Annotated in this window: 110 protein-coding genes (2 of these 110 running past the window's edge); 60 read left to right on the top strand and 50 right to left on the bottom strand. The window is 62.5% G+C overall.

Features of this window, described 5'->3' with window-relative positions:
• The 20 genes from cysE to H620_RS0101210 all read left to right on the top strand — a co-directional run.
• Positions 1–177 carry the final stretch of a serine O-acetyltransferase gene (gene cysE, locus H620_RS0101305; RefSeq protein WP_023382216.1) on the top strand. 609 nt of this gene lie to the left of the window's left edge, so the window shows 177 of its 786 coding nt (coding positions 610–786); its start codon lies beyond the left edge, outside the window; the stop codon is at positions 175–177.
• 179 nt (positions 178–356) lie between these two features.
• Positions 357–848 (top strand): Fe-S cluster assembly transcriptional regulator IscR, encoded by a 492-nt coding sequence (iscR, locus tag H620_RS0101300; protein ID WP_023382215.1) that lies wholly within the window; start codon positions 357–359, stop codon positions 846–848.
• Between the two features lie 53 nt (positions 849–901).
• Positions 902–2,116 (top strand): IscS subfamily cysteine desulfurase, encoded by a 1,215-nt coding sequence (locus H620_RS0101295; protein WP_023382214.1) that lies wholly within the window; start codon positions 902–904, stop codon positions 2,114–2,116.
• A 46-nt stretch (positions 2,117–2,162) separates the two neighbouring features.
• Positions 2,163–2,549, top strand: a complete 387-nt coding sequence (gene iscU / locus H620_RS0101290) for a Fe-S cluster assembly scaffold IscU (RefSeq protein WP_007929523.1) — start codon at positions 2,163–2,165, stop codon at positions 2,547–2,549.
• A 32-nt stretch (positions 2,550–2,581) separates the two neighbouring features.
• On the top strand, positions 2,582–2,905 hold the full coding sequence (gene iscA, locus H620_RS0101285) for an iron-sulfur cluster assembly protein IscA (RefSeq protein ID WP_003257854.1): 324 nt from the start codon (positions 2,582–2,584) through the stop codon (positions 2,903–2,905).
• Between the two features lie 8 nt (positions 2,906–2,913).
• Positions 2,914–3,435: a co-chaperone HscB gene (gene hscB, locus H620_RS0101280; protein WP_027906607.1), complete on the top strand. Its 522-nt coding sequence runs from the start codon at positions 2,914–2,916 to the stop codon at positions 3,433–3,435.
• A gap of 42 nt (positions 3,436–3,477) precedes the next feature.
• The gene (gene hscA / locus H620_RS0101275; protein WP_023382212.1) at positions 3,478–5,340 is read left to right on the top strand and encodes a Fe-S protein assembly chaperone HscA; all 1,863 of its coding nucleotides are present in this window, start codon (positions 3,478–3,480) and stop codon (positions 5,338–5,340) included.
• Between the two features lie 3 nt (positions 5,341–5,343).
• Complete coding sequence (fdx, locus tag H620_RS0101270; RefSeq protein WP_023382210.1) at positions 5,344–5,685, top strand: ISC system 2Fe-2S type ferredoxin; 342 nt, start codon at positions 5,344–5,346, stop codon at positions 5,683–5,685.
• Between the two features lie 10 nt (positions 5,686–5,695).
• Entirely contained in the window at positions 5,696–5,896 is a 201-nt protein-coding gene (iscX, locus tag H620_RS0101265) for a Fe-S cluster assembly protein IscX (protein ID WP_023382209.1), read from the top strand.
• Positions 5,897–5,985: 89 nt separating this feature from the next.
• Positions 5,986–6,417 carry a nucleoside-diphosphate kinase gene (gene ndk, locus H620_RS0101260; RefSeq protein ID WP_023382208.1) on the top strand — a complete coding sequence of 144 codons (432 nt, stop codon included), beginning with the start codon at positions 5,986–5,988 and terminating at the stop codon, positions 6,415–6,417.
• A 24-nt stretch (positions 6,418–6,441) separates the two neighbouring features.
• Positions 6,442–7,587 carry a dual-specificity RNA methyltransferase RlmN gene (gene rlmN, locus H620_RS0101255; RefSeq protein ID WP_027906606.1) on the top strand — a complete coding sequence of 382 codons (1,146 nt, stop codon included), beginning with the start codon at positions 6,442–6,444 and terminating at the stop codon, positions 7,585–7,587.
• A 14-nt stretch (positions 7,588–7,601) separates the two neighbouring features.
• A complete protein-coding gene (gene pilW, locus H620_RS0101250; protein WP_027906605.1) occupies positions 7,602–8,363 on the top strand; it encodes a type IV pilus biogenesis/stability protein PilW in 762 nt (253 codons plus the stop codon).
• Entirely contained in the window at positions 8,360–9,409 is a 1,050-nt protein-coding gene (locus H620_RS0101245) for a RodZ domain-containing protein (RefSeq protein WP_027906604.1), read from the top strand. Before pilW ends, H620_RS0101245 begins: the two co-directional genes overlap by 4 nt.
• Before the next feature lie 3 nt (positions 9,410–9,412).
• Positions 9,413–10,522 carry a flavodoxin-dependent (E)-4-hydroxy-3-methylbut-2-enyl-diphosphate synthase gene (gene ispG / locus H620_RS0101240; protein WP_023382204.1) on the top strand — a complete coding sequence of 370 codons (1,110 nt, stop codon included), beginning with the start codon at positions 9,413–9,415 and terminating at the stop codon, positions 10,520–10,522.
• Between the two features lie 24 nt (positions 10,523–10,546).
• Positions 10,547–11,836, top strand: a complete 1,290-nt coding sequence (gene hisS, locus H620_RS0101235) for a histidine--tRNA ligase (RefSeq protein ID WP_023382203.1) — start codon at positions 10,547–10,549, stop codon at positions 11,834–11,836.
• A 39-nt stretch (positions 11,837–11,875) separates the two neighbouring features.
• Positions 11,876–12,517 (top strand): tetratricopeptide repeat protein, encoded by a 642-nt coding sequence (locus tag H620_RS0101230; protein WP_027906603.1) that lies wholly within the window; start codon positions 11,876–11,878, stop codon positions 12,515–12,517.
• A gap of 1 nt (position 12,518) precedes the next feature.
• Positions 12,519–13,661, top strand: a complete 1,143-nt coding sequence (gene bamB, locus H620_RS0101225; protein WP_023382201.1) for an outer membrane protein assembly factor BamB — start codon at positions 12,519–12,521, stop codon at positions 13,659–13,661.
• 117 nt (positions 13,662–13,778) lie between these two features.
• A complete protein-coding gene (gene der, locus H620_RS0101220; RefSeq protein ID WP_023382200.1) occupies positions 13,779–15,245 on the top strand; it encodes a ribosome biogenesis GTPase Der in 1,467 nt (488 codons plus the stop codon).
• Positions 15,246–15,428: 183 nt separating this feature from the next.
• Entirely contained in the window at positions 15,429–16,577 is a 1,149-nt protein-coding gene (locus tag H620_RS0101215) for a pyridoxal phosphate-dependent aminotransferase (RefSeq protein WP_023382199.1), read from the top strand.
• Complete coding sequence (locus H620_RS0101210; protein WP_023382198.1) at positions 16,565–17,356, top strand: amidohydrolase; 792 nt, start codon at positions 16,565–16,567, stop codon at positions 17,354–17,356. The genes H620_RS0101215 and H620_RS0101210 overlap by 13 nt, the downstream gene beginning before the upstream one ends.
• Before the next feature lie 66 nt (positions 17,357–17,422).
• Here H620_RS0101210 and H620_RS0101205 read toward each other — a convergent pair whose 3' ends face one another.
• Together H620_RS0101205 and H620_RS0101200 are read right to left on the bottom strand one after the other, a co-directional pair.
• Positions 17,423–19,969: a sulfite reductase flavoprotein subunit alpha gene (locus H620_RS0101205; protein ID WP_027906602.1), complete on the bottom strand. Its 2,547-nt coding sequence runs from the start codon at positions 19,967–19,969 to the stop codon at positions 17,423–17,425.
• Positions 19,970–20,143: 174 nt separating this feature from the next.
• On the bottom strand, positions 20,144–22,447 hold the full coding sequence (locus H620_RS0101200; RefSeq protein WP_027906601.1) for a TonB-dependent receptor: 2,304 nt from the start codon (positions 22,445–22,447) through the stop codon (positions 20,144–20,146).
• A 220-nt stretch (positions 22,448–22,667) separates the two neighbouring features.
• Between H620_RS0101200 and H620_RS0101195 the strand changes: the two genes are divergently transcribed.
• The 3 genes from H620_RS0101195 to H620_RS0101185 all read left to right on the top strand — a co-directional run bounded on the left by H620_RS0101195 (position 22,668) and on the right by H620_RS0101185 (position 24,700).
• A complete protein-coding gene (locus H620_RS0101195) occupies positions 22,668–23,348 on the top strand; it encodes a Fe2+-dependent dioxygenase (protein WP_027906600.1) in 681 nt (226 codons plus the stop codon).
• A 3-nt stretch (positions 23,349–23,351) separates the two neighbouring features.
• Entirely contained in the window at positions 23,352–24,104 is a 753-nt protein-coding gene (locus tag H620_RS0101190; protein WP_023382194.1) for a tetratricopeptide repeat protein, read from the top strand.
• Positions 24,105–24,169: 65 nt separating this feature from the next.
• Positions 24,170–24,700 (top strand): hypothetical protein, encoded by a 531-nt coding sequence (locus H620_RS0101185; protein WP_023382193.1) that lies wholly within the window; start codon positions 24,170–24,172, stop codon positions 24,698–24,700.
• A gap of 51 nt (positions 24,701–24,751) precedes the next feature.
• On the opposite strand, the gene H620_RS0101180 is transcribed toward H620_RS0101185, so the two are convergent.
• Positions 24,752–25,915: a type III PLP-dependent enzyme gene (locus tag H620_RS0101180; protein WP_023382192.1), complete on the bottom strand. Its 1,164-nt coding sequence runs from the start codon at positions 25,913–25,915 to the stop codon at positions 24,752–24,754.
• 505 nt (positions 25,916–26,420) lie between these two features.
• Here H620_RS0101180 and H620_RS0101175 point away from each other — a divergent pair.
• From H620_RS0101175 to H620_RS0101165, 3 genes are all read left to right on the top strand, one after another.
• Entirely contained in the window at positions 26,421–26,909 is a 489-nt protein-coding gene (locus H620_RS0101175; RefSeq protein WP_027906599.1) for an RNA polymerase sigma factor, read from the top strand.
• A gap of 17 nt (positions 26,910–26,926) precedes the next feature.
• On the top strand, positions 26,927–27,889 hold the full coding sequence (locus tag H620_RS0101170) for a FecR family protein (protein WP_027906598.1): 963 nt from the start codon (positions 26,927–26,929) through the stop codon (positions 27,887–27,889).
• A 108-nt stretch (positions 27,890–27,997) separates the two neighbouring features.
• Entirely contained in the window at positions 27,998–30,427 is a 2,430-nt protein-coding gene (locus tag H620_RS0101165; RefSeq protein WP_027906597.1) for a TonB-dependent siderophore receptor, read from the top strand.
• Positions 30,428–30,511: 84 nt separating this feature from the next.
• Here the strand turns inward: H620_RS0101165 and H620_RS0101160 are convergent, their stop codons facing one another.
• The 4 genes from H620_RS0101160 to H620_RS0101145 are packed head-to-tail and all read right to left on the bottom strand — an operon-like array spanning position 30,512 to position 33,954.
• Complete coding sequence (locus tag H620_RS0101160) at positions 30,512–31,669, bottom strand: osmoprotectant ABC transporter ATP-binding protein OsmV (protein WP_023382188.1); 1,158 nt, start codon at positions 31,667–31,669, stop codon at positions 30,512–30,514.
• Positions 31,666–32,319 carry an ABC transporter permease gene (locus tag H620_RS0101155; RefSeq protein WP_023382187.1) on the bottom strand — a complete coding sequence of 218 codons (654 nt, stop codon included), beginning with the start codon at positions 32,317–32,319 and terminating at the stop codon, positions 31,666–31,668. Before H620_RS0101155 ends, H620_RS0101160 begins: the two co-directional genes overlap by 4 nt.
• Positions 32,316–33,227 carry a glycine betaine ABC transporter substrate-binding protein gene (locus tag H620_RS0101150; RefSeq protein WP_023382186.1) on the bottom strand — a complete coding sequence of 304 codons (912 nt, stop codon included), beginning with the start codon at positions 33,225–33,227 and terminating at the stop codon, positions 32,316–32,318. Before H620_RS0101150 ends, H620_RS0101155 begins: the two co-directional genes overlap by 4 nt.
• Before the next feature lie 13 nt (positions 33,228–33,240).
• Positions 33,241–33,954, bottom strand: coding sequence for an ABC transporter permease (locus H620_RS0101145; RefSeq protein ID WP_023382185.1), 714 nt, complete (start codon positions 33,952–33,954; stop codon positions 33,241–33,243).
• 378 nt (positions 33,955–34,332) lie between these two features.
• Here H620_RS0101145 and H620_RS0101140 point away from each other — a divergent pair, with 378 nt between their 5' ends.
• A complete protein-coding gene (locus tag H620_RS0101140; protein ID WP_027906596.1) occupies positions 34,333–34,911 on the top strand; it encodes a hypothetical protein in 579 nt (192 codons plus the stop codon).
• Between the two features lie 88 nt (positions 34,912–34,999).
• Positions 35,000–36,583: a peptide chain release factor 3 gene (locus H620_RS0101135; RefSeq protein ID WP_023382184.1), complete on the top strand. Its 1,584-nt coding sequence runs from the start codon at positions 35,000–35,002 to the stop codon at positions 36,581–36,583.
• 153 nt (positions 36,584–36,736) lie between these two features.
• Here the strand turns inward: H620_RS0101135 and H620_RS0101130 are convergent, their stop codons facing one another.
• The 14 genes from H620_RS0101130 to H620_RS0101070 all read right to left on the bottom strand — a co-directional run bounded on the left by H620_RS0101130 (position 36,737) and on the right by H620_RS0101070 (position 52,460).
• Positions 36,737–37,816 carry a polyamine ABC transporter substrate-binding protein gene (locus H620_RS0101130; RefSeq protein WP_027906595.1) on the bottom strand — a complete coding sequence of 360 codons (1,080 nt, stop codon included), beginning with the start codon at positions 37,814–37,816 and terminating at the stop codon, positions 36,737–36,739.
• Positions 37,817–37,868: 52 nt separating this feature from the next.
• On the bottom strand, positions 37,869–38,210 hold the full coding sequence (locus H620_RS0101125; protein WP_023382182.1) for a cupin domain-containing protein: 342 nt from the start codon (positions 38,208–38,210) through the stop codon (positions 37,869–37,871).
• 31 nt (positions 38,211–38,241) lie between these two features.
• Positions 38,242–39,648 carry an NAD(P)/FAD-dependent oxidoreductase gene (locus H620_RS0101120; RefSeq protein WP_027906594.1) on the bottom strand — a complete coding sequence of 469 codons (1,407 nt, stop codon included), beginning with the start codon at positions 39,646–39,648 and terminating at the stop codon, positions 38,242–38,244.
• Positions 39,649–39,712: 64 nt separating this feature from the next.
• The gene (locus H620_RS0101115; RefSeq protein ID WP_177429942.1) at positions 39,713–40,537 is read right to left on the bottom strand and encodes an AraC family transcriptional regulator; all 825 of its coding nucleotides are present in this window, start codon (positions 40,535–40,537) and stop codon (positions 39,713–39,715) included.
• Between the two features lie 51 nt (positions 40,538–40,588).
• Positions 40,589–40,762 (bottom strand): hypothetical protein, encoded by a 174-nt coding sequence (locus H620_RS27060; protein WP_162144434.1) that lies wholly within the window; start codon positions 40,760–40,762, stop codon positions 40,589–40,591.
• A gap of 82 nt (positions 40,763–40,844) precedes the next feature.
• Positions 40,845–41,813: a peptide ABC transporter ATP-binding protein gene (locus H620_RS0101110; protein ID WP_023382179.1), complete on the bottom strand. Its 969-nt coding sequence runs from the start codon at positions 41,811–41,813 to the stop codon at positions 40,845–40,847.
• Positions 41,813–42,781: an ABC transporter ATP-binding protein gene (locus tag H620_RS0101105; protein WP_023382178.1), complete on the bottom strand. Its 969-nt coding sequence runs from the start codon at positions 42,779–42,781 to the stop codon at positions 41,813–41,815. Before H620_RS0101105 ends, H620_RS0101110 begins: the two co-directional genes overlap by 1 nt.
• A gap of 10 nt (positions 42,782–42,791) precedes the next feature.
• Positions 42,792–43,718, bottom strand: a complete 927-nt coding sequence (locus tag H620_RS0101100; RefSeq protein ID WP_023382177.1) for an ABC transporter permease subunit — start codon at positions 43,716–43,718, stop codon at positions 42,792–42,794.
• A gap of 10 nt (positions 43,719–43,728) precedes the next feature.
• Positions 43,729–44,739: an ABC transporter permease subunit gene (locus H620_RS0101095; protein WP_023382176.1), complete on the bottom strand. Its 1,011-nt coding sequence runs from the start codon at positions 44,737–44,739 to the stop codon at positions 43,729–43,731.
• Positions 44,740–44,814: 75 nt separating this feature from the next.
• Positions 44,815–46,410 (bottom strand): ABC transporter substrate-binding protein, encoded by a 1,596-nt coding sequence (locus H620_RS0101090; RefSeq protein ID WP_023382175.1) that lies wholly within the window; start codon positions 46,408–46,410, stop codon positions 44,815–44,817.
• Between the two features lie 73 nt (positions 46,411–46,483).
• Entirely contained in the window at positions 46,484–47,863 is a 1,380-nt protein-coding gene (locus H620_RS0101085) for an OprD family porin (RefSeq protein ID WP_023382174.1), read from the bottom strand.
• Between the two features lie 200 nt (positions 47,864–48,063).
• Entirely contained in the window at positions 48,064–49,656 is a 1,593-nt protein-coding gene (locus H620_RS0101080) for an ABC transporter substrate-binding protein (protein WP_027906592.1), read from the bottom strand.
• Positions 49,657–49,780: 124 nt separating this feature from the next.
• Positions 49,781–51,406, bottom strand: a complete 1,626-nt coding sequence (locus tag H620_RS0101075; protein WP_023382172.1) for an ABC transporter substrate-binding protein — start codon at positions 51,404–51,406, stop codon at positions 49,781–49,783.
• A gap of 337 nt (positions 51,407–51,743) precedes the next feature.
• Positions 51,744–52,460 (bottom strand): SIMPL domain-containing protein, encoded by a 717-nt coding sequence (locus H620_RS0101070; RefSeq protein WP_023382171.1) that lies wholly within the window; start codon positions 52,458–52,460, stop codon positions 51,744–51,746.
• Between the two features lie 202 nt (positions 52,461–52,662).
• On the opposite strand from H620_RS0101070, the gene H620_RS0101065 reads away from it, so the two are divergent.
• The 4 genes from H620_RS0101065 to H620_RS0101050 all read left to right on the top strand — a co-directional run bounded on the left by H620_RS0101065 (position 52,663) and on the right by H620_RS0101050 (position 57,031).
• Positions 52,663–53,922, top strand: coding sequence for an ATP-binding protein (locus H620_RS0101065; RefSeq protein WP_023382170.1), 1,260 nt, complete (start codon positions 52,663–52,665; stop codon positions 53,920–53,922).
• Positions 53,919–54,479, top strand: coding sequence for a response regulator transcription factor (locus H620_RS0101060; RefSeq protein ID WP_027906591.1), 561 nt, complete (start codon positions 53,919–53,921; stop codon positions 54,477–54,479). Before H620_RS0101065 ends, H620_RS0101060 begins: the two co-directional genes overlap by 4 nt.
• Positions 54,480–54,676: 197 nt before the next feature.
• Positions 54,677–55,618, top strand: coding sequence for an AEC family transporter (locus H620_RS0101055; protein ID WP_023382169.1), 942 nt, complete (start codon positions 54,677–54,679; stop codon positions 55,616–55,618).
• Between the two features lie 54 nt (positions 55,619–55,672).
• A complete protein-coding gene (locus tag H620_RS0101050) occupies positions 55,673–57,031 on the top strand; it encodes an amino acid permease (protein WP_023382168.1) in 1,359 nt (452 codons plus the stop codon).
• Positions 57,032–57,101: 70 nt separating this feature from the next.
• On the opposite strand, the gene H620_RS0101045 is transcribed toward H620_RS0101050, so the two are convergent.
• The 6 genes from H620_RS0101045 to gatC all read right to left on the bottom strand — a co-directional run bounded on the left by H620_RS0101045 (position 57,102) and on the right by gatC (position 62,313).
• Positions 57,102–57,473: a carboxymuconolactone decarboxylase family protein gene (locus tag H620_RS0101045; RefSeq protein ID WP_023382167.1), complete on the bottom strand. Its 372-nt coding sequence runs from the start codon at positions 57,471–57,473 to the stop codon at positions 57,102–57,104.
• A gap of 10 nt (positions 57,474–57,483) precedes the next feature.
• Complete coding sequence (locus H620_RS0101040; RefSeq protein WP_027906590.1) at positions 57,484–58,527, bottom strand: calcium/sodium antiporter; 1,044 nt, start codon at positions 58,525–58,527, stop codon at positions 57,484–57,486.
• A 61-nt stretch (positions 58,528–58,588) separates the two neighbouring features.
• The gene (locus H620_RS0101035) at positions 58,589–58,963 is read right to left on the bottom strand and encodes a septal ring lytic transglycosylase RlpA family protein (RefSeq protein WP_023382165.1); all 375 of its coding nucleotides are present in this window, start codon (positions 58,961–58,963) and stop codon (positions 58,589–58,591) included.
• A 138-nt stretch (positions 58,964–59,101) separates the two neighbouring features.
• A complete protein-coding gene (gatB, locus tag H620_RS0101030) occupies positions 59,102–60,547 on the bottom strand; it encodes an Asp-tRNA(Asn)/Glu-tRNA(Gln) amidotransferase subunit GatB (protein WP_023382164.1) in 1,446 nt (481 codons plus the stop codon).
• Positions 60,548–60,558: 11 nt separating this feature from the next.
• The gene (gatA, locus tag H620_RS0101025) at positions 60,559–62,010 is read right to left on the bottom strand and encodes an Asp-tRNA(Asn)/Glu-tRNA(Gln) amidotransferase subunit GatA (protein WP_023382163.1); all 1,452 of its coding nucleotides are present in this window, start codon (positions 62,008–62,010) and stop codon (positions 60,559–60,561) included.
• Positions 62,011–62,025: 15 nt separating this feature from the next.
• Entirely contained in the window at positions 62,026–62,313 is a 288-nt protein-coding gene (gene gatC / locus H620_RS0101020) for an Asp-tRNA(Asn)/Glu-tRNA(Gln) amidotransferase subunit GatC (RefSeq protein ID WP_023382162.1), read from the bottom strand.
• Positions 62,314–62,516: 203 nt separating this feature from the next.
• Between gatC and mreB the strand changes: the two genes are divergently transcribed.
• The 8 genes from mreB (at position 62,517) to tldD (ending at position 73,627) form a co-directional block, all read left to right on the top strand.
• Positions 62,517–63,554 (top strand): rod shape-determining protein MreB, encoded by a 1,038-nt coding sequence (gene mreB, locus H620_RS0101015; protein ID WP_003255163.1) that lies wholly within the window; start codon positions 62,517–62,519, stop codon positions 63,552–63,554.
• Between the two features lie 196 nt (positions 63,555–63,750).
• Positions 63,751–64,776 carry a rod shape-determining protein MreC gene (gene mreC, locus H620_RS0101010; protein WP_244880936.1) on the top strand — a complete coding sequence of 342 codons (1,026 nt, stop codon included), beginning with the start codon at positions 63,751–63,753 and terminating at the stop codon, positions 64,774–64,776.
• Positions 64,776–65,264, top strand: coding sequence for a rod shape-determining protein MreD (mreD, locus tag H620_RS0101005; protein ID WP_023382160.1), 489 nt, complete (start codon positions 64,776–64,778; stop codon positions 65,262–65,264). The genes mreC and mreD overlap by 1 nt, the downstream gene beginning before the upstream one ends.
• A gap of 33 nt (positions 65,265–65,297) precedes the next feature.
• The gene (locus H620_RS0101000; RefSeq protein WP_023382159.1) at positions 65,298–65,909 is read left to right on the top strand and encodes a Maf family protein; all 612 of its coding nucleotides are present in this window, start codon (positions 65,298–65,300) and stop codon (positions 65,907–65,909) included.
• Positions 65,910–65,963: 54 nt separating this feature from the next.
• Complete coding sequence (gene rng / locus H620_RS0100995; protein ID WP_023382158.1) at positions 65,964–67,421, top strand: ribonuclease G; 1,458 nt, start codon at positions 65,964–65,966, stop codon at positions 67,419–67,421.
• 82 nt (positions 67,422–67,503) lie between these two features.
• Positions 67,504–71,319, top strand: a complete 3,816-nt coding sequence (locus tag H620_RS0100990) for a YhdP family protein (RefSeq protein WP_049818685.1) — start codon at positions 67,504–67,506, stop codon at positions 71,317–71,319.
• A 14-nt stretch (positions 71,320–71,333) separates the two neighbouring features.
• On the top strand, positions 71,334–72,185 hold the full coding sequence (locus H620_RS0100985; protein ID WP_027906587.1) for a carbon-nitrogen hydrolase family protein: 852 nt from the start codon (positions 71,334–71,336) through the stop codon (positions 72,183–72,185).
• Positions 72,186–72,187: 2 nt separating this feature from the next.
• Positions 72,188–73,627 carry a metalloprotease TldD gene (gene tldD, locus H620_RS0100980; RefSeq protein WP_027906586.1) on the top strand — a complete coding sequence of 480 codons (1,440 nt, stop codon included), beginning with the start codon at positions 72,188–72,190 and terminating at the stop codon, positions 73,625–73,627.
• Positions 73,628–73,718: 91 nt separating this feature from the next.
• On the opposite strand, the gene yjgA is transcribed toward tldD, so the two are convergent.
• Positions 73,719–74,240, bottom strand: a complete 522-nt coding sequence (gene yjgA, locus H620_RS0100975) for a ribosome biogenesis factor YjgA (RefSeq protein WP_027906585.1) — start codon at positions 74,238–74,240, stop codon at positions 73,719–73,721.
• 108 nt (positions 74,241–74,348) lie between these two features.
• Here yjgA and pmbA point away from each other — a divergent pair, with 108 nt between their 5' ends.
• From pmbA to H620_RS0100960, 3 genes are all read left to right on the top strand, one after another.
• A complete protein-coding gene (pmbA, locus tag H620_RS0100970) occupies positions 74,349–75,695 on the top strand; it encodes a metalloprotease PmbA (RefSeq protein WP_023382153.1) in 1,347 nt (448 codons plus the stop codon).
• A gap of 161 nt (positions 75,696–75,856) precedes the next feature.
• A complete protein-coding gene (locus H620_RS0100965; protein ID WP_027906584.1) occupies positions 75,857–76,258 on the top strand; it encodes a hypothetical protein in 402 nt (133 codons plus the stop codon).
• Positions 76,251–77,627: a class II fumarate hydratase gene (locus H620_RS0100960; RefSeq protein WP_027906583.1), complete on the top strand. Its 1,377-nt coding sequence runs from the start codon at positions 76,251–76,253 to the stop codon at positions 77,625–77,627. The genes H620_RS0100965 and H620_RS0100960 overlap by 8 nt, the downstream gene beginning before the upstream one ends.
• A gap of 140 nt (positions 77,628–77,767) precedes the next feature.
• On the opposite strand, the gene H620_RS0100955 is transcribed toward H620_RS0100960, so the two are convergent.
• The 10 genes from H620_RS0100955 to H620_RS0100910 form a co-directional block, all read right to left on the bottom strand.
• A complete protein-coding gene (locus H620_RS0100955; RefSeq protein ID WP_023382150.1) occupies positions 77,768–78,040 on the bottom strand; it encodes an HPr family phosphocarrier protein in 273 nt (90 codons plus the stop codon).
• Positions 78,041–78,060: 20 nt separating this feature from the next.
• On the bottom strand, positions 78,061–78,915 hold the full coding sequence (rapZ, locus tag H620_RS0100950) for an RNase adapter RapZ (protein WP_023382149.1): 855 nt from the start codon (positions 78,913–78,915) through the stop codon (positions 78,061–78,063).
• Between the two features lie 2 nt (positions 78,916–78,917).
• Positions 78,918–79,382 carry a PTS IIA-like nitrogen regulatory protein PtsN gene (ptsN, locus tag H620_RS0100945; protein ID WP_023382148.1) on the bottom strand — a complete coding sequence of 155 codons (465 nt, stop codon included), beginning with the start codon at positions 79,380–79,382 and terminating at the stop codon, positions 78,918–78,920.
• 12 nt (positions 79,383–79,394) lie between these two features.
• Positions 79,395–79,703, bottom strand: coding sequence for a ribosome hibernation-promoting factor, HPF/YfiA family (gene hpf, locus H620_RS0100940; RefSeq protein WP_023382147.1), 309 nt, complete (start codon positions 79,701–79,703; stop codon positions 79,395–79,397).
• 78 nt (positions 79,704–79,781) lie between these two features.
• Positions 79,782–81,275 carry an RNA polymerase factor sigma-54 gene (locus tag H620_RS0100935; RefSeq protein WP_023382146.1) on the bottom strand — a complete coding sequence of 498 codons (1,494 nt, stop codon included), beginning with the start codon at positions 81,273–81,275 and terminating at the stop codon, positions 79,782–79,784.
• Between the two features lie 172 nt (positions 81,276–81,447).
• Positions 81,448–82,173, bottom strand: a complete 726-nt coding sequence (gene lptB, locus H620_RS0100930) for an LPS export ABC transporter ATP-binding protein (protein WP_003257916.1) — start codon at positions 82,171–82,173, stop codon at positions 81,448–81,450.
• A complete protein-coding gene (lptA, locus tag H620_RS0100925; RefSeq protein WP_023382145.1) occupies positions 82,174–82,698 on the bottom strand; it encodes a lipopolysaccharide transport periplasmic protein LptA in 525 nt (174 codons plus the stop codon).
• On the bottom strand, positions 82,685–83,257 hold the full coding sequence (gene lptC / locus H620_RS0100920; protein WP_023382144.1) for an LPS export ABC transporter periplasmic protein LptC: 573 nt from the start codon (positions 83,255–83,257) through the stop codon (positions 82,685–82,687). The genes lptA and lptC overlap by 14 nt, the downstream gene beginning before the upstream one ends.
• An 8-nt stretch (positions 83,258–83,265) precedes the next feature.
• Positions 83,266–83,790 (bottom strand): KdsC family phosphatase, encoded by a 525-nt coding sequence (locus H620_RS0100915; RefSeq protein ID WP_027906582.1) that lies wholly within the window; start codon positions 83,788–83,790, stop codon positions 83,266–83,268.
• Between the two features lie 13 nt (positions 83,791–83,803).
• Positions 83,804–84,778, bottom strand: coding sequence for a KpsF/GutQ family sugar-phosphate isomerase (locus tag H620_RS0100910; protein ID WP_023382142.1), 975 nt, complete (start codon positions 84,776–84,778; stop codon positions 83,804–83,806).
• Between the two features lie 248 nt (positions 84,779–85,026).
• Between H620_RS0100910 and H620_RS0100905 the strand changes: the two genes are divergently transcribed.
• The 10 genes from H620_RS0100905 to hisC all read left to right on the top strand — a co-directional run bounded on the left by H620_RS0100905 (position 85,027) and on the right by hisC (position 92,952).
• Positions 85,027–85,836: an ATP-binding cassette domain-containing protein gene (locus H620_RS0100905; protein WP_012270662.1), complete on the top strand. Its 810-nt coding sequence runs from the start codon at positions 85,027–85,029 to the stop codon at positions 85,834–85,836.
• On the top strand, positions 85,836–86,633 hold the full coding sequence (gene mlaE, locus H620_RS0100900) for a lipid asymmetry maintenance ABC transporter permease subunit MlaE (protein WP_023382141.1): 798 nt from the start codon (positions 85,836–85,838) through the stop codon (positions 86,631–86,633). Before H620_RS0100905 ends, mlaE begins: the two co-directional genes overlap by 1 nt.
• On the top strand, positions 86,633–87,118 hold the full coding sequence (gene mlaD, locus H620_RS0100895) for an outer membrane lipid asymmetry maintenance protein MlaD (RefSeq protein ID WP_027906581.1): 486 nt from the start codon (positions 86,633–86,635) through the stop codon (positions 87,116–87,118). Before mlaE ends, mlaD begins: the two co-directional genes overlap by 1 nt.
• 9 nt (positions 87,119–87,127) lie before the next feature.
• Positions 87,128–87,775 carry an MlaC/ttg2D family ABC transporter substrate-binding protein gene (locus H620_RS0100890; protein ID WP_023382139.1) on the top strand — a complete coding sequence of 216 codons (648 nt, stop codon included), beginning with the start codon at positions 87,128–87,130 and terminating at the stop codon, positions 87,773–87,775.
• Positions 87,772–88,074 carry an STAS domain-containing protein gene (locus tag H620_RS0100885; protein WP_023382138.1) on the top strand — a complete coding sequence of 101 codons (303 nt, stop codon included), beginning with the start codon at positions 87,772–87,774 and terminating at the stop codon, positions 88,072–88,074. The genes H620_RS0100890 and H620_RS0100885 overlap by 4 nt, the downstream gene beginning before the upstream one ends.
• Positions 88,075–88,193: 119 nt before the next feature.
• The gene (locus H620_RS0100880; RefSeq protein ID WP_003255121.1) at positions 88,194–88,433 is read left to right on the top strand and encodes a BolA family protein; all 240 of its coding nucleotides are present in this window, start codon (positions 88,194–88,196) and stop codon (positions 88,431–88,433) included.
• Between the two features lie 23 nt (positions 88,434–88,456).
• Positions 88,457–89,722 carry a UDP-N-acetylglucosamine 1-carboxyvinyltransferase gene (gene murA / locus H620_RS0100875; RefSeq protein ID WP_023382135.1) on the top strand — a complete coding sequence of 422 codons (1,266 nt, stop codon included), beginning with the start codon at positions 88,457–88,459 and terminating at the stop codon, positions 89,720–89,722.
• A gap of 93 nt (positions 89,723–89,815) precedes the next feature.
• Positions 89,816–90,451, top strand: a complete 636-nt coding sequence (hisG, locus tag H620_RS0100870) for an ATP phosphoribosyltransferase (protein ID WP_023382134.1) — start codon at positions 89,816–89,818, stop codon at positions 90,449–90,451.
• A 126-nt stretch (positions 90,452–90,577) separates the two neighbouring features.
• Positions 90,578–91,903 carry a histidinol dehydrogenase gene (gene hisD / locus H620_RS0100865; protein WP_023382133.1) on the top strand — a complete coding sequence of 442 codons (1,326 nt, stop codon included), beginning with the start codon at positions 90,578–90,580 and terminating at the stop codon, positions 91,901–91,903.
• 2 nt (positions 91,904–91,905) lie between these two features.
• Complete coding sequence (gene hisC / locus H620_RS0100860) at positions 91,906–92,952, top strand: histidinol-phosphate transaminase (RefSeq protein WP_023382132.1); 1,047 nt, start codon at positions 91,906–91,908, stop codon at positions 92,950–92,952.
• A 100-nt stretch (positions 92,953–93,052) separates the two neighbouring features.
• On the opposite strand, the gene H620_RS0100855 is transcribed toward hisC, so the two are convergent.
• Positions 93,053–94,210, bottom strand: a complete 1,158-nt coding sequence (locus H620_RS0100855; RefSeq protein WP_027906580.1) for an alkaline phosphatase family protein — start codon at positions 94,208–94,210, stop codon at positions 93,053–93,055.
• 141 nt (positions 94,211–94,351) lie between these two features.
• Between H620_RS0100855 and H620_RS0100850 the strand changes: the two genes are divergently transcribed.
• The 4 genes from H620_RS0100850 to H620_RS0100830 all read left to right on the top strand — a co-directional run bounded on the left by H620_RS0100850 (position 94,352) and on the right by H620_RS0100830 (position 97,249).
• Positions 94,352–95,002, top strand: a complete 651-nt coding sequence (locus H620_RS0100850) for a FadR/GntR family transcriptional regulator (protein ID WP_023382130.1) — start codon at positions 94,352–94,354, stop codon at positions 95,000–95,002.
• 13 nt (positions 95,003–95,015) lie between these two features.
• Entirely contained in the window at positions 95,016–96,296 is a 1,281-nt protein-coding gene (locus H620_RS0100845; RefSeq protein ID WP_023382129.1) for a CynX/NimT family MFS transporter, read from the top strand.
• Positions 96,297–96,448: 152 nt separating this feature from the next.
• Positions 96,449–96,919, top strand: a complete 471-nt coding sequence (locus tag H620_RS0100835) for a nuclear transport factor 2 family protein (RefSeq protein WP_023382128.1) — start codon at positions 96,449–96,451, stop codon at positions 96,917–96,919.
• Positions 96,920–96,958: 39 nt separating this feature from the next.
• Positions 96,959–97,249: a GIY-YIG nuclease family protein gene (locus H620_RS0100830; RefSeq protein ID WP_023382127.1), complete on the top strand. Its 291-nt coding sequence runs from the start codon at positions 96,959–96,961 to the stop codon at positions 97,247–97,249.
• Positions 97,250–97,280: 31 nt separating this feature from the next.
• Here the strand turns inward: H620_RS0100830 and yejK are convergent, their stop codons facing one another.
• Complete coding sequence (gene yejK, locus H620_RS0100825) at positions 97,281–98,288, bottom strand: nucleoid-associated protein YejK (RefSeq protein ID WP_023382126.1); 1,008 nt, start codon at positions 98,286–98,288, stop codon at positions 97,281–97,283.
• Between the two features lie 392 nt (positions 98,289–98,680).
• Between yejK and H620_RS0100820 the strand changes: the two genes are divergently transcribed.
• Entirely contained in the window at positions 98,681–98,962 is a 282-nt protein-coding gene (locus H620_RS0100820; protein ID WP_023382125.1) for an HU family DNA-binding protein, read from the top strand.
• A 50-nt stretch (positions 98,963–99,012) separates the two neighbouring features.
• On the opposite strand, the gene rlmF is transcribed toward H620_RS0100820, so the two are convergent.
• The 5 genes from rlmF to H620_RS0100795 form a co-directional block, all read right to left on the bottom strand.
• On the bottom strand, positions 99,013–99,966 hold the full coding sequence (gene rlmF, locus H620_RS0100815; RefSeq protein ID WP_023382124.1) for a 23S rRNA (adenine(1618)-N(6))-methyltransferase RlmF: 954 nt from the start codon (positions 99,964–99,966) through the stop codon (positions 99,013–99,015).
• A 172-nt stretch (positions 99,967–100,138) separates the two neighbouring features.
• Positions 100,139–102,985 (bottom strand): valine--tRNA ligase, encoded by a 2,847-nt coding sequence (locus H620_RS0100810; RefSeq protein WP_023382123.1) that lies wholly within the window; start codon positions 102,983–102,985, stop codon positions 100,139–100,141.
• A 197-nt stretch (positions 102,986–103,182) separates the two neighbouring features.
• Positions 103,183–103,548, bottom strand: coding sequence for a hypothetical protein (locus H620_RS0100805; RefSeq protein ID WP_023382122.1), 366 nt, complete (start codon positions 103,546–103,548; stop codon positions 103,183–103,185).
• A gap of 5 nt (positions 103,549–103,553) precedes the next feature.
• Positions 103,554–103,982 (bottom strand): DNA polymerase III subunit chi, encoded by a 429-nt coding sequence (locus tag H620_RS0100800; RefSeq protein WP_023382121.1) that lies wholly within the window; start codon positions 103,980–103,982, stop codon positions 103,554–103,556.
• A 50-nt stretch (positions 103,983–104,032) separates the two neighbouring features.
• Positions 104,033–105,526 carry a leucyl aminopeptidase gene (locus H620_RS0100795; RefSeq protein WP_023382120.1) on the bottom strand — a complete coding sequence of 498 codons (1,494 nt, stop codon included), beginning with the start codon at positions 105,524–105,526 and terminating at the stop codon, positions 104,033–104,035.
• A 300-nt stretch (positions 105,527–105,826) separates the two neighbouring features.
• On the opposite strand from H620_RS0100795, the gene lptF reads away from it, so the two are divergent.
• Both lptF and lptG read left to right on the top strand, forming a co-directional pair.
• Entirely contained in the window at positions 105,827–106,942 is a 1,116-nt protein-coding gene (lptF, locus tag H620_RS0100790; RefSeq protein ID WP_023382119.1) for an LPS export ABC transporter permease LptF, read from the top strand.
• Positions 106,935–107,996, top strand: coding sequence for an LPS export ABC transporter permease LptG (gene lptG, locus H620_RS0100785; protein ID WP_023382118.1), 1,062 nt, complete (start codon positions 106,935–106,937; stop codon positions 107,994–107,996). Before lptF ends, lptG begins: the two co-directional genes overlap by 8 nt.
• Positions 107,997–108,252: 256 nt before the next feature.
• On the opposite strand, the gene H620_RS0100780 is transcribed toward lptG, so the two are convergent.
• The 5 genes from H620_RS0100780 to gcvP all read right to left on the bottom strand — a co-directional run.
• Positions 108,253–108,741 (bottom strand): RDD family protein, encoded by a 489-nt coding sequence (locus tag H620_RS0100780; protein WP_023382117.1) that lies wholly within the window; start codon positions 108,739–108,741, stop codon positions 108,253–108,255.
• Positions 108,742–108,833: 92 nt separating this feature from the next.
• Positions 108,834–109,046 (bottom strand): cold-shock protein, encoded by a 213-nt coding sequence (locus H620_RS0100775; protein WP_003257941.1) that lies wholly within the window; start codon positions 109,044–109,046, stop codon positions 108,834–108,836.
• A 346-nt stretch (positions 109,047–109,392) separates the two neighbouring features.
• Positions 109,393–110,514, bottom strand: a complete 1,122-nt coding sequence (gcvT, locus tag H620_RS0100770) for a glycine cleavage system aminomethyltransferase GcvT (protein ID WP_023382116.1) — start codon at positions 110,512–110,514, stop codon at positions 109,393–109,395.
• 26 nt (positions 110,515–110,540) lie between these two features.
• Positions 110,541–111,917, bottom strand: coding sequence for an L-serine ammonia-lyase (locus H620_RS0100765; protein WP_027906579.1), 1,377 nt, complete (start codon positions 111,915–111,917; stop codon positions 110,541–110,543).
• A gap of 132 nt (positions 111,918–112,049) precedes the next feature.
• On the bottom strand, positions 112,050–113,419 hold the final stretch of the coding sequence (gene gcvP / locus H620_RS0100760; protein WP_027906578.1) for an aminomethyl-transferring glycine dehydrogenase. 1,486 nt of this gene lie beyond the right edge of the window; 1,370 of the gene's 2,856 nt are visible here — the last part of the coding sequence; its start codon lies beyond the right edge, outside the window; its stop codon occupies positions 112,050–112,052.

Below are 113,419 nucleotides of genomic sequence, written 5' to 3'. Positions count from 1 at the left end.
CGCGCCATCGGTCAGATGCTCGACCACCTGCAGGCGGTCGACGACCGCCTGGAAGGCATGTGCGGTGCCTTGACCAAGATGGGCAGCGACTACTGTGCCACGAAGTTGCCGGCCCTGCCCGATGACGACTTCGCCGAGATCGTGCAGCCGGCCCAGCGCGACACTCAGCCGCATTGATCGCGCCAGGCTGAAGGCATACTGATACATGGGGCGTGTGCTCACGCCCCATTGCTGCTACAATCGCGCCCGCCTCCCGCATGCAAACCCGACTAAAGCAGTAGGTCTAATAGTTGACTTAAATGCTCGGGAATCGCATACTCGCTCACATCCTGTAACTCCCGTGGTACCCATTAGCCATGCGACTGACTACCAAAGGCCGATACGCCGTGACCGCCATGCTTGACCTGGCGTTGCACGCGCAGCATGGGCCGGTGTCTTTGGCCGACATTTCCGAGCGCCAGGGCATTTCCCTCTCTTATCTGGAACAGCTGTTCGCCAAGCTGCGCCGCAGCAGTCTGGTTTCCAGCGTGCGCGGCCCAGGCGGCGGCTACCAGCTGTCGCGGGGCATGGAAACCATCCAGGTGGCCCAGGTCATCGACGCGGTCAACGAATCGGTCGATGCCACCCGTTGCCAGGGCCTGGGGGATTGCCATGCCGGCGACACCTGCCTGACCCACCACTTGTGGTGTGACCTCAGCCAGCAGATCCACGAATTCCTCAGTGGCATCAGCCTGGCCGACCTCGTCATGCGCCGAGAGGTGCAGGAAGTCGCCCAGCGCCAGGACCTGCGCCGTGTCGTAGGCCGTTCCGCCCAGCTGGACAAGATTGAGACGTCCGCCGTCGACTGACCTGATTGACCGACAGCGACGAGCGACGCCAACCGCCTGATAGGAGATACCCAATGAAGTTGCCGATCTACCTCGATTACTCCGCGACCACGCCGGTCGACCCACGCGTTGCCCAGAAAATGGCCGAGTGCCTGCTGGTCGACGGGAACTTCGGTAACCCGGCGTCGCGCTCCCACGTCTTTGGCTGGAAAGCCGAGGAAGCGGTTGAGAACGGCCGTCGCCAGGTTGCCGAGCTGATCAACGCCGACCCGCGCGAGATCGTCTGGACCAGTGGTGCCACCGAGTCCGACAACCTGGCGTTGAAGGGCGTTGCGCACTTCTATCAGACCAAGGGCAAGCACATCATCACCTCCAAGATCGAGCACAAGGCGGTCCTGGATACCGCTCGCCAGCTCGAGCGTGAAGGCTTCGAGGTCACCTACCTGGAGCCGGGCGAAGACGGTATCGTCACCCCGGCCATGGTCGAGGCGGCCCTGCGCGACGACACCATTCTGGTCTCGCTGATGCACGTCAACAACGAAGTTGGTTCGATCAACGACATCGCCGCGATCGGCGAACTGACCCGCTCTCGCGGCGTGCTGTTCCACGTCGATGCTGCCCAGTCGGCAGGCAAGGTCGAAATCGACCTGCAGAAGCTGAAGGTCGACCTGATGTCCTTCTCGGCCCACAAGGTCTATGGGCCCAAGGGTATTGGCGCGCTGTACGTCAGCCGCAAGCCGCGCGTGCGCCTGGAAGCCATCATTCACGGCGGTGGTCATGAGCGCGGCATGCGTTCGGGTACCCTGCCGACCCACCAGATCGTCGGCATGGGCGAAGCCTTCGCCATCGCCAAGCAGGAAATGGCCACCGAGAATGCGCGCATCAAGGCCCTGAGCGACCGCTTCTTCAGCCAGGTCTCCGACCTCGAAGAGCTGTACGTCAACGGCAGCCGCACCGCTCGCGTGCCGCACAACCTGAACCTGAGCTTCAACTACGTCGAAGGCGAGTCGCTGCTGATGTCGCTGAAGGACATCGCCGTTTCGTCCGGTTCGGCCTGCACCTCCGCTTCGCTCGAACCGTCCTACGTCCTGCGCGCCCTGGGCCGCAACGACGAGCTGGCGCACAGCTCGATCCGCTTCTCCTTCGGTCGTTTCACCACTGAAGAAGAAGTCGACTACGCCGCGCAGAAAGTCTGCGAAGCGGTAAACAAACTGCGTGAGCTGTCGCCGCTGTGGGACATGTACAAAGACGGCGTTGACATCTCCAAGATCGAGTGGGCCGCCCACTAAGCAGTCGCCGGCAAGAGCGGCTCCCTGATGAGGAAGGAATTGCACCATGGCATACAGTGAAAAGGTCATCGACCACTACGAAAACCCACGCAACGTCGGCAAGATGAACGCCGAGGACCCGGATGTCGGGACTGGCATGGTCGGCGCTCCCGCGTGCGGTGACGTGATGCGTCTGCAGATCAAGGTCAACGAGCAAGGCATCATCGAAGATGCCAAGTTCAAGACTTACGGCTGCGGTTCGGCCATCGCTTCCAGCTCCCTGGCCACCGAGTGGATGAAGGGCAAGACCCTGGACGAAGCCGAAACCATCAAGAACACCCAGCTGGCAGAAGAACTGGCGTTGCCGCCGGTCAAGATCCACTGCTCGGTACTCGCCGAAGATGCCATCAAGGCCGCCGTTCGCGATTACAAGCAGAAGAAAGGCTTGATCTAAGCCGCCTGTTGCACGGTTAGTAAGGAGTTCCGATGGCTATCAGCATGACAGAAGCCGCCGCCAACCACGTGCGGCGTTCCCTCGAAGGGCGCGGCAAGGGCGAGGGCATCCGCCTGGGCGTGCGCACCACCGGCTGCTCGGGTCTGGCCTATGTGCTGGAGTTCGTCGACGAGTTGGCTGACGAAGACCAGGTGTTCGAGAACCACGGCGTCAAGGTGATCATCGATCCCAAGAGCCTGGTCTACCTCGACGGCACCGAGCTGGACTTCGTCAAGGAAGGGTTGAACGAAGGCTTCAAGTTCAACAACCCCAACGTGCGCGGTGAGTGTGGCTGCGGCGAAAGCTTCAACGTCTGAGGCTGGCCGTGGGTACTCCTTGTCATTTCGCGCTGTTTGACCTCCAGCCCTGCTTCCGCCTGGACCTCGACAAGTTGGCCACTCGCTACCGCGAGCTGGCCCGTGAGGTGCATCCGGACCGCTTCGCCGACGCTTCCGAGCGGGAGCAGCGGGTGGCGCTGGAGAAGTCCGCAACCCTCAACGACGCCTACCAGACCCTGCGCAGTGCGCCACGTCGAGCCCGCTACCTGCTGGCCATCAGTGGTCACGAAGTGCCCCAGGAGGTCACGGTCCATGACCCCGACTTCCTGTTGCAGCAGATGCAGTGGCGCGAAGAACTCGAAGAGCTGCAGGACGAAGCCGACCTCGACGGTGTCGCCGTGTTCAAGAGGCGCCTCAAGGCTGCCCAGGACACGCTGAACGAGGATTTCGCCGCCTGCTGGGATGTGCCTGCCGAGCGCGACAAGGCTGAACGCCTGATGCGCCGCATGCAGTTCCTCGACAAGCTCGCCCAAGAAGTGCGCCAACTGGAAGAGCGCCTCGACGATTAACCCGGTGTCTCCCGTGATGACGCCTAAGGTATTCAGATAAGCATGGCCCTACTGCAGATCGCCGAACCCGGTCAAAGCCCGCAACCTCACCAGCGTCGCCTGGCGGTGGGTATCGACCTGGGTACCACCAATTCTCTGGTCGCTGCCGTGCGCAGCGGTCGCAGCGAGCCTCTGCCCGATGCGCAGGGTAATGTCATCCTGCCTTCCGCCGTGCGCTACCTCGATGGCCGTAGCGAAGTCGGCCTGGCAGCGCGCGAGGCGGCCTCCAGCGATCCACTGAACACCGTGCTGTCGGTCAAGCGCCTGATGGGGCGCGGCCTGGCCGACGTCAAGCAACTGGGCGAGCAGCTGCCGTACCGCTTCGTCGGCGGCGAGTCGCACATGCCGTTCATCGACACGGTCCAGGGGCCGAAGAGCCCGGTGGAAGTCTCCGCCGACATCCTCAAGGTGCTGCGCGAGCGAGCGGAAGCCACCCTGGGTGGCGAGCTGGTAGGGGCGGTGATCACCGTGCCGGCCTACTTCGACGATGCCCAGCGCCAAGCCACCAAGGACGCCGCCAAGCTGGCCGGCCTGAACGTGCTGCGCCTGCTCAACGAGCCCACTGCCGCGGCGGTGGCCTACGGCCTGGACCAGAAAGCCGAAGGCCTGGTGGCCATCTATGACTTGGGTGGCGGTACCTTCGATATCTCCATACTTCGCCTGACCGCAGGTGTTTTCGAGGTGCTGGCGACCGGTGGCGATACCGCCCTGGGCGGCGATGACTTCGACCATGCCATTGCAGGCTGGATCATCGAGCAGGCCGGCCTGTCCGCCGACCTCGACCCGGCCACCCAGCGTCAGCTGCTGCAAAGCGCCTGCGCTGCCAAGGAGGCCCTGACCGATGCCGACGTGGTCAGTGTCAGCCACGGCGCCTGGCAAGGCGAGCTGAGCCGCGCTGCCTTCGAAGCCATGATCGAGCCACTGGTCGCCCGCAGTCTCAAGGCTTGCCGCCGCGCCGTGCGTGATAGTGGCGTTGAGCTCGACGAGGTCGGTGCCGTGGTCATGGTAGGCGGTTCCACCCGCGTTCCGCGCGTGCGCGACGCCGTCGGTGCACTGTTCGGCCGTACGCCGCTGACCTCTATCGACCCTGACCAGGTGGTAGCCATCGGTGCTGCCATCCAGGCCGATACCCTGGCCGGTAATCGTCGCGAGGGTGGCGAACTGCTGTTGCTGGACGTCATCCCGCTGTCCCTTGGGCTTGAGACCATGGGCGGGCTGATGGAAAAGGTGATTCCGCGCAATACCACCATCCCGGTGGCTCGCGCCCAGGAATTCACCACCTACAAAGATGGCCAGTCGGCGATGATGATCCACGTCCTGCAGGGCGAGCGCGAGTTGATCAGCGACTGTCGCTCCCTGGCGCGCTTCGAGCTGCGTGGAATCCCGGCCATGGTCGCCGGTGCGGCGAAGATCCGCGTCACCTTCCAGGTCGACGCCGATGGCCTGCTGAGCGTCGCCGCCCGCGAACTCGGCTCGGGCGTCGAAGCCAGCATCCAGGTCAAACCGTCCTACGGCCTGACCGATGGCGAGATCGCACGCATGCTCAAGGATTCCTTCGAGCACGCCGGTTCCGACAAGCAGGCCCGACAGTTGCGCGAGCACCAGGTCGACGGCGAGCGCCTGCTTGAAGCGGTGCAGGGCGCCCTCGACGCCGATGGCGATCGTTTGCTCAGCAGTGATGAGCGCGTGGCTATCGAGCATCAGATGCAAGAATTGCGTGATTTGCTTAGCGGCACCGATGGCGCGGCCATCGAGCAGCAGACCAAGCGTCTGTCGCAGGTGACCGATGCTTTTGCCGCCCGTCGCCTTGATTCGACGGTCAAAGCCGCACTGGCCGGGCGCAACCTGAATGAGATCGAGGAGTAACCGATGCCACAGGTGATTTTCCTGCCGCACGAGAAGTTCTGCCCGGAGGGGCTGGTAGTGGAGGTGGAGCCCGGGACAAATATCCTGGAACTGGCCCACGAGCACCACATCGAGATGGAAAGTGCGTGCGGCGGCGTGTGTGCCTGCACCACCTGTCATTGCATCGTGCGTGAAGGCTTCGACTCGCTTGAAGAGGCCGACGAGCTGGAAGAGGATATGCTGGACAAGGCCTGGGGTCTGGAGGCGCAGTCGCGCCTGGCCTGCCAGGTGATCGTCGGTGAGGAAGACCTCACCATCGAGATTCCAAAATACTCGCTCAACCACGCCGCCGAAGCACCGCACTGAGGTTTTGCGCATGAGTCTGAAATGGATTGATGTACTTGAGATCGCCATCCAGCTTGCGGAAAGCAAGCCGGACGTCGATCCTCGTTATGTGAATTTCGTCGATCTGCACCGTTGGGTGCTGGCATTGCCAGAGTTCAGCGACGATCCGTCACGCGGCGGTGAGAAAGTGCTCGAGGCCATCCAGGCGGCCTGGATCGAAGAAGCCGACTGAGCGTGTGCTGCAGGTTAGGCAATCCCCTGGAACCCGCGTATAATTCGCGGGTTTAATTTTTCGCAACACTCATTTTTCTGGAGTTTTCCATGGCTGTTCAACGTACTTTCTCCATCATCAAGCCTGACGCCGTCGCCAAGAACGTCATCGGCGAGATCACCACTCGTTTCGAGAAAGCCGGCCTGCGCGTCGTCGCTTCGAAAATGAAGCAACTGTCCAAAGCCGAAGCCGAAGGCTTCTACGCCGAGCACAAAGAGCGCGGCTTCTTCGCTGATCTGGTTGCCTTCATGACTTCGGGCCCGGTCATCGTTCAGGTTCTGGAAGGCGAAAACGCCGTTCTGGCCAACCGTGAGCTGATGGGCGCTACCAACCCGAAAGAAGCTGCTGCCGGCACCATCCGCGCTGACTTCGCCGTTTCCATCGACGAGAACGCCGTTCACGGTTCCGACTCGGAAGCTTCGGCTGCCCGCGAAATCGCTTACTTCTTCTCCGCTACCGAGCTGTGCGACCGCATTCGCTAAGCGAAGCAGGTCTTGGGTGATTCCATGAGTGACATGACTGGCAAGATCAACCTGTTGGGCCTGACCCTCCAGGAAATGGAAAAATTCTTCGAGTCGATCGGGGAGAAGCGTTTTCGTGCCGGTCAGGTCATGAAATGGATTCACCACTTTGGCGTCGACGATTTCGCCGCCATGACCAATGTCGGCAAGGCCTTGCGCGAAAAGCTCGAGGCCGTTGCTGAGATTCGGGCGCCGGAAGTGGTCAGTGAAGACATTTCCGCCGACGGTACCCGCAAGTGGGTGGTCCGCGTTGCCTCCGGCAGCTGCGTCGAGACCGTCTACATCCCTACCGACGATCGCGGTACGCTCTGCGTGTCGTCGCAAGCCGGCTGTGCCCTGGACTGCAGTTTCTGCTCCACCGGCAAGCAAGGCTTCAACAGCAACCTCACCGCCGCCGAAGTCATCGGCCAAGTGTGGCTTGCCAACAAATCCTTCGGGACCGTTCCTGCCAAGATCGACCGCGCCATCACCAACGTGGTCATGATGGGCATGGGCGAGCCTCTGCTCAATTTCGACAATGTCATCGCCGCCATGAAGATCATGATGGATGATCTGGGCTATGGCATTTCCAAGCGTCGTGTCACCTTGTCCACCTCGGGCGTGGTGCCGATGATCGACGAGCTGGCCAAGCACATCGACGTGTCGCTGGCGCTGTCGCTGCACGCGCCAAATGACGAGCTGCGCAATCAGCTGGTGCCGATCAACAAGAAGTACCCGCTCAAGGTGCTGCTGGAGTCGTGCATGGGCTATATGGCCACCCTGGGTGGCAAGCGCGTGCTGACCGTCGAGTACACCTTGCTCAAGGACGTCAACGACCAACCTGAGCATGCCGCGCAGATGATCGAGCTGCTGCGTGACGTGCCGTGCAAGATCAACCTGATTCCTTTCAACCCGTTCCCGCACTCGGGTTACGAGCGACCCAGCAATAACGCCATCCGTCGCTTCCAGGACCTGTTGCACCACGGAGGCTTCAACGTCACCACCCGCACTACCCGGGGCGACGACATCGACGCGGCTTGCGGTCAGTTGGTCGGGCAGGTCAATGACCGCACCCGTCGTAGCGAGCGCTACATCGCCGTCCGCCAGTTGTCTGCCGACAACGAGTTGCAAGACAGCGCCGTGCGCCACTGATTGCGGGCCCGGCCATGAACCTGCGCGCCGCGCTATCGATGCTGACACTTGTGCTGCTGGCCGGCTGTGTGTCGGGCGGCGCGAGCGACCTCTTGGCCAATCGCCAAGGGCGTGCCGAGGCTGGCAAGGCTTACGTGCAGCTCGGACTCGGATATTTGCAACAAGGCTTTGCCGAACAGGCCAAGGTGCCGTTGAGCAAGGCCTTGGCCCTGAATGCCAACGATGCCGACGCCCACGCCGCGCTGGCACTGGTGTTCCAAGCGCAGGGCGAGCCCGCCCTGGCCGAAGCGCATTTTCGCAAGGCCTTGAATGCGCGTGACGGCGACACGCGAATTCGCAACAATTACGGCAGTTTCCTATATGCTCAGCAGCGGTTCGACGAGGCCGAGCAGATGTTTCGCCTGGCCAGTGCCGATAGCCTGTATCCTGAGCGTTCGCGCGTGTACGAAAACCTCGGCCTCACAGCCCTCAGGCTCGACCGTCGCGACCAGGCCCATGCGTATTTGGGCAAGGCCCTGCAACTCAACCCGCGACAACCCAGGGCGTTGTTGGAAATGGCTGAGTTGTCTTACGAAAACAGGCATTATGTGCCGGCCCGGGACTACTACGATCGTTTCAGCCAGTTGAGTGGCCACGACGCCCGCAGCCTGCTGCTGGGCAGTCGCCTTGCCCGCGCGTTCGACGAACGCAACGCACTGGCTGAGCTGGGCGAGCAATTACAACGACTTTATCCCGGTACGCCGGAATATCAGCAATACCTGTCGGAGCAACGATGAAAGCCGCGCATCCCGAAGTAGCAGCAGCGTCTCGCCAAAACCCCGGTGAACTCTTGCGCCAGGCCCGCGAGAACCGGGAATGGTCGCAAGCCGAGGTCGCCCGCAAGCTCAACCTCACGGTCACGTCGCTGAACCATTTGGAAACCGGTGCCTTCGACAAGCTGCCGGGGCATACCTTCGCCCGTGGCTACATCCGTGCCTACGCCAAGCTGATGGACATGGATCAGGCCCCGCTGGTCGAAGCCTTCGATCAGTTCACTGGTACCCACGCCAAGGGCAGTGAAGTGCACTCGTTGGGGCGCATCGAAGAACCGGTGCGCCTGTCGCATAACATCCTGCGCGGGGTCAGCCTGCTGTTGTTGCTGGCCGTCGTCGGCGGCAGCTTCCTGTGGTGGCAGGACCAGGGCAGCCTGCGTGGCAAGGACCTGGCCAAGATCGCCCTGGAGCACGTCGAGGTCGAGAGCGCCGACGGCACCACACAGATCCACCCGCTGGACGAACCTGAAGACCAGGCGGTTACCGCTGGCGAGCAAGCTGAGAGTGCGCCACTGCCACTGGAGCAGCCCGCCGCCGAGGAGCCTGCGCAGGCCGCCAGCGAGCCAGCCAACCCTGCTGTCGCTGCGACTGCGCCGTCCGCCCAGGCGCCGGTTGTCGCGCCCGCACCCGCAGCAGCCCCGGTCCAGCACGCGCCGGCCACGGCCGTAGTGCCTGCACCGGTCGCTCCAGTCGTACCTGCCACGCCAGCGGCACCTGTCGCCAGTGCGCCGGCAACCCCCGTGGCCACCCCAGCCGAAGTAGCGGCCGGGAGTGCCAAGGTAGCGATCCAATTCACCGCCGATTGCTGGACGCAAGTTACAGATGGCAACGGCAAGGTGCTGTTCAGCGCCATCAAGCGCAAGGGTGACAGCCTGGAACTGACCGGTAAGCCGCCGTTCGCGGTACGCCTGGGCTTTGCCCGTGGCGCTCAGGTCAGCTACAACGGTCAGGCCGTCGATGTTGCCCCGTTCACCAGTGGCGAGACCGCTCGCCTGAAGTTGGGACAGTAAGTCATGCACGGCGAATCTCCGATCAAACGTCGCGAATCCCGCAAAATCTGGGTCGGCAATGTGCCAGTAGGGGGGGATGCCCCCATCGCGGTACAGAGCATGACCAACACCGACACCAATGATGTCGCTGCCACCGTGGCGCAGATCCAGCGTCTGGTCGATGCTGGCGTCGACATCGTGCGCGTCTCGGTCCCTGACATGGACGCCGCCGAGGCGTTCGGTCGCATCAAGCAGCAGGTCAGCGTGCCGCTGGTCGCCGATATCCACTTCGACTACAAGATCGCCCTGCGCGTGGCCGAGCTGGGTGTCGACTGTCTGCGCATCAACCCGGGCAACATCGGTCGTGAAGACCGAGTGCGCGCGGTGGTGGATGCCGCTCGCGACCGTGGCATCCCGATCCGTATCGGCGTCAACGCCGGCTCGCTGGAAAAGGACCTGCAGAAGAAATACGGCGAACCGACCCCAGCTGCACTGGTCGAGTCGGCCCTGCGCCATGTCGAGCATCTCGACCGCTTGGACTTCCAGGACTTCAAGGTCAGCGTCAAGGCCTCCGACGTGTTCATGGCCGTCGAAGCCTACCGCCTGCTGGCCAAGCAGATCATCCAGCCGCTGCACCTGGGTATCACCGAAGCCGGTGGCCTGCGTTCGGGAACGGTGAAATCCGCCGTCGGCATCGGTATGCTGCTGGCCGAAGGTATCGGCGATACCATCCGTATCTCCCTGGCCGCCGATCCGGTCGAGGAAGTGAAGGTCGGTTACGACATCCTCAAGTCGCTGCACCTGCGTTCCCGTGGCATCAACTTCATCGCGTGTCCGAGCTGTTCGCGGCAAAACTTCGATGTGGTCAAGACCATGAACGAGCTGGAAGGGCGCCTGGAAGACCTGCTGGTACCGCTGGACGTCGCGGTGATCGGCTGCGTGGTCAACGGCCCAGGTGAGGCCAAGGAGTCCCATGTGGGGTTGACCGGTGGTACTCCGAACCTGGTCTACATCGACGGCAAGCCCGCGCAGAAACTGACCAATGACAACCTGGTCGATGAGCTGGAAAAACTCATCCGCCAGAAAGCGGCCGAGAAGGTCGAGGCCGACGCGGCGCTGATCGCCCGCGGCTGATACACAGATTCGTAAGGATTCCCCGTGAGCAAATCGCTGCAAGCCATTCGTGGCATGAACGACATCCTGCCCGAGCAGTCGCCACTGTGGCGTTACTTCGAGGGTACCGTGGCTGGTCTGCTGGACACCTACGGGTACAGCCAGATCCGTACGCCGATCGTCGAGTTCACCGAGCTGTTCAAGCGCTCCATCGGTGAAGTCACCGACATCGTCGAAAAAGAGATGTACACCTTCGAGGACCGCAACGGCGATTCGCTCACCCTGCGCCCCGAAGGCACAGCCGCTTGCGTGCGAGCCGTACTGGAACATGGCATCACCGGCAACGGCCAGGTCCAGAAGCTGTGGTACATCGGCCAGATGTTCCGTCACGAGCGCCCGCAGAAAGGCCGCTACCGCCAGTTCCACCAGATTGGCGTGGAAGTGTTCAACCTGGACGGTCCGGACATCGACGCCGAGCTGATCATGCTCACCTGGCGTCTTTGGGGCCTGCTGGGCATTCAGGATGCCGTCAAGCTGGAGCTCAACAGCCTGGGCACCAGCGAAGCGCGCGCACGTTACCGCGATGCCCTGGTCGAGTTCCTGTCCGCGCGTCTGGACCAGCTGGACGAAGACAGCCAGCGCCGCCTGAAGAGCAACCCGCTGCGCATTCTCGACAGCAAGGACCAGAACACCCAAGCGGTGCTGGTCGATGCGCCAAAACTGGAAGCGTACCTGGACGAGGAGTCCCGTGTGCACTTCGAGGGCCTCAAGGCCCGTCTGGATGCCGCTGGCATTCCGTTCGTAATCAACACCAAGCTGGTGCGTGGCCTGGACTACTACAGCAAGACCGTGTTCGAGTGGGTCACCGACAAGCTCGGCGCCCAGGGCACTGTGTGCGCCGGTGGCCGCTACGACGGCCTGGTCGAACAGATGGGCGGCAAGCCGACCCCGGGCGTTGGTTTCGCCATGGGTATCGAGCGTCTGATCCTGCTGCTGGAGACCCTGGGCAAGGTGCCAGAGTCCATCAGCCGCCAGATCGACGTCTACCTGTGCGCTTTCGGCGACCAGGCCGAACTGGCCGGGCTGAAGCTATCCGAAGGCCTGCGTGACCGTCTCCCGGGCCTGCGCCTGGCGGTCAACGCCGGGGGGGGCAGTTTCAAGAGCCAGTTCAAGAAAGCCGACAAGAGCGGTGCGCTGTTTGCGCTGATTCTTGGCGACGACGAGCTCGCGCAGCGCACCATTGGTTTCAAGCCCCTGCGTGGCCAGGGTGAACAACAGAACATTGCCTGGGATGCTCTGGCCGAGCACCTGGAAGCTGCCATCGCGCAAGCGTGAAGCAGTCAAACAGCCGAATTGCTGAAAAGGAGTATTGGGGTGTCGAGTACCGATGATGAAGGCCTGGCCGCAGCCAAGGACTGGTGGAACCGCAACGGCAAGCCGCTGCTGACCGGTGCCCTGCTGGCCGGTGTGGTGGTGTTGGGCTGGAATACCTGGCACAAGTACCAGAACAATCAGTCGCAAGGTGCCTCGGCGCTGTACCAGGCCCTGCTGGAAACCAGTCTGACGCCGAGTGGCCAGCCTGACGCCACCAAGGTGGCGGAATTGTCTGGCAAGCTCAAGAGCGAGTTCGGTGGTACCGCCTACGCCCAATACGGCAGCCTGTTCGTGGCCAAGGTGGCGGTCGAGAGCGGTAAGCTCGACGACGCCGCCGCCGAGCTCAAGAGCGTGATGGACAAACCTGCCGACGCTACCCTGGGTGAAATCGCTCGCCAGCGTCTGGCGCGTGTGCTCGCTGCCCAGGACAAGGCCGAGGAGGCGCTCAAGCTGCTCGATGGCGACGCCGACAAGGCGTTCCTGGCCAGCCGCGAAGAGTTGAAGGGCGACCTGCTGGTGCAGCTGGGTCGTGCCGACGATGCTCACGGCGCCTACGAAAAAGCCAAGGCCGCGCTGTCCGATGACGCCGCGGTCGGTGGCCTGCAATTGAAGCTGGATGACCTGGCCAAAGGGGACGCCTGACGTGATCGGTTGGAAACAAGCAGCAGTGCTGACCCTGGCCGTATTGGCCGCAGGTTGCAGCAGCAACAGCAAGAAGGAACTGCCTCCGGCCGAGCTGACCAAGTTCACCGAGGAAGTGGTGCTGAAGAAGCAGTGGAGCCGTTCGATCGGTGACGGCCAGGGCGAGACGTACAACACCCTGGTGCCGGCCATCGAGAATGACCGCATCTACGCATCCGATGTCAATGGCGAAGTCTTCGCCCTCGACCGCATCACCGGTGACGTGGTGTGGAAGAAGGATCTGGAGTTGCCGGTTTCCGGCGCTGTAGGCGTAGGCTACGGCCTGGTCATGCTCGGCACGCTCAAGGGCGAAGTCATCGCGCTGGATTCCAGCACCGGTGAGGAGCGCTGGCGCTCGCGCGTTACCAGTGAAGTGCTGGCACCGCCAGCGAACAATGGTGACGTGGTGGTGGTCCAGACCCAGGACGACCGTCTGATCGGCCTCGATGCCGCGACCGGCGACCGTCGCTGGATCTATGAAAGCACTCCGGCGGTGCTGACCCTGCGTGGCACCGGCGCGCCGATCGTGACCAACCGTCTGGCCGTTGCTGGCCTGTCCACTGGCAAAGTCATTGCGGTGGACATCAGCAACGGCGTGCCTGTCTGGGAAAGCCGCGTGGCCATTCCACAGGGCCGTTCGGAGCTGGACCGCGTGGTAGACATCGACGGCGGCTTGCTGCTGTCCGGTGGTACCCTGTACGTCAGCACCTACCAGGGCCGTGTCGCGGGCCTGGACCTGGAAAGCGGTCGCGTGCTGTGGCAGCGCGATGCGTCCAGCTACGTAGGTGTCGCCCAAGGCTTTGGCAACGTCTACGTCAGCGAAGCGTCGGGCACCGTCGAGAGTGTCGACGAGCGTTCTTCCAGCGCGCTGTGGACCAATGACTCCATGGCCCGCCGCCAGTTGTCGGCGCCGGAAGTGTTCTCCAGCTACGTGGCGGTAGGTGATTTCGAGGGTTACCTGCACCTGCTCAGCCAGGTCGACGGCCGTTTCGTCGGTCGCGAGCGAATCGACAGCGATGGCCTGCGCGCCCGACCCCTGGTGGTCGGCGACACCATCTACGTCTTTGGCAACAGCGGCAAGCTCGAGGCACTGACCATCCGCTGAAGCTATGCTCAAGACCGCTACAGGTCTTGAGTTGCGGCGTAGGAAACGCCGCCCGAACTCCGGCCGCTGCCTTGCAGCGGCCTTTGCATTTTCAAGAATTCAAGAGTGGAGAGCCGCATGGTTCCCGTAATCGCCCTGGTGGGACGGCCGAACGTCGGCAAGTCCACCATGTTCAACCGCCTGACCAAAACCCGCGATGCCATCGTCGGTGACCTGTCGGGCCTGACCCGTGACCGCCAGTATGGCGATGCCACCTGGCAGGGTCGTTCGTACATCCTGATCGACACCGGCGGTATCACCGGCGACGAAGTCGGCATGGACGAGAAGATGGCCGAGCAGTCGCTGATGGCCATCGAGGAAGCCGACTACGTGCTGTTCCTGGTCGATGCCCGCGCCGGCATGACCGCCGCCGACCAGATGATCGCCGAGCACCTGCGCAAGCGGAACAAGGAAGCGATCCTGGTCGCCAACAAGATCGACAACATCGACGCCGATGTCGCTCGCGCCGAGTTCTCGCCGTTGGGCATGGGCAACGCCATTCCAGTGGCCGGCTCGCAGGGCCGTGGTATCAATGCGCTGATGGAGGCCGTCCTCGGCCATCTCCCACGCGACCAGGTCGAGGAAGCGCTGGATGCCGACGTCGCCGAAGGCGAGGAAGCTGTGCGTATTCCGGGGCCGAGCGAGAAAGATGGCATCAAGATCGCCATCATCGGTCGCCCCAACGTCGGTAAATCGACGCTGGTCAACCGCATGCTCGGTGAAGAGCGCGTGGTGGTGTACGACCAGCCGGGCACCACCCGCGACAGTATCTACATCCCGTTCGAGCGTGATGACGAGAAGTACACCTTCATCGACACCGCCGGGGTGCGCAAGCGCGGCAAGATCCACGAGGAAGTCGAGAAGTTCTCGGTGGTCAAGACGCTGCAGGCGATCAAGGACGCCAACGTGGTGATCTTCGTCATGGACGCCCGCGAAGGCGTGGTGGACCACGACCTGAACCTGCTGGGCTTCGCCCTGGAAGCCGGCCGCGCCATCGTCATCGCCCTGAACAAGTGGGATGGCATGGAGCCGGGTGAACGCGATTATGTGAAGACCGAGCTGGAGCGCCGGCTGTTCTTCGTCGACTTCGCCGACATCCACTTCATTTCGGCGCTGCACGGCACCGGTGTGGGCCACTTGTACAAGTCGGTTCAGGCTGCGTTCAAGTCGGCGGTTACCCGCTGGCCGACCAGCCGCCTGACCCAGATCCTCGAGGATGCGGTCAGCGAGCACCAGCCGCCGCTGGTCAATGGCCGCCGCATCAAGCTGCGCTATGCCCACCTCGGTGGTGCCAACCCGCCGTTGATCGTGATCCACGGCAACCAGACCGACAAGATTCCGAAGTCGTACTCGCGTTACCTGGAAAACACTTACCGCCGTGTGCTCAAGCTGGTCGGTACGCCGATTCGCATCGAGTACAAAGGGAGTGAGAACCCGTTCGAGGGCAAGAAGAACACCCTCACCGACCGCCAGGTCAACAAGAAGCGCCGCCTGATGTCGCACCACAAGAAGGCCGAGAAGAAGCGCCGCGACAAGAAGCGCTGATTTCCCGCGGGCGTGGTCGCCCGCAAGCAGGCTCCTACCGCCAAGGTCAGGAGCCGGCTTGCCGGCGATTTGGCCCTTTGACCCAGCGCAATACCCTCATTGTTTCATCCTTTTTCCTGACCGCTCGATCCGCTATGCTCGGACTCCAACCCCGTGCCGGATACCCCCAGGAAAGAGGGCTTCATGATCCGCAGCAAACTGCCGAATGTTGGCACGACCATCTTTACCACCATGTCCCAGCTGGCCGTACAGACCGGCGCGTTGAACCTTTCGCAGGGTTTCCCCGACTTCAACGGCCCCCAGGCGCTGCTGGACGCGGTTGGCCGCCATGTGGCTTTAGGGCACAACCAGTATGCGCCGATGACCGGTCTGCCAGCCCTGCGCCAGGAGGTCGCCGCCAAGATTGAGCGCCTGTACGGTGCAAAAGTCGATGTCGACCATGAAGTGACCATCACCCCAGGTGCCACCGAGGCGATCTTCTGTGCCATCCAGGCCGTTATCCAAGCGGGCGACGAGGTCATCGTCTTCGATCCGTGCTACGACAGCTACGCGCCTTCGGTGGCCCTGGCCGGTGGCCGGTGCGTGCATGTTCAGTTGAGCGATGGCGATTTTCGCATCGACTGGCAGAGGTTCAGCGACGCCCTGAGCCCGCGTACGCGCATGGTCATTCTCAATGCTCCGCACAACCCCAGCGGCGCGCTGATTACCCGTGAAGATCTCGACCAGCTGGCCAGTTTGATCGCCGGGCGCGATATCTACCTGGTCAGCGATGAGGTCTACGAACACCTGGTGTATGACGGTGTGCGCCACGCCAGCGTGCTGGCCCATGCCGAACTCTACAGCCGCGCGTTCGTGGTCAGCTCGTTCGGCAAGACTTACCACGTCACTGGCTGGAAGACCGGTTATGTCGTTGCCCCGCCAGCCCTGAGCGCAGAGCTGCGCAAGGTGCATCAGTACGTCAACTTCTGTGGTGTGACGCCGTTGCAATGTGCCCTGGCCGATTTCATGGCCGAAGACCCCGGGCATGTCGACGCGTTGCCTGGCTTCTACCAGGCCAAGCGCGACCTGTTCTGCGACTTGCTGCAAGACTCGCGTTTCACCTTTGTCCGCACGGCGGGCACTTATTTCCAACTGGTGGACTACTCGCAGATCCGCCCGGACCTGAACGACGTCGACATGGCCTTGTGGCTGACCCGCGAACATGGCGTGGCGACCATTCCGGTGTCGGTGTTCTACCAGCAACCCATCCCCGAGCAACGCCTGGTTCGCCTGTGCTTTGCCAAACGAGAGGAGACGCTGCGTCAGGCAGCGGAAAAACTATGCGCGATCTGAGTGCACTGCCTAACCTGAAAGTCGCCCTGGTGCAGACCACCCTCGCCTGGCACGACCGCGAAGCCAACTACGCGCACTTCGATGAGCTGCTGGCGCAGGTGGGCGATGTGGATCTGGTGATCCTGCCCGAGATGTTCACCACCGGGTTTTCCATGGCCTCGGAAACCCTGGCCGAGCCTGAGAACGGCCCCACCTACAAATGGCTCAAGGCCCAGGCGAAGAAACACGACGCAGTCATCACCGGCAGCCTGATCATCCAGGCCGCGGACGGCAGCCACCGCAATCGCCTGCTGTGGGCGCGCCCGGATGGTGAAATCCTGCATTACGACAAGCGCCACCTGTTCCGCATGGCCGGCGAGCACAAGCACTTCACCCCGGGTGAGCGCCAGGTGCAGTTCGAGCTCAAGGGCTGGCGGGTGCGACCCCTGATTTGCTACGACCTGCGTTTCCCGGTGTGGAGCCGTGACGCCCAGGACACCGACCTGTTGCTGTATACCGCTAACTGGCCGGCGGCCCGTCGCCTGCATTGGAACCGCCTGTTGCCGGCGCGTGGTATCGAGAACCTGTGCTATGTGGCCGCAGTGAACCGGGTAGGTACCGACGGCAAGGGCTTCGCCTATTCGGGTGACAGCCAGGTGCTGGACTTCCAGGGCGAGAGTCTGCTGAGCGCCGGGGAGGCGGATGGGGTGTTTACTGCGGTGTTGAGTGCAGCGGAGCTGGCGGCCTACCGGGCCAAGTTCCCGGCGAACCTGGATGCCGATACCTTCGAGTTGCATTGACAGTTGGGCCGGCCTTCTCGCGGCTAAACCCGCGAAGAGGCCGGTGCCGGTTACATCGATTTCCGCTCAGTACACATCCCGCCGATACCGCCCATCCTCGATCAATTGCTGCACAGTCGCTTCGCCGAGGATGGCGTTGAGCGCGGTATCGACCCCGGTGGCCATTCCTCGCAGGCTGCCGCAGACATATACACAGGCGCCGTCGTCGATCCAGCGTCTGAACTCATCGGCCTGTTGCAGCAGGACATCCTGTACATAGACCTTCTCGGCCTGATCCCGCGAGAAGGCCACGTCCAGTCGTTTCAGATCGCCCACGTCGAGCCACTGCTGTAGCTCGACACCACAAAGCAGGTCGTGGGCACGGTTGCGCTCGCCGAACAGCAGCCAGTTGCGCTGCTCGCCCGCGTTGATGCGTGCCTTGAGCAAGCTGCGCAGGCCCGCCAGGCCGGTGCCGTTGCCGATCAGAATCATGGGGGCCGGCGCTTCTGGCAGGTGGAACCCACTGTTGCGGCGCAGGCGCAAGCTGACGGTGCCATTGACCGGCAGGTACTCGGTCAGCCAGCCCGAACCCAGGCCGAGGGTGCCGTCGCCATGACGTTCCTGGCGTACGATCAGCTCGAGCTCGCCGTCGCTGGCAATCGAGGCGATGGAGTATTCGCGGCTACCGATCGGTACCAGCGCATCGACCAAGGCTTGGGCATGCAGGCCGAGCAGGTGGCTGCGGTGGGTGGGCAATTGGCGACTGGCCAGGGCTTGGCCCAGGGTCTCGCTCAGACCGTCCAATTGCACGCGGGTATTGGGGTCCAGGCCCAGCCCATCGAGGAATTCACCGATCCGACGTTGGCCATTGAGTGGAAGCACCTCGACCAGGTCGCCGGCTTGCCAATTCGCCGGGTGTTCAGGGCGCAGCCCCAGCAGGAAGACCGGTTGTCCCAGGCTGCCGGGGTTGAGTAGCTCGCGGCGGGTCAGGCTCCAGTTTTCGAAGTCTGGCGCTTGCCAGGCAGCGACTGGCTTGGCGCCGGTCAGCCTGGCAAGCGCGTGCTGCCATTGTTGCAGTGCCGCCTGGTCGGCGTTGTCCACCTCCACCGGGCTGAAGGCGCTGCTGGCACCGCGCTCGCCGAGCCAGGCCTGCAGGCGCCGGGCAAAACCACAGAAGTGTGGGTACTGTCGGTCACCCAAGGCCAGCAGGGCATAGGTGAGGTTGTTCAATGCCCATGGCTGGCCGAGCACTTTGCGTTCGAACGCGCGCGCACTGTCAGGCGCTTCGCCATCGCCGAAGGTACTGACCACGAACAGCGCGCGACGCGCCTGGCGCAGGTCGTTCTCTTGCAGGTCGGCCAGTGGGCGGACCTGAACGGGCAATCCGGCAGCCTGCAACTGCCCAGCACTTTGCCAGGCCAGCTGTTCGGCAAAGCCGCTTTGGCTGGCGAAGCCGATCAACCAGTTATCGGCTTTGTCCGCGGTAGTGGCGACGGTGCCCCGTGCGGCACGAACCTGACGTTTCTTGCGGCGACGATCGAGGTACAGCAGCCAGCCGGTGACGAAGAACAGTGGCATGGTCAGGCTCGCGATCGTGACGATGATTCGCCCGGTCAGGCCGAAATAACTGCCCACGTGCAGCGCGTAGACGCTCTGCAGCAGCTGGGCCTTGAACGACTTGTCATCGTAGCGCTCCACGCGCTTGAACTGGCCGCTGGCCGGGTCCAGGGTGACGGTGTTGAAGGCGCGCTCGTGAGGGGCGTTGTCCAGCAGGTAGAAGAGTGTGGCTGGCCGGTCGCCAGCCGGCGGCAAGCGCAGGTTGTAGGTGGCAAGGCCTGGGCCTGCGGATGCCTTGAGGTTGCTCCAGATCGCGTCGTAGTCAACCACCAGCGGCGGTGTATCCTTGTCGGCTTTCTGCAGGCCATGGCGTGCACCACGTTTGTGCTGCTCACCACCGGCCGGCGTGTCGGCCAGCCACTTGTTCAGCCCCTCGCGGTACCAGTCGTAGGACCAGAACAAGCCGGTGAGGGCGAAAAGAAGGTAGAACAGCAAGCACCAGGTCCCAGCCACCGCGTGCAGGTCCCAGTTGAACGCGCGGCCCTTCTTGGCCCAGTCGAACGTAAGCCAGACCCGCCAGTTCAGCGCCTTGCGCGGCCAGCGCAAGTACAGCCCGGACAAACAGAAGAACACCAGCATGAGGGTGCAGGCGCCGGTGATTTGCCTGCCGGTCTCGCCCATGGCCAGGAAACGGTGCAACTGCAGCATCAGGTTGAAGAAGCCTTGCCCGGCGACTTCACCCTTGAGCTCTCCCGTGTAGGGGTCGGCATAGCGCAGTTCGCCACGGCGCTCGCCGGGGGCAGGGGTGAAGAAGAGGCGCGCGGCATTGCCTTCGCGGGTATCGACCCACAGCATCGAGACCTTGTCGCCTTGTGCAGCCTCGGCCCGTCGGACCAGCTCTGCTGGCGGCAGCACGCCTTCCTGGCGCACCTCGACCCGCAGGACATCGGCATTGAACAGCCGCAGCAGTTCTTCCTGGAACGAATACACCGCGCCGGTGATGCCCATCAGGGCCAGCACCAGGCCAGCGGTGATGCCAAAGAACCAGTGCAATTGGAACAGCGACTTCTTCAACACATCGATCACCATTTGGGGCCGCGCGGGGCCGGGCGGCGTGGATTATGCCTTGATACGCAAAAACCCCGCTCACTGAAATGAACGGGGCCGGGTCGGGGATTGTTTAGTGCCAGTGTGGGCCCTATCGCCGGCAAGCCGGCTACTGCAGGGGCCGGCTTTACCCCAATCCCGTCATCAGAAATGAACGCTGGTGGTCAGCAATGCGGTGCGGCCTGCGGCCTGGTTGGCGAAATGGGTGGAGAACGCCTTGTCGTAGTACACCTCGTTGGTCAGGTTTTGCACGTTCAACTGCAGGTCCACGTTCTTGGTCAGCTTGTAGGCGGCCATGGCGTCGTAGCGGACATAGCTGTCGACCATGGTGGTGTTCGCCACGCTGCCGTAGACGTCGTCGACGTAGAAGGCACCGCCACCGACCGTCAGCTTCGGCGTGATCGCGTAGGTGGTCCACAGGCTGGCACTGTTGTTAGGTGTGTTAGGGAGCTGGTTGCCATCATTGGCCTTGCCCAGGGGGCCGCCGTCGATCTGCCGGGCCTGCATGTAGGTGTAGCCGGCGAACACCTGCCATTTCTCGGTGATCTTGCCGCTGGCCGACAGCTCGATGCCCTGTACGCGAGTTTCGCCAACGTTCTCGTACGAGGTGGTGTCCACCTGAACGCGAGCATTTTCCTTCTCGGTGCGGAACAGGGCGGCGGTGAGCGACAGGCGCTCGTTCAGCAGGTCCCACTTGGTGCCGATTTCGTAGTTGGTGGTCTCTTCCGGCTCCATGTCGCTGCTCAGCAGGTTGCCGGAGCGGTCGGTGGTATTGCCCAGCGGGTTGCCTTCCATACCTTCGCCAAGCAAGGCACCTGGCGGCGTCGCGGAAGTGGCGTAGGAGACATAGATGCTGCCGTTGTCGGCTGGCTTCCAGACCAGGCCCAGTTGGCCTGTGAAGAACTCACTGGTGTCACTGCCCTTGGATGCGATGCCATTCTTGTTCACCACGGTCGCACCCGAGGCGTCGTAGCCACGGTACTGGGTGTCGAAGTGGTCGTAGCGCAGGCCCATGTTCAGCAGCCACTGAGGTGTCAGCTCAAGTGTGTCGAACACGTAGATGGCGCGGGTGTCGCTCTTGGTGTCGGTACCCGCGTAGTTGCGTGAGATCGCTCCATTCCACGGATCGTCCGGCGTCGGGTTGCCCAGCGAGGTGCAGTTGTACGGGGCACCGATGCCATTGCACACGTTCTTGTTGTTGACCTTGGTGGTGCCATCCAGTGTGGCGACATTGTAGGAAGACCGTTTCGATTCTTCGCGGCTGAGTTCGATACCCGTCGAGAAGTTGTTCTTGAAGCCCGCCACATAGAACTCGCCGAACAGGTCCGTCTGGTTGGTGGTGGTCGTGGTATTGCCGACGCGGGTATTGGCCCGACGCCAGACTTCGCCGTTATTGACGTTGCCCTGGCTATCGTCGGGCTGAGTCAGGATGTAGTCCTGCATGCTGTTGCCATGACGCAGGGTGTTCTTGATGGTCAGCGCGTCTGTCAGGTCGTGCTCGATGGCGAAGGTGGCAATGTCGACACGGCTTTTGCGGAAATCGCGATTGGTCAAGCCGTAGAAGTTGTCGCTGTCGCCACCGTCATTCGGCTTGCTTGGGTGGGCCGAGGTGCGGTCGCCGCTACCGCCGGTCGGGATCGTGTACGGGATACCCGAGTCTGGCAGGTCGTCGCTTTCCAGGTGGTAGTAGTCAAGGTTGACGCGGGTCGGCGTGCCCAGGCCAAAGGCCAAGGACGGTGCGATACCCCAGCGGTCGTAGTTGACCTTGTCGCGCCCGGCTACGTTGCTTTCGTGAGTCATCAGGTTCAGGCGGCCGGCAACGGTATCGCTGAACTGGTAGTTGCCATCGAGGGTGTAGCGCTGGGTCTGGTCGCTGCCCCAGGTCCACGCGGCGTCGAGCGAGTTGCCCAAGTGCGCCCGCTTGCTTACCAGGTTGATGGTGCCGCCGGCAGCTCCGCGGCCACCGATCGCCGAGTTCGGGCCTTTGGCAACTTCCACCGACTCCACGGCGAAGATCTCGCGGGTTTGTGCGCCGGTGTCTCGTACGCCGTCGAGGTAGGTGTCGCCTTGGGCATCGAAACCGCGAATGAACGGGCGATCGCCCTGGGGATTGCCGCCCTCGCCGGCACCGAAGGTAATGCCTGGCACGGTCCGCAGAGCATCCTGCAGGTTCAGGGCATTGGTGTCCTTGATCACTTGCTGTGGAATCACGGTGACTGAACGGGGCGTGTCCACCAGGGGAGCGGTGTACTTCTGCGAGGAGGCCTTTTCGACTTTGTAATCGGTGCTGGCCTGTTCAACCTTGCCCTCGATGCTGGTGGCATCGAGGGTGATGGCGTTACTGGCGGAGGGCTCGGCGGCATAGGCAGAGGACGCGCTGAGGGCGACGCCGATGGCCGAAACGATAAGGCGCGGTGAACTTACGGTAGATGGCACGTAGTGACGCATTGCAAAGAACCTTCCCCAAGGTGTTAAGGCTGCGGATCTTAATGTAAGCAATTGTGACTCACAATTGAGAGTCGTTACCATTCGCTATGAATTTACATTCTTTACAATTTGTCTTTACGGTTTGCACGCGCTGAAACGTCTTAAGCGGCGGACGGGGCTTGTACAGCGTAAAAGGTAATCAATATCATTGAGCCTTTACACTTCCTGATGGTGCGTTGCCATGCTGCTTCACATTCCCGGCCTGTTCGACGCCGACGAGCTCACTCGCATCCGCGAGGCCCTTGAGCAGGCCGACTGGGCTGATGGCAAGATCACGGCGGGGTATCAGTCGGCCAAGGCCAAGCACAACCTGCAGTTGCCCGAAGGGCACCCACTGGCCAAGGAATTGGGTTGCGCATTGATCGACCGCTTGTGGAAGAACCCGCGTTTCATGTCGGCGGCGTTGCCGCACAAGGTCTTCCCGCCCCTGATCAACTGTTACCGCGAAGGGGGCAACTTCGGTTTCCATATCGACAATGCACTGCGCCAGCCCAAGGACAGCCCCGAGCGAGTGCGTACCGATCTGTCATCGACCCTGTTCCTCAGCGACCCCGACAGCTACGACGGCGGTGAGTTGGTCATCCAGGACACCTACGGCGTGCAGCAGGTCAAGCTGGCGGCCGGTGACCTGGTGCTGTACCCCGGCACCAGCTTGCACAAGGTCAACCCGGTGACCCGTGGCGCACGCTATGCGGCATTTTTCTGGACCCAGAGTCTGGTGCGCGACGACGGGCAACGTACATTGCTGTACGAGATGGACAATGCCATCCAGCAATTGACCACCGATGTGCCGGAGCATCCTGCCTTGCTGCAACTGACCGGCACCTACCACAACTTGTTGCGCCGCTGGGCCGAGGTCTGAACCGTGTCCTACCAATTGCGTCGTGAGGACGTGGTGGATGTCGCGGGCTTGCAGGCCATGCTCGAAGACAGCCCTGGCAAGGCCGCCCAGGCGATTCTCGCGGCAGCGGGGCAGGGCGTGGTCCAGGCCCAGTTGTTACTGGGGCAGATACTGCTCGACGGGCGAGGCATCGAACAGGATGCCCTGTTGGCTCGACGTTGGTTCGGCATCGCTGCGCAGGCGGGCAATGCCATGGCGCACAACATGCTTGGACGCTGCCTGGAACATGGCTGGGGCGGCGAGGTGAACCTTGTCAAGGCTGCCATCCATTATGCGCACGCTGCCGATGCCGGGCTCGACTGGGGGCTTTACAACCTGGGTAACCTGCTGGCCACCGGGCGCGGAGTAGCGGTCAACCAGGCCCAGGCTCTGGCCTGTTACGAGAAGGCCGCGCACCTTGGCCATGCCAAGTCGATGAACCTGCTTGGCCGTTATCTGGAACACGGTATTGCCACTGCGCCCAGCCCTGTTCGGGCGGTGCGCTGGTATCGGCGTTCAGCCGAGGCGGGGGATTTCCGGGGCATGTTCAGCTTGGCATTGGTGCTGTTCGAACGAGGTGAAAACCAGGAAGCACTGAGATGGATCGAACTTGCCCGCGCCCAAGGTAACGTGCCGTTCTTGCGTAGCAGCCTGAACACCTTGCGCTCGGCAGGCCCTTCAATGGCGGCTGTAGCAGACGGCTATGCCCAGGAAATACAGCTGCGCGAGGAAGTCTGACCGACTTCGTTGATTGAGCGAGCAGGCTGAAAGTCGCGGCTCTCGACTCAATCGCGAGGTTAAGCATGAAGTACGTTCAGGACCGTTCGTTTATTGCCACCTTCACCTCAGTCACCCCAGGCTACGAAGGGTGGCTGGACTCGATGGAGGGGACGCCTCGGGAGCGGCGCTGCCAGTGGTTGACCGTCAGTTCCAGTAGCGAGGTCAAAAGCCCGCAACGCTTTTGGTTCGGGTATTTCGAAGGAGATCGACACGGCTATCAGGTACGCGCCGTCGAATCGGGCGAAGGCTATGCGCATTACGACATCTGGGACCTGAGTGGGCAAAGCTACATTGGTTACTACGCCAAAAGCGATGAGCCGGTGAGTTGGCGGGTGCGGGTCGACGGCACGAAGATCGAACAGCCGCAGATCCAGGTCTATCAAGGCGTGACGTTGGCTGCGCCAGGCTTGGCAATGGTCAGCGTGGCCAATCGAAAGCCTTGGGATGACCACTACGTGGGGGTTGGCAAACCTAACGTGCTGACGTTCGAGATGGCTGTACAGGACGTCAATGTCCCCAATTTCAGCAATGTTTCACTGTATAGGCGTCGATGAACCACCACGTGGTGCGCCTGCGAAAACGGGGCCTTGCGGCCCCGTTCTGGTTTACAGGTAGTAAGCCTTCAGCGGTGGGAAGCCGTTGAATTCCACTGCGCTGTAGCTGGTGGTGTAGGCCCCGGTCGACAGCCAGTACAGACGGTCGCCGATCGCCAGGTTCAGCGGCAGGCCGTACTTGTAGTGCTCGTACATGATGTCGGCGCTGTCGCAGGTCGGGCCTGCGATCACGACTTCTTCGGTTTCGCCCTTCTTCTCGGTCCAGATTGGGAACTTGATGGACTCGTCCATGGTTTCGATCAGGCCGGAGAACTTGCCCACATCGGTGTAGATCCAGCGCTCGACGGCGGTGCGCGACTTGCGCGCAACCAGGACCACTTCACTGACCAGGATACCGGCGTTGGCGATCAGCGAACGGCCCGGCTCGAGGATGATTTCCGGCAGGTCATCACCGAAGTCTTCCTTCAGGAAGCGAATGATTTCTTCGGCGTAGGTTTCGAGACTGTTGGTACGGGTGATGTAATTGGCCGGGAAGCCGCCACCCATGTTGATCAGTTTCAGTTCGATGCCGTCTTCTTCCTTCAGGCGCTCGAAGATCACTTTGACCTTGGCGATAGCAGCGTCCCAGACGCTGATGTCGCGCTGCTGCGAACCAACGTGGAAGGAGATACCGTAGGGCACCAGGCCCAGGTCGCGGGCGAGGATCAGCAGGTCCATGGCCATGTCGGTCTGGCAGCCGAACTTACGGGACAGCGGCCAGTCGGCAGTGGTGGAGCCTTCGGTGAGGATCCGCACGTAGACCTTCGAACCCGGTGCGGCCTTTGCGATGTTGCGCAGGTCGGCTTCCGAGTCGGTGGCGTACAGGCGCACACCCTTCTCGTAGAAGTAGCGGATGTCCTTGGACTTCTTGATGGTATTGCCGTAGCTGATGCGGTCGGCGCTGACACCGCGGCCCATCACTTTGTCCAGTTCGTAGATCGAGGCGATGTCGAAGCTCGAACCTTTCTCTTTCAAAAGATCGATGATCTCGACCGCCGGGTTGGCCTTGACCGCGTAGTAGACCTTGGCGAATTCGAAACCGGCGCGCAGGTCGTCGTAGGCCTGGCTGATCATCTGGGTGTCGATGAGTACGAACGGGGTTTCCTGCTTGTCGGCGAACGCCTTCATCTTCTGGAAGGTTTCACGCGCGAAATAGTCTTCGACCTGGATCGACATGCTCAGGGACTCCATGGGCAAACTGAAAGATTAAGTGGCTGCAAACTGAACGTCCTCCGTATCCCCACTTTGGTTCGCCTACTCAGTACTTGAGCCGGATGGATCGTTTCCAGCATGGACGTTCGGCGCGCACTTTAGGGCGTGAAGAATGCAGAATCAACAGGCAATCCGGGTGCGATCGTCGTGGATCGACGCCCTACCCGTTGAATAACCGACTCGCATGACCGCCTGATGTTCCCGGCACTGTTTCAAGCGTAAAAAATTGTGGAATGGAGCGTGTAGGCCCCTTCGCGGGTAAGCCCGCTCCTACAGGGTTTTCACAATTTAGGTCGGCGCGGGTTTACCCGCGAAGGGGCCAGAGGTGTTCATATTTATGGCCACATTCTCAAGCACTCCCGTACATGACATCACCCATAAATTTTTTGTTACCGACTGGCGGATTTGCTGAGTCTGATGAGAAAAATTACTATTCGCACCCTTATCCGCCTCCCTGACGACCCAGACCGTGTCCGGACACAAAGGCTTCCTCGACCACTACCACGAGCTGATCGGCACCTGGACGCGCAAGTTGCGCAGTCGTCAGCAGGCCGAGGATCTCACCCACGATGCCTTTGTGCGGGTTCTTGAGAACACGCGTGAGCAGGTCGATCAGCCTCGCGCTTATCTTCATCAAACTGCCCGCAACATTGCCGTGGACGGTTTTCGCCGCGAAGACCGGCGTCAGCAACTGGAGCAGGAAACCTTCGAGGAAGGTGCCACCGCCAGCGACGACCCTGAAGCCTATGTACATGCCCTGGAACTGGCCGACAGCGTCGAGCGCGCCCTGGCCGAATTGCCCCTGAACTGTCGGCGGGTATTCATCTGGCAGAAGCTCGAAGGCCTGACCCAGGCGGAAATCGCCGAGCGCATGGGTTTGACCAAGAACATGGTCGAAAAGTATATGATCCGCACGCTCCGGCATCTGCGTGAGCACCTGGATGTGTCCACCCGATGAGTCAGGAGACCTTTGCGATGAAACAGCACGGTGCCGGTACCGTCCGCGAGCAGGCAGCCGAATGGTTCGCTCGCGTCCACGATGCGCCGCGCGACAGTGCGTTGCAGGCTCGGTTGCACGATTGGCTCGAAGCACATCCCAGCCACCGTGCAGAATATGACGCGTTGGCGCTGCTTTGGTGCGCAGCCGAGCGCATCCCCCCACAGCGACTGCAGGCATTATGTGAACCGGAGCCGGTGCGCCATTTGCCGCGGCGGGGCGTGCTGCGCCAGGCGCTGGCTGCCGGTGTTGCCGTCGCCGCGCTGGGCCTGGGCTGGAGCGGTTGGCAGTACCAGCGGCTGAACCATCAGGACACCTTGCAGACAGCCTTCGGTGAGCGCCGTCAGGTCGAACTGCCAGATGGTTCGCTACTTGCGCTCAACAGCGCGACGCGGCTGCAAGTGGCATACAGCACGGGTCGCAGGCACATCGTGCTCGAAGCCGGCGAGGCAATGTTCACGGTTGCCCACGACAGCAGCCGGCCATTCGTCGTCGACACCGCCCAGGGCAGCGTTACCGTGACCGGTACCCGTTTTGATGTACGCCTGGACCCGTCGCTGACCCGTGTGGCGGTCGAGCAGGGCTCGGTGCGTGTGCAGGGCCGCGATGCATCGCTGGCGCAGTTGAGCGCCGGGCAGGGCGCTTCCATCGATGCGCAGGGCAAGGTGGCCGAGCCCTACGCGATCAATGCGGCTGCGTTGACCGCCTGGCGCCAGGGCAAACTGGTGTTCGAGAACGCCACCCTGGAGGAAGTGGTGGCGGAAGTGAAGCGTTACCGGGCTCAACCGCTGCGAGTCGCACCTGGCAAGGTCGCCGGGCTGCGCTTGTCCAGCACTTTCAGCACCGACGATACCGACGCACTGTTGCGCGCTTTGCCAAGTATCCTGCCGGTGGCCATCAGGACCCACCAAGACGGTTCACGCGAAATAGTCGCAAAATAAATTCAGGTTTTTTCCCCGTCGTTCGTCTTCCCCGCCAGCTGCAACTGCCAAGCATTTACATTTGCATGCGGTTGGCGTTTATCCCGACTTTCAGGATGCTTCGAAGACGTGAACAACAACAAGCCATTCCCTCGTTTCCGCGCGCTGGCGCTGGCCCTTGCGGTCAGTGCCGTGGCCTTCGACAGCCATGCCGAGCAGGCCGCTGCCGCAATTCAGATCCAGGCCCAACCGTTAGCGTCTGCCTTGAGCCAACTGGGCCAGCAAACCAACCTGCAGCTGTTCTTCAGCCCTGAGCTGGTAGCCGGCAAGCAGGCCCCGGCGGTATCGGGCCAACTGGTGCCGGAACAGGCGCTGCAGCAACTGCTGCAAGGCAGCGGCCTGACCTATGAGATGTCCCAGGGCACTGTGGTGGTGAAACCGGCCCAGGCCGCTGGCAGCTTGACCTCCGGCAGCCTGGAGCTGGCACCGACCGATGTGAAGGTGGTGGGTGACTGGTTGGGCGATGCCGAGCAGGCTGTGGTGCAGAACCACCCCGGCGCACGGACGGTGGTGCGCCGCGAGGCGATGGTGGAGAAAGGCGCGATGAACGTGCGTGACGTGCTGCGGGGCATTCCGGGGGTTCAGGTGCAGGACTCCAACGGCACCGGCGGCAGCGACCTTTCGCTCAACGTTGGCGTGCGTGGCCTGACCTCGCGCCTGTCGCCGCGTTCGACCGTGCTCATCGACGGCATTCCAGCGGCCTTCGCGCCCTACGGCCAGCCACAGCTGTCCATGGCGCCTATCTCCTCGGGCAACCTCGACAGCATCGACGTGGTCCGTGGCGCAGGCTCTGTGCGTTATGGTCCGCAGAACGTCGGTGGGGTGATCAACTTCGTGACCCGGGCGATCCCCGAGAAGGCTTCGGCGCAGTTGTCCACCACGCTTGAGACCTCGCAGCATGGCGGCTGGAAACACACCGAGTCGGCGTTCGTTGGCGGCACTGCGGACAACGGCATGGGCGTCGCGCTGCTGTACACCGGTGTCAACGGCAACGGCTATCGGGAAAGCAACAACGGCAACGACATCGACGACGTCATTCTCAAGACCCACTGGGCGCCAACCGACAGCGATGAGTTCTGGCTGAACTTTCACTACTACGATGGCCGTGCCGACATGCCCGGAGGCCTGACCCAGGCCCAGTACGATCAGAACCCGTTCCAGTCGGTGCGCGACTACGACTACTTCGCCGGCCGTCGCAAGGACGTTTCGTTCAAATGGCTGCGCCAGCTCGACGATGCCACTCAATTCGAGGTGTTGACGTACTACACCGACAGTTTCCGTGGCAGCTCGATTGCCTCGCGCGACATGAAGACCTTGTCTTCCTACCCGCGCAATTATCACACCTTCGCCATCGAACCGCGTGTGTCCCGGATCTTCTTCGCCGGGCCCACCACCCAGGAAGTCAGCGTGGGCTACCGCTACCTGAAAGAGGCCATGCGCGAGCAGTCCACGCGTCTGGGGCTGGTCGACAATGTGCCTACGCCGATCCCAGGCTCCGATGGCCATGTGTTCCAGGACCGTAGCGGTGGCACCGAGGCCAGCGCCTACTACATCGACGACAAGATCGACGTCGGCAACTGGACCATCACGCCGGGTATCCGTTTCGAACACATCAACACCGACTGGCGTGATCGCCCGGTGCTTGGTGCCAATGGCAAGCCGGTGCCGGAGAAGAACCGCAGCATTACCAGCAATGAGCCACTGCCAGCGCTGAGCGTGATGTACCACCTTTCCGATGCCTGGAAACTGTTCGCCAACTACGAGACGTCGTTCGGCAGCCTGCAGTACTTCCAGCTGGGTCAGGGCGGCACGGGCAATAGCACCGCCAACGGCCTGGAGCCGGAGAAGGCCAAGACCTACGAGATCGGTACGCGCTATGACAATGGTGCTTTCGCCGGGGAGCTGACCGCGTTCTACATCGACTTCGACGATGAGCTGCAGTACATCAGCAACGATGTGGGGTGGACCAACCTCGGCGCCACCAAGCACCAAGGTATCGAAGCGTCGGTTCGCTATGACCTGGCCGGTCTGGACCCGCGCCTGCAAGGGCTGTCGGCCAATGCGGGCTTCACCTACACCCGCGCGACCTACGAGGGGGAGATTCCCGGCTTCAAGGGCCGCGACCTGCCATTCTATTCGCGCCAGGTGGCCACTGCCGGCCTGCGCTACGAGGTCGATCGTTGGACCTGGAATCTGGATGCCTATGCCCAGTCCAAGCAGCGCGCGCCGGGTACCGGGATCAACGCCGATGGTAGCTTCAACGGCGACTACATCACCGAGCCAAGTGCTGACGGGCAGTACGGTGACATTCCCGGTTACGTGACCTGGCATGCCCGTGGTGGATATGACTTCGGGCCGCAAATGGCCAACCTGAAGCTGGCGGCAGGGGTGAAGAACCTCTTCGACAAGCAGTACTACACCCGCTCCAGCGATAACAACGCCGGCATTTATGTGGGTGAGCCGCGTACCTTCTATGTGCAGGCCAGTGTAGGGTTCTGATACCGCGTCGGCTGCTTTGCCGGTGAACCCGCGCCCACAGTGACGGTGCTGTCCCTGTGGGGCGGGTTCGCACAGCAATTCAGATCAGGATGCCACGGCCTCGGCAGGCGATACGATGCTGGTCTTCGCCCCGCGCGACCTGCCCGAACTCAAATAGGCCGCAATCGACTCCTGCGTCACCTCGCCGAGGAACACCTGCTCGGCATCCAGCACCGGTAACCACGCCCGATTGAACTCGTACATCCGTGACAACAGGATGCGCAGGTTCTCATCATGCGACGCCGTGGCGTTGAACGGGCGCAAGAAGTCCGCACAGGTTCCTTGCTGGCGGTGCATGTCGCGCCGACGTACGTACCCCAGCGCCTTGTTCGCTGCATCGGTGACCACCACATAGCGACGGTCATGCTCGTCGAGCAGCTCCAGCGCATCGCTCACCGATGTCTGCGGACTCACCGACGGCGCGTTGTCCGCCGCATCTTCGGCGCGCACCAGCAACAGGCGTTTCAAGGTGCTGTCCTGGCCGACGAAATTGCTGACGAAATCATCCACCGGATGGGCCAGCAAGGTATCCGGGTGATCCAGCTGCAACAGCTTGCCGGCACGGAAGATGGCGATCTTGTCGCCCAGCTTGATGGCTTCGTCGATGTCGTGACTGACCATGATCACGGTCTTGTTCAGTGCTCGCTGCATCTCGAAGAACTCGTTCTGGATCATTTCGCGGTTGATTGGGTCGACCGCGCCGAACGGCTCATCCATCAACAGCACGGGCGCCTCGGCGGCCAGGGCGCGGATCACGCCGATACGCTGCTGCTGGCCACCGGAAAGCTCACGTGGGTAGCGCTGCAGGTACTGCTTGGGTTCGAGCTTGATCATGTGCATCAGCTCGCGGGCGCGCTCGTGGCACTTTTGCTTGTCCCAGCCGAGCAGGCGCGGGACCACGGTGATGTTTTCCTCGATGGTCATGTTGGGGAACAGGCCAATCTGCTGGATCACATAGCCGATACGCCGACGCAAGGTCACTTCGTCCAGCCCGCTGGTGTCTTCGCCATTGATGAACACCTGGCCGGAGGTCGGGGTGATCAGGCGGTTGATCATCTTCAGCGTGGTGCTCTTGCCGCAGCCGGAAGGGCCAAGAAACACGCAGATCTCGCCTTCGTTGACGGTGAGGCTGACCGAGTCGACGGCTTTGACGTCCTTGCCGTTCACGTTGAAGGTCTTGCTGAGGTTCTTGAGTTCGATCATGAGCGCAGTCCTTCTGGAGTCAGGGCACGTTGCAGGGTTTGCAGGAGCAGGTCAGCGATGATCGCCAGCAGGCTGACCAGCACGGCGCCGACCAGCAGCATCGACATGTCGCTACGACTGATGGAGGTGAGGATCAACACCCCAAGGCCGCCGGCACCGATGGTGGCGGCAATGGTCATGACACCGATGTTCATGACCACGGCGGTGCGTACACCGGCGAGGATCACCGGCACTGCAATGGGCAGCTCGACCATGCGCAGGCGCTGGCCGAAGGTCATGCCGATGCCACGCGCGGCCTCGCGGATACCAGGTTCGACGTTGGTCAGTGCCAGGTAGGTGTTGCGCAGGATCGGCAGCAGTGAATAGAGGAACACCGCGGTGATCGCAGGCATCGGCCCAAGCCCTTGGCCGAATTTGGAGTAGAACGGCAGCAACAAGCCGAACAGGGCGATCGAAGGGATTGTCAGCATGACCGTAGCGCTTGCCTGCAGCGGGCCGGCAACAGCCGGGAAGCGGGTCATCAGGACGCCCAGCGGCACGCCGACGATGATCGCAAGGCCCACGGCGACACTGACCAGCATGATGTGCTGCCAGGTCAGTTGCAGGACCAGGGCCCAGTCGAGGTGGGCGAACGTATCGAGCAGGCTCATGGCTGCACCTCCTTAAGTGGATGCGCCTGCAGGAAGGCTGCGGCGACGGCACTCGGGTTCTGGTGCTCGACATCTACCTTGGCGTTGAGCTGGCGCATGGTTTCGTCGTCAAGCTGTTCGGCCAGTGGCTTGAGCAGGCTGGCCAGTTCCGGGTTGGCGTCGAGCACCGCTTTGCGAACCACCGGTGCGGCTGTGTAGTCGGGGAAGTAATGCTTGTCGTCTTCGAGAAGCTTCAGGTCGAATGCGCTCAGGCGGCCATCGGTGGTGTAGACCAAGCCGGCGAATACTTGGTTGTTGCGCAGGGCGGTGTAGACCAGGCCCGCGTCCATTTGCCGAATGTTCGCCCTGCCCACTTGCAGGTCGTACATTTCCTTGAGGCCGACCAGGCCATCCGGGCGGTTGGCGAACTCGGTATCCAGGGCCACCAGAAGGTTGCCATCGGGCTGCGCGCGCAGCACATCGTTGAGTGCCGAGATGCTGGTCACTTGCGGGTACGCTTCGGCAACCTTGCGTGGCAAGGCCAGGGCGTAGGTGTTGCTGAACTTGGAGGGTGTCAACCAGATCAGGCCCTTCCCGGCATCCAGTTCCTTGACCTTGGCGTAGGTGGCTTCGGCACTGGGCATGCGCTCGTCGATGTGGTTGTACGACACCAGCGAGACACCGGTGTATTCCCACATCAGGTCGAGTTGGCCGGTTTCCTGGGCCTGGCGTGCCAGGCTGCTGCCCAGCCCGCCGGTGACACGCACCTGATAGCCATGGGCGCGCAGATACTGGGCGGTGATCTCGGCCAGCACGGTCTGTTCGGTGAATACGCGAGCACCGATACGAATCAGCGGTTTGTCCGCTGCCTGGGCAAATCCTGCGAACAGCAGGGCCGCGCCCAGCAACAAGGCGATTGTCTTTTTCATGGGTTCCCTCTCGTTATCGGGCCAGGCCAGGTTCCAGCCAGCGTCTGCTGGCGAAACTCACCGCCGCGTCCAACGCCAATGCCAGCAGTGCCGTGCAGGCAGCGCCCAATAGCAGTTGTGGCTGGTTGTTCAAGGCGATGCCTGGGAAGATCAGGCTGCCCAGACTGTTGGCACCGATCAGGAACGCCAGCGGCGCCGTTCCAACGTTCAGGGCCAGGGCTACGCGCACACCGCCGACGATGATCGGCACGGCATTGGGCAGTTCCACCTGCCACAGTTGCTGGCGCGGGGTCATGCCAATGCCGGTGGCAGCTTCCTTGAGCGAGGCGGGGACGTTCTTCAGACCCTCGTAGGTATTGCGCACGATGGGCAGGAGAGAGGCGAGGAACAGCGCGAAGATCGCAGGACCTGCGCCGATGCCCAGGACACTGAGCGCGATGGCCAGGACGGCCAGGGGGGGAATGGTGTTGCCAACATTGAAGAACTGCATGAAGCGCTCGGCTTTGTCGACCCGGTGCGGTCGACTCAAGGCAATGCCGGCAGGGATGCCCACGGCCAGCGCCGCCGCCATCGAAGCCAGCACCAATACCAGGTGCGCTTGCAGGTAGAACCCAAGATCGTCGCGATAACGCGCGATCGTGTCGATGCCGATCCAATGGACCAGCAGGGCCAGGATGACGAGCACGGTGGCCCATCCCAACAGCCCTTTTCCGTAGCGTGCAGCCACAGGCGGACTCCTTGTGTAGTCGGCGAACACACTCCCGTGGCGGCCGGCCATTCCTGGCGGCAGGCAGTGTGGTCGCGAGTAGCAGCGTGCGGTCTCGACGCGGACGCGACACGCCATTTAGCCAAGCCCCGTCAGGCTCGAAATGCCGGTGAAACCAGCCCTGACCCAATGGACGTTGCCGAGGGGGTAACAGGATTGTGGACGTCTCCAGGGGGCCAAAGGTTCCCATCTGAGCCGGCATTTGGCCAGCGCGGATTTTTTCAGGTTGATTGTTTCCTCCTGCCTATCGAAACGCCAAGGCCGCTGAATACGGGGCTCGCAGGAGGTTGGAAGCGCCCTCCTTGCGACCCTGGAAAAAAACACTTGAGGTAGTTTCATATGCTTGAACATGACTACGATCGCTCCTTTATCGCCCATGTCACCTCCACCACTGCGGGCTTGGAGGGCTATCTGGATTGCGCAAAACTGGTGGAGAAGGGCGTGCAGGTAGCCCGCGTCGCAGACGATTGGCTGATCCTGACCTCGCTGACGGTCGGTGAGCCTCATTACTTCTGGTTCCGCTGCATGGTGGATGAAGCCAGGGGGCGTCGTTACTACGACATTCAATCCTGGAGCCGTCGCACGGGGCGTGATTTCAACGCAAGGACCCGCCACCTGGACCGTAATGGCAACGGCTACGGCTGCCTGTACGACACCCCGGTCAGCGACGACCGCCTTTGGAAACTGATGGCGCAGAACCAAGACGGGGGCTTCAGCAGCTTGGATCAGGCGCCGCGAGCGGGTGAGTCGCTACCCGTGCGGATCTGGACACGAACCACCAACCTCGAGTTGGGTGCCACAGGTCGGGAGGACGTTGGCGGGCATTGGTTCGCTTATGCCCGGGCGGGCGACGGCCACGCGCTTGACCTGCAGCTTCAGATCACGCACATCGGCGAAGAACTGCTCGACGACCATTGAGGTCGGTTTCGGCGGCCACTGTTTGGGTATGGCTATGGATTCGGGTATAATCTCGGCCCTTTTTTGATCTCCAGTCAGGCGATTTCCCATGACCAACCAGGCCGCCGAAGTCGCGAAGCGCCGCACTTTCGCAATCATTTCCCACCCCGACGCCGGTAAGACCACCATCACCGAGAAGCTCTTGCTGATGGGCAAGGCGATTTCCGTTGCGGGTACCGTGAAGTCGCGCAAGTCCGACCGCCACGCCACCTCCGACTGGATGGAAATGGAGAAGCAGCGCGGTATCTCCATCACCACCTCGGTGATGCAGTTCCCATACCGCGAGCACATGATCAACCTGCTCGACACCCCCGGCCACGAAGACTTCTCGGAAGATACCTACCGCACCCTGACCGCGGTGGACTCGGCGCTGATGGTGCTCGACGGCGGTAAGGGCGTCGAGCCACGTACCATCGCCCTGATGGACGTCTGCCGCCTGCGTGACACACCGATCGTCAGCTTCATCAACAAACTCGACCGTGACATCCGCGACCCGATCGAACTGCTCGACGAGATCGAAGCCGTCCTGAAGATCAAGGCTGCGCCAATCACCTGGCCGATCGGTTGCTACCGGGACTTCAAGGGCGTCTACCACCTGACCGGCGACTACATCGTGGTGTACACCCCGGGCCATGGCCACGAGCGTACCGAAGCGAAGATCATCCAGAAGCTGGATTCCGACGAGGCCCGTGCCCACCTGGGCGACCAGTACGAGTCGTTCGTCGAGCAGTTGGAGCTGGTGCAGGGCGCCTGCCACGAGTTCAACCAGGAAGAATTCATCAACGGTCAGCTGACCCCAGTGTTCTTCGGTACCGCGCTGGGCAACTTTGGGGTCGACCATGTGCTCGACGCTGTCGTCGACTGGGCGCCGCGACCCTTGGGTCGTGTGGCCCACGAGCGGACCGTCGAGCCTGTTGAAGAGAAGTTCACCGGTTTCGTGTTCAAGATCCAGGCGAACATGGACCCGAAACACCGCGACCGTATCGCCTTCATGCGCATTTGCTCGGGCAAGTACGAGAAGGGCATGAAGATGCGCCACGTGCGTATCAACAAGGACCTGCGCGTAGGCGATGCGCTGACCTTCTTCTCCTCCGAGCGTGAGCAACTGGAAGAGGCCTATGCCGGCGACATCATCGGCCTGCACAACCACGGCACCATCCAGATCGGTGACACCTTCACCGAAGGCGAGGCATTGGGCTTTACGGGTATTCCGCACTTTGCGCCGGAACTGTTCCGTCGCGTGCGCCTGAAGGACCCGCTCAAGTCCAAGCAATTGCGCCAGGGCCTGCAGCAGTTGGCCGAAGAGGGCGCGACCCAGGTGTTCTTCCCCGAGCGCAGCAACGACATCATTCTCGGCGCCGTGGGTGTGCTGCAGTTCGACGTGGTCGCCAGCCGCCTGAAGGAAGAGTACAAGGTCGAGTGCGCCTACGAGCCCATCACTGTCTGGTCGGCGCGCTGGATCAGCTGCGACGACAAGAAGAAGCTCGAGGAATTCCAGAACAAGGCCATGGAGAACCTGGCCATCGACGGTGGCGGCCACCTGACCTACCTGGCACCGACCCGGGTCAACCTGTCGTTGATGGAAGAGCGCTGGCCGGACATCAAGTTCCGCGCTACCCGCGAACACCACTGATCCTCGGGGTAGGATCAGCACCGTGTGGTGTCTGATCTGGCCCTATCACCGGCAAGCCGGCTCCCACAGGTACAGCGCCAGTCCATAGGGCTGTGCAACAGTCGGTGGGAGCCGGCTTGCCGGCATTGAGGCCAGTGAAAACTGCACAGGGGCTCAGTTACCGGCCTTGATGCTGGTCCAGATCCGCGTCCGAATGCGGTCGATCTTGGCTGGCATCGCCTCTAGCGCATAGAGCTTGTCCATCACGTCCTCGCTCGGGTAAATCATCGTATTACCCTTCATCGCCGGCTCTACCAACCCGTCTGCCTTGAGGTTGCCGTTGGCGTACTGCACATGGTTGCTGATGTTGGCCATCACTTCCGGCTGCAACAGGTAGTTCATGTAGGCATACCCGGCTTTCTCATCGGGTGCATCGGCTGGCATGGCGACCATGTCGAACCACATCGGCGCGCCTTCCTTGGGAATCGAGTAGCCCACCTTCACTCCGTTCTTCGCCTCCTCGGCGCGGTTCTTCGCTTGCAGTACATCCCCCGAGAAACCCACCACCACGCAGATATCGCCATTGGCCAGGTCGCCGGTGTACTTCGAGGAGTGGAAGTAACTGATGTACGGGCGCACCTTCATCAACAGCGCCTTGGCCTTGTCGTAGTCCTTTGGGTCCTGACTGTGGTGCGGCAGGCCGAGGTAGTGCAAGGCGATCGGAAGCAGCTCGGGGCCGTTGTCCAGCACCGCGACGCCGCAACGCTTGAGCTTGCTGATGTTTTCGGGCTTGAAGATCAGGTCCCAGGAGTCCACGGGCGCATTGTCGCCAAGCACTGCCTTGACCTTGTCGATGTTGTAGCCAATGCCGGTACTGCCCCACAGGTACGGGAAGCCGTACTGGTTGCCGGGATCGTTCACCTCCAGCGCCTTGAGCAGCACCGGGTTGAGGTTGTGCCAGTTGGGCAACTGCGACTTGTCCAGCTTCTTCAGGGCCTTGCCCTGGATCTGCCGGGCCATGAAGTGGTTGGAGGGAAACACCACGTCGTAGCCGGAGTTACCCGTCATTAGCTTGCCGTCGAGGGTCTCGTTGCTGTCATAGACATCGTAGGTTGGAACGATGCCCGTAGCTTGCTGGAAGTTCTTGAGCGTGTCAGGGGCCACGTAGCTGGACCAGTTGTAGATCTTCACCGTGTCAGCGGCGCTGACCACGCTGGCGGCCAGCATCAGGGGGGCGACGAGGAGTGTGCGCATGTCGGGAGTACCTTGCTTTGTCTGTTGTTATCGAAGGCAGGCGATCAGCGGATCAGAAAATCAGGACGTAGGTTTTTCGCACGGTTTCCTGGATGTCCCAGGTACCTGTGCTGTTGGCCGGTAGCATCAGGGCATCTCCGGCTTCTATGGACAGGGGCTCGCCACCATCGGGGGTGAAGGTGCAGCGGCCTTTGATGAAATGGCAGAACTCCTGTTGCACGATCTGCCGTCGCCAGCGGCCGGGTGTGCACTCCCAAATGCCGGTTTCGACACCATCGCTGCGCTCGACGCAGGTGACCGAGGTCACTGCTACGGGTTCGCCAAGTGGCACCGCAACCGGGCTGGAGGTGTCGAGCACGGCGCTTTCGGTGTGTTTGAACTGGGTGATGCTCATGACCGGTGAATCCTGTGTAGGGTGAAGGTAATCAGTGCATGAAGCCTTCCATGAAGTCCGCAAGCGAGCTGGCCAGGCGCCGCCTCCAGGGCGCGCTGGCGGGGTTGGCGAGGGTCCGGTCCTCGTGGACGAAGCTTTGGATGATCGCGTTGTAGCCCAGCCAGCGGCACGGCTCGGGCGGCCAGCTGGCCAGGCTCGACACGGGCCGGTTGTCCAGCACCCAGGGCTGTGCGGTCAGTTCGTTGTGCTGGTTGAGAATCAGCGCCGCCAGCGTGCGGCCGCCCAGGTTGGTGGCCCCGACGCCTTCACCGCCATAGCCACCGGAAAGGGCGATACCGCGCTGGCGGTCGCAGAGCATGTGCGGGCGGAAGCGCCGGGCCATGCCCAGGTTGCCGCCCCACGAATGGGTGATCCGTACGTGTCCCAGCTGCGGGAACAGCTCGCTGAACAGGTAGCGACGCAGCTCGATCTCTTGATCGTTCAGGTTGAAGTTCTCGCGCAGACGGCCGCCGAAGCGATAGCCGCCGCGGGCGCCGAACACCAGGCGGTTGTCGGCGGTGCGTTGGCCGTAGGTGACCTGGCGGCTGCTCTCGCTGAAGGCTTGGCCCTGGGACAGGCCGATCCGTTCCCAGGTCGATTCCGGCAGAGGCTCGGTAGCCACCAGCAGGCTCTGTACCGGCAGTTGGTGCTTGCCCAGCGGGGGCAGGCTGGCGGCGTAACCCTCCACGGCAGGCACTACCCAGTGGCAGCGAATATGCGCCAGGGGCGAGCGAACTGCACCGGGCTGCCAGTCGATGGCCGGGGTGTTCTCGTAGATCGGCACGCCCAGCGCTTCCACTGCACGGGCCAGGCCGCGCACCAGCTTGGCCGGCTGGATCGTCGCGGTGTGCGGACTGTAGATGGCGCCATAGGCATTGCTGACCCGCAGTTGGGCATCCAACTGCTCGGGGCGCAGCCAGCGATAGTCGTCCTCGGTCATGCCCTGGCGATACAGGTCATCAAGGTAGGCGCGCAGGTTGCGCTCCTGCTCGGGGTAGCGCGCAGCGCAATACAGGACGCCACCTTTACGGTAATCGCAGTCGATGGCCTCGCGTTGCAGCACGCTTTGCACTTCATCGGGAATGCCGTGCAGCAGGTCGATGCTGGCGCGGCGCGTTTGCGGTGACAGCGTGGCGAGCAACCGGTCCTCGCCCAGCAGGTTGCCCATCAGCCAGCCGCCATTGCGCCCCGAGGCACCGAAGCCGGCGATGTTGGCTTCGATTACAGCAATGCTCAGTTGCGGCGCCTGCCGCTTGAGGTAGTAGGCGGTCCACAGGCCGGTATAGCCCGCACCGATGATGCACACATCGACGTCCAGGTCTTCGCGCAGAGCGGGGCGCGCGCACAGTGGCTCGTCGAGCTGGTCCATCCACAGGCTGAGCGTGCGCAGGGGTTGCATCGGGTTCGGCTCCACATCCATCAATGTCTGTGGGCGATCCTAGTAGCGTTCGACGATGGCTGTCTTACGTGCGTGCACGCAGGGAATTTTGCTTCAGGTACGCCTTGGGCGTCAGGCCGGTGTGTTCGCGAAACGCTTTGTAGAACGCCGAAAGTGAGTTGAAGCCGGCATTGAAGGCCAGGTCGTCTATCGGCGTGTCGGCGCTGCCGTGGTCAAGGATCGCCATCAAGTGTTGCAGGCGGGCCTGGTTGACGTAGCGATAGAAGCTCTGCCCGAGCACCTGGTTGAGCAGGTAGGAGATCTGGTTGCGGCTGTAGCCGCTGGCGTCGGCGACCTGTTGCAGATTCAGCTCCGGGTCAAGGTAGGGGCGTTGGCGCTGGAAATAGTGCTCAAGGTCCTGAGCCATGGTCGACAGTTGGCGTGGTGACAGGCCCAAGCGGCTGGTGGCAGGACGCAAACCGCCGCTGGCAGGGCTGTGGCCATTCTGGCGCACCAGGGTGGCATATTCGTTGACTCGCCAGATCAGGTCGTCCTTGACGGTAATTGCCTCGCTGGACTGGAACGCCACCAGGCCGTCGCCGCCCTGGACCGTCACCTGGTACTGGATGAACGCGGTGCAGCCGTCCACGCGGATGCGGTCGCTATGGACGATGTCTTCGCCAGCCTCATGGGGCAGGCAGGCGCGCACGTAGTCGCGCAGCTCGTGGTAGCCGAGCACGCGATTCTGGAAAAAGTCGTGGTACTGGATGTCAGGGTGGTAGAGCGCGATGACGCCATCCAGGTCCCGGTGCTTCCAGCACAGGTGATAGCGCAGCACCGTGTCAGCCGTGCGTGGGGTCTGTTCTGGGCCGTCGGGGAGGGTGAGGGCGGTCATGAATGGATAGTGCATTGCAGAACACCCAGGTGCAAGGGCGTGGGTCCGGCATATTGCACGGTTCTATCAAGCGGCAGGCAGCGTAAGCCGTTGATTCGGATAGCTATGGGTTTTCGCGGGCGCTGGCATGGCGCGTGCACCGGTTTGTTCACCGCCGAACAGGAGAAAAGCCATGCGCTCGATACTGCTGTGGATGATTGGGGTGCCGATTCCAGTGATCATTCTGATCTGGTTCTTCATGCATTGAGACGGCCATTGCCGACAATCCGGCCCCTACAGCGCCTGTAGGAGCCGGCTTGCCGGCGAGGGGCGCTATCTGGGCCTAGAGAAACTGCTCCGCATAATGGCAAGCCACCTGCCGGGAGGCCACCTGCCTGAAGGCCGGTACCTCGTTGGCACACCGCTCGGTCGCGTAGGGGCAGCGCTTGTGGAACGCGCAGCCCTCTGGCGGGTTCAGCGGGTTGGGCAGTTCGCCGGCAATGCGGATCTTCGGCTTCAGCGGGTCCGGGTGGATCGCCGGAGTCGCCGACAGCAACGCCTGGGTGTAGGGATGCAGCGGCTTTTCGTAGATATCCTCCTTCGGCCCCATCTCTGCCGGCCGGCCCAGGTACATCACCAGCACCTGATCCGCTACATGGCGCACTACTGCCAGGTTATGCGAAATGAACACGTAGGCGGTGTTGAACTCCCTTTGCAGGTCCATGAACAGGTTAAGGACCTGGGCCTGGATCGACACGTCCAGCGCTGAGGTTGGCTCGTCCGCCACCAGCACCTTCGGTTGCAGCATCATCGCCCGGGCCAACGCAATCCGCTGGCGCTGGCCGCCGGAGAACATGTGTGGGTAGCGCTGGTAATGCTCGGGACGCAGGCCTACCTGTTCCATCATCTTCTGCACTTTTTCGCGCCGCTCGGCCTTGCTCAGCGAGGTGTTGATCAACAGCGGTTCTGCCAGTTGATCGCCGATTTTCTGCCGGGGGTTGAGCGACGCGTAAGGGCTCTGGAAGACCATCTGCACATCGCGGCGCAGCTGCTTGCGTTCAGCCTTGCTGGCGCCCTTGACCTCGGTGCCGGCGATTTGCAGCGAACCGGAGGAGGGCTCTTCGATGAGTGTCAGGGCGCGGGCCAGGGTCGACTTGCCACAGCCGGATTCGCCGACCACGGCCAGGGTCTTGCCAGCCTCTAGCTCGAACGACACGCCATTGAGGGCGCGTACCAGGGCATGGCCTTTGAACAGACCACGCGATACTTCGTAATGCCGGGTCAGCTCCCGAGCGGAAAGAACGACGGCCATCACGCCACCTCCTGGTTCAGCGGATAGAAGCAACGCACCAGGCTATGCGCCTGGGGATCAAGGGGTGGGCGCTGGCGCCGGCAGTTTTCCTGCACGTACGGGCAGCGCGGCGACAGCAGGCAGCCGGCTGGGCGGTCGTAACGACCGGGTACGATGCCGGGTAGCGTGGACAGGCGTTCGGCACCGAGACTGTGCTCGGGGATGGCCGCCAACAGGGCTTCGCTGTAAGGGTGGGCGGGTACGTCGAACAGCTCTGGTACCTGGCCCACTTCCACGGCTTGCCCGGCGTACATCACGCACACGCGCTTGGCGGTTTCGGCCACCACGGCCAGGTCGTGGGTGATCAGGATGAGCGCCATGTTGCGCTCTTTCTGCAAGTTGACCAGCAGTTCCATGATCTGCGCCTGGATGGTCACGTCCAGGGCGGTGGTCGGCTCGTCGGCGATCAGCAGCTTGGGCTCGCCGGCGATCGCCATGGCGATCGCCACCCGTTGGCTCATGCCGCCGGACAACTGGTGCGGGTAGGCGTCCAGGCGGCTTTCGGCAGCCGGAATCTCGACCTTCTTGAGCAATTCCAGGGCACGCTGGCGAGCGGCCTTGCCCTTGAGGCCCAGGTGTTGGCGCAGCACCTCCTCGATCTGGTAGCCCACGGTGTAGCTGGGGTTGAGCGCGGTCATCGGGTCCTGGAAGACCATGGCGATGTCCTTGCCCACCACCTTGCGCCGCTGGCGGCCGCTGAGCTTGAGCATGTCGGTGCCGTCGAAGGTGAGGGCGTCGGCAGTGATACGCCCGGGGGCGTCGATCAGGCCCATCAGGGCCATCATGGTCACCGACTTGCCCGAGCCGGACTCGCCGACGATGGCCAGGATCTCGCCGGCATCTACCGCCAGGTCCAGGCCGTCCACCACGGGTACTGCATTGGTGTCGCCGAAGCGCACGTTCAGGTTGTTGATCTGCAACAGTGACATGGCGTTCTCCTCAGGCGGCGTTCTTGAGTTTCGGGTCCAGCGCATCGCGCAGGCCGTCGCCCATCAGGTTGATTGCCAGCACACTGAGCAGAATGGTCAGGCCGGGCAGGCTCACCACCCACCAGGCGCGCTCGATGTAGTCACGTGCCGAAGCCAGCATGGTGCCCCATTCCGGGGTGGGCGGTTGCACGCCCAAGCCGAGGAAGCCCAGGGCCGCGGCGTCGAGAATCGCCGAGGAGAAACTCAGGGTCGCCTGCACGATCAGCGGCGCCATGCAGTTGGGTAGCACGGTGACGAACATCAAGCGTGGCAGGCCGGCACCGGCCAGGCGCGCGGCGGTGACGTAGTCGCGGTTCAACTCGCCCATTACCGCCGCGCGGGTCAGGCGCACGTAGGACGGCAGTGACACGATGGCGATGGCGATCACCGTGTTGATCAGGCCTGGGCCGAGTATGGCGACGATGGCCACGGCCAGCAGCAGCGAGGGCAGGGCCAGCATCACGTCCATCAGGCGCATGATCGAAGGGCCGAGGATCTGCGGGAAGAACCCGGCCAGCAGGCCGAGCAGGATACCGGGGATCAGCGACATCACCACCGACGACAGGCCGATCAGCAGCGACAGCCGAGCGCCCTGGATCAACCGCGAGAGCAAGTCGCGGCCCAGTTCGTCGGTGCCGAGGATGAACTGCCAGGTACCGCCTTCGAGCCACACCGGAGGGGTCAGCAGGAAGTCGCGGTACTGCTCGCTGGGGTCGTGCGGCGCGACCCATGGGGCGAACACAGCGCAAAACACCACCAGGCACATGAAGGCCAGGCCCAGCACTGCACCTTTGTTGCGTGAAAAGGCCTGCCAGAACTCTTTGTACGGTGACGGGTAGAGCAGGCTTTGGTCCACCGGGCTGGCCGGCGTGACGGATTTTGGAATCGGGCTAGTCATGGCGAAGACCTCAGCGCTGATGACGGATGCGTGGGTTGGCCAGGCCGTAGAGGATGTCCACGACGAAGTTGACCAGAATCACCAGGCAGGCAATCAACAGGATGCCATTCTGGACCACGGGGTAGTCACGGGCGCCGATGGCTTCGATCAGCCACTTGCCGATGCCCGGCCAGGAGAAGATGGTTTCGGTGAGCACCGCACCGGCCAGCAAGGTGCCGACCTGCAGGCCGAACACCGTCAGCACAGGGATCAACGCGTTACGCAGACCGTGCACGAAGACCACGCGGGCCGGTGACAGGCCTTTGGCGCGGGCGGTACGGATGTAGTCCTCGCGCAGCACTTCGAGCATCGACGAGCGGGTCATGCGGGCGATCACCGCCAGCGGGATGGTGCCCAGCACGATGGCTGGCAGGATCAGGTGCATCACGGCATCCTTGAAGGCGCCTTCTTCGTCGCTGAGCAATGTGTCGATGAGCATGAAGCCGGTCTTCGGCTCGATGTCATAGAGCAGGTCGATGCGCCCCGACACAGGGGTCCAGCCCAGGCTCACGGAGAAGAACATGATCAGGATCAGGCCCCACCAGAAGATCGGCATGGAATAGCCGGCCAGGGAAATGCCCATCACCCCGTGGTCGAACAGCGAACCGCGCTTGAGCGCGGCGATCACCCCGGCCAGCAGGCCGACGACTCCGGCGAACACCAGGGCGGCGAAGGCCAGTTCGAGGGTGGCCGGGAACAGAGTGAGAAACTCGGTCCAGACACTTTCGCGGGTGCGCAGCGACTCGCCCAGGTCTCCCTGGGCGAGTTTGCCGACGTAGTCCAGGTACTGGACCGGCAGGGGCTTGTTCAGGCCCAGGCGTTCCATGGCCTGGGCGTGCATTTCAGGGTCGACCCTGCGCTCGCCCATCATGACTTCCACCGGGTCGCCGGGGATCAGGCGTATGAGCGCGAAGGTCAGCAAGGTGATACCGAAGAAGGTCGGAATCAGCAGGCCTAGACGCCGGGCAATAAAACTCAACATTGTCGGAGGTACCTCATCAGCCGGTCAGGGCAGTGCCGCCGGTGCCCGTGTGGGGTCCCGGCGGTCGTTGTTGTTCTACTTCACCTTGGTGGTGGCGAAGTTGTTGTTGGTCAGAGGGTTGATCACGTAACCCTCCACGTTGTCACGCATGGCGGTGAACATCTTCGGATGGGCCATGCTGATCCAGGGTTGATCGTCATCGTACACCTTCAAAGCCTCGGCATAGAGCCTTGCGCGTTGGTCGTTGTCGATCACTTCGCGGGCGCGGGTGATCAGCTCCTGGAATCTGGGGTTGCACCAGCGCGCGTAGTTCTCGCCGCTTTTGGCGGCATCGCAGCTGAGCAGTGGACTGAGGAAGTTGTCCGGGTCGCCGTTGTCGCCGGCCCACCCGGTGGACACCAGGTCGGCTTCACCGTTCTTCGCCCTGCGCAGCATCTCGGCCCATTCCATCACGCGGATATCCAGCTTGAGGCCGATCTGCTTGAGGTCGGCCTGCAGCATCTCGGCGGACAGCCGTGGGTTGGGGTTGGTCGGGCCGCCGCCATTGCGGGTGAACAGGGTGATCACGGTGCCTTCGGGTACACCCGCTTGCTTGAGCAACTCGCGGGCCTTGGCCAAGTCGCGAGGCGGGTTCTTGTTGTCGGTGTTGTAGCCGATCATGGTCGGTGGGTAGGGGTTCACGCCGACCAGTGCGTTGCCCTTGCCGAATAGCTGGTCAACGTGGGTCTGGCGGTCGAAGGCCATGTTGATGGCTTTGCGCACGCGCACATCGCTCAGGTACTTGTGCTCGGTATTCATCGAGATGTAACCGGTGACCAGTGCTTCGATCTCGTCGACCTTCAGCTTGGGGTCCGCCTTGATCGACGGCACATCGTCTGGCTTGGGGTACAACGCCACCTGGCATTCGTTGGCGCGCAGTTTCTGCAGGCGCACGTTGCTGTCGGTGGCGATGGCGAAGATCAGCGAGTCGGCCGGTGGCTTGCCGCGGAAATAGTCCGGGTTGGCTTTGTAGCGGACCTGGGCGTCCTTGTTGTAGCGCTGGAAGACGAAGGGACCTGTGCCGATGGGCTTGCTGTTGAGGTCGCCGGTCTTTCCCGCCTTGAGCAACTGGTCGCCGTATTCGGCGGAGTAGATCGAGGTAAAGGCCATGGCCATGTCACGCAGGAACGGTGCCTCCGGTCGGGTGAGTGTGATCACCACGGTGCGATCGTCGGTCTTTTCCACCGACTTGAGCAGTTCCTTGAAGGCCATGCTTTCGAAGTATGGGTAGCCGACGCTGCTCTTGGCGTGCCACGGGTGGTTCGGGTCGAGCTGGCGGTTCAGGCTCCACAGCACGTCGTCGGCGTTGAAATCGCGGGTAGGCGTGAAGTAGTCGGTGGTGTGGAACTTGACGCCTTCGCGCAGGTGGAAGGTATAGGTCAGGCCGTCTGGCGAGACGTCCCAACGCTCGGCCAGGGCGGGCTGGATATCAGTGGTGCCGGGCTTGAAGTCGACCAGACGGTTGAATACGGTCTCGGCCGCGGCGTCGGCGGTGACCGCCGTGGTGTACTGGACGATGTCGAAGCCTTCCGGGCTGGCTTCGGTGCATACCACCAGCGGCTTGGCCGCCAGGTGCGTGGCACTGCCCAGGATGACCGCTGCGAGGGCAGCGCGGAGCGGTAACGATTTCATGGAAACTCCCTGCTTGCATTGTTTCCAGCGTAGCCGCCACGGCCCGAGGTGGAGCGGGCCGTGGCGTCAGCGGTTACAGAATGTTGAACGGAATGGTGGTGACGATACGCAGTTCGTCCAGGCTGCCATCACCCTGGGCCTTGCTGGCCCGGTGCGCGGTGTAGGTGGCGCGGATGCTGGTGTCTTTCAGTGGCCCGCTCTGTACCGCGTAGCTGGTGCCGATCCCCCACTCGTAATGGGTCTCGCCATCCAGTCCATTCACGTCGTAGGCGGTGCCGCGGTAGTGAGTACCGTCGATGCCCCAGCCTCGGGCGTTGTACAGGTTGAACTTCAGGCCAGGCACGCCGTAGGGCGCCATGTTCAGTACGTAGGAAATCTGCAGGGATTTCTCGTTCGGGCCGTTGAAGTCCGACAGCAGCGAGTTGGCCAGGTAGATGCCGTTGGTCTCGTGCAGGTAGTCGAAGTACTCGTTGCCGTTCACCTGCTGCCACGAGGCGGCGAGGGTGTGGGCCTGGTGAGTCAGGCCAAGCGACAGGCTGTAGGTGTCGTTGTCGATGTCACCCATCTTCTTGCTGCCTTCGTCCACGGTCTTGTAGTAGTTCAGGCCGGTGGTCAGGCTAAGCACCGCGCTGTCGCCCAGCACGTGGTTGGCACCGAAGTAGTACTGGTTCCAGAAATCATCGACCTTGGTGGCGTACAGGCTGGTAGTCAGGCTCTTGAGCGGCTGGTAGTTGACCCCGGCGGTGCTGGCACGGTCGGTTTCGACACCGGTGGCGCTGTACTCGCTGCGGAATTTGCTCAGGCTCTGCTCGGTACGCGGGGAGACCCGGTCGAAGGTGCCGAGATCGAACGAAAGGTTGTCGAACTCGGCGCTGTGCAGGAATGCACCCTGGAAGCTCGATGGCAGGGCACGGTTACCGATGAAGGCGATCATCGGTGTGTCGACGGATTGGCGGCCCACGGTGAGGGTGGTGTTGGACACGCGTGCCTTGACGTTGGCCAGGCCCATCTTGCTCCACTGGCCGATGGGGTCGCCATCGCTGTGGGTCAGGGTACGGTTGTTGGGGCCGGCGACTGCCGCGCGGCCCTGTTCCAGGGCGATGGCGTTGTAGCCGGCCGCTTCCACGGCGAAGCCCACGGTGCCCTGGGTGAAGCCCGAGCTGTAGTTGAGGATGGTGCCTTGCAGCCAGTTGTCCCGGCTGTGGGTGTCGTGGCGGGTGCCATCGCTCTTGTAATACTTCCACAGCGGAGCGCGGGTGGCGCGCTCGCGGGCGTACCAGTTACGGGTGCTGCCGGATAGGCTCTGGCCGTCGATGAAGCCTTTGGCATCGTCCTGCTCGCTGGTGCTTTTCAGGCTGAACGGAACGTAGTCCTGGCTCTGGGTTTCGGCCTGTGCCATGGCGCAGAAGGTGCCGATGGATAAGGCCAGCGCGGTTATCGTGAAACGTTTCAAAGTAAAGCTCCCTTTCTTTTCTTTTAGTTCTCACCAGGCCTCGTGGGCTGGGGTGTTTGCTGCGGTGTTGCCAGGGTTGCCACGGGATCGCCGGGCATGTTCTTCGTCTGTACCGGCCTTCTCGCCGGCAAGCCGGCTCCAGCAGCCACAGCCCGTGCAGGCGCTGGCTTGCCGGCGATAGGACCGGTATCGGTTGCAGGTCAGTCGATGCTCACACCCGAGAAGTCGTTGCGGCCAAACGGGCTGACCCGAAAGTCGGCGACCTTGGCGCTGATCGGCTGGTTGACGGTGGAATGCGCCACCGGCGTGATCGGCACCTGCTGCTTGAGGCGCTGCTGGGCCTGTTGGTAAAGCGCCGTGCGTTCGGCGCGGTCGGTGACTTGCTTGGCTTTCTTCACCAGGCTGTCGTACTGCGGGTCGCACCACAGCGAGTAGTTGTTGCTGCCGATGGCATCACAGTTGTAGAGGGTGCCCAGCCAGTTGTCCGGGTCGCCGTTGTCACCGGTCCAGCCGATCAGGGCGATATCGTGTTCACCGCTCTTCATGCGCTTGAGGTACTCGCCCCACTCGTAGCTGACGATGCGCACCTTGAAGCCGAGCTTGCTCCAGTCGGCCTGCAGCATCTCGGCCATGAGCTTGGCGTTGGGGTTGTAGGGGCGTTGCACCGGCATGGCCCACAGGGTAACTTCGGTGCCTTCCTTGACACCGGCCTGTTGCAGCAGGGCCTTGGCTTTGGCCGGGTCGAACGGGGCATCCTTGATGGTTTGGTCATAGGACCATTGAGTGGGCGGCATGGCGTTGACCGCCTGTTGGCCGGAGTCCTGATACACCGCCTGGAGAATCGCCTGTTTGTTCACCGCCATGTCCATGGCCTGGCGGACTTCCAGCCGGTCGAACGGTGGATGTTGGGTGTTGTAGGCGATGTAGCCGAGGTTGAAGCCAGGTTGCCGGAGCACCTGCAACCGGTCGTCTCCCCTGAGCGCTGGCAGGTCTGCCGGGCGCGGGTGCAGGGTGACCTGGCATTCATTGCGGCGCAGCTTCTGAATGCGCACCGAAGGGTCGACGTTGATCGAGAACACCAGGTTGTCGATCTTGACCTCATCCGCTGCCCAGTAGTCTTTGTTGCCCTTGAAGCGGATCTGCGCGTCTTTCTGGTAGCGCTGGAATACGAAGGGGCCAGTGCCGATCGGTTGCTGGTTGATGTCGCTGGGGCGGCCGCTGGCCAGCAGTTGTTGGGCGTACTCGGCGGACAGTATCGAGGCGAAGCTCATGGCCAGGTTCTGGATGAACGCGGCATCGACGCGGTTGAGGGTGAACACCACGGTGTGCGGGTCGGTTTTCTCGACACGGGCGATGTTCTTGTCCAGGCCCATGCTGACGAAGTAGGGGAACTCAGTGGGGTAGCCCTTACGGAACGGGTGCTGCTTGTCGAGCATGCGGTTGAAAGTGAACAGCACATCCTCGGCATTGAAGTCGCGGCTTGGGGTGAAAACCTTGTTGGCGTGGAACTTGACCCCTTCGCGCAGGTGGAAGGTGTAGCGCAGGCCGTCATCGGATACTTCCCATCGGGTAGCCAGGGCGGGTTGTACCGCTGTGCCGCCGCGCTCGAACTCGACCAGTCGGTTGTAGATCGGCTCGGCGGCGTCATTGTCGGTGGCGCTGGTGTACTGGGCTGTGTCGAACCCTGCCGGACTGCCCTCCGAGCAGAACACCAGGCTCTTGGCCTGGAGGGCAGGGGCCTGGGCCAGCAGGCTGAGGGCAAGCAGGGTCGAAAGACGGGTAACGTGGCGCATGGCAATTCCTTTTCCAGCTGTTCTCGCCGCCTCGGGGTACGAATTGCGGCAACAGGGACCCAAACCCGACGCGGGTAGCGTCGGGGGTGGGCTGCATGTAGGGGAAGGGGCGAAGGTTGCGGTGCTACTTGTCTACACTGACGCCGTAGAACGAGTTCAACGCGAACGGACTGATCTTGAAGTCCTTCACCTTGGCGCTCATTGGCTGATACACGGTGGAGTGCGCGATAGGTGTGATGGGTACCTGTTCCTTGAGGATGTGTTGCGCCTTCTGGTACAGCTCGGTGCGTTTGCCCTGGTCGGAGGTGGCCTTGGCCTGCTTGATCAGGTCGTCATAGGGCTTGTAGCACCACTTGGAGAAGTTGTTGCCGTCAATGGCATCGCAACCGTAGAGGGTACCGAGCCAGTTGTCCGGGTCACCGTTGTCGCCGCTCCAGCCAATCAGCATCGCACCCTGCTCGCCGCCCTTGGAACGCTTGATGTACTCACCCCATTCGTAGCTGACGATCTTGGCCTTGATACCAATCTTGCCCCAGTCGGACTGCAGCATTTCGGCCATCAACTTGGCGTTGGGGTTGTAGGGACGTTGAACCGGCATCGCCCACAGGGTGATCTCGGTGCCTTCCTTGATACCCGCTTCCTTGAGCAGTTGCTTGGCTTTCTCCGGGTCGTAGGCGGCGTCCTTGATGCTGTCGTCGTAGGACCACTGGGTCGGCGGCATGGCGTTGACGGCAAGCTGGCCGGCGCCCTGGTAGACCGATTCGATGATCTTCTTCTTGTCCACGGCCATATCCAGCGCTTCGCGGACCTTGAGCTGGGACAGCGGGTTGGGTTCGTTGCTGCCCTTGACCTTGTCCATCACGTTGTAGGCGATATAGCCCAGGTTGAAACCGGCCTGCTGTGGCATCTGCAGGTTCTTGTCCTCTTTGAGCGGCTCGATGTCCGCCGGGCGCGGGAACAGGGTGACCTGACACTCGTTCTTCTTCAGTTTCTGCATGCGCACCGAGGCATCGGTGGTGATGGCGAAGATCAGGTTGTCGATCTTCACGTCCTCAGGCTTCCAGTAGTCCTTGTTGCCCTTGAAGCGGATCTGCGCGTCCTTCTGGTACTTGCTGAACACGAACGGGCCCGTGCCGATGGGCTTCTGGTTGATGTCGGCGGCCTTGCCTTGCTTGAGCAACTGGTCGGCGTACTCGGCCGACTGAATGGAGGCGAAGCTCATGGCCAGGTTCTGAATGAACGCGGCATCGACCTCATTGAGGGTGAAACGCACGGTGTGATCGTCGAGTTTCTCCACCTTGGCGATGTTCTTGTCCATGCCCATGTCGGTGAAGTACGGGAATTCGGTGGGGTAGGCTTTACGGAAGGGGTGGTTCTTGTCGAGCATGCGGTTGAAGGTGAACAGCACGTCGTCGGCGTTGAACGCCCGGGTTGGCTTGAAGTAGTCGGTGGTGTGGAACTTGACCCCTTCACGCAGATGGAAGGTATAGGTCTTGCCGTCGTCAGACACTTCCCACTTGGTCGCGAGCCCCGGGATGACCGCGGTACCGCCGCGTTCGAACTGGGTCAGGCGGTTGAACACGGTTTCAGCCGAGGCGTCGAAGTCGGTTCCCGTGGTGTACTGCCCAGGGTCGAAGCCGGCTGGACTGCCCTCGGAGCAGAACACCAGGTTGGATGCGGCTTGGGCGAAGGGGGCGCCGGCTAGCAAGCCTGCGCCGACCAGGAACGGAATGACTGCGTGTTTGAGCATGGTGGCCTCATTGTTGTCATTTTTTTCAGTTGAGGTGGCCTCGTGAGCCGACCTGCGGATACTTATGCAGGGGGTATTCCCAATGCAACAGTCAGGAGGATAGTTGGCGCCAGAAAAGTAGTACGACCGTACATGGATGTCGCATTCATGTAACTTTCACGCAAGTTGAACGTTTGCGCAGGCCGAAAGATGGCATTTTGCTGATTATTTCGAGGCGGGATGATACGTAGGACGCACCGTTTTCGTGCGTAGGAAATGTCTGAAATTACTAAGTTAGAGCGCTGCGTGTGCGGCTTTGTGCCGCGAGAGGGGCGCATGGCGCCCCTCAAGGGATGGGTCAGGGCATTTGCACTTCGATCAGGCCATCGGCGTTCATGCTGACTTCACTGGTGCCGGCCTCGATGTCCGGCGCCGGGGCCGCTTCGTCGGCACCCATGGCTTTCATCGCCATGGGCGCGCTACGCAGGTACGGGCGTGGGTAGCCGCTGCTGTTGAGGTTCAGGCTGACCACCTTGTAGCCCTTGCCACCCAGGGCCTCGGTGGCCAGTTGGGCGCGTGCCTTGAAGGCCTCGACGGCGTCCTTGAGCAGGGCATCCTCGCTGGCCTTGCGGGTGGCTGCGGCGATGGAGAAGTCCATGCCGCCCATTTTCATGTTCTGCAGCAAGTCGGCGGTCAGCTGCGACAAGGCCGGGAAGTCGGCGCTCTCAAGGCGCAGCTCGGCACGTTCGCGCCAGCCGGTGATCTTCTGGCCTTTGCTGTCGTATACCGGGTAGCTGTTGCGGCTGCCCTGGCTGATCTTCACGTCCTTGACCTGACGGGCCTGCTGGATGGATGTGTTCAGGGTTTCGGTGATCTGCTTGGCCAGCTTGCCTGGGTCGGTGTTCTGCGCTTCGCTGTAAAGGGTCACCACCATCAAGTCGCGTGGGACTTCCTTGCTGACTTCGGCGCGCAGCGACACCTGGTTGTAGCGTGGCTCATCGGCGGCCAGTGCAGGCAAGCTGGCGAGCAGGCCGCAAGACATGACCAGGGCGGCGCCGCGACGGGAAATTTGCATGTAGGACTCCTTGGCAATAAAAGGCGTGGGCTTGGGCGTTCCTTTCCACGCATGGCCCATCAGACCGGGAACAGTGTAGTGGGTTCAAAAGTGCCATCATGAACCTGTGACAAAGTGTGGCGCTTTGCCGCATCGCTGCAGCGATGCGCCTGGCTTCGGTATACTCCAGCCGATTTTCCTGGAGCACTCATCAGGAGAGCTCATGCTCGCCGCCGTACAACCGCTATCCGCTACCCGTCAGAACCTCTGGCGCCTGACCGTCATTCGCGTGCTGGTCCTGGCTGCCCAGGCCGGCTCGGTGGGCGTCGCCTACTGGACCGAACTGCTGCCGCTGCCCTGGTTCTCGCTGGCGGCGACGTTGGCACTCTCATCCATCCTGTGCGCGTTCACCGCGTTGCGCCTGCGCCTGTCGCTGCCAGTCACCGAGCTGGAATACGCCTTGCAACTGGCCTGTGACCTGCTGATTCACAGTGCGTTGCTTTATTACTCGGGCGGCTCGACCAACCCGTTCGTGTCGTATTACCTGGTGCCGTTGGCGATTGCCGCAGTGACCCTGCCATGGCTCTACTCGCTGATTCTCTCTGGCATCGCGCTGACGGCCTACAGCCTGTTGCTGGTGCAGTTCTACCCGCTCGAAGGGTTGCCGATGGCGCGGGACAAGATGCAGGTGTACGGCATGTGGCTGAGCATCGCGCTGGCGGCAGCGGTGATCACCTTCTTCGCCGCCCGCATGGCCGAAGAGCTGCGTCGCCAGGAGCAACTGCGTTCCGAGCGGCGGGAAGAAAGCCTGCGCGACGAGCAGTTGCTGGCCGTGGCCACCCAGGCGGCAGGCGCGGCCCATGAGTTGGGCACGCCGCTGGCGACCATGAGCGTCCTGCTCAATGAAATGCGCCAGGACCATTCTGACCCGATGCTGCAGGAAGATCTGCAGATCCTTCAGGACCAGGTCAAACTGTGCAAGGAAACCCTGCAGCAACTGGTGCGGGCAGCCGAGGCCAACCGACGCATGGCGGTGGTCGAGCAGGACGTTACCGCCTGGCTCGACGAGGCGCTCAACCGCTGGCACCTGATGCGCCCGGAAGCCAGCTACCGGTTCCAGCGCCTGCGAGACGGCCAGGTGCCTCGCCTGACCCCGCCGCCGGATTTGACCCAGGCCCTGCTGAACCTGCTGAACAATGCCGCCGATGCCTGTCCGGATGACTTGGAAGTGCGCTTGGACTGGGACGCCCAGGACATCGTCATCAGCATCCGTGACCATGGCCCGGGCGTGCCGCCGGCCATTGCCGAGGCCATCGGCAAACCCTTTATCACCACCAAGGGCAAAGGCTTCGGCCTGGGCCTGTTCTTGAGCAAGGCCAGCGTGACCCGTGCGGGCGGTTCGGTGAAACTCTATAGTCATGAACAGGGTGGCACCCTGACCGAACTGCGCCTGCCCTATGGCAAGCGAGGAGATGAAAGATGAGCGAAGAAAACCAGGTCGAAGGCGAAGAATTGCCCCACCTGTTGCTGGTGGATGACGATGCCACCTTCACTCGGGTCATGGCCCGTGCCATGAGCCGTCGGGGGTTCCGTGTCAGCACGGCCAGTTCCGCTGAAGAAGGGCTGATTCTGGCCCAGCAGGACTTGCCGGACTACGCCACGTTGGACCTGAAGATGGAAGGCGATTCCGGTCTGGTGCTGCTGCCCAAGCTTCTGGAGCTGGACCCGGAAATGCGTGTGGTGATCCTGACCGGTTACTCGAGCATTGCCACGGCGGTCGAGGCGGTCAAGCGCGGTGCCTGCAACTACCTGTGCAAACCAGCCGACGCGGACGATGTGCTGACGGCGCTGCTCTCGGAACATACCGACCTCGATACCTTGGTGCCGGAAAACCCGATGTCGGTCGACCGCTTGCAGTGGGAACACATTCAGCGCGTGCTCAACGAACACGAAGGCAATATCTCCGCCACTGCGCGGGCGCTGGGCATGCACCGCCGGACCTTGCAGCGCAAATTGCAGAAGCGCCCGGTCCGCCGTTGACCTCCTGCTGCCTGCACCGCCCCTTTCGCGGGTAAACTCACGCCCACGGGGTGCACATCCCTGTGAAGCGGGTTTGCCCGCGAGGAGGCCAGCAAAGGCAGAAACGTCCGCGATAGTCCTCCACGATCCCCGCATTTCCTGACGCGTTGGCGTATCATTAGCCACCTAACGGCAACTCCCATCAGGATCGCTTGCGCATGCTCGCCCTTCTTATCCAGACGCTGAACATCACGGCCCCGGTGTTCGCCATGTTGTTCATGGGCGTGTTGCTCAAACGCATTCACCTGATCGACGACAACTTCAATCGCGTCGCCTCGCAGTTGGTGTTCAACGTCTGCATGCCGGCGTTGCTGTTCCTGGGTATCTACCACGCCGACCTGGCTTCGGCAGTCAAACCTGGAGTCATCCTCTATTTCATCGTCGCCACGCTGGTCGGTTTCGCCTTGGCCTGGGGCATGGCGATCTGGCGTAGCCCGCTGGCCGACCGGGGCATCTATACCCAAGGGGCATTTCGTGGCAACAACGGGGTCATTGGCCTGGCCCTGGCGGCCAGTCTCTACGGTGACTACGGCATCTCGCTGGGGGCGGTGCTCGCGGGGCTGGTCATCCTCATGTACAACTCGCTGTCGGCGGTGGTGCTGGCGGTGTACAGCCCCGACCTGAAGTCCGACCCCTGGAGCATTTGCAAGAGCATCTTCAGCAACCCGTTGATCATCAGCGTGCTGGTGGCCACTCCCATGGCGTACGGGCAAGTACCGCTGCCTAACTGGCTTTTGACTTCGGGTGATTACCTGGCGCAGATGACCCTGCCGCTGGCGCTCATCTGTATCGGCGGTACCCTGTCGCTGGCGGCCCTGCGTGACAGCGGCAGGCTGGCGATCGACGCCAGCCTGGTGAAGATGCTCTGGCTGCCGTTGATCGGCACCTTGGGTGCCTGGTTGTGCGGGTTCCGTGGGGCCGAGCTGGGCATCCTGTTCCTGTACATCGGCAGCCCGACCGCTGCGGCCAGTTATGTCATGGCCCGGGCGGCCAACGGCAATCATGAGCTGGCGGCTTCTATCATCGTGATCACCACACTAATGGCGGCGATTACCACCAACATTGGCATTTTCATCTTGCAGTGGGGCGGATGGATCTAGATCCTTGACTGCAAACAACTCCAACAACACGGCCTCCTGACTAAAGGACACTTCATGCAAGACCAGAGCACGCCCGAGCGGTTACAGCGCGGGCTGAAGAATCGCCATATCCAGTTGATCGCGCTGGGCGGGGCCATCGGCACCGGGCTGTTCCTGGGCATTGCCCAAACCATCCAGCTGGCCGGCCCGTCCGTGCTGCTGGGCTACGCCATTGCCGGCCTCATGGCCTTCTTCATCATGCGCCAGCTCGGCGAGATGGTGGTCGAAGAGCCGGTCGCCGGCAGCTTCAGCCATTTCGCCCACCAGTACTGGAGCGAGTTCGCAGGTTTCGTATCGGGCTGGAACTACTGGGTGGTGTACGTGCTGGTAGGCATGGCCGAGCTGACGGCCGTGGGCATCTACGTGCAGTACTGGTGGCCGGATTTTCCCACCTGGGCCACGGCGGCGATCTTCTTCGTGGCGATCAACGCCATCAACCTGACCCAGGTTAAGGTCTATGGTGAGCTGGAGTTCTGGTTCGCGCTGGTCAAGGTGGTAGCCATCGTCAGCATGATCGGCTTTGGTGCCTGGCTGTTGAGCAGTGGCCACGGCGGGCCGGACGCCAGCGTGGCCAACCTGTGGCAGTACGGTGGTTTCTTCCCCAACGGCGTGACTGGCTTGATCATGGCCTTGGCGGTGATCATGTTCTCCTTCGGTGGCCTGGAGCTGGTGGGTATTACCGCCGCCGAAGCAGACAACCCACGCCAGAGCATCCCCAAGGCGACCAACCAGGTGGTGTACCGCATCCTGATTTTCTACATCGGTGCACTGGCAGTGTTGCTGTCGCTGTACCCGTGGCAGAAGGTCGTGCAGGGCGGCAGCCCGTTCGTGATGATCTTCCACGAGCTGGACAGCGATCTGGTCGCGACCATCCTCAATATCGTGGTGCTGACGGCTGCACTGTCGGTCTACAACAGCTGTGTGTACGCCAACAGCCGCATGCTGTTCGGCCTGGCCAGCCAGGGTGATGCGCCGCGGCAGCTGCTCAAGGTCAGCCGTCGTGGCGTGCCGCTGACGGCGCTGGGTGTGTCGGCGTTCGCCACCGGCATGTGCGTGCTGATCAACTACCTGATGCCAGGTGAAGCCTTCGGTCTGTTGATGGCCCTGGCGGTGTCGGCCTTGGTGATCAACTGGGCCAGCATCAGCATTACCCACCTGAAGTTCCGTAAAGCCAAGCTGGCGGCGGGTATCAACCCGTTCTACCGCAGCTGGGGTCACCCGGTGACCAACTACCTGTGCCTGGCGTTCATCGTGCTGATTCTGGTGGTGATGTACCTGACCCCGCCGATTCGTATCTCGGTGTTGTTGATTCCGGCGTGGATCGCTGTGTTGTGGGTGGCCTTCAAGATGAAGAAGGCGCGCCAAGCCAAGTAAGACGGTCTGGCGTTATCGCCGGCACGTCGGCTCCTGCACGTTGGGAGCCGGCGTGACGGCGATATATCGTTCAACCCTGGTGGGTGTCGATTACTTCCTGGGCTGCCCTGAAGGCATCGATCGCCGCGGGTACTCCGGCATACACTGCGCAATGCAGCAACGCCTCGCGGATCTCCTCCACCGTACAGCCATTGTTCAAGGCCCCGCGCACATGCCCCTTGAGCTCTTGCGGGCACTTGAGTGCCGTCAGGGTCGCCAGGGTGATCAGGCTGCGGGTCTTCAACGGCAACCCGTCGCGAGCCCAGACACTGCCCCAGGCGTGTTGGTTGACGAAGTCCTGCAGCGGTTGGGTAAAGTCGGTGGCGTTGTTCAGGGCGCGGTCGACGAATGCATCCCCCATCACCTGGCGGCGAATCTGTTCGCCGGTGTTGTGTTCGGCCATGTTGTTTTCCTTAGTGTTGGCGACGCCAGGCGCGCAACGTGGTGTACAGCAGCACCACGCCCAGCACCGGCAAGACATAGAACAGCATCAGCCGTTCCAGGCGGCCGGCCAGTGGCATGCCTGTGGTGAACGCCACCACGTGCAGGCCATAGGCCAGGTACAGGCACAGGAACACCAGGCCCTCGGCGCGGGTGATCCGGTAGCCGGAATAGAACACCGGCAGACTCAGGGCTGCGACGCCCAGCATCACGGGCAGGTCGAAGGCCAGGGCGTTGGGCGAGATCGAAAGCGGCTCGGGGGCAATCGTCGCGGTCAGGCCGAGCACCGCGAGCAGGTTGAACAGATTGCTGCCGACGACCGTGCCCACGGCGATTTCCCGTTCGCCGCGCAAGGCGGCGATCATTGCGGTGGCCAGTTCTGGCAGGGAGGTGCACACGGCCACCACGGTGAGCCCGATGATGCGTTCGGACAGTCCCAGGTCGGTGGCGACTTCGACGGCAGCTTCCAGCATCAAGTGGCCGGCCAGGCTCAGTAGGCCCAGGCCCAACAGGATCTGCAGCGTCACGGTAAACCAGAAGCGCCGGGTGCTGATCGTGGCCACGCTGGGCGCGGGGTAGGTGCGGGCATAGTGGCGGGACTGGTGCCAGAGCATGGCCAGGTAGCCCGCCAGGCCGAAGAGCAACAGGCCCCCTTCCAGGCGGCCTAGGTAACCATTGGCTGCAAGCGCGTAGACCAAGGCGCTGGCGGCGATCATCAGCGGAATGTCCAGGCGCACCAGTTGGCGTGATACCCGCAAGGGGATGATCAGTGCCGCCAGGCCAAGAATGACCAGCACGTTGAAAATGTTGCTGCCGATCACGCTGCCCACGGCGACGTCCGGGGCGCCCTGATAGGCAGCTTGCAGGCTCACCGTCAGTTGCGGTGCGGTGCTGCCGAAAGCCACCAGGCTCAAGCCGATGATCAGCGGCCGCACATGCAGGCGTTGGGCCAGGCGCAGGGCGGCGCGCACCATCAGTTCGGCACCGCCGATCAGCAATAGCAGGGCCAGGCCCAGTTGCAGCAGGCTGAAGGTGGGGAGGGTGGCCAGGTCGAAAATGGTCGAGGCTCCAGTCGAGTCAGTCGCTCAGACCTTGTACCCGGACTCGCGCCGTTCCGCTACGGAGCATGCCGATTTTTTCTGCGGCGGCACGTGAAAGGTCGATCAGGCGGCCGCGCGTGTGCGGGCCACGGTCGTTGATTCGCACAACCACACTGCGTTGGTTGGCCAGGTTGGTGACCAGAACGCGGCTGCCGAAGGGCAGGCTACGGTGGGCGGCGGTGAGGCCATGCTGGTTGAAAGGTTCGCCGCTGGCGGTGCGCTTGCCGTGGTGGCGAGCGCCGTAATAGGAGGCGGTGCCGGTCTTATCGTAACCGCTGGGGTCAATGTCGTGGCTGGCGCAGCCGGCCAGGACGGAGAAGAGAGCGAGGGTGCCGAGGGATCGTTTTAGCAAGTCGGATGCTCCGGTGCTACATTCGCCGGTGGGGCCGCTCCCCAGGGGCGCGCTGCCCTTGAGCGTGGCGCGGTCCTGTGGGAGCGGGTTTACCTGCGAACGAGGGCCAGGCCCTCGCAGGCTACAGGGGGAAAACAATCACCCTTCGAGCTTGGCTTTGAGCAATTGGTTCACTTGCCCAGGGTTGGCCTTGCCCTTGGACGCCTTCATCGCCTGGCCGACGAAGAAGCCGAACATCTTGCCGCGCTTGGCCTCGTCGGCGGCGCGGTACTGTTCGACCTGCTCGGCATTGGCTGCCAGCATCTCGTCGAGCATCTTGTCGATAGCGCCGGTGTCGGTGACCTGCTTGAGGCCTTTGCTCTCGATGATGGCATCGGCATCGCCTTCACCGGCGGCCATCGCTTCGAACACAGTCTTGGCGATCTTGCCGCTGATGGTGTTGTCGCGAATACGCAGCAGCATGCCACCCAGTTGCGCGGCGCTGACCGGGGACTGGTCGATTTCCACGCCAAGCTTGTTCAGCAGGCTGCCCAGTTCGACCATGACCCAGTTGGCGGCCAGCTTGGCATCGCCACCAACGCGTGCCACTTCTTCGAAGTAGTCGGCTTGCTCACGGCTGGAGGCCAGCACGTTGGCATCGTACGCAGACAGGCCGTATTGGCTCTGGAAGCGCTCGACCTTTTGCTGTGGCAGTTCCGGCAGGCCGGCGCGAACGGTTTCCAGGAAACTGTCCTCGATGACCACTGGCAGCAGGTCTGGGTCGGGGAAGTAACGGTAGTCGTTGGCTTCCTCCTTGCTGCGCATGGAGCGGGTCTCGTCCTTGTTCGGGTCGTACAGGCGAGTTTCCTGGACCACCTTGCCGCCGTCCTCGATCAGGTCGATCTGGCGCTGGATCTCGCTGTTGATCGCGCGTTCGATGAAGCGGAACGAGTTGACGTTCTTGATCTCGCAGCGGGTGCCGAACTCGGTCTGACCTTTCGGGCGCACCGACACGTTGCAGTCGCAGCGCAGCGAACCTTCGGCCATGTTGCCGTCGCAGATGCCCAAGTAGCGCACCAGAGCATGGATCGCCTTGACGTAGGCGACGGCTTCCTTGGCGCTGCGCATGTCTGGCTCGGAGACGATTTCCAGCAGCGGTGTGCCGGCGCGGTTCAGGTCGATGCCGGTGGAGCCGCTGAAATCTTCGTGCAGGCTCTTGCCGGCGTCTTCTTCCAGGTGCGCACGGGTAATGCCGATACGCTTGATGGTGCCGTCTTCCAGGGCGATGTCCAGGTGCCCCTTGCCGACGATCGGCAGGTCCATCTGGCTGATCTGATAACCCTTGGGCAGGTCGGGGTAGAAGTAGTTCTTGCGCGCGAACACGTTGCGCTTGCCGATCTCGGCGTCGATCGCCAGGCCGAACATGCAGGCCATGCGCACGGCTTCCTGGTTGAGCACCGGCAGTACGCCGGGCATCCCCAGGTCAACCAGGCTGGCCTGGGTGTTCGGCTCGGAACCGAAGGTGGTGGCGCTGCCGGAGAAAATCTTCGACTGGGTGGCCAGCTGGGTATGAATCTCCAGCCCGATCACAACTTCCCATTGCATGTGTCAGTTCCTCAGAAGCCGTTGGGGGCGCGGGTGTGCCAGTCGGTGACTTGCTGGTAGCGGTGCGCGACGTTGAGCAGGCGGCCTTCCTGGAAATAGGGAGCCAGCAGTTGTACGCCGACCGGCAGGCCATCGACGAAACCGGCCGGCATCGACAAGCCCGGCAGGCCCGCCAGGTTGGCGGTGATGGTGTAGACGTCCTCAAGGTAGGCGGCGACCGGGTCGTTGCTCTTGGCGCCGAGCTTCCAGGCCGGGTTCGGCGTGGTCGGGCCGAGGATCAGGTCGACGTCGTTGAACGCGGCCATGAAGTCATTCTTGATCAGGCGACGGATCTGCTGCGCCTTGACGTAGTAGGCGTCGTAGTAGCCGGCCGACAGGGCGTAGGTGCCGACCATGATGCGGCGCTGGACTTCGGCGCCGAAGCCTTCGCCACGGGAACGCTTGTACAGGTCGGTCAGGTCTTTCGGGTTCTCGCAGCGGTAGCCGAAGCGCACGCCATCGAAACGCGACAGGTTGGAGGAGGCTTCGGCTGGCGCGATCACGTAGTACGCCGGGATGGCGTGCTGCATGTTCGGCAGGCTGATTTCCTTGACCACCGCGCCGAGCTTTTCCAGCTCCTTGACGCTGGCCTGGACCAGGTCGGCGATGCGCGGGTCGAGGCCGGCACCGAAGTATTCCTTCGGCAGGCCGATGCGCAGACCTTGCAGCGAGGCGTTCAGGTTGGCGCTGTAGTCCGGCACCGGCTCTTCGATGCTGGTGGAGTCCTTGGCGTCGAAGCCGGCCATGCCTTGCAGCAGCAGGGCGCAGTCCTCGGCGGTGCGGGCCAGTGGGCCGCCCTGGTCGAGGCTCGAGGCGTAGGCGATCATGCCCCAGCGCGAAACACGGCCATAGGTCGGTTTCAGGCCGGTGAGGTTGGTCAGCGCCGCTGGCTGACGGATCGAGCCGCCGGTGTCGGTGCCGGTAGTGGCCGGCAGTAGGCGTGCGGCCACCGCTGCGGCGGAACCGCCGGACGAGCCGCCGGGAACGTGTTCAAGGTTCCATGGATTTTTCACCGGGCCGTAGTGGCTGGACTCGTTGGCCGAGCCCATGGCGAATTCGTCCATGTTGGTCTTGCCCAGGGTGACCATGCCGGCTTCGGCCAGTTTGGCGACCACGGTGGCGTCGTAGGGCGCCTTGAAGTTGTCGAGCATCTTCGAGCCGCAGCTGGTGCGGATGCCGTTGGTGCAGAACAGGTCCTTGTGGGCGATCGGTGCGCCGAGCAGGGCGCCGTTCTCGCCGGCGGCGCGACGGGCGTCGGCAGCACGGGCCTGGGTCAGGGCCAGGTCCTCGGTGACGCTGATGAAGCTGTTGATCTGCGGGTCGAGCTGCTTGATGCGCGCCAACAGGGCGCCGGTCAGCTCTTCGGAGGAAAACGACTTGTCGGCGAGTCCGCGGGCGATCTCGGCCAGGGTCAATTGATGCATGGCAGGCTCTTTCCCTTACTCGATGACTTTTGGAACCAGGTACAGACCGCTTTCGGTCGCCGGTGCGATGGCCTGATAGGCGTCGCGCTGATTGCGCTCGGTGACTTGGTCAGGGCGCAGGCGTTGGCTGGCTTCCAGTGGGTGGGCCAAGGGTTCGATGCCGCTGGTATCGACCGCTTGCATCTGGTCGACCAGCCCGAGAATACTGTTCAAGGCATCGGTAATGCGTGGCAGTTCGCCTTCATTCAGCCCCAGACGGGCCAGATGGGCGATCTTTTCCACGTCGCAGCGTTGAAGCGCCATGGGGATCTCCAGAAAAACTAAGAACGGAATGAGGTCCGTGGTGAGGAACATGTCGGCATTTTGGCGGTCATACGGCCGCGATCATCTGCTGGCTTGCTCGGAAAAACTGCCAATTTAACATATTGGCTCCTTGCCCAAAATCCCTGCCATTGTTAGAGTTTGCCGCACTTTTTTACCCACGCTTTCCCCAGGGTCACTTTCCCATGTTCAAGAAACTGCGTGGCATGTTTTCCAGCGATCTCTCCATCGACCTGGGTACTGCCAACACCCTTATTTACGTGCGTGAGCGCGGTATCGTCCTGAATGAGCCCTCGGTTGTTGCCATCCGTACCCACGGCAACCAGAAAAGCGTCGTCGCCGTCGGTACCGAAGCCAAACGCATGCTGGGCCGTACGCCTGGCAACATTGCTGCCATTCGTCCGATGAAGGACGGCGTCATCGCCGACTTCAGCGTTTGTGAAAAAATGTTGCAGTACTTCATCAACAAGGTTCACGAGAACAGCTTCCTGCAGCCCAGCCCACGCGTGCTGATCTGCGTGCCGTGCAAGTCGACCCAGGTAGAGCGCCGCGCCATTCGCGAGTCGGCCCTGGGTGCCGGTGCACGTGAGGTGTTCCTGATCGAAGAGCCGATGGCTGCAGCCATCGGTGCCGGCCTGCCGGTCGAGGAAGCCCGTGGTTCGATGGTCGTCGATATCGGTGGCGGTACCACCGAAATCGCGCTGATCTCGCTGAACGGCGTGGTCTATGCCGAGTCCGTGCGTGTGGGCGGCGACCGCTTCGACGAAGCCATCGTCACCTATGTGCGCCGCAACTACGGCAGCCTGATCGGTGAGTCCACCGCCGAGCGCATCAAGCAGGAAATCGGTACCGCCTACCCGGGTGGCGAAGTGCGTGAAGTCGACGTCCGTGGCCGCAACCTGGCCGAAGGCGTACCGCGTGCCTTCACCCTGAACTCCAACGAAGTGCTCGAGGCCCTGCAAGAGTCGCTGGCTACCATCGTCCAGGCCGTCAAGAGCGCCCTGGAGCAGTCGCCGCCCGAGCTGGCTTCCGACATCGCCGAGCGCGGCCTGGTGCTGACCGGTGGTGGCGCACTGCTGCGTGACCTCGACAAGCTGCTGGCACAGGAAACCGGCTTGCCGGTGATCGTCGCCGAGGACCCGCTGACCTGCGTTGCCCGTGGCGGCGGTCGCGCCCTGGAGATGATGGACAAGCACGCGATGGACCTGCTCTCCAGCGAGTGATTCCCACCCGCTGCTTCTGAGCGCCCGGTTTACAGGTAGCACGAGCAGTGCTACCTGTATGCGCTGGGCAGGCGTCCATCCGGGCGTCGTTTCCGTCAACCCGCAACCAGGCTGGTGCGTTGTCCCATGTCCAATGACCTCCTGAGTCGTCCACGAGGAACGGCCCATTAAACCGCTTTTCTCCAAGGGCCCCTCGTTGGGCGTTCGCCTACTGGTACTCGTAGTGCTGTCCGTCGCGCTGATGGTGGTCGACGCACGTTTCGACGTGCTCAAGCCAGTCCGCAGCCAGATGGGCCTGGTGCTGATGGAATCCTACTGGGTCACTGACCTGCCGCAGCGCCTGTGGCAAGGCGTGGCCGGCCAGTTCGGCAGCCGCACCGAACTGATCGCGGAAAACGAAAAGCTCAAGACCGAGGCCCTGCTGTTGCAGGGGCGCCTGCAAAAGCTGGCGGCCCTCACCGAGCAGAACGTGCGCCTGCGTGAGCTGCTGAACTCCTCGGCCCTGGTCAATGAAAAGGTCGAGGTGGCCGAGCTGATCGGTGTCGACCCCAACCCGTTCACCCATCGCATCCTGATCAACAAGGGCGAGCGTGATGGTGTGTTTCTTGGCCAGCCGGTACTCGATGCCCGTGGCCTGATGGGCCAGGTGGTCGAACTGATGCCCTACACCTCACGGGTGCTGCTGCTGACCGACACCACCCATAGCATTCCGGTGCAGGTCAACCGCAACGGCCTGCGCGCCATCGCCAGCGGCACGGGTAACCCCGAGCGCCTGGAGTTGCGCCACGTGGCAGACACTGCCGACATCAAGGAAGGCGACTTGCTGGTCAGTTCCGGTATGGGGCAACGCTTCCCGGCCGGCTACCCGGTGGCCACGGTCAACGAAGTGATCCATGACTCGGGCCAGCCGTTCGCCATCGTGCGCGCGATTCCAACCGCCGCCCTTAACCGCAGCCGCTATATGCTGCTGGTGTTCAGCGATCGACGCAGCCCGGAGCAGCGTGCCACCGACGCCGCCATCGCCCAGGAAGAAGCCGACCGCAAGGGCGCTCCGGCCAGTGGCCAGCCAGCTGCACCCGCCGATCACGCTGCCCCGGCCAGCGGCGCCGCCCCTGCCGGCACTGCTCCCGCCGTACCGGCCACGCCAGCGCCGACCCCGACGGCCGCGCCCTCTACCCCAACCGCCGCGCCTGCCGCGCCGGCTCAACACCGGAGACCATGATGGCAGCTTCGCGCCGTAACAACGGGTGGGTGATCTGGCTGACATTCGTCATCGGTCTGCTGCTGAGCGTCTCGCCGATGCCTCAGTTCCTGGAAGTGTTCCGGCCCATGTGGCTGGCACTGCTGGTGTCGTTCTGGACCCTCATGGTGCCGAACAAGGTCGGCATGACCACGGCTTTCCTGCTCGGCCTGGCCGAGGATGTGCTCTATGGTACCTTGCTGGGGCAAAACGCCCTCATTCTGACCCTGATCACCTTCCTGGTATTGTCCCTGCAGCAACGCCTGCGCATGTTCCCCATGTGGCAGCAGAGCCTTGTGATTCTGGTGATCTTCGGTATCGCCCAATTGATCCAGCTATGGCTCAGTGCGCTCACCGGCAACCGCCTGCCGACCCTGGCGTTGGTGTGGTCGGCGGTGATCAGTGCCTTGCTATGGCCTTGGGTCAGCTTCGCCCTGCGCGACTTGCGCCGCCGATTGCACATAAACTGACGGCGATGCCGCGACTGACAGGGAGATGTCCGCATGACTCCGCTTTACCTGGCCTCGGGCTCGCCACGCCGTCGTGAACTGCTGACCCAGATCGGCGTGCCGTTCACCACGGTCAGCGCACCTGTCGATGAAACCCCACTCCCTCACGAAAGCGCCGAGGCCTATGTCGAGCGCCTGGCCCAGGCCAAGGCCAAGGCCGGTTTCGCCAGAGTCGACGGCCCGGCTGTAACCCTTGGCGCAGACACTGCGGTGGTGCTCGATGGTCGTATTCTCGGCAAACCGGAAAACCGCGAACATGCCTTGGCCATGCTGGCCGACCTGTCGGGGCGCGAACACCAGGTCCTGACTGGCATCGCCGTGAGCGATGGCCAGCGCTGCCTCAGTCTGTGCGTTTCGAGCAGCGTGCGTTTTCGCCCGATTACCGGTGATGAGGCCGAACGCTACTGGGCCAGCGGCGAACCCCTGGACAAGGCCGGTGGGTATGCCATACAGGGACTGGGCGCGGTGTTCGTTACCGCCTTGGTCGGCAGTTACTCCTCGGTCGTTGGCCTGCCGCTCGCCGAGACTTCCGATCTGCTTGCGCAATTCGGCATTGCCAGTTGGCAGGTGCCAGGGCTTTTGCCAGAGGTAACACACCCACAGTAGCCAGCCCTGCGTACGACATCCATCATTAGCCAAGACCTTTGACGAGAGCCTGCCATGAGTGAAGAGATCCTGATCAACATCACCCCGATGGAATCACGTGTGGCAGTGGTGGAGAACGGCGTGCTGCAGGAAGTGCACGTTGAGCGCACGCAACGCCGAGGCATCGTTGGCAATATCTACAAAGGCAAGGTAGTGCGCGTGCTGCCAGGCATGCAGGCGGCGTTCGTCGACATCGGCCTGGAACGGGCCGCGTTCATCCATGCTTCTGAAATTTCTCAGCGCGAAGGTTCGGCGGTCGAGAGCATCACCGCCCTGGTGCATGAAGGGCAGGCGTTGGTGGTGCAGGTGACCAAAGACCCCATCGGCACCAAGGGCGCGCGCCTGACGACCCAGTTGTCTATTCCCTCGCGCTACCTGGTGTACATGCCCCGCAGCAGTCACGTCGGTATCTCCCTGAAGATCGAGGACGAAGCCGAGCGTGACCGCCTCAAGCAGGTGGTCAGCGACTGCATGGCAAGCGAGAACATCAAGGACGCCGGGGGCTTCATCCTGCGCACAGCCGCCGAAGGCGCGCGCGCCGAGGAAATACTCCAGGACATCCGTTACCTGCGCCGGCTGTGGGAGCAGATCGGCAGCCAGATACAGACTTGCGGTGCGCCAACGGTCATCTACGAAGACCTTGGCCTGGCCCTGCGTACCTTGCGCGACCTGGTCAACCCGAAGATCGAGAAAATCCGTATCGACTCGCGGGAAACGTTCCAAAAAACCACGCAGTTCGTCGCCGAACTCATGCCAGAGATTGCCGACCGCCTTGAGCACTACCCGGGCGAGCGACCGATCTTCGACCTGTATGGCGTCGAGGATGAGATCCAGCGAGCGCTGGAGCGCAAGGTGCCGCTCAAGTCCGGTGGTTACCTGGTGGTCGACCCGGCCGAGGCGATGACCACCATCGACGTCAACACTGGCGCCTTCGTCGGTCATCGCAACCTCGAAGAGACCATCTTCAAGACCAATCTCGAAGCGGCAACCGCCATTGCCCGGCAACTGCGCCTGCGCAATATCGGCGGGATCATCATCATCGACTTCATCGACATGGAGGATGAAGAGCACCAGCGCCAGGTACTGCGTACCCTGGAAAAGCAGCTCGAGCGCGACCATGCCAAGACCAACATCATCGGCATCACCGAGCTGGGACTGGTGCAGATGACCCGCAAGCGCACGCGGGAAAGCCTTGAGCAGGTGCTGTGCGAGCCCTGCATCGCCTGCCAGGGGCGGGGCAAGCTGAAAACCCCAGAGACGATCTGTTACGAAATTTTCCGTGAAATCCTGCGTGAGGCCCGTGCCTACCAGGCCGAAGGTTACCGTGTGCTGGCCAACCAGAAGGTGGTCGACCGTCTGCTCGATGAAGAATCCGGCAACGTGGCCGAGCTGGAAGCGTTCATTGGTCGAACCATTCGCTTCCAGGTCGAGTCGATGTATTCGCAGGAGCAATACGACGTGGTGCTGCTCTGACGCGTTTCGAACCCCACCCCATGCAGGTCGAGCTGGCAAAACCGCTGCCAGGGGCCATCATGGATAAACGACTTGGAGGGCCATGGCCATGGGACGTCTGACCCGCGTTCTTGTCGCCTTGACCCGCTGGGGGCTGGGCTTGTGTGCTCTGCTTGCGGTGCTGGTGGCACTGTACGTGAGCGCGGGGCGGCAACTGGTGCCGCTGGTTGCCGAATACCGCGCCGATGTAGAAGCCAAGGCGGAGCAAACCTTGGGCCTGCCGGTGCACATCGGTGCGCTCGAGGGGCGTTGGAGCGGCCTGGCACCTGTATTGCGCGTGCGCGATCTACAAGTGGGCGAAGGCTCGGCGGCATTGCGCCTGGATGAGGTCAAGCTGGTGCCTGACCTCTGGGCCAGCCTGACCAGCCGTGAAGTGCAGCTGGCGCGTATTCAGCTGGGTGGCTTGCAGTTGATCCTGCGTGAGGACGCCCAGGGCAGCTGGGCGCTGGAAGGTCTGCCGAAAAAAGACGACGCCGCAATCGATCCTGCCGAGATTCTCCAGCGCATGCGCCAGCTGGGGCGCATCGATGTGTTCGACAGCCAGGTTACCCTGCACCCCTGGCAACGTGACCCGCTGACCCTGACCTATGTGAGTCTTGGCCTGAAGGCCGGTGCTTCGCGTCAGGCTCTGGACCTGCGCGCGACCCTCCCGGATGGCCAGCCCTTGGCGGTGAACCTGCGCAGCCGGGCTTCGGCCAACCAATGGCGTGACGGGCAGGTCCAGGCTTACCTGAGCCTGCCGCAGAGTGATTGGGCGCGTTGGTTGCCGCCGCGCCTGCTGGGCCAGTGGCAAGCACACACCCTGCGCTCGGGTGGCGAATTGTGGATCGACTGGAGCCAGGGTCAGTTGCAACAGGCAGTTGTACGGCTCAATGCACCCAAGCTCATGGGTGCCTATGCCGGGCGCAAATCTGCCACGTTGGATAACCTGGCGCTGACTGCCTGGTTCCAGCGCCAGGAGCAGGGCTTCGATGTGGTGGTCGATTCGTTGGCTGCCAGCATTGGCAAGACGCGATGGGAGTCGCATCTGCAAGTGCGTCATCGCGATGGCGAAGAGCCCGCACAGGAGAGCTGGCAGGTGCAGGCCGATCGGCTCGACCTGACTCCGCTCACCCCGCTGGTCGATGCCCTGGCGCCACTGCCTGAAAAACTGATGACCGTGGTCGACGCGCTGAAGGTCACCGGCGCACTGCGCAACGTACGCCTCGATATCCGGCCAAAGGTCGAGGGCGACGAGCGGCTGCAGTTCGCCGCCAATCTTGAAAAGGTAGGTTTCGACGCGTACCACGGTGCTCCTGCCGCCGGAAACGTCAGCGGCAGTATCAGCGGTAACTTGGGGCACGGTGAACTGCGACTGGATACCGATGCATTCATGCTGCATCTGTATCCGATCTTCGCCAAACCCTGGCACTACCAGAAGGCCAATGCCCGCCTTACCTGGAGCCTCGACAAGGAGGGCTTCACCCTCATCGCTCCCTACCTCAAGGTGTTGGGCGAGGAGGGCAAGATTGCCGGCGATTTCCTCATTCGACTGCTGTTCGAGGAAGGGCGCGAAGACTACATGGACCTGCGTGTCGGCCTGACCGAAGGCGACGGCCGCTATACCGCGAAGTACCTGCCCGAAGTGCTTAGTCCGGCCCTGGACGAGTGGCTGCGCACCGCCATCGTCAAGGGGACCGTGGACGAAGGTTATTTCCAGTACCAAGGGTCGCTCAACCATGGGGCAGCGCCCGAGGCGCGAAGCATCAGCCTGTTCTTCAAGGTCCGCGATGCGGCGCTGGACTTCCAGCCGGGTTGGCCGCAGGTGCAGCAGGTCGCCGGGGATGTGCTGATAGAGGACAGCGGCATTCGCATCAAGGCCAGTCAGGGTACATTGCTCGATACGAAGGTGAGCGACGTCAGTGTCGATATTCCCCATGTCGACGGCGATCAGCATAGCCATCTGTACCTGGATGGCAATTTCGACGGCAGCCTTGGCGATGGCTTGAAGATCCTCAAGGAAGCGCCGATCGGCACAGGTGAGATATTCGCCGGCTGGGAAGGAGAGGGGCCGCTCAAGGGCAAGGTCAAGCTCGACATCCCCTTGGTCCGCGGTGATCGGCCCAACGTGCAGGTGGACTTCGCTACCGCCGATGCGCAACTCAAGGTGGCACCGCCGAGCCTTGAACTGAGCCAATTGAAGGGCGACTTCAGTTTTGACCTGGACAAGGGCCTGAGCGGCAAGGACATCAGCCTGCAAGCATTCGGCAAACCGGTGTCCGCGCAGATTGTCGCCGAAGGCAAGCCAGGGCAGATGCAGACCCGGATCAATGCCACTGGCCAGGTGGCGCTCAAGTCCCTGACTGACTGGTTGCAGTTCAAGCAGGCGCTGCCTGCTTCGGGTGATGTGCCTTACCGACTGCAGGTCAATCTGGGCAGCCGCGACAACAGCCTGAGTGTCAACTCGTCGCTCAAAGGGCTGGCGATAGACCTGCCGGCACCGTTCGGCAAGGCCGCGTCCGAAACCCGTGACAGCCGTTTCAGCATGGGCCTGCAAGGCGCAGAGCGTCGCTTCGATGCAGGCTACGCGGACCTTGCGCGTTTTGCCTACGCCGCGCCTGCCGACAAGCTGACCCAAGGGCGCGGTGAGTTGCTGCTCGGCACGGGCGACGCGCAGGTACCGGCCAGCCCGGGTTTGCGTGTGCGCGGACGCCTGGAGTCCCTGGACCTGGCGCCCTGGCAGGAACAGATGAACCGACTGGCTGGCGATGACCCGAGCGGCAATGCCCGGCAGAACCTGCAGAGCGTCGACCTGAGCATCGGCCAGCTCAAGGCGTTCGGCATGGACTTGAACCAGGCCGTGGTTCGCCTGGCTCGCGGCGGCCCAGCATGGGATCTGCGTCTGGACAGCAAGGAAGTCATCGGTAACGCAAGGGTTCCGGATGCCAAGGCCGCGCCCATGACCGTCCGCCTGCAGACCTTGCGTCTGCCCGCGGCCGACCCGGCTCAGGTCCAGGCCGAAGATGGACCCGACCCCTTGGCCACCTTCGACCCTCGCAAGGTCCCGGCGCTGGACCTGACCATCGACAAGCTCTACCGGGGGGATGACTTCTACGGCAATGCGGCGGTCAAGCTGCGCCCGACCGCCCGTGGGGTGTCGGCCAGTGATATCGACCTCGATTTCAAAGGGCTGCGCATTGATGGCAGTGGCGGCTGGGAAGGCCTGCCGGGGGCCAGCAGCAGCTGGTACAAAGGTCGCCTCGATGGCAAGAACCTGGCTGATGTCCTCAAGGCCTGGGGCTTCGCGCCTACGGTCACCAGCCGCGATTTCCGCCTGGATGTCGATGGCCGTTGGCCTGGCTCACCGGCCTGGGTTGGCCTCAAGCGTTTCTCGGGGAGCATGGACGCGGCGTTGCGCACCGGCCAGTTCGTCGAGGTGGAAGGCAGTGCCCAGGCCCTGCGCGTGTTCGGCCTGCTCAACTTCAACTCCATCGGCCGTCGCTTGCGCCTGGACTTCTCCGATCTGTTCGACAAAGGCTTGGCCTATGACCGGGTCAAAGGCTTGTTGGTGGCAAGTGATGGTGTCTATGTAACTCGCGAGCCGATCACGGTGACCGGGCCGTCGAGCAACTTCGAGCTCGACGGTACGCTGGACATGGTTCGTGACCGTGTCGATGCCAACTTGCAAGTGACGTTGCCAGTGACCAACAACCTGCCCTTGGCCGCCCTGATTGTCGGTGCGCCAGCGGTTGGCGGGGCGTTGTTCCTGGTCGATCGGTTGATCGGTGACCGCGTGTCGCGTTTTGCCAGCGTGCACTACCGCGTCGAGGGGCCGTGGAAAGAGCCTAGAATCACATTTGTGAAACCCTTCAACAAATAGCGTCGGGAGTGCCCATGAAGGCAGCGGTGATCCAGATGGTCAGCCAGGACGATGTACTGGCCAACCTGCAACGTGCTGGCGCACTGCTTGAGCAGGCAGCCTTCGGTGGCGCCAGGCTCGCTGTCCTGCCGGAAAACTTCGCGGCCATGGGGCGCAAGGATGCGGCGGCCATCGGACGGGCGGAGGCTCTGGGTGACGGGCCGATCCTGCCATGGTTGAAACGTACCGCCCGCGACCTCAAGTTATGGATAGTCGCCGGTACCTTGCCGTTGCCTCCCGCCGGTCAACCCGATGCCAAGGCGCATGCCTGCTCGCTGTTGGTCGATGAGCAGGGTGAGGTGGTGGCGCGTTACGACAAGCTACACCTGTTCGATGTCGACGTGGCCGACAACCGAGGCCGTTACCGCGAGTCTGACGACTATGCGCACGGGGCTCGGGTGGTGGTGGCCGATACCCCGGTCGGCCGTGTGGGGCTGAGCGTATGCTATGACTTGCGCTTTCCCGAGCTGTACAGCGCTTTACGCGCTGCCGGCGCGGAGCTGATCACGGCGCCGGCTGCCTTCACCGCAGTCACCGGGGCAGCCCATTGGGAAGTGCTGATTCGTGCACGGGCCATCGAGACCCAGTGCTACGTGCTGGCCGCCGCACAGGGCGGCATCCATCCAGGGCCACGGGAAACCCATGGCCAGGCGGCGATCGTCGACCCTTGGGGGAGGATCGTCGCCGAACAGGCGCGAGGCGAGGCAGTCCTGCTGGCCGAGCGCGATATTGATGAACAAGCGTCCATCCGGGCGCGCATGCCGGTTGCGTTGCACCGGCGCTTTTTCTCGCAGGACGCCTTGCGGCCTGCGCACACCTCGGAGTGACTATGAGCCAGATGTTATCCACCGTCAGCGAGCAGCTCCTGGCACCGGGCGGCCTGAGCCTGGACAGCCTGCAGTCTGTCCTTGGCGAGTTGGCAGGCCCCGGTATCGACGCCGCCGACCTGTATTTCCAAGGTCAGATTTCGGAAACCTGGGCACTGGAGGACGGCATCGTCAAGGAAGGCAGCTTCAACCTTGACCAAGGGGTGGGCGTGCGCGCCCAGTCCGGTGAGAAAACCGGCTTTGCCTACAGCAATGCGATCAACCTTGAAGCCCTGAACTCGGCGGCCCGTGCCGCCCGTTCGATTTCCCGCGCCGGGCAGAACGGCAAGGTACAGGCCTTCCGCAGCCAGGCTGTGCCGGCACTGTATTCACCGGACAATCCGTTGGATGTGCTGACGCGCGCAGAAAAGGTCGACCTGCTCAAGCGTGTCGACGCCGCCACCCGCGCCCTGGACCCGCGTATCCAGCAGGTCAGCGTGAGTATGGCCGGCGTCTGGGAGCGGATTCTGATCGCCGCAGCGGACGGTAGCCTGGCGGCTGACGTGCGTCCGCTGGTGCGCTTCAACGTCAGTGTCATCGTCGAGCAGAACGGCCGTCGCGAACGCGGCGGGCAGGGCGGTGGTGGGCGTACCGACTATCGCTTCTTCACCGAGGAGCGGGTCATGGGCTATGCCCGCGAGGCATTGCGCCAGGCGCTGGTGAACCTGGAGGCGATTCCCGCCCCGGCGGGCACCTTGCCGGTGGTACTGGGTTCCGGTTGGTCTGGCGTGCTGTTGCATGAAGCGGTCGGCCATGGCCTGGAAGGCGACTTCAACCGCAAGGGCAGTTCGGCCTTCAGCGGTCGTCTCGGCGAGAAAGTCGCGTCGAGCCTGTGCACCATCGTCGACGATGGCACCCTTGAAGGTCGCCGGGGGTCTCTGAGCGTGGATGACGAAGGCACGCCAACCGAATGCACCACGCTGATCGAGAACGGTGTGCTCAAGGGCTATATGCAAGACAAGCTCAACGCGCGCCTGATGGGCATGGCGGTGACCGGCAACGGGCGCCGGGAATCCTATGCGCACCTGCCGATGCCGCGCATGACCAACACTTACATGCGTGCTGGCGAGAGCGACCCGCAGGAGATCATCGCGTCGGTGAAAAAGGGCATCTATTGCGCCAACCTCGGCGGTGGGCAGGTGGACATCACCAGCGGCAAGTTCGTGTTCTCGACCAGCGAGGCTTACCTGATCGAAGACGGCAAGATCACCGCACCGGTCAAAGGCGCAACCCTGATTGGCAACGGCCCTGAGGCGATGAGCCGAGTGTCGATGGTAGGTAACGACCTGGCCCTGGATAGCGGTGTGGGCACCTGTGGCAAGGATGGGCAGTCGGTTCCGGTGGGGGTTGGCCAGCCGACCTTGAAGCTGGATGCGATTACCGTAGGTGGTACGGGCGCGTGAAGGATCGTGGGACCGCATCGCGGTCCTTTCGCGCTGCAAGGCCGCTCCCATGGGGTCGCACAGAAGATGCCCTGGGAGCGGTGCGTCGGACTCAACGCAGGCCGCGCTGGATCTCGTCGATGTCGCGGATGTACTTGAACACCTTGCGTGCAGCGGCCGGCGGCTTGTTCCGCGCCTTTTCGTGCTGGGCATGACGGATCAGCGAGCGCAGTTGCTGACGGTCGGTATCGGGGTATTCGTTGACGAAGCGCTCGAGGTCTTCGTCGTTACCGTCGATCAAACGATCGCGCCAGCGCTCAAGGTTGTGGAATCGCTCGTTGTACTGGCGGGTCGAGCTGTCGATCTGTTCGAGCAAGGCGTGGATGGCGTCCAGGTCCTGCACGCGCATCAGCTTGCCGACGAACGACATGTGGCGTTTACGTGCGCCGTGCGCCGTGTGCTTGCTGGCTTCGGCCAGGGCCTTGCGCAACTCGTCGGTCAACGGCAGGCGCGCCAGTGTATCGGCCTTGAGCGTGGTTAGGCGCTCGCCGAGTTCGACCAATGCATGCAGCTCGCGCTTGATCTGGGTTTTGCTTTTTTCGCCGTCGAAGGCGTCGTCGTATGAATCAACCATGGTGGCAGTCCGCTAGAAATCGCCGCCATGATAACCAGTCGGGGGCCGCTTGTCCGGCCCGGTCGTAGAATGACCCTTGCCGAACGCAGAATTTGAGTGGAGATAACCATGAGTGCAGTCCAGAGCGTAGGCCCCAAGAACCTGCCGGCATTGCAGGAGCAGGTCGAAGCGATCATCGCCGAGGCCAAGCGGCAGGGTGCCAGTGCCTGCGAGGTGGCCGTATCGCTGGAGCAGGGGTTGTCCACCAGCGTGCGCCAGCGTGAGGTGGAGACGGTCGAGTTCAACCGCGACCAAGGCTTCGGTATCACCCTTTATGTCGGCCAGCGCAAAGGCTCGGCCAGTACCTCGGCAAGCGGCCAGGATGCGATCCGCGAGACAGTGGCAGCCGCCTTGGCAATCGCCAGGCACACCTCCGAGGACGAGTGCGCGGGCCTGGCCGACGCGGCGCTGATGGCGCGTGAGATCCCGGACCTGGACCTCTACCATGACTGGGACATCGAGCCGGAGCAAGCCATTGAGATGGCGTTGACCTGCGAAGCCGCGGCATTCGAGGCCGATCCCCGCATTCTCAATGCCGATGGCACTACCCTCAACACGCACCAAGGCTGCCGCGTGTACGGCAACAGCCATGGTTTCATCGGTGGTTACGCGTCCACTCGGCACAGTCTGAGCTGCGTGATGATTGCCGAGGGTGACGGTCAGATGCAGCGGGACTACTGGTACGACGTGAATCGCCAGGGCAACCTGCTGGCCGACCCACGTAGTATCGGCCAGCGTGCGGCCAAGCGAGCCGCCAGCCGCCTTGGTGCGCGACCGGTACCCACGTGCGAGGTGCCGGTACTGTTTTCTGCGGAGCTGGCCGGTGGCCTGTTCGGCAGCTTCCTTTCGGCCATTTCCGGGGGCAACCTGTACCGCAAGTCATCGTTCCTCGACGGTGCCTTGGGGCAGCGCCTGTTCCCTACCTGGCTGACCCTCGACGAGCGTCCGCACATTCCCCGGGCCTTGGGCAGTGCCGCGTTCGACGGCGATGGCCTGGCCACCTATGCCAAGCCGTTCGTCGAAAAAGGCGAGCTGGTGTCGTACCTGCTGGGCACCTATTCTGGTCGCAAACTGGGCCTGCCGAGCACGGCCAACGCTGGAGGCGTGCATAACCTGTACGTGACCCATGGTGTCGAGGACCAGGCCGCGTTGATCCGCCGCATGGGCCGTGGCCTGCTGGTCACCGAGCTGATGGGCCATGGGCTGAACATGGTCACTGGCGATTATTCCCGCGGCGCAGCCGGTTTCTGGGTCGAGAATGGCGAGATCCAGCACGCGGTGCAGGAAGTAACCATTGCCGGCAACATGAAGGACATGTTCCAGCAGATTGTCGCGATTGGCAGCGATCTCGAAACCCGCAGCAACATTCATACAGGGTCTGTGTTGATCGAGCGGATGACTGTGGCAGGTAGCTGATCTTTCACCTGCATCGGCCTGTTCGCGGGTTGATCCGTGAACAGGCTGTGCAAGCGGCACAGTAACCCGGCCCTATGCCGGGTTTCTTGTTTAGTCATTCCCTGCTTGAAGTGACATTGTCTATCAATTAATAATGAATATCATTATCCAGTAACTCGGCGATGATGTTCATGAAACCCGTCCTGCGCGAACTGCCCTACCTGGAAAACTGGCGTTGGCTCAGCCGACGCATCCGTTGCGCCCTCGAACCCGACGAGCCGCGCCTGATAGAGCACTACCTGGCCGAAGGCCGTTATCTGGTGTGCTGTACCGAAACGTCGGCCTGGACGGTGGCGCTGACCTCCTTCCGTCTCCTGCGGGATACCGCCTGTGATCGCATGCTGCCCTGGCATTGGCGCTGCCTGTGCCTGGACCAGGCCTGGCGCCCGCTGTTGGACCTGCGCAACCTCGATCGCCGCGAACAGAACCAACGCTGGCAGCCCTACGCCCTGCAATTGGCGAACTGCGTGCTGCTGCCTTCGATTTCTCCCGATGAACTGATGCAAGGATTTGAAGATGAGTGATACCCGTATCGAGCGTGACAGCATGGGCGAACTCCAGGTGCCGGCCCAGGCCCTGTACGGTGCCCAGACCCAACGCGCGGTCGACAATTTCCCGATCAGCGGTCAGCGCATGCCCGCCCAGTTCATCCGTGCATTGCTGCTGGCAAAGGCTGCGGCGGCCAAGGCCAATATCGAGCTCGAGCAACTGAGCGTCGCGCAGGGCCAGGCCATCGTCACGGCAGTCGAGCAGTTGTTGGCCGGTGACTTCATCCAGCACTTCCCGGTAGATGTCTACCAGACCGGCTCGGGTACCAGCTCCAATATGAACGCCAACGAGGTGATCGCCACCTTGGCCAGCCGTGTGCTCGGAGCGCCGGTCAATGCCAACGATCACGTCAATTGCGGCCAGAGCAGCAACGACATCATCCCGACCACCCTCCATGTCAGTGCCGCCTTGGCCTTGCATGGCCAACTGCTGCCTGCGCTGGACCATTTGGTGCAGGTGATCGAAGCGAAGTCGCTGCAAGTCCATCAGTTCGTCAAGACCGGTCGTACCCACCTTATGGATGCCATGCCGGTGCGCATGAGCCAGGTGCTCGATGGCTGGGCGGCTCAGATCAGCGGCGCGCGGGGCCATATCGAGGCGACGTTGCCCAGCTTGCAGGCCCTGGCCCAGGGGGGCACGGCCGTCGGTACCGGAATCAACGCCCACCCACGGTTCGCGGCCTGCTTCGCCCACCACTTGAGTGACCTGAGCCAGGTTCCGTTCACGCCTGGGCAGAACCTGTTCGCGCTGATCGGCTCGCAGGACACCGCAGTAGCGCTTTCAGGCCAGCTCAAGACCACCGCCGTTGCGTTGATGAAAATCGCCAATGACCTGCGCTGGATGAACTCCGGACCGTTGGCCGGTCTGGGGGAGATCGAGCTGCAAGCGCTGCAGCCTGGGTCGTCGATCATGCCGGGCAAGGTCAACCCGGTGATTCCAGAAGCCACCGCCATGGTTGCCGCGCAGGTGATCGGCAACGACGCGACCATCGCCGTGGCCGGTCAGTCGGGCAACTTCGAGCTGAACGTCATGTTGCCGGTGATTGCCCGCAACCTGCTGGAGAGCATCGAGCTGATGGCCAATGCCAGCCGCCTGCTGGCCGACAAGGCCATTGCCAGCTTCAAGGTCAATGAAGGCAAGCTCAAGGAGGCCTTGGCGCGCAATCCGATCCTGGTGACCGCACTGAACCCGATCATTGGCTACCTCAAGGCCGCCGAGATCGCCAAGACCGCGTACAAGCAGGGTCGCCCGATCATCGACGTGGCGCTGGAGCACACCGACTTGTCGCGTGATCAGCTCGAAGCGCTGCTGGATCCTGAAAAACTGACTGCCGGTGGTATCTGATCTTGCGCCTGTGCGGCGTATAGCGAGCAAGGCTCGCTCCTACAGACCCTCGCGATCGGGGTAGGAGCGAGCTTTGCTCGCGAGGCGTCGCGCAGGCGCTCGATCTCACAACGCGGAGACACTGTGTCGAGCCCCGGCGATTACTCGCCTTCGTCGAAATAGTTGTTGATCAGCGCTACCAGCGCTTCCATGGCTTCATCATCCTGCTCGCCCTCGGTGAGCAGATGCACCTGGGTGCCTTTGCCCGCCGCCAGCATCATCACGGCCATGATGCTCTTGCCGTCCACCATCTTGTCCGGAGCTCGGCCGACCCTGACCTGGCAGGGGAATCGACCGGCCACGCCGACGAACTTGGCTGCCGCCCGGGCATGCAGACCCAGCTTGTTGATGATGGTTATTTCGCGGGCGGGCATCGTGGTGCGGATCCTGTGGGCTATAGGTCGCGGTGGCGGACCTGGACGTTTTTCAAAGATTGCTGGAGCAACTGGCCGAGACGTTCGGTCAGGTACACAGAGCGGTGGTGGCCACCGGTGCAACCAATGGCAATGGTGACGTAGGCGCGGTTGCTGGCGGCGAAGCGGGGTAACCACTTGAGCAGGTAGCTGGAGATATCGTTGAACATCTCTTCGACATCCGGCTGGGCAGCCAGGTAGTCGATAACCGGTTGATCGAGGCCGGAATGTTCGCGCAGCTCTGGCTTCCAGTAAGGATTAGGCAGGCAGCGCACATCGAACACCAGGTCGGCGTCGACCGGCATGCCGCGCTTGAAACCGAACGATTCGACCAGGAATGCCGTTCCAGGTTCAGGCTGGTTGAGCAGGCGCAGCTTGATCGAGTCGCGTAGTTGGTACAGGTTGAGGTTGGTGGTGTCGATCTTGAGGTCGGCCAGGTCGGAAATCGGCCCTAGCAGCTCGCTTTCGACACGGATCGCCTCGGCCAGCGAACGGTTGGCATTGGTCAGCGGATGGCGTCGCCGGGTCTCCGAGAAGCGTTTGAGCAGCGTTTCTTCATCAGCGTCCAGAAACAGGACATCGCACTGGATGTGCCTGCCACGAGCTTCTTCGAGCAACTCGGGAAACCGCGTCAGGTGGCTGGGCAGGTTGCGGGCATCGATGGAGACAGCAACCTTGGGCTGCTGCAACTCGGTGTTGATCAGCGCGTTCTCCGCCAACTGCGGCAGCAGCCCGGCGGGGAGGTTGTCGATGCAGTAGTAGCCGTTGTCTTCCAGCACATCAAGGGCGGTACTCTTGCCCGAACCGGAGCGGCCGCTGACGATGATCAGGCGCATGTTCAGTGCTCGTTCTGTACGTCCAGGACTACCTGGAACAGGGCCTCGCTGCTGTCGGCGGCACGCAGGCGATCGCGGACCTCCTTGCGATCGAGCATGCTGGCGATCTGGCGCAGCAGTTCAAGGTGGGCATCGGTGGCCGCTTCGGGGACCAGCAGGACGAACAGCAGGTCTACCGGTGCGCCATCAATGGCGTCGTAGTCGATAGGGGCATCCAGATGCAGCAGTGCGCTGACAGGTGCCGTGCAGCCTTCGAGTCGGCAGTGGGGGATGGCAATACCGTTGCCGAAACCGGTCGAGCCGAGCTTTTCACGACCGACCAGTTTTTCGAAGACGTCTTGCATCTCCAGTTCTGGAACTTGTTCGGCAATCAGTGTGGCGACCTTCTCGAGGGCGCGCTTTTTACTGCCTCCCGGCACGTTCACGAGGGAACGGCCGGGGGTCAGGATGGTTTCAAGTCGGATCATGGATGAGGGGGATCAGCGGGCGGCTGCACCTTGCAGCAGGCTTTGCTGTTTTTCCTTGTGTTTTTTCAGTTGGCGGTCGAGCTTGTCGGCCATGGCGTCGATCGCTGCATACATGTCTTCGTGTTCCGCGTTTGCGACCACTTCGCCACCAGGAATCTGCAGGGTCGCTTCGACCTTCTGTTGCAGCTTCTCGACTTTCAGGATGACCTGCACGTTGGTGATCTTGTCGAAGTGACCCTCCACGCGCTTAAGCTTTTGCTCTACGTATTCGCGCAGAGGGGAGGTGACTTCTACATGGTGTCCACTGATGTTGACTTGCATACAGCTTCTCCTTTGTTGCCCGTGCATAAAGAGGCAGGTATTGCACCTGCCCCGCAAACGCTGTGGCACATTCAGGGGCTACATCAGTCGCTTGCGCTCGCTCGACGGCGCGATGCCGAGGGACTCGCGGTACTTGGCGACGGTGCGACGGGCTACCTGAATGCCTTGTGCCTCCAGTAAACCAGCGATCTTGCTGTCACTCAATGGCTTTTTCTGATTTTCCGCCGCAACCAGTTTCTTGATGATCGCGCGGATCGCCGTAGACGAGCATTCTCCGCCTTCGGAGGTGCTCACATGGCTGGAGAAAAAGTATTTCAGTTCGTAGATGCCGCGCGGCGTGTGCATGTATTTCTGGGTGGTTACCCGGGAAATGGTCGACTCGTGCATGCCCACCGCTTCGGCGATGTCGTGCAGGACCAACGGCTTCATCGCTTCGTCGCCGTGGTCGAGGAAACCGCGCTGGTGTTCGACGATCTGGGTGGCGACCTTCATCAGGGTCTCATTGCGGCTTTGCAGGCTCTTGATGAACCAGCGCGCCTCTTGCAGCTGATTGCGCATGAAGGTGTTGTCGGCGCTGGTGTCGGCACGGCGGACGAAACCGGCATACTGCGGATTGACCCGCAGCCGTGGGATCGCCTCCTGGTTCAGCTCGACCAGCCAGCGGTCGTTGTCCTTGCGCACGATCACGTCGGGGACCACATACTCCGGCTCACTGGATTCGATCTGCGAGCCCGGTCGTGGGTTGAGGCTCTGTACCAGTTCGATGACCTGGCGCAGTTCGTCTTCCTTGAGCTTCATGCGGCGCATCAGCTGGCTGTAGTCGCGGCTGCCGAGCAGGTCGATGAAATCGACCACCAGGCGCTTGGCTTCGCTCATCCACGGTGTGCTGGCGGGCAGTTGGCGCAGTTGCAGCAGCAGGCACTCGCCAAGATTGCGAGCGCCCACCCCGGCAGGCTCGAATTGCTGGATGCGGTGCAGGACGGCTTCGACCTCGTCCAGCTCGATGTCCAGCTCTGGGTCGAAGCCCTCGCAGATTTCTTCGAGGGTATCCTCGAGGTAGCCCTGGTCGTTGATGCTGTCGATCAGGGTCACGGCGATCAGGCGGTCGGTGTCGGACATCGGCGCCAGGTTCAGTTGCCACAGCAGGTGGCTCTGCAGGCTCTCGCCCGCGGAGGTGCGGGTGGTGAAGTCCCACTCGTCATCATCGTTGCTGGGCAGGCTGCTGGCACTGGTCTGGTAGATATCTTCCCACGCGGTGTCGACGGGAAGCTCGTTGGGAATGCGCTCGTTCCACTCACCGTCTTCCAGGTTCTCGGCGCTTGGTGCGCTTTCCTGGAAACTGTTGTCCTGAACTTCGGCGACCGGTTTGTTCTCGGCGTTGTCCGCCATCGGGTCGCTGTTGTCGAAGTCGTCGCCGTCTTCCTGACGTTCGAGCATCGGATTGGACTCCAGCGCTTCCTGGATTTCCTGCTGGAGGTCCAGGGTAGAGAGCTGAAGCAGGCGGATGGCCTGTTGCAACTGCGGTGTCATCGTCAGTTGCTGGCCCATTTTTAGGACGAGCGATGGTTTCATGGCTGGGGCTAAATACCTTGTTCGCCGGCGCGCATGCGCCATCCACTACACGAGGGCGCCGGAGCGCCAAATCAAGCAAGTTTTATGCCTTAAATTGTAGCGTTTGCCTAGAGCGCTGTAACAACTTAAGCCTCGATGAGGCGGGATTGCCAGTGCTCCAGGCGCGCCGGGGTCAGAGTCGGAACTCGTGACCCAGGTAAACTTCCTTGACCAGATCGTTGGCCAGGATGGTCTCGGCATCGCCCTCGGCGATCAGTCGACCATCGTTGACGATGTACGCGGTTTCGCAGATGTCCAGGGTCTCGCGGACGTTGTGGTCGGTGATCAGTACACCGATGCCCTTGGCCTTGAGGTGGTGGATGATCTGCTTGATGTCGCCTACGGAAATCGGGTCGACACCGGCGAAAGGTTCGTCCAGCAGGATGAACTTCGGCGCGGTCGCCAGGGCCCGGGCGATTTCCACGCGGCGACGCTCGCCGCCGGACAGGCTCATGCCGAGGTTGTCGCGGATGTGGCTGATGTGGAATTCCTGCAGCAGGCTTTCCAGCTCCTTGCGACGGCCATCGCGGTCCAGGTCCTTGCGGGTCTCGAGAATCGCCATGATGTTGTCGGCCACCGACAGCTTGCGGAAGATCGAGGCCTCCTGGGGCAGGTAACCGATACCGGCGCGGGCGCGACCGTGCATCGGCTGGTGGCTGACATCGAGGTTGTCGATGAGCACGCGGCCCTGGTCGGCCTGGACCAGGCCTACGATCATGTAGAAGCACGTGGTCTTGCCGGCGCCGTTGGGGCCGAGCAGACCGACGATCTGGCCGCTGTCGATCGACAGGCTGACGTCGCGTACGACTTGCCGCCCCTTGTAGCTCTTGGCCAGGTGCTGGGCTTTGAGGGTTGCCATTTACTCGGCCTTCTTCTTCGGCTGGATCACCATGTCGATACGCTGACGCGGTGCAGTCACGTTGCCACCTCGGCCCGCGGTCGCAACCTGGGTCTTGGTGTTGTAGACGATCTTCTCGCCTTCGGTGGTGTTGCCTTCGTTCTCGACCTTGGCGCGGTCGGTGAGGATCACCATGTCTTTCTGCGCCTGGTACTGAATGGTCACGGCCCAGCCTTTCATCTTGTCGGGCTTGGCGGCGCTCTGCTGCTGCTCGAAGTAGGCCAGGTTGCCAACCGAAGTCACCACGTCGATGTCGCCCGACTGGGCGCGAGTGATGGTCACGGTGTTGCCTTTGATCATCATCGAACCTTGGGTGATGATCACATCGCCGGTGTAGGTCGCCACGCCTTGCTTGTCGTCCAGGTGAGCGTTGTCGGCCTGGATGCGGATCGGCTGGTCACGGTCGTTCGGCAGGGCGAAGGCGCTCGCGCTTCCCAGTGCTGCGCTCAGGCTGAGCAAAAGGGGGAGGGTTTTAACGAGCCTCATACTGTCCTCTTACGTTAGAGAGCAGGTCCATCCTGCCTTCTTTCAAATACGCTTTCATTCCTTTGCCCGTAGTTGTGCCACCGGCGCCGTCGATTCTAACGGCTTGCTCGGTCTGCGCATATTGCTTCTGCGGGAACACGGTCATGCGTGAGCTGGTAATGATGGTTTCGCGCTGCTTCTCGTCGGTACGGGCAACGCGAACCTGGTCGATCAGTTCGACCTCGGTGCCATCCGGGTTGACCTCGGCGCGCGCGCTCTGCACGTGCCAGGGGAACTCGGTGCCGCGGTACAGGTGCAGGTCAGGCTTGGTCACCAGGGTGACTTCGCTGGCGGTCAGGTGCTCGACCTTGTCGGCGGTCATTTCGTACTGCAGCTTGCCGTCGGGCAGAAACTGCAGGCTATGGGCATTGATCGCATAGTAGTCGATCGCGCTCTCGTCCACCTGGGCCGCAGGCTTGTCGAGGAAACTCTCCGGGCTGACGTTCCAGTAGCCGATTGCCACCAGCAGGGCGGCAATGACCGCGAGCAGCGCGATGGTGCGGGCTTTCTTGCTGAACATGGGCGGCTCTACAGGTAATTTGCGTTGGCAGCGTCCAGGGTGCCCTGGGCCTGCATGATCAGTTCACAGAACTCGCGGGCGGCGCCTTCGCCGCCGCGTGCCTGGGTCACGCCATGGGCGTGCTGGCGAACGAACGGTGCGGCGCTGGCCACCGCCATGCCCAGGCCCACCCGGCGAATCACGGGGAGGTCGGGCAGGTCGTCGCCCAGGTAGGCGACCTGTTCATAGCTTAGGCCCAGTTCGGCGAGCAGGCCGTCGAGCACCACCAGTTTGTCTTCCCGGCCTTGGTACAGGTGCGGGATGCCCAGGTTCCTGGCCCGACGCTCGACCACTGGCGTCTTGCGTCCGCTGATGATGGCCGTGGTCACGCCCGTGGCCATGAGCATCTTGATGCCCTGGCCATCGAGGGTGTTGAAGGTCTTGAACTCACTGCCGTCTTCGAGGAAGTACAGGCGGCCGTCGGTGAGGACGCCGTCGACGTCGAAGACGGCCAGCTTGATGGCCTTGCCGCGTTGCGTGAGGTCTTGGTTCATGTCCATGCTCTCCTTACATGACCCCGGCGCGCAGCAGGTCGTGCATGTTCAGGGCGCCGGTCGGGCGGTCGTTCTGGTCGACTACCACCAGTGCACTGATCTTGTGGTCTTCCATGATTTTCAGGGCTTCGGCGGCCAGCATTTCGGCGCGAGCGGTCTTGCCATGCACGGTCATCACCTGGTCGATCAGGGTGGTGTGCACGTCGATGTTGCGATCCAGGCTGCGGCGCAGGTCGCCGTCGGTGAAGATCCCGGCCAGCTTGCCATCCGGCTCGAGGATCACGGTCATGCCCAGGCCTTTGCGCGACATTTCCAGCAGCGCGTCCTTGAGCAGGGTGCCACGCTGGACCTTCGGCAGGTCATCGCCCGAGTGCATCACGTTCTCGACTTTCAGCAGCAGGCGACGGCCCAAGGCGCCACCGGGGTGCGAGAAGGCGAAATCCTCGGCGGTGAAACCGCGGGCTTCGAGCAGCGCGATGGCCAAGGCATCGCCCAGCACCAGTGCGGCGGTGGTCGAGGATGTGGGCGCCAGGTTCAGCGGGCAGGCTTCCTGGGCGACGCTGGCGTCGAGGTTGACCTCGGCGGCCTGCGCCAGGGGCGAGTCCGGGTTACCGGTGAGGCTGATCATCTGGATGCCCAGGCGCTTGATCAACGGCAGCAGGGTAATGATTTCGGCGGTGCTGCCGGAGTTGGACAGGGCGAGAATGACATCGTCGCGGGTGATCATGCCCATGTCGCCATGGCTGGCTTCGGCAGGGTGCACGAAAAATGCCGGCGTGCCGGTGCTGGCCAAGGTGGCGGCGATCTTGTTGCCGATGTGCCCCGACTTGCCCATGCCGACCACGACGACCCGGCCCTTGCTCGCCAGGATCAGTTCGCAAGCCTTGACGAAATTGGCGTCGATGCGGGCCATCAGGCTCTGGACGGCTTCGAGTTCAAGGCGCAGGGTGCGCTGGGCGGATTGGATCAGCTCGCTGGATTGGCTCATGTTCGGAAAGCAATGCCTGATGAAAAGGCGGCGATTATAGCCGCAATGGAAGAAACCCTCATCCTTTCCATCGTCCTATCGAATGTCATGAAAGTCTGTCCCTGGGCTGAACGAGTCAAGGCATGGCCTTGGGGCAGCCCTGTCAGCGGTGATATAGTTTCCCGCTATTCGGCCCGCCAGGGGCGCTTGTGCCTTCAAGAAGGGGGCCGGCGTCCATTAGGACGAGGTTGCACTAGCAAGGAGTCTAGATGAGTGTGGATAGCGCCTACGCGGTCGAGTTGAAGGGCGTCACCTTCAAGCGCGGTTCGCGCAGCATTTTCAGCAATGTCGACATACGCATTCCGCGCGGCAAGGTCACCGGCATCATGGGGCCATCGGGTTGCGGCAAGACCACATTGCTGCGCCTGATGGGCGCGCAGTTGCGTCCTTCCAGTGGAGAAGTCTGGGTGGCCGGGCAGAACCTGCCTACGCTGTCCCGAAGCGACCTGTTCGATGCGCGCAAGCAAATGGGGGTGCTGTTCCAGAGCGGCGCCTTGTTCACCGACCTCGACGTGTTCGAGAATGTCGCATTCCCGCTGCGTGTGCATACCCAGCTGTCCGACGAAATGATTCGTGACATCGTGTTGATGAAGCTTCAGGCCGTCGGCCTGCGCGGCGCCATCGACCTGATGCCGGACGAACTGTCGGGTGGCATGAAGCGCCGCGTGGCGCTGGCCCGCGCGATTGCGCTGGATCCGCAGATCCTGATGTACGACGAGCCCTTCGTCGGCCAGGACCCAATCGCCATGGGCGTATTGGTGCGGCTGATCCGCCTGCTCAACGATGCGCTGGGTATCACCAGCATCGTCGTTTCCCACGATCTGGCCGAAACCGCCAGCATCGCTGACTACATCTATGTGGTCGGTGATGGGCAGGTACTGGGGCAGGGCACTCCGGACGAACTGATGGGCTCCGACAATCCACGCATCCGCCAGTTCATGAAGGGTGACCCGGACGGTCCGGTGCCATTCCACTTTCCCGCGCCTGACTACCGCGCCGATCTGCTGGGGGCGCGTTGATGCGCAGAAAATCCTTACTCGAACGTATCCGTCTGTTCGGTCGCTCGGCGATCGACGTGCTGGCGGTGCTGGGGCGTTCCTGCCTGTTCCTGTTCCACGCACTGGTAGGGCGTGGGGGTATCGGTGGCGGCTTCCAGCTGCTGACCAAGCAGTTGTATTCGGTCGGCGTGCTGTCGCTGGCGATCATCGTCGTTTCCGGTGTGTTCATCGGCATGGTGCTGGCGCTGCAGGGCTACAGCATCCTGACCAAGTACGGTTCCGAGCAGGCGGTGGGGCAGATGGTCGCGCTGACCTTGCTGCGTGAGCTCGGCCCGGTGGTGACTGCGCTGCTGTTCGCCGGTCGCGCAGGCTCGGCGCTGACCGCCGAAATCGGCAACATGAAGTCCACCGAGCAACTGTCGAGCCTGGAAATGATCGGTGTCGACCCGCTCAAGTACATCGTCGCGCCGCGCCTGTGGGCCGGCTTCATCTCGTTGCCGATGCTGGCGTTGATCTTCAGCGTGGTCGGTATCTGGGGTGGGTCCTGGGTCGCCGTCGACTGGCTGGGTGTCTACGAGGGCTCGTTCTGGGCCAACATGCAGAACAGTGTTTCCTTTACCGACGACGTGCTCAACGGGCTGATCAAGAGCCTGGTGTTCGCCTTCGTCGTCACCTGGATCGCCGTATTCCAGGGGTACGACTGTGAGCCCACCTCAGAAGGGATCAGCCGTGCCACCACCAAGACCGTGGTCTATGCCTCGCTGGCTGTCCTGGGTCTGGACTTTATTCTGACCGCCTTGATGTTTGGAGATTTCTGATGCAAAACCGCACCCTGGAAATCGGTGTCGGCCTGTTCCTTCTGGCCGGGATCCTGGCGCTGCTGCTGCTGGCCCTGCGTGTCAGCGGGTTGTCGGCCAGCCCGAGCAGCGATACCTATAAAGTTTATGCCTACTTCGACAATATCGCCGGTTTGAGTGTCAGAGCTAAGGTGACCATGGCCGGGGTAACCATCGGCAAGGTCACCGCCATCGACCTGGACCGTGATTCCTACACCGGTCGGGTGACGCTGCAGCTGGACAAGAATGTCGACAACCTGCCTGTCGACTCCACTGCGTCGATCCTGACCGCTGGTCTGCTTGGCGAGAAGTACATCGGCATCAGCGTGGGCGGTGAGGAAGACGTGCTCAAGGATGGCGCCACCATCCATGACACCCAGTCCGCACTGGTGCTCGAAGATCTGATTGGCAAGTTCCTGCTCAACTCCGTTGGCAAGGAACCGAAAGAAGCGCAACCGGCTAATTAAGGAGTTTCCATGATTTCGATTCTGCGACGTGGCCTGCTGGTCCTGCTGGCGGCCTTCCCCCTGCTGACCTTCGCTGCGCAGTCGCCGCGTGACGTGGTTCAAGGCACTACCACCGAGCTATTGAGCGACCTCAAGGCCAACAAAGAACAGTACAAGACCAACCCGAATGCCTTCTACGATGCGCTCAACCGCATCCTGGGCCCGGTGGTGGACGCTGACGGCATCTCCAAAAGCATCATGACCGTCAAGTATTCGCGCAAGGCCACGCCGGAGCAAATGCAGCGCTTCCAGGAGAACTTCAAGCGCAGCCTGATGCAGTTCTATGGCAATGCACTGCTTGAGTACAACAACCAAGGCATCACCGTCGACCCGGCCAAGCCTGATGATGGCAAGCGCGCCAGCGTCGGCATGAAGGTCACCGGCAACAACGGTGCCGTGTACCCCGTGCAGTACACCCTGGAGAACCTTGGCGGCGAGTGGAAAGTACGTAACGTCATCGTCAACGGCATCAACATCGGCAAGCTGTTCCGCGACCAGTTCGCCGACGCCATGCAGCGCAACGGCAACGACCTGGACAAGACCATCAATGGCTGGGCCGGTGAAGTGGCCAAGGCCAAGGAGGCCGCCGACAACTCTCCTGACAAGGAAGTGAAATGAGCGAGACCGGCGTGAGCATGGCCGAGCCTGGCGTTCTGCGCCTGGCTGGGGTGCTGGATTACCGCAGCGGCCCGGCTTTGCGCAAGCAGGGCCAGGCGCTGATCGCGGCATGTCGCGAAACGCACGTGGTGTTGGATTGCACGGCGGTCAGCAAGTCTTCCAGTGTCGGTCTGTCGCTGCTGCTGGGCTTCATGCGCGATGCCCAGGCCGGCGGCAAACGCTGGGAAGTGCGCGGCATGCCCGACGACATGCGCGAAATTGCCGGCGTCTACGATCTGGATGAGGTGCTGGCGAGCTGAACGCTCGTCGGTGAAGGTGGGCCCCTCGGTCAGCACATGCCCTTTATGGGCTTCGCAGGCGAGGGGCTTTTTTGTATGATGGCCGACCCGCGCGCATCGGGCGCCGATTGAGGTTGAGCATGCAGGCCGTAGAAGTTAAAAGCTTCCTTGAAGAGAAATTGCCGGGATCCCGGGTCGAAGTTGAAGGCGAAGGCTGCAACTTCCAGTTGAACGTGATCAGCGATGAGTTGGCTGGCCTGAGCCCGGTCAAGCGTCAGCAGGCGATCTATGCTCACCTGAATCCCTGGATCGCCAATGGCAGCATCCATGCGGTAACCATGAAATTTTTCAGCAGCGCAGCCTGGGCTGAGCGCACCTGAGCCAACTTGGCGGCGAGATTCCAATGGACAAACTGATTATTACTGGCGGCGCTCGTCTCGACGGCGAGATCCGCATTTCGGGCGCGAAGAACGCGGCCCTGCCGATTCTGTCGGCCACCCTGCTGGCCGATGGCCCGGTGACCGTGGGCAACCTGCCACACCTGCACGACATCACCACCATGATCGAGCTGTTCGGTCGCATGGGCATCGAGCCTGTGATCGACGAAAAGCTGTCGGTCGAGATCGATCCACGCACCATCAAGACCCTGGTAGCGCCCTACGAGCTGGTCAAGACCATGCGGGCGTCGATCCTCGTGCTTGGCCCGATGGTCGCCCGCTTCGGTGAGGCCGAAGTCGCCCTGCCGGGCGGTTGCGCCATCGGTTCGCGTCCGGTGGACCTGCACATCCGTGGCCTGGAGGCCATGGGCGCGAAAATCGAAGTCGAAGGCGGCTATATCAAGGCCAAGGCGCCAGAAGGCGGCCTGCGTGGCGCACACTTCTTCTTCGATACCGTCAGCGTGACCGGTACCGAAAACATCATGATGGCCGCTGCCCTGGCCAAGGGCCGCAGCGTGCTGCAGAACGCCGCGCGTGAGCCTGAGGTGGTCGACCTGGCCAACTTCATCAATGCCATGGGCGGCAAGATCCAGGGCGCCGGTACCGATACCATCACCATCGATGGCGTCGAGCGCCTGGGTTCGGCCAACTACCGCGTCATGCCCGACCGTATCGAAACCGGTACCTACCTGGTCGCTGCTGCCGTGACCGGTGGTCGCGTCAAGGTCAAGGACACCGATCCGACCATCCTTGAAGCGGTGCTGGAAAAGCTCAAGGAAGCCGGCGCCGACATCACCACCGGTGAAGACTGGATCGAGCTGGACATGCACGGCAAGCGGCCGAAAGCCGTGAACCTGCGTACCGCGCCATACCCAGCGTTCCCGACCGACATGCAGGCGCAGTTCATCTCGCTCAATGCCATTGCCGAGGGCACCGGCGCCGTGATCGAGACGATCTTCGAGAACCGCTTCATGCACGTGTACGAAATGCACCGCATGGGCGCGCAGATCCAGGTCGAAGGCAACACCGCCATCGTCACCGGCGTACCTGTACTCAAGGGCGCCCCGGTCATGGCCACCGACCTGCGTGCATCGGCCAGCCTGGTGCTGTCGGCGCTGGTCGCCGAAGGCGATACCCTGATCGACCGCATCTACCACATCGACCGTGGTTACGAGTGCATCGAAGAAAAACTGCAGATGCTCGGCGCGAAAATCCGCCGCGTACCGGGCTAGTCGCCCGCTGGCGCAGGGACGCGCCATTCGAATTGAATGCGGTCGGGCGAAACACGCCCGGCCGGCAGTAGCCGCTTAAGGACCGACGTTCCAATGCTGACCATCGCGCTTTCCAAAGGCCGTATTCTCGACGATACCCTGCCGTTGCTGGCCGAGGCCGGTATCGTGCCGACCGAGAATCCGGACAAGAGCCGCAAGCTGATCATTCCCACCACGCAGGACGATGTGCGCCTGCTGATCGTGCGTGCCACCGACGTGCCGACCTATGTCGAGCATGGCGCCGCCGACCTGGGCGTGGCCGGCAAGGACGTGCTGATGGAGTACGGCGGCCAGGGCCTGTACGAGCCGCTGGACCTGCAGATTGCCCGCTGCAAGCTGATGACCGCGGGTGTCGTCGGTGCGCCGGAGCCCAAGGGGCGCCTGCGTGTGGCCACCAAGTTCGTCAACGTAGCCAAGCGTTACTACGCCGAACAGGGCCGTCAGGTCGACATCATCAAGCTGTACGGCTCCATGGAGCTGGCGCCGCTGATCAACCTGGCCGACAAGATCATCGACGTGGTCGACACCGGTAACACCCTGCGCGCCAACGGCCTGGAGCCTCAGGAACTGATCGCCACGATCAGCTCGCGCCTGGTCGTCAACAAAGCCTCCATGAAGATGCAGCACGCCCGCATCCAGAGCTTGATCGACACCCTGCGCCAAGCCGTCGAATCGCGACACCGCGGCTGACTTCTGCGCGCGACCTCCGCTGTCGCGCCCGTCTATCCGCGTCATAGCCATTTTTCTCGGGTGCCCGCGCGGATGGACTGGTAGCCTAGGGCGCCTGAGCATTCGCTAACAATCGAGGCCCTCGCCATGACCGTGTCCACTGCAATTGCCCGTCTCAACGCTGCTGATCCGGATTTCGCCCGACATCTGGATCATCTGCTGAGCTGGGAAAGCGTGTCCGATGATGCGGTCAACCAGCGTGTGCTCGACATCATCAAGGCCGTGCGCGAACGCGGCGATGCGGCGCTGGTGGAGTTCACCCAGCGCTTCGATGGTGTGGATGCCAAGCGCATCGACGACCTGATTCTCGGCCGTGAACGCCTCGAACTGGCGTTGACCCGCATTACTCCCGCCCAGCGCGAAGCCCTGGAGAAGGCCGCCAGCCGCGTGCGCCTTTACCATGAACGGCAGAAACAGGACTCCTGGCAGTACACGGAGGCCGATGGCACGGTGCTTGGCCAGAAAGTGACCCCGCTGGACCGCGCCGGCCTGTATGTACCCGGAGGCAAGGCGTCCTATCCATCCTCGGTGCTGATGAACGCCATCCCGGCCAAGGTCGCAGGCGTGGGCGAGGTGGTGATGGTGGTACCGACCCCGCGTGGCGAGGTCAATGAGCTGGTCCTGGCAGCCGCGTGCATCGCGGGTGTCGACCGGGTCTTCACCGTCGGGGGGGCCCAGGCGGTCGCGGCCCTGGCCTATGGCACCGAAAGCGTGCCGCAGGTGGACAAGATCGTCGGTCCGGGCAACATCTACGTGGCCACCGCCAAGCGTCATGTGTTCGGCCAGGTGGGCATCGACATGATCGCCGGCCCGTCGGAGATTCTCGTGGTGTGCGACGGCCAGACCGACCCGGACTGGATCGCCATGGACCTGTTCTCCCAGGCCGAGCACGACGAAGACGCCCAGGCCATCCTGGTCAGCCCGGATGCCGCCTTCCTCGATCGTGTTGCCGCTAGCATCGACAAGCTGATGCCGACCATGGAGCGCGCCGAGATCATCGAGAAGTCGATCAATGGCCGCGGTGCCTTGGTCCAGGTGCGCGACATGCAGCAGGCCATCGAAGTGGCCAACCGCATCGCCCCAGAGCACCTGGAACTGTCGGTCGCCGACCCCCAGGCATGGCTGCCACAGATCCGCCACGCTGGCGCGATCTTCATGGGTCGTCACACCAGCGAAGCGCTGGGCGATTACTGCGCCGGCCCCAACCACGTGTTGCCCACCTCCGGCACCGCCCGCTTTTCCTCGCCGCTGGGCGTTTATGACTTCCAGAAGCGTTCGTCGATCATCTTCTGCTCCGAGCAGGGCGCATCCGAGCTGGGGCGAACCGCCTCGGTCCTGGCCCGTGGCGAGTCGCTGACCGCCCACGCCCGCAGCGCTGAATACCGTATCCTGACCCAAGACAAGGGGAACTGAGCATGAGTCGATTCTGGAGCCCCTTCGTCAAGGACCTGGTGCCTTACGTCCCGGGCGAGCAGCCTAAGCTGGCCAGACTGGTCAAGCTGAACACCAACGAGAACCCCTACGGTCCGTCGCCCAAGGCACTGGAAGCCATGCGCGGTGAACTCAGCGACAACTTGCGTCTGTACCCGGATCCGAACAGTGACCGGCTCAAGCAGGCGGTCGCCGATTACTACGCCGTGACGCCGCAGCAGGTGTTCGTCGGCAACGGCTCGGACGAGGTGCTGGCGCACATTTTCCACGGCCTGTTCCAGCACGGCGCGCCGTTGCTGTTCCCGGATGTCAGCTACAGCTTCTACCCCGTGTACTGCGGCCTGTACGGCATCGCGTTCGAACAGGTGCCGCTGGATGAGCAGTTCCAGATTCGCGTCGCGGACTATGCCAAGCCCAATGCCGGCATCATCTTCCCCAACCCCAATGCGCCGACCGGCTGCCTGATGCCGCTTGAGCAGGTCGAGCAACTGCTGCAGGCCAACCGTGATTCGGTGGTCGTGGTCGATGAGGCCTACATCGATTTCGGTGGCGAAACCGCGATCAAGCTGGTGGACCGCTACGACAACCTGCTGGTGACCCAGACCCTGTCGAAGTCGCGCTCGTTGGCCGGTTTGCGCGTGGGCCTGGCTGTGGGGCACCCGGACCTGATCGAGGCCTTGGAGCGGATCAAGAACAGTTTCAACTCCTATCCCCTCGACCGCATGGCCATCGTTGGCGCGGCTGCGGCCTTCGAGGACCGGGCTTACTTCGAGGAAACCTGCCGCAAGGTGATCGACAGCCGCCAGGCACTGGTCGAACAACTTACGGCCAAGGGCTTCGAAGTGCTGCCGTCGGCCGCCAACTTCATCTTCGCCCGCCACCCGCAGCAGGATGCGGCGCAGTTGGCGGCGCGGCTGCGTGAGCAGGGCGTGATCGTGCGTCATTTCAAGCAGGCGCGCATTGCCCAGTTCCTGCGCATCACCATCGGCACGCCGGAAATGAACCAGGCGTTGCTCGATGCGCTGAATTGAGCCGGTAGTCCACTCGCCGGCAAGCCAGCTCCCGCAGGCACTGTGCTGATCTCCAAGGTCGGTACGGTTTCTGTGGGAGCCGGCTTGCCGGCGTTTGCTTTCAAGGGGCAATGGTCGGCTTGTTGCGCACAGCCACCGGTATTCCATCCAGCACCAGGACGTAGTCGTTGGCCTGGCGCATGCCTTGCGGGTCGATCCATTGCTGAACGCTCGCCTGTACGTGAGCGGCCAATTGGCCATTGCGGTAGATGACAACCATCTGCTGTGATGAACTGTTCCACAGCAGCTTGGACTCACTTTCCCTTACCCTTGCCTTGCGCACTCCCGTGTCGCCCAGCAACGGCGTGCCATCGAGTTTCCAGTCGGGTAGCACGTCGAGCCCCATGTGCCGCAGCACCGTGGGCACCACCGACGTTTGAGCGGCAAAGCTGTACAGATTGTTCGGCCCGGGGTGGTCTTGCGCAGTGCTGGGCTCGGTCAGTTCTTCGTTCAGCGGTTTGTTGCTGGCGATGAACACGGTCTTTTCCTGCTCGCTCACGCCGCCGTGACCCGTGCCCCAATAGTCCCGGCCATGGTCGGTGCTGACGACCACCAGCCAATCTTCCAGCGGATGCTTGTGGCGTCGCTCGTCCAGTTTGTCCAGCAGGCGGCCCAGACGGCTGTCCGCATTCTGCAGGGCCTGCTGGTAGCGGGCGCCGAAGCCGTGGTCGTGACCGACCTGGTCAGGCTCATCCAGCTGGATGAAAGTGAAATCCGCCGGAGTGCTGTCGAGGATTGCCAGGGTACGCTCGATAACTTGCTCGTCGGTCAACCCGCTTTCGCGCACATCGTTGCCCTGGGCATCTTCCAGCAGGAACGCGGTGTTGATGGGCGACCAGTTCACAATGCTGGAAAGGTAGGCGTGGGGCAGGGCCTGTCTGAGCCGTCGGAACAGGCTTGGGTAGCCCGGGTCGAGCCTCTGTGACGGCTCGTTGGACACCACGCCGTGCTTGCTCGCCCAGACGCCGGTCAGCAGTGTCATCCATCCTGGGCCACTGAGGGTTGCCTGCTCGCTCGCACGGCCAGTGATGCCTCCGCTATACGCCTTGCCGTAGTGCAGACGCCGCTTGAGGTTGGTGTCTTCTCCCAGTTGCTCGTAACGCTGCAACTGGACACCGTCCAGGCCAACGATCAGCGTCTTGGGTTGAGCGGCCTTTGGCGACAGGTCGCAGCCGGCCAAAAGCAGGCACAGAAGCAGGGGCCATCGGTGAAACGGCATCGGTACATGTCCTCCAGCGCAACGCGCCAAGCGTTGCAACAACGCGGGCTGACCACAACTGGCAAAAATGCCAGGTGGTTTGCTGTTGCTGGCGCCTTGCTTTAAGCTTTCGAAAATTCATCGGATGATTGGTTGAGTAACATGAGCAGTGAATTGTCCAAGCGCTCGCTGGTCGAGCTGGCGGTCGAGCGCATGCGTGAGCGGATCCTCCAGGGTGACTGGCAGGTCGGCCAGCGCTTGCCGACCGAGCCCGAGCTCGCCCTGGAGCTGGGCATCAGCCGCAACACCGTGCGTGAAGCCATGCGCGTCCTGGCATTCAGTGGCCTGGTGGAAATCCGCCAGGGCGATGGCAGCTACCTGCGCACGGCCCAGGACCCATTGCAGGCCGTGCTGGCCATGTCGCGCTGCACGCCTGAACAAGCCCGCGAAACGCGGCACATCCTGGAGACCGAAGCCATCGGCCTGGCAGCCTTGCGCCGTACCGAAGCGGATGTGCAGGGGCTGCGTGAGGCATTGGAAGACAGCGGTAAGCACTTTCACGGCGACATCGATGCCTATGTGAACTGCGACCTGGTGTTTCACCAGCGGCTGGTGGATGCCGCGCACAACCCGTCGCTGAGCGAGCTGTATCGCTATTTCTCCGGTGTGGTGGCGGCTGCGCTGCAACGCAACATGAGCACGGTGCCGCGCTCCCAGGTGACCTTCGATCTGCACGGAGAGATTCTCCAGGCCGTCGAGCAGCGTGATCCTGAGCGGGCCAAGCGCTTGAGCCGAACCCTCATTGAATCCTGATATCGAGAAGGCCATGGCCGAACCAATGACCCGAAATACTTCCGACGGCGAGCGGGAGTTCGATGAACTGCTGATCGACGCTGAAGCCAACGACGCGCAAGTACAACAGCAACCGGTGGCGCTGGCGCGCCCGTGGCTGCTGTTGCTCGGGCTGGTACTGGTGGCGCTGAACCTGCGTCCCGCGTTGTCGAGCATGGCGCCTGTGCTGGGGCAGGTCTCTGCAGGCCTGGGCTTGACGGGCTCCGAGGCCGGGCTGCTGACCACGTTGCCAGTCCTCTGTCTTGGCCTGTTCGCACCCCTGGCACCGATTCTGGCGCGTCGTTTTGGTGGCGAGCGCGTGATTCTCGGTATCCTGTTCACCCTGGCCCTGGGCATTCTGGTGCGCAGCACCCTGGGGGTTGCGGGTGTCTTCCTGGGCAGCCTGATGGCCGGTGCGAGCATCGGCATCATTGGTGTTCTGCTACCGGGCATCGTCAAGCGAGACTTCCCGCGGCATGCCGGCACGCTGACCGGTGTCTATACCATGGCGCTATGCCTCGGTGCTGCGATGGCGGCGGGTGCCACGGTACCTTTGGCCACGCGCTTCGACGGTAGCTGGGCAATGGGGCTCGGGTTCTGGTTGGTGCCGGCATTGTTGGCGATGCTGGTGTGGTTGCCCCAGGCGCGCCAAGGACATGGCCTGCACAAGGTCGCCTATCGCGTGCGTGGGCTGTGGCGTGATCCGCTGGCCTGGCAGGTCACGCTGTACATGGGGTTGCAGTCGTCGTTGGCGTATATCGTCTTCGGCTGGTTGCCGTCGATTCTGATCGGGCGCGGCTTGAGCCCGACAGAGGCGGGGTTGGTGTTGTCCGGTTCGGTGATCCTGCAGCTGGTCAGTTCGCTCAGTGCACCTTGGCTGGCGACCAGGGGCAAAGACCAGCGCCTGGCGATCGTGATTGTCATGCTGCTCACCCTGGCCGGCTTGTTCGGTTGCCTGTATGCGCCGCTTTCCGGCCTCTGGGGGTGGGCGGTGGTGTTGGGGCTGGGCCAGGGCGGCACCTTCGCCCTGGCACTGACCTTGATCGTACTGCGCTCTGGGGATGCGCACGTAGCTGCCAACCTGTCCAGCATGGCCCAGGGGGTCGGCTACACGCTGGCCTCCATGGGGCCTTTCGCCGTGGGGGTGGTCCATGACTTGACGGGAGGCTGGGCGGCTGTGGGTTGGATCTTCGCCGTTCTGGGTATCGGTGCCCTCGTGTTCGGGCTTGGGGCGGGTCGGGCTGAGCATGTGCAGGTAACCTGCGAAAAAGTGTGAGGTGGGCGGCTGCACTGCGCCTGTGGCCGGCAAGTTGGCGCTGGCAGCGGTGGTTGCTGGCGATGGGTATTCATGGCGCAAATGGGCATGGCGTTGCAGGCGCTGGCGGATTATCGTGCAGCCTTCGCCCCCTCCAAGATGGACCTGAGCCCATGAGCGACGCCAACCGTGACCTGATCAACCGCTTCTACCAGGCCTTCCAGCGCCTGGACGCCGAGGCCATGGTGGCGTGCTACAGCGACGATATCGTCTTCAGCGACCCGGTGTTCGGCATGCTGCGTGGCGACGACGCAGGTGACATGTGGCGCATGCTCACCACCCGCGCCAAAGACTTTTCGCTGACCTTCGACCAGGTCCAGGCCAACCATGACAGCGGCTGCGCGCACTGGGTGGCTACCTACCTGTTCAGTCAGACCGGGCGCGTCGTGATCAACGATATCCAGGCCCGCTTCGTGATTCGTGATGGGCTGATCTGCCAGCATGACGACAGCTTCGACCTGTGGCGCTGGTCGCGTCAGGCGTTGGGTCTGCCAGGTGTGCTGCTGGGCTGGTCACCCATGCTACAGAACAAGGTACGTCAACAAGCGTTCAAAGGGCTGCGTGCGTTCCAGCAAGCGCGCTGAGCGGGTAAGCTGTCGGCTTTATCCTCAGTGCGAAGCCTCGTGAGCGAAGTCGTCGAAAACACCACCGGCAAACCCTGGTACGTCTACCTGGTACGCGCCGCCAATGGCTCTTTGTACTGCGGCATCAGTGATGACCCGCAGCGGCGGTTCATCGCGCATCAGAAGGGGCAGGGCGCCCGCTATTTCAAGACCAGCCCGGCCCAGGCGCTGGTCTACGTCGAACAGTGGCCGGACAAAGGCGAGGCGCTGCGCCAGGAGCGGCTGGTGAAGAAACTGCGCAAGTCGGCGAAGGAGGCGTTGGTAGCCTCCTATGGCGCCGGTATCGCCTGAGAAGTTGGGGCCCTTGACTGGCCCGGCCCTGTCAGTCCTTGCGTCGCTTGAGCTGATCGACCAGCTGCGTTGGCAGGCCCTTGATGATCAAGGTTCCGGCCGCCTCGTCATACTCCACCTTGTCTCCCAGCAAATGCGCCTCGAAGCTGATCGACAGCCCCTCGGCGCGACCCGTGAAGCGGCGGAACTGATTGAGGGTGCGCTTATCGGCCGGAATCTCCGGCGAGAGCCCGTAGTCCTTGTTGCGAATGTGATCGTAGAACGCCTTGGGGCGGTCCTCGTCGATCAGGCTGGACAGCTCTTCCAGTGTGACAGGTTCGCCGAGCTTGGTTTGCGTGGTGGCGTACTCGACCAGCGTCTGGGTCTTCTCGCGTGCGGATTCCTCAGGCAGGTCTTCGCTCTCGACGAAATCGCTGAATGCCTTGAGCAGGGTGCGGGTTTCCCCTGGGCCGTCGACCCCTTCCTGGCAGCCGATGAAATCACGGAAGTAATCCGAAACCTTCTTCCCATTCTTGCCCTTGATGAACGAGATGTACTGTTTGGAATTCTGGTTGTTCTTCCACTCGGACAGGTTGATGCGGGCGGCAAGGTGCAGTTGGCCCAGGTCCAGGTGGCGTGAAGGGGTAACATCCAGCTCGGCGTTCACCGCCACGCCTTCACTGTGGTGCAGCAGGGCGATGGCCAGGTACTCGGTCATGCCTTGCTGGTAGTGGGCGAAGAGGATGTGCCCTCCAGTGGAGAGGTTGGATTCTTCCATCAGTTTTTGCAGGTGTTCGACTGCCACCCGGCTGAAGGCGGTGAAGTCTTTCTCGCCATCGAGGTACTGCTTCAACCAGCCGCTGAGCGGATAGGCGCCGGACTCGCCGTGGAAGAAGCCCCAGGCTTTGCCTTGCTTGGCGTTGTAGCTGTCGTTGAGGTCGGCCAGCAGGTTTTCGATGGCGTCCGATGCGCCAAGCTCGCTATCACGTGCATGGAGCACGGCGGGGCTGCCATCGGGCTTCTTGTCGATCAGGTGAACGATGCAATGACGGATTGGCATGGAATTCTCGAATGGGGTTGGGCGGTGCATGGCCGCGCTGCAAAGTCGCCAAGTTTACCTGAGTGAACCGGTGATGCAGTGGCCAGATGTTGGCGTAAATGCCTGTTGTTCGTTTTTTGTTCAATTTTGTGCGTTTTCGGGCTAAACCCCCGAAAAACCAGCACAAAATCAAAGTTGGCAGCGGATATTTATCCATTCCTGTGGTAGCTTTGCGCGGTCTTGCGCCCCCTGAAGTGGCGCATTGCTGGCAGTTGCTGGCGTCGTGTCGAACCAAACGCCGATTTTCGAATCTACATACGCGATTGGCGCGGCCCTCCAGTATTCAGGGGCTGGCCCGATAACGACGTAGCACGCTGCATAACCTCTGAATTTTTTAGGGAAGGAACACCATCATGGCATTGACCAAAGACCAACTGATTGCCGACATCGCCGAATCGATCGCCGCGCCAAAAGCCACCGCTAAAAACGCTCTGGAGCAACTGGGCCAGATCGTTGCTGACCAACTGGAAAACGGCGCTGAGATCACCCTGCCAGGCATCGGCAAGCTGAAAGTCTCCGAGCGTCCTGCCCGCACTGGCCGCAACCCTTCGACTGGCGCTGCCATCGAAATCGCTGCCAAGAAAGTCGTCAAGTTCGTTCCGGCCAAAGCCCTGACCGACGCCATCAACAAGTAATTGTCGATGTCTTGATGAAACCGCGCCCGGCTTGTCCGGGCGCGGTTTTTTCATGCCTGCGATTTACGCCGCGCATGCCAGGCCTGGCGCGCTGCGTCATCCTGGAAGCTCCAGGCGACCATGCGGCTCTGCTTCTGTCCCTGGCCCATCTCGACGATACGCACGGCCTTGGTTCCGACCTTCTTCAGGGCGGCCTCGATGCCAGGCAGGTTGCTGGCCTTGGACACCAGGCTGGTGAACCACAGCACTCGCTCGGCGTATTGCGCGCTTTCCTCGACCAGCTGGGTGACGAAGCGGATCTCGCCGCCCTCGCACCATAGCTCGTTGTTCTGTCCGCCGAAGTTCAGCACAGGCAACCTACGCTGGGGATCCTGCTTGCCCAGGTTCTTCCATTTGCGCTGGCTGCCACGGGTGGCTTCGTCGCGTGAAGCGTGAAAAGGTGGGTTGCACAGGGTCAGGTCGAAGCGTTCGTCCTCTTGCAGCAGGCCGCTGAGGATGCGCTTGCGGTTGGCCTGCTGACGCAGGGCGATTGCCTTGCTCAGGCCATTGGCCTGGACGATGGCCTTGGCCGAGGCCAGGGCCACGGGGTCGATGTCCGAACCCAGGAAGCGCCAGCGATAGTCGCTGTGGCCCAGCAGGGGGTAGATGCAGTTGGCGCCGACGCCGATGTCCAGTGCGCGCACCTGGGCGCCCTTGGGGATGTCGCCGGCATTGTCCTCGGCCAGCAGGTCGGCGGCAACGTGGATGTAGTCGGCGCGGCCTGGAATCGGCGGGCACAGGTAGTCGGCAGGGATATCCCAGTGCTGGATGCCGTACTGTGCCTTGAGCAGGGCGCGGTTGAACACCCGCACGGCTTCGGGGTTGGCGAAGTCGATGCTGGGTTTGCCGTAGGGGTTGGTGATGGTGAAACGGGCCAGGTCAGGGTGGGCCTTGATCAGGCTGGGGAAGTCATAGCGGCCCTGGTGGCGGTTGCGCGGGTGCAGGGTGGGTTTGTTCGGGGTCATGCTCGGGTCCGGTGTTGCTTGCGCTGGCCAGAGGGCCGCTGTGCGGCCCATTCACGGCCAAGGCCGCTCCCACAGGATAGTGGTGCTACTTCAAGGCAGCCTCATTCCTGTGGGAGCGGCCTTGGCCGCGAACGAGGGCGAAGCCCTCGCCGGTCAGATCAGCAATGTCAGGTTACAGCGCTGCAATCCGCGCATGCTGCTCGGTGAAGTTGGCCAGGGCCTGCTCGGACTCGGCCAGCTTGGCGCGCTCCTTCTCGATCACTGCAGGCGGTGCCTTGTCGACGAAGGCGGCATTGGACAGCTTGCCACCCACACGGGCCACTTCGCCTTGTAGACGCTGGATCTCCTTGTTCAGGCGAGCCAGTTCGGCGTCCTTGTCGATCAGGCCGGCCATCGGTACCAGCACCTGCAGGTCACCCACCAGCGCGGTGGCCGACAGCGGGGCTTCGTCCTGCTCACCGAGAACGGTGAACGACTCGACCTTGGCCAGCTTCTTCAGCAGTGCTTCGTTTTCCTGCAGGCGACGTTGATCGTCGGCATTGGCGTTCTTGAGGAACAGCGGCAGCGGCTTGCCAGGACCGATGTTCATCTCGGCGCGGATGTTGCGCAGGCCGACCATCAGCTGTTGCAGCCACTCGATATCGCCTTCGGCGGCGACGTCGATGCGTTCTTCGTTCGCCACCGGCCAGGGTTGCAGCATGATGGTCTTGCCTTGGATGCCTGCCAGCGGCGCGATGCGCTGCCAGATCTCTTCGGTGATGAACGGCATGAACGGGTGGGCCAGGCGCAGGGCCACTTCCAGCACGCGAACCAGAGTACGGCGAGTGCCACGGGCACGCTCGACCGGGGCGTTCTCGTCCCACAGCACGGGCTTGGACAGCTCCAGGTACCAGTCGCAGTACTGGTTCCAGATGAACTCGTACAGGGCTTGGCTGGCCAAGTCGAAACGGAACTGCTCGAGTTGGCGAGTCACTTCGGCTTCGGTGCGCTGCAGCTGCGAGATGATCCAGCGGTCGGCCAGCGACAGCTCGACGGCTTCGCCGTTCTGGCCGCAGTCCTCGCCTTTGTCCAGCACGTAGCGGGCGGCGTTCCAGATTTTGTTGCAGAAGTTGCGGTAGCCCTCGACGCGGCCCATGTCGAACTTGATGTCACGACCGGTGGAAGCCAGCGAGCAGAAGGTGAAACGCAGGGCGTCGGTACCGTAGCTGGCGATGCCTTCCGGGAACTCGGCCTTGGTCTGCTTGGCGATTTTCTCGGCCAGCTTGGGTTGCATCATGCCGCTGGTGCGTTTTTCCAGCAGGGCGTCGAGGGTGATGCCGTCGACGATGTCCAGCGGGTCCAGCACGTTGCCCTTGGACTTGGACATCTTCTGGCCCTGGCCGTCACGCACTAAACCGTGCACGTAGACGGTCTTGAACGGTACCTGCGGGGTGCCGTCTTCGTTCTTGATCAGGTGCATGGTCAGCATGATCATGCGCGCAACCCAGAAGAAGATGATGTCGAAGCCAGTGACCAGCACGTCCGTGGAGTGGAAGGTCTTCAGGAACTCGGTCTGCTCCGGCCAGCCCAGGGTGGAGAAGGTCCACAGGCCCGAGCTGAACCAGGTGTCGAGCACGTCGTCGTCCTGGCGCAGCACCACGTCGGCGCCGAGGTTGTGCTTGGCACGGACTTCTTCTTCGTTGCGGCCGACGTAGACCTGGCCAGTCTCGTCGTACCAGGCTGGGATGCGGTGGCCCCACCACAGCTGGCGGCTGATGCACCAGTCCTGGATATCGCGCATCCACGAGAAGTACATGTTCTCGTACTGCTTGGGCACGAACTGGATACGGCCATCTTCGACCGCGGCGATGGCAGGTTCTGCCAGCGGCTTGGTGGAAACGTACCACTGGTCGGTCAGCCATGGCTCGATGACGGTGCCCGAACGGTCGCCTTTCGGCACTTTCAGGGCATGGTCATCGATGCTCACCAGCAGGCCTTGGGCGTCCAGGTCGGCGACGATCTGCTTACGCGCGACGAAACGGTCCAGGTTGGCGTACTGGGCAGGCAGGCGGGTGTCGATCTGCTCGTTGACGGAGCCGTCGAGGTTGAAGGCCTGGGCGCTTGCCAGCACCATGGCGTTCTTGTCGAAGATGTTGAGCAGCGGCAGGTTGTGGCGCTTGCCGACTTCGTAGTCGTTGAAGTCATGGGCCGGGGTGATCTTCACGCAGCCGGTGCCGAATTCCGGGTCGCAGTAGTCGTCGGCGATGATCGGAATGCGACGACCGACCAACGGCAGTTCGACGAACTTGCCGATCAGCGCCTGATAGCGCTCGTCGTTCGGGTTGACGGCAACCGCCACGTCGCCCAGCAGGGTTTCCGGACGGGTGGTGGCAACGACCAGGTGGTCCTTGCCTTCAGCGGTTTTGGCGCCGTCGGCCAGCGGGTAGCGCAGGTTCCACAGGTGGCCTTTCTCGTCGTGGTTTTCGACTTCCAGGTCGGAGATGGCGGTGTGCAGCTTGGTGTCCCAGTTGACCAGGCGCTTGCCGCGATAGATCAGGCCGTCTTCGTGCAGGCGTACGAAGGCTTCCTTGACCGCTTCGGACAGGCCGTCATCCATGGTGAAGCGCTCGCGGCTCCAGTCCACGGACGAGCCCAGGCGGCGGATCTGACGGCTGATGTTGCCGCCGGACTGCTCTTTCCATTCCCAGACTTTCTCGAGGAAGGCTTCACGGCCCAGGTCATGACGGTTCTGGCCCTTGGCCTCGAGCTGGCGCTCGACCAGCATCTGGGTGGCGATACCGGCGTGGTCGGTACCTGGCTGCCACAGGGTGTTGCGGCCTTGCATACGGCGGAAACGGATCAGGGCGTCCATGATCGCGTTGTTGAAGCCGTGGCCCATGTGCAGGCTGCCCGTCACGTTCGGCGGCGGGATCATGATGGTGTAGGACTCGCCTGCACCTTGCGGGGCGAAATAGTTCTCGGACTCCCAGGTGTTGTACCAGGAAGTTTCGATGGCGTGCGGCTGGTAGGTCTTATCCATGCGCGGCGGGACCCTATGGCATTTATTCGGGAAAGCCGGGAAGTATAACCAAGGTGGGGGCCGCAAGCGACACGCCTCTGTCATCTGTTGGCGCGGCGATGCCTGCTTCGCAGGTAAACCCGCTCCCATCGGGACCGCGCAGGCGCCTGCCGGTGGGAGAGGGCTTACCCGCGAAGGGGCGCCGCGAGACGTGGACCTTACTCGGAGCGCTTGATCAGGCGTTCCATGCGCGCATCCAGCCGGCGCTTGATTTCGGTCTCGATATGCGGGGTAAAGTCGTTGATCACGTCCTGCATGATCTGTTGCGCGGCTGCGCGCAACTCGCTTTCCAGGTGCAGCAGCGTGTCCTGGCGGCGGGTCTGCGGGTCATCCGCGGTGGCTGCAGGCACAGGCTCAGGTTCGACCGGCGGGTTGCCTGCCGGTACATCGAGCAACAGCGGAATCTGTTCCACCGTCTCGGTCAGCAGAGGCGGTTGCAGGTTGGCATCTCCCAGCAGCTGGCGAATCGACTCCAGGTCGTCGAGCAGATGGGCGGAATCGGGTAGGGCGGAAGGCTTGTCCATCGTCGTCAAAGTCGCTGTAAGCGGTGGTCTTGCAGAGCATAGCCCCGTTCGCGGTAGAAACGGAATCGTTCGCGCGCTGACTGGCGGATGCCAGGCTCCTCGACGACGATCTCGGCAACCCGTTCGAACTGGTCGACGAACCCTGGCACCGAGGCGCCGAGGTTGATCAGCAGGTCGCGGTGGTCGCCTGCATCGTCAGCCAGGCCCAAGGCCACTTGGGCATCGGCATGCGCTTCGGCCCGGTCGTGAGGCACGAAAGCCTCGCCCTTGAAACGCCACAGGCGCAGGTCCAGCTCGTCGCGTTGTTCGGCGTCCTGGCAATGCAGGTAGACGCGATGGCCGAGACGCCAGGCCTTCTCGCACAGCTTGCAGGCGAAATCCAAGCGTGCCGACAAGGCGTCGGTGGGCAGGATGTAGAAATCGACTTTGCTCATGGTTTGGTCTACCGGCCGGTGGCGCACTGGGCGCCACCGGTTTCACGGTTTCAGGCGCCGGCGCGGTCCAGCAGGTACTGCGTCAGCAATGGAACCGGGCGACCCGTGGCGCCTTTGTCCTTGCCGCCGCTGATCCAGGCGGTGCCGGCGATGTCCAGGTGCGCCCAGTTGTAGGCCTTGGCGAAGCGCGACAGGAAGCACCCTGCGGTGATGGTGCCGGCTTTTGGGCCGCCGATGTTGCCCATGTCGGCGAACGGGCTGTCCAGTTGTTCCTGGTATTCATCGAACAGTGGCAGCTGCCAGGCGCGGTCGTCGGCGCGCTTGCCGGCGTCGAGCAATTGATCGATCAGCTCGTCGTTGTTGCCCATCAGTCCCGAGGTGTGGCTGCCCAGGGCGACGATGCAGGCGCCGGTCAGGGTGGCGATATCGATCACGGCCTGAGGCTTGAAGCGCTCGGCGTAGGTCAGGGTGTCGCACAGCACCAGGCGGCCTTCGGCGTCGGTGTTGAGGATTTCCACGGTCTGGCCGCTCATGGTGGTGACGATGTCGCCCGGGCGAGTCGCGCCGCCGCTAGGCATGTTCTCGGCACAGGCCAGCAGGCACACCAGGTTGATCGGCAGTTGCAGTTCCAGCACTGCGCGCAGGGTGCCGAACACACTTGCCGAACCGCACATGTCGAACTTCATTTCATCCATGCCGGCGCCAGGCTTGAGGCTGATGCCGCCGGTGTCGAAGGTGATGCCCTTGCCGACCAGCACGAAGGGTTTCTCGCTTTTCTTGCCGCCCTGGTAGTTCATCACGATCAGCCGTGGAGGCTGGTCGCTGCCCTGGCCCACGGCATAGAAGGCGCCCATGCCCAGGTCCTTGATCTTCTTCTCGTCCAGCACTTCGACTTTCAGCGACTTGTGTGCCTTGCCCAGCTCCTTGGCTTGGTCCGCCAGGTAGCTTGGATGGCAGACGTTCGGCGGCAAGTTGCCCAGGTCGCGGGTGAAGGCCATGCCGGTGGCGATGGCGCTGGCGTGCTTTACGGCGCGCTCGGCTTCGGCCTGGCCGGCCTTGTCGGTCAGCAGGGTGACTTTCTTCAGGGCCCGCGGCTCAGCCTTCTGGCTCTTGAAGCGATCGAACACGTACTCGCCGTCGAGCAGGGTTTCGGCCAGCAGGCGGTACTTGCCGTAGTGAGCGTCGCGGTTGCTGACAGCGATGTCGTCCAGGGCCAGTACGGCATCTCCGCCGCCCAGGTTTTTCAACACACCGGCCACGCTGGCTACCAGCTTGCGCCAGGCGCGATCGCCAAGGGCTTCTTCCTTGCCGCTGCCAACCAGCAGCACGCGTTCGGCCTTGAGCCCTGGCAGGCTGTGCAGGAGCAGGGTCTGGCCAGGCTTGCCGGCCAGGTCGCCACGCTTGAGCAGGGCAGCAATGGCGCCGTCGGAGGCTTGGTCGACGGCCTTGGCGACAGCGCCGAGCTTACGACCTTCGCCTACTGGTACGACCAGCGTTGCGGTTTTCACAGATGCAGCAGCTACGCTTTTTACAACCAGTTCCATGTCAGGGTCCCCGAATGATCTTTACCGTAGGCGCTGAATGTTCGCGTGCGCCGGGCAGGCTTGGCCGCGTGGTCGCGTGCCAGTGGAAAAGCTGCCAGTTTGAGCCTGCGACAAGCGTGCTGACAACCCCGACGTGCGGCTTCATGCGCGGCCAAGTGACAGGCGCGGTCAATCACAGGATAATGCGCGCACTTTTATGGAGGTTCGCCTTTGGCGAACCAGCATTGGTCTGGCTGTACTACGTCATAGTCTGGCGCCATTGTTTGGCAGTCCGCCCCTGACAACCCAGGAGTGTCTGGTTTGATCGTCTTTCGTTATCTGTCCCGCGAGGTCCTGGTGACCTTGAGCGCCGTCAGCGCTGTGCTGCTGGTGATCATCATGAGCGGGCGCTTCATCAAGTACCTGGCCCAGGCCGCCCAAGGCGTGCTCGACCCGAGTGTACTGTTCCTGATCATGGGTTTCCGCCTGCCGGGTTTCCTGCAGCTGATTCTCCCACTGGGCCTGTTCCTCGGCATCCTGCTGGCCTATGGCCGGTTATACCTGGAAAGCGAGATGACCGTGCTGTCGGCCACCGGCATGAGCCAGCAGCGCCTGCTGGGCCTGACCATGGCCCCGGCGGCGCTGGTGGCATTGCTGGTCGCGTGGCTGAGCCTGAGCCTTGCGCCGCTGGGCGTTGCCCAGGTGCAGCAAATCATCAGCCAGCAGGACGCGCTGACCGAATTCGACACCCTGGTGCCGGGGCGTTTCCAGACCTTGCGTGATGGCTCGCGGGTGACCTACACCGAGCAGCTTTCGGACGACCGCATCAACTTGGGTGGCGTGTTCATCTCCGAGAAACGCTTCAACCAGGACAAGACCAAGGACCGCGCTCCTTCGGTGCTGGTCGCCGAGAAAGGTCACCAGGAAGTGCAGGCCGACGGCAACCGCTACCTGATCCTGGAAAATGGCTATCGCTATGACGGCAACCCTGGCCAGGCTGACTACCGTGCCATCAAGTACGACACCTACGGCGTATTGCTACCCAAGCCTGAAGTCAGCGAGGAAGTGACCGAGCGCGAAGCGATCCCGACCTCCCAACTGATCGGCCAGAAAGGCCTGCGTGAGCGCGCCGAGCTGCAATGGCGTCTGTCGCTGCCGATCCTGGTGTTCATCGTGACCGTGCTGGCAGTGCCGCTGGCCAAGGTCAACCCACGCCAGGGCCGCTTCCTCAAGCTGCTGCCGGCGATTCTTCTGTACATGGCCTACCTGACGATGCTGATTTCCGTACGTGGCGCCCTTGAGAAGGGCAAGTTGCCGATTGGCCTGGGTATCTGGTGGGTGCATGGACTGTTCCTGCTCATCGGCCTGGGCCTGATGTATTGGGAACCGCTGCGTCTCAAGCGCGCTGCCCGTCGTGCGGAGGTGGCCCATGGCTAAGCTCGATCGCTATATCGGCCAGAGCGTGCTGCTGGCCATTCTGGCGGTGCTGGGGATCATCCTCGGCCTGGCCTCGCTGTTTGCCTTCATCGACGAGATGGGCGACCTGAGCGACACCTACACGGTGATGGAGGCAGGTAACTTCGTCCTGCTGACCGCACCGCGTCGTCTGTACGAAATGCTGCCGATGGCCGCGCTGATCGGCTGCCTGGTCGGCCTGGGCAGCCTGGCCAGCAGTAGTGAGCTGACCATCATGCGCGCCGCTGGCGTTTCCATCGGCCGTATCGTCTGGGCGGTGATGAAGCCGATGCTGGTGCTGATGCTGGTGGGCCTCCTGATTGGCGAGTACGTGGCGCCGGTCACCGAAAACAAGGCCCAGGCCGACCGTTCCCTGGCCCAAGGCGGGGGAGAGGCACAAAGTTCCAAGCGCGGCATGTGGCACCGTCAGGGTGACGAGTTCGTGCACATCAACGCCGTGCAGCCCAACGGCCTGCTGCTGGGCGTGACCCGTTACCGCTTCGACAACGAGCGCAAGATCATCACGTCGAGCTTCGCCCGCCGTGCGCAATACAACCAGGATCACTGGGTGCTCAGCGACGTCAGCACCACGTATTTCCGTGGCGACCACACTGAAGTGGTGAAGGCGCCGCAGGAGCGTTGGGATGTCTCGGTCACGCCGCAACTGCTCAACACCGTGGTGCTGGCGCCTGAATCGCTGTCGATCACCGGGCTGTGGGACTACATCCATTACCTGTCCGACCAGGGCCTGAACAACGCGCGTTACTGGCTGGCGTTTTGGACCAAGGTGCTGCAGCCGGCGGTGACCGCGGCGCTGGTGCTGATGGCGATTTCCTTCATCTTCGGCCCACTGCGCTCTGTGACCCTGGGACAGCGGGTATTTACCGGTGTGCTGGTGGGCTTCGTGTTCCGCATTGGCCAGGACCTGCTTGGCCCTTCGAGCCAGGTGTTCGGCTTCCCGCCGCTGCTGGCGGTGGTGATCCCCGCCGGTATCTGTGCGGTGGCCGGTTTGTGGCTGTTGCGCAGAGCTGGTTGAGGTCAGTGGTGCATGCCGTGAGTGTTGCGGTGTGTGCCGGATCGAGCGCCGCCCGCGCGGCGCATCGCGAGCAAGGCTCGCTCCTACAGACGCCCGCGATACTGTGCCTTGCACCAAAGCGGTCGCGCGCAAATCCCACAGGTGTAGCTGGCCCGAAATAACCGTAGGAGCGAGCCTTGCTCGCGATGCGCCGCGCGGGCGGCGCTCGACCTATCGGACACCCTATCCTTCACGGCCTACACCCGAACGCTACCGATCAATTCTTCTGCTTCGGCACCCGCACCAACTGTGTCTCGGAATAGATGTCATGCCAGCCGCGCTTGCGCTTGTCGATCAGCGCCCAGAAGAACCCCATCCCCAGACACAGCCACGAAGCGATCGACACCACGAAGCGCAACAGCGCCTGCCACAGGCTAATGGCGCTGCCATCGGCGTTCTGTACCCGCACGCCCCACACCTGCATGCCCAGGGTTTGCCCGCCATGGGTCCAGAACTTGGCGAAGAAGCCGAACAGCGCGAACAGCAGAATCGTCGACAGCAGCGGGTCTCCATCCAGTGCGCCGGCATCGGTCAGTTCACGCATGCGGGCTTCACCGATGATGCTCATCTGGATCATCTTGTAGGCGCCTGCGGTGACGATCAGCAGGGCCGTACACAACAGAAAGTCATAGAACATCGCCGCCAGGCGCCGGCCGAGGCCTGCGGGTGGGAAATCTCCCTGGGGTGTGAGCAGAGGCTTGGACATGCGTTGCAGCTCCGAATGGCGAAGCCGGTATTCTACGGGCAAAAAAAAGCCCCTGCACTTGGCAGGGGCTTTTCTTCGAAGTCGGGTTCGGCTTAGCCGGCGACCTGAACCTTGTCAGCCTGCATGCCTTTCTGGCCTTGCACGGCTTCGAAGGTGACCTTTTGGCCTTCTTTCAGGCTCTTGAAGCCGTTGCCTTCGATAGCGCGGAAGTGTACGAACAGATCCGGACCGCTTTCTGGGGTGATGAAGCCGTAACCTTTCTCGTCATTGAACCACTTGACGGTACCGTTCTGACGCTCAGCCATTGTCTTATTTCCTATGAAGCTTAAATTTTTAATGACAGTTTCTTTCACATAATTCGGGGTGAAAGAGTACTGGGCTGGGTTGCAGGAAAGTAAGAGACGTCGAACGGGTTGTAGCAAATTGCGGCTACTGGCCCAGGTCACGAACTGTTGCGACCCATGCAAACACAGTGCTGTGACTCTACGCCAACTCCCGAGAGAAAAACAAGCCCTTCGCACTGTAGGAAATCAGCGATTTGCCGATAACCGACCAAATTGTCGGAAACGGCATGGCGCCTGGCCTGGCGCCATGTTCAAAAGTTATTGGACAGGTTCGAAAACGAATATGTCGAACCTCTCCCAAGGGCTTTCAACCGCGATAGTAACGTTGCGGAACAAAAGGCATTTTGCTGACTTTCAGGGCAACCTGCTTGCCGCGGACAACGGCAAACAGAGGCGTATCGATAGCGCTGTGTTCGTTATCGACATAACCCATGGCCACCGGTGCGCCGAGTGTCGGACCAAAGCCGCCGCTGCATACCTTGCCGACAGTCTTGCCGTTGGCGTCGACAATCTCCGCCCCTTCACGTACCGGAGTGCGTTCCTGGGGAAGCAAGCCGACCCGCTTGCGTGCCACGCCTTGCTGCTGTTGGGCATAAACCCGTTCGGCACCGGGGAAACCACCTGCGCGTGCACCGTCGGCGCGGCGGACCTTGGAGATGGCCCATAGCAGGCTGGCTTCGACCGGCGTGGTCTCGGTGTCCATGTCGTGGCCGTACAGGCACAGCCCGGCTTCCAGGCGCAGCGAGTCCCGCGCACCCAGGCCGATAGGCTGCACCTGCGGCTCGTTCAGCAGGCGGCGGGCCAAGGCTTCGGCAGCGTTGACTGGCACCGAGATTTCATAACCGTCTTCACCGGTATAGCCCGAGCGGCTGACGTAGCAGTCTTCACCCAGCAGCTTGACCGAGCGCAACTGCATGAAGGTCATGTCGGCCACTTCCGGCGCCAGGCGTTTCAGCACCTCGACGGCGGCCGGGCCTTGCAGGGCCAGCAGGGCACGTTCCTCGAACAGCGGTTGCACCTCGCAGCGGTTACCGATGTGCGCTTGCAGGTGAGCCAGGTCCTGGTCCTTGCAGGCAGCGTTGACCACCAGGAACAGCACATCGTTGCCCAGGTTGGCGACCATCAGGTCATCGAGGATGCCACCTTGGGCGTTGGTGAACATGGCATAGCGCTGCATGCCTACTGGCAGGTCGACGATGTCCACGGGCACCAGGGTTTCCAGGGCTTTGGCCGCATCGCTGCCGCGCAGGATGATCTGGCCCATGTGCGAAACATCGAACAGGCCGGCCTGCTCGCGGGTGTGCAGGTGCTCCTTGAGCACGCCCAGTGGGTACTGCACTGGCATGTCATAGCCGGCGAACGGCACCATGCGCGCGCCCAATTCGAGGTGCAGAGCGTGCAGCGGGGTCTTGAGCAGTGTTTCGGACATCGATGACTCCTTAGTTGTTTGTCGGGTCAACATTCGATGATGTTGACGGCCAGACCGCCTCGGGCGGTCTCCTTGTACTTGCTTTTCATGTCGGCGCCGGTCTGGCGCATGGTGCGGATGACCTTGTCGAGTGACACGTAGTGCTGCCCGTCTCCGCGTAAAGCCATGCGCACCGCGTTGATGGCCTTCACCGAGCCCATGGCGTTGCGTTCGATGCAAGGCACCTGGACCAGACCGCCAATGGGATCGCAGGTCAGACCCAGGTTGTGTTCCATGCCAATCTCGGCGGCGTTCTCCACTTGCTGCGGGGTGCCGCCCATCACCTCGCACAAGGCACCGGCCGCCATCGAGCAGGCGACCCCGACCTCGCCCTGGCAGCCAACCTCGGCGCCCGAGATCGAGGCGTTCTCCTTGTAGAGGATGCCGATGGCAGCGGCGGTGAGCAGGAAGCGCACCACGCCGTTCTCGCTGGCACCGGGGATGAAGCGCATGTAGTAATGCAGCACCGCTGGGACGATGCCTGCTGCGCCGTTGGTCGGCGCAGTGACCACTCGCCCGCCGTAGGCGTTTTCTTCGTTCACCGCCAGGGCATAGAGGTTGACCCAGTCGAGCACCGACAGCGCATCGCGCAGGCTGGCTTCCGGGTTGCTGCTCAGTTGACGGTACAGCGCCGGGGCCCGGCGCTTGACCTTCAGCCCGCCGGGCAGGATGCCCTCATGGCGGCAGCCGGCCGCGACGCAGTCCTGCATCACTTGCCAGATGCGCAGCAGCCCCGCACGGGTCTCGGCTTCCGGGCGCCAGGCGGACTCGTTGGCGAGCATGACCTGGCTCACCGGCATCTGCTGTGCGACGCAATGACCGAGCAGCGCCTTGGCGGTCTTGAAAGGGTAGGTGAGGACCGTGCGGTCCTCGACGATGCGGTCGTGGCCTGCCGCGTCCTCATCGACGACGAAACCGCCGCCCACCGAGTAGTACTCCCTGCTGCGGATTTGCAATCCGGCTGCATCGAAGGCGCGGAAGATCATGCCGTTGGGGTGATATGCCAACGGTTTACGGATCATCGCAAGGTGCTGTTTTTCGATGAACGCGATGTCGTGCTCGCCCAGCAGGCGCAGTTGACCGCTGTCGCGGATCGCTTGCAGGCGGGCGGGGATGGATTCGGTATCGACGGTATCGGGGTGCTCGCCTTCAAGGCCGAGCAATACCGCTTTGTCACTGCCGTGGCCCTTGCCGGTGGCGCCTAGCGAGCCATACAACTCGGCCTTGACGCTGACAGTGTGGCTCAACAGGTCGTCGCGGCGCAGCCCTTCGGCAAAGCGCGCGGCGGCGCGCATCGGGCCGACCGTGTGGGAGCTGGAGGGGCCTATGCCGATCTTGAACAGGTCGAAGACGCTCAATGACATGGTGGTTCCTCCTGAAGATTGTGCGACTGGTGTGCCGCCCGACCGCGACACAAGGCCGCTCCCCGCTCTTTGTCGGAGCGGCCTTGTGTCGCGATGGGGCCGCGACGCGACCCCTGAGTGCCACAGGCCGCCTCAGGCGTCCTGGTAGCTCTCGATCGACGGGCACGCGCAGACCAGGTTACGGTCGCCGAACACGTTGTCGACCCGGCCTACGGGCGGCCAGTACTTGGCCTCCACCAGGCTCGGCAGCGGGTAGACCGCTTGCTCGCGGCTATAGCCGTGAGCCCACTCGCCCACCAGCTCAGCCGCCGTGTGCGGGGCGTTCTTCAGCGGGTTGTCGTCCTTGTCCAGGCTGCCGTTTTCCACCGCGCGGATTTCCTCGCGGATCTGGATCATCGCATCACAGAAGCGATCCAGTTCTTCCTTGGATTCACTTTCGGTCGGTTCGATCATCAGCGTGCCAGCCACCGGGAAGGACATGGTCGGCGCGTGGAAGCCGAAGTCGATCAGGCGCTTGGCCACGTCGTCGACACTGATGCCACTGGTGTCCTTGAGCGGGCGCAAGTCGAGGATGCACTCGTGGGCGACCAGGCCATTGCCGCCGGTGTACAGAACAGGATAGTGCTCTTCCAGGCGGCGGGCGATGTAGTTGGCATTGAGAATGGCCATCTGCGAAGCACGCTTGAGACCGGCACCGCCCATCATGCGGATGTACATCCAGGTGATCGGCAGGATGCTGGCGCTGCCGAACGGCGCGGCGCATACCGCCCCTTCGGTGTTCTCGAGCGCGGCATGGCCTGGCAGGAACGGTGCCAGGTGCGACTTGACGCCGATCGGGCCGACGCCCGGGCCGCCACCGCCGTGGGGAATGCAGAAGGTCTTGTGCAGGTTCAGGTGCGAAACGTCGCCGCCGAACTTACCTGGGGCGCACAGGCCGACCATGGCGTTCATGTTGGCACCGTCGATGTACACCTGGCCGCCGTTGTCGTGGATGATCGCGCAGATTTCGCCAATCGCTTCCTCGAACACGCCGTGGGTCGACGGGTAGGTGATCATGATCGCGGCGAGGCGCTCGCGGTGCTCGATGGCCTTGGCGCGAAGGTCTTCGACATCGACGTTACCGCGGGCATCGCAGGCGGTGACCACCACGCGCATGCCGGCCATGTGGGCGGTCGCAGGGTTGGTACCGTGGGCCGACGAAGGGATCAGGCAGATGTCGCGGTGGCCTTCGCCACGGCTGCGGTGATAGGCGCGGATGGCCAGCAGGCCTGCGTACTCGCCCTGGGAACCGGCGTTAGGTTGCAGCGACACGGCGTCGTAGCCAGTGGCGGCGCACAGCATGGCTTCCAGCTCGGTGGTCATCTGCAGGTAGCCCTGGCTTTGCTCGGCGGGGGCGAACGGGTGCAGGTTGCCGAACTCGGCCCAGGTGACCGGGATCATTTCACTGGCGGCATTGAGCTTCATGGTGCACGAGCCCAGCGGGATCATGCTGCGGTCCAGCG

Origin of the sequence: Pseudomonas taiwanensis DSM 21245, from assembly GCF_000425785.1 — a bacterium.
Classification (GTDB): domain Bacteria; phylum Pseudomonadota; class Gammaproteobacteria; order Pseudomonadales; family Pseudomonadaceae; genus Aquipseudomonas; species Aquipseudomonas taiwanensis.
Note: the sequence above shows the minus strand (reverse complement) of the source record. Positions and strands in the feature narration are given on the sequence as shown.

Bases quoted from the DNA above. Each gene is read 5' to 3' on its own strand.
- iscR (WP_023382215.1), top strand. From the start codon at position 357: ATGCGACTGACTACCAAAGGCCGATACGCCGTGACCGCCATGCTTGAC.
- H620_RS0101295 (WP_023382214.1), top strand. From the start codon at position 902: ATGAAGTTGCCGATCTACCTCGATTACTCCGCGACCACGCCGGTCGAC.
- iscU (WP_007929523.1), top strand. From the start codon at position 2,163: ATGGCATACAGTGAAAAGGTCATCGACCACTACGAAAACCCACGCAAC.
- iscA (WP_003257854.1), top strand. From the start codon at position 2,582: ATGGCTATCAGCATGACAGAAGCCGCCGCCAACCACGTGCGGCGTTCC.
- hscA (WP_023382212.1), top strand. From the start codon at position 3,478: ATGGCCCTACTGCAGATCGCCGAACCCGGTCAAAGCCCGCAACCTCAC.
- fdx (WP_023382210.1), top strand. From the start codon at position 5,344: ATGCCACAGGTGATTTTCCTGCCGCACGAGAAGTTCTGCCCGGAGGGG.
- iscX (WP_023382209.1), top strand. From the start codon at position 5,696: ATGAGTCTGAAATGGATTGATGTACTTGAGATCGCCATCCAGCTTGCG.
- ndk (WP_023382208.1), top strand. From the start codon at position 5,986: ATGGCTGTTCAACGTACTTTCTCCATCATCAAGCCTGACGCCGTCGCC.
- rlmN (WP_027906606.1), top strand. From the start codon at position 6,442: ATGAGTGACATGACTGGCAAGATCAACCTGTTGGGCCTGACCCTCCAG.
- pilW (WP_027906605.1), top strand. From the start codon at position 7,602: ATGAACCTGCGCGCCGCGCTATCGATGCTGACACTTGTGCTGCTGGCC.
- H620_RS0101245 (WP_027906604.1), top strand. From the start codon at position 8,360: ATGAAAGCCGCGCATCCCGAAGTAGCAGCAGCGTCTCGCCAAAACCCC.
- ispG (WP_023382204.1), top strand. From the start codon at position 9,413: ATGCACGGCGAATCTCCGATCAAACGTCGCGAATCCCGCAAAATCTGG.
- der (WP_023382200.1), top strand. From the start codon at position 13,779: ATGGTTCCCGTAATCGCCCTGGTGGGACGGCCGAACGTCGGCAAGTCC.
- H620_RS0101215 (WP_023382199.1), top strand. From the start codon at position 15,429: ATGATCCGCAGCAAACTGCCGAATGTTGGCACGACCATCTTTACCACC.
- H620_RS0101210 (WP_023382198.1), top strand. From the start codon at position 16,565: ATGCGCGATCTGAGTGCACTGCCTAACCTGAAAGTCGCCCTGGTGCAG.
- H620_RS0101200 (WP_027906601.1), bottom strand. From the start codon at position 22,447: ATGCGTCACTACGTGCCATCTACCGTAAGTTCACCGCGCCTTATCGTT.
- H620_RS0101195 (WP_027906600.1), top strand. From the start codon at position 22,668: ATGCTGCTTCACATTCCCGGCCTGTTCGACGCCGACGAGCTCACTCGC.
- H620_RS0101185 (WP_023382193.1), top strand. From the start codon at position 24,170: ATGAAGTACGTTCAGGACCGTTCGTTTATTGCCACCTTCACCTCAGTC.
- H620_RS0101180 (WP_023382192.1), bottom strand. From the start codon at position 25,915: ATGTCGATCCAGGTCGAAGACTATTTCGCGCGTGAAACCTTCCAGAAG.
- H620_RS0101170 (WP_027906598.1), top strand. From the start codon at position 26,927: ATGAAACAGCACGGTGCCGGTACCGTCCGCGAGCAGGCAGCCGAATGG.
- H620_RS0101160 (WP_023382188.1), bottom strand. From the start codon at position 31,669: ATGATCGAACTCAAGAACCTCAGCAAGACCTTCAACGTGAACGGCAAG.
- H620_RS0101155 (WP_023382187.1), bottom strand. From the start codon at position 32,319: ATGAGCCTGCTCGATACGTTCGCCCACCTCGACTGGGCCCTGGTCCTG.
- H620_RS0101150 (WP_023382186.1), bottom strand. From the start codon at position 33,227: ATGAAAAAGACAATCGCCTTGTTGCTGGGCGCGGCCCTGCTGTTCGCA.
- H620_RS0101140 (WP_027906596.1), top strand. From the start codon at position 34,333: ATGCTTGAACATGACTACGATCGCTCCTTTATCGCCCATGTCACCTCC.
- H620_RS0101135 (WP_023382184.1), top strand. From the start codon at position 35,000: ATGACCAACCAGGCCGCCGAAGTCGCGAAGCGCCGCACTTTCGCAATC.
- H620_RS0101130 (WP_027906595.1), bottom strand. From the start codon at position 37,816: ATGCGCACACTCCTCGTCGCCCCCCTGATGCTGGCCGCCAGCGTGGTC.
- H620_RS0101125 (WP_023382182.1), bottom strand. From the start codon at position 38,210: ATGAGCATCACCCAGTTCAAACACACCGAAAGCGCCGTGCTCGACACC.
- H620_RS0101120 (WP_027906594.1), bottom strand. From the start codon at position 39,648: ATGCAACCCCTGCGCACGCTCAGCCTGTGGATGGACCAGCTCGACGAG.
- H620_RS0101115 (WP_177429942.1), bottom strand. From the start codon at position 40,537: ATGCACTATCCATTCATGACCGCCCTCACCCTCCCCGACGGCCCAGAA.
- H620_RS27060 (WP_162144434.1), bottom strand. From the start codon at position 40,762: ATGAAGAACCAGATCAGAATGATCACTGGAATCGGCACCCCAATCATC.
- H620_RS0101110 (WP_023382179.1), bottom strand. From the start codon at position 41,813: ATGGCCGTCGTTCTTTCCGCTCGGGAGCTGACCCGGCATTACGAAGTA.
- H620_RS0101105 (WP_023382178.1), bottom strand. From the start codon at position 42,781: ATGTCACTGTTGCAGATCAACAACCTGAACGTGCGCTTCGGCGACACC.
- H620_RS0101100 (WP_023382177.1), bottom strand. From the start codon at position 43,718: ATGACTAGCCCGATTCCAAAATCCGTCACGCCGGCCAGCCCGGTGGAC.
- H620_RS0101095 (WP_023382176.1), bottom strand. From the start codon at position 44,739: ATGTTGAGTTTTATTGCCCGGCGTCTAGGCCTGCTGATTCCGACCTTC.
- H620_RS0101090 (WP_023382175.1), bottom strand. From the start codon at position 46,410: ATGAAATCGTTACCGCTCCGCGCTGCCCTCGCAGCGGTCATCCTGGGC.
- H620_RS0101080 (WP_027906592.1), bottom strand. From the start codon at position 49,656: ATGCGCCACGTTACCCGTCTTTCGACCCTGCTTGCCCTCAGCCTGCTG.
- H620_RS0101075 (WP_023382172.1), bottom strand. From the start codon at position 51,406: ATGCTCAAACACGCAGTCATTCCGTTCCTGGTCGGCGCAGGCTTGCTA.
- H620_RS0101070 (WP_023382171.1), bottom strand. From the start codon at position 52,460: ATGCAAATTTCCCGTCGCGGCGCCGCCCTGGTCATGTCTTGCGGCCTG.
- H620_RS0101065 (WP_023382170.1), top strand. From the start codon at position 52,663: ATGCTCGCCGCCGTACAACCGCTATCCGCTACCCGTCAGAACCTCTGG.
- H620_RS0101060 (WP_027906591.1), top strand. From the start codon at position 53,919: ATGAGCGAAGAAAACCAGGTCGAAGGCGAAGAATTGCCCCACCTGTTG.
- H620_RS0101055 (WP_023382169.1), top strand. From the start codon at position 54,677: ATGCTCGCCCTTCTTATCCAGACGCTGAACATCACGGCCCCGGTGTTC.
- H620_RS0101050 (WP_023382168.1), top strand. From the start codon at position 55,673: ATGCAAGACCAGAGCACGCCCGAGCGGTTACAGCGCGGGCTGAAGAAT.
- H620_RS0101045 (WP_023382167.1), bottom strand. From the start codon at position 57,473: ATGGCCGAACACAACACCGGCGAACAGATTCGCCGCCAGGTGATGGGG.
- gatB (WP_023382164.1), bottom strand. From the start codon at position 60,547: ATGCAATGGGAAGTTGTGATCGGGCTGGAGATTCATACCCAGCTGGCC.
- gatA (WP_023382163.1), bottom strand. From the start codon at position 62,010: ATGCATCAATTGACCCTGGCCGAGATCGCCCGCGGACTCGCCGACAAG.
- gatC (WP_023382162.1), bottom strand. From the start codon at position 62,313: ATGGCGCTTCAACGCTGCGACGTGGAAAAGATCGCCCATCTGGCCCGT.
- mreB (WP_003255163.1), top strand. From the start codon at position 62,517: ATGTTCAAGAAACTGCGTGGCATGTTTTCCAGCGATCTCTCCATCGAC.
- mreD (WP_023382160.1), top strand. From the start codon at position 64,776: ATGGCAGCTTCGCGCCGTAACAACGGGTGGGTGATCTGGCTGACATTC.
- H620_RS0101000 (WP_023382159.1), top strand. From the start codon at position 65,298: ATGACTCCGCTTTACCTGGCCTCGGGCTCGCCACGCCGTCGTGAACTG.
- rng (WP_023382158.1), top strand. From the start codon at position 65,964: ATGAGTGAAGAGATCCTGATCAACATCACCCCGATGGAATCACGTGTG.
- H620_RS0100990 (WP_049818685.1), top strand. From the start codon at position 67,504: ATGGCCATGGGACGTCTGACCCGCGTTCTTGTCGCCTTGACCCGCTGG.
- H620_RS0100985 (WP_027906587.1), top strand. From the start codon at position 71,334: ATGAAGGCAGCGGTGATCCAGATGGTCAGCCAGGACGATGTACTGGCC.
- tldD (WP_027906586.1), top strand. From the start codon at position 72,188: ATGAGCCAGATGTTATCCACCGTCAGCGAGCAGCTCCTGGCACCGGGC.
- yjgA (WP_027906585.1), bottom strand. From the start codon at position 74,240: ATGGTTGATTCATACGACGACGCCTTCGACGGCGAAAAAAGCAAAACC.
- pmbA (WP_023382153.1), top strand. From the start codon at position 74,349: ATGAGTGCAGTCCAGAGCGTAGGCCCCAAGAACCTGCCGGCATTGCAG.
- H620_RS0100965 (WP_027906584.1), top strand. From the start codon at position 75,857: ATGATGTTCATGAAACCCGTCCTGCGCGAACTGCCCTACCTGGAAAAC.
- H620_RS0100960 (WP_027906583.1), top strand. From the start codon at position 76,251: ATGAGTGATACCCGTATCGAGCGTGACAGCATGGGCGAACTCCAGGTG.
- H620_RS0100955 (WP_023382150.1), bottom strand. From the start codon at position 78,040: ATGCCCGCCCGCGAAATAACCATCATCAACAAGCTGGGTCTGCATGCC.
- rapZ (WP_023382149.1), bottom strand. From the start codon at position 78,915: ATGCGCCTGATCATCGTCAGCGGCCGCTCCGGTTCGGGCAAGAGTACC.
- ptsN (WP_023382148.1), bottom strand. From the start codon at position 79,382: ATGATCCGACTTGAAACCATCCTGACCCCCGGCCGTTCCCTCGTGAAC.
- hpf (WP_023382147.1), bottom strand. From the start codon at position 79,703: ATGCAAGTCAACATCAGTGGACACCATGTAGAAGTCACCTCCCCTCTG.
- H620_RS0100935 (WP_023382146.1), bottom strand. From the start codon at position 81,275: ATGAAACCATCGCTCGTCCTAAAAATGGGCCAGCAACTGACGATGACA.
- lptB (WP_003257916.1), bottom strand. From the start codon at position 82,173: ATGGCAACCCTCAAAGCCCAGCACCTGGCCAAGAGCTACAAGGGGCGG.
- lptA (WP_023382145.1), bottom strand. From the start codon at position 82,698: ATGAGGCTCGTTAAAACCCTCCCCCTTTTGCTCAGCCTGAGCGCAGCA.
- lptC (WP_023382144.1), bottom strand. From the start codon at position 83,257: ATGTTCAGCAAGAAAGCCCGCACCATCGCGCTGCTCGCGGTCATTGCC.
- H620_RS0100915 (WP_027906582.1), bottom strand. From the start codon at position 83,790: ATGAACCAAGACCTCACGCAACGCGGCAAGGCCATCAAGCTGGCCGTC.
- H620_RS0100910 (WP_023382142.1), bottom strand. From the start codon at position 84,778: ATGAGCCAATCCAGCGAGCTGATCCAATCCGCCCAGCGCACCCTGCGC.
- H620_RS0100905 (WP_012270662.1), top strand. From the start codon at position 85,027: ATGAGTGTGGATAGCGCCTACGCGGTCGAGTTGAAGGGCGTCACCTTC.
- mlaE (WP_023382141.1), top strand. From the start codon at position 85,836: ATGCGCAGAAAATCCTTACTCGAACGTATCCGTCTGTTCGGTCGCTCG.
- mlaD (WP_027906581.1), top strand. From the start codon at position 86,633: ATGCAAAACCGCACCCTGGAAATCGGTGTCGGCCTGTTCCTTCTGGCC.
- H620_RS0100890 (WP_023382139.1), top strand. From the start codon at position 87,128: ATGATTTCGATTCTGCGACGTGGCCTGCTGGTCCTGCTGGCGGCCTTC.
- H620_RS0100885 (WP_023382138.1), top strand. From the start codon at position 87,772: ATGAGCGAGACCGGCGTGAGCATGGCCGAGCCTGGCGTTCTGCGCCTG.
- H620_RS0100880 (WP_003255121.1), top strand. From the start codon at position 88,194: ATGCAGGCCGTAGAAGTTAAAAGCTTCCTTGAAGAGAAATTGCCGGGA.
- murA (WP_023382135.1), top strand. From the start codon at position 88,457: ATGGACAAACTGATTATTACTGGCGGCGCTCGTCTCGACGGCGAGATC.
- hisG (WP_023382134.1), top strand. From the start codon at position 89,816: ATGCTGACCATCGCGCTTTCCAAAGGCCGTATTCTCGACGATACCCTG.
- hisD (WP_023382133.1), top strand. From the start codon at position 90,578: ATGACCGTGTCCACTGCAATTGCCCGTCTCAACGCTGCTGATCCGGAT.
- hisC (WP_023382132.1), top strand. From the start codon at position 91,906: ATGAGTCGATTCTGGAGCCCCTTCGTCAAGGACCTGGTGCCTTACGTC.
- H620_RS0100855 (WP_027906580.1), bottom strand. From the start codon at position 94,210: ATGCCGTTTCACCGATGGCCCCTGCTTCTGTGCCTGCTTTTGGCCGGC.
- H620_RS0100850 (WP_023382130.1), top strand. From the start codon at position 94,352: ATGAGCAGTGAATTGTCCAAGCGCTCGCTGGTCGAGCTGGCGGTCGAG.
- H620_RS0100845 (WP_023382129.1), top strand. From the start codon at position 95,016: ATGGCCGAACCAATGACCCGAAATACTTCCGACGGCGAGCGGGAGTTC.
- H620_RS0100835 (WP_023382128.1), top strand. From the start codon at position 96,449: ATGAGCGACGCCAACCGTGACCTGATCAACCGCTTCTACCAGGCCTTC.
- yejK (WP_023382126.1), bottom strand. From the start codon at position 98,288: ATGCCAATCCGTCATTGCATCGTTCACCTGATCGACAAGAAGCCCGAT.
- H620_RS0100820 (WP_023382125.1), top strand. From the start codon at position 98,681: ATGGCATTGACCAAAGACCAACTGATTGCCGACATCGCCGAATCGATC.
- rlmF (WP_023382124.1), bottom strand. From the start codon at position 99,966: ATGACCCCGAACAAACCCACCCTGCACCCGCGCAACCGCCACCAGGGC.
- H620_RS0100810 (WP_023382123.1), bottom strand. From the start codon at position 102,985: ATGGATAAGACCTACCAGCCGCACGCCATCGAAACTTCCTGGTACAAC.
- H620_RS0100805 (WP_023382122.1), bottom strand. From the start codon at position 103,548: ATGGACAAGCCTTCCGCCCTACCCGATTCCGCCCATCTGCTCGACGAC.
- H620_RS0100800 (WP_023382121.1), bottom strand. From the start codon at position 103,982: ATGAGCAAAGTCGATTTCTACATCCTGCCCACCGACGCCTTGTCGGCA.
- H620_RS0100795 (WP_023382120.1), bottom strand. From the start codon at position 105,526: ATGGAACTGGTTGTAAAAAGCGTAGCTGCTGCATCTGTGAAAACCGCA.
- lptG (WP_023382118.1), top strand. From the start codon at position 106,935: ATGGCTAAGCTCGATCGCTATATCGGCCAGAGCGTGCTGCTGGCCATT.
- H620_RS0100780 (WP_023382117.1), bottom strand. From the start codon at position 108,741: ATGTCCAAGCCTCTGCTCACACCCCAGGGAGATTTCCCACCCGCAGGC.
- H620_RS0100775 (WP_003257941.1), bottom strand. From the start codon at position 109,046: ATGGCTGAGCGTCAGAACGGTACCGTCAAGTGGTTCAATGACGAGAAA.
- gcvT (WP_023382116.1), bottom strand. From the start codon at position 110,514: ATGTCCGAAACACTGCTCAAGACCCCGCTGCACGCTCTGCACCTCGAA.
- H620_RS0100765 (WP_027906579.1), bottom strand. From the start codon at position 111,917: ATGTCATTGAGCGTCTTCGACCTGTTCAAGATCGGCATAGGCCCCTCC.